95 protein-coding genes and 1 pseudogene are annotated in these 97,999 nt (G+C 71.9%); 45 read left to right on the top strand and 51 right to left on the bottom strand.

Annotated features, from left to right (window positions below):
* From ACYQ0U_RS15370 to ACYQ0U_RS15355, 4 genes are all read right to left on the bottom strand, one after another.
* Nucleotides 1-565: class I SAM-dependent methyltransferase (locus tag ACYQ0U_RS15370; RefSeq protein ID WP_459974419.1), on the bottom strand; the 565-nt coding region annotated here is incomplete at its 3' end.
* 41 nt (nucleotides 566-606) lie between these two features.
* A complete protein-coding gene (locus ACYQ0U_RS15365) occupies nucleotides 607-1,266 on the bottom strand; it encodes an HAD family hydrolase (RefSeq protein WP_459974417.1) in 660 nt (219 codons plus the stop codon).
* A 16-nt stretch (nucleotides 1,267-1,282) separates the two neighbouring features.
* Nucleotides 1,283-2,260, bottom strand: coding sequence for an LLM class F420-dependent oxidoreductase (locus ACYQ0U_RS15360; RefSeq protein WP_459974415.1), 978 nt, complete (start codon nucleotides 2,258-2,260; stop codon nucleotides 1,283-1,285).
* A 40-nt stretch (nucleotides 2,261-2,300) separates the two neighbouring features.
* A complete protein-coding gene (locus ACYQ0U_RS15355; RefSeq protein ID WP_459974414.1) occupies nucleotides 2,301-3,086 on the bottom strand; it encodes a sigma-70 family RNA polymerase sigma factor in 786 nt (261 codons plus the stop codon).
* Between the two features lie 252 nt (nucleotides 3,087-3,338).
* On the opposite strand from ACYQ0U_RS15355, the gene ACYQ0U_RS15350 reads away from it, so the two are divergent.
* The 10 genes from ACYQ0U_RS15350 (at nucleotide 3,339) to ACYQ0U_RS15305 (ending at nucleotide 13,032) form a co-directional block, all read left to right on the top strand.
* Nucleotides 3,339-4,520, top strand: a complete 1,182-nt coding sequence (locus tag ACYQ0U_RS15350) for a zinc-dependent alcohol dehydrogenase (protein WP_459974412.1) — start codon at nucleotides 3,339-3,341, stop codon at nucleotides 4,518-4,520.
* Nucleotides 4,517-5,983 carry a SpoIIE family protein phosphatase gene (locus tag ACYQ0U_RS15345; RefSeq protein WP_459974410.1) on the top strand — a complete coding sequence of 489 codons (1,467 nt, stop codon included), beginning with the start codon at nucleotides 4,517-4,519 and terminating at the stop codon, nucleotides 5,981-5,983. Before ACYQ0U_RS15350 ends, ACYQ0U_RS15345 begins: the two co-directional genes overlap by 4 nt.
* Before the next feature lie 37 nt (nucleotides 5,984-6,020).
* Complete coding sequence (locus ACYQ0U_RS15340) at nucleotides 6,021-6,962, top strand: iron-containing redox enzyme family protein (protein WP_459974408.1); 942 nt, start codon at nucleotides 6,021-6,023, stop codon at nucleotides 6,960-6,962.
* Nucleotides 6,959-7,165, top strand: coding sequence for a CDGSH iron-sulfur domain-containing protein (locus ACYQ0U_RS15335; RefSeq protein WP_459974406.1), 207 nt, complete (start codon nucleotides 6,959-6,961; stop codon nucleotides 7,163-7,165). The genes ACYQ0U_RS15340 and ACYQ0U_RS15335 overlap by 4 nt, the downstream gene beginning before the upstream one ends.
* Before the next feature lie 37 nt (nucleotides 7,166-7,202).
* Nucleotides 7,203-7,838 carry a methyltransferase gene (locus ACYQ0U_RS15330; RefSeq protein WP_459974404.1) on the top strand — a complete coding sequence of 212 codons (636 nt, stop codon included), beginning with the start codon at nucleotides 7,203-7,205 and terminating at the stop codon, nucleotides 7,836-7,838.
* Between the two features lie 198 nt (nucleotides 7,839-8,036).
* On the top strand, nucleotides 8,037-8,972 hold the full coding sequence (locus ACYQ0U_RS15325) for a TIGR03557 family F420-dependent LLM class oxidoreductase (protein ID WP_459974401.1): 936 nt from the start codon (nucleotides 8,037-8,039) through the stop codon (nucleotides 8,970-8,972).
* Nucleotides 8,972-9,472: a 2Fe-2S iron-sulfur cluster-binding protein gene (locus ACYQ0U_RS15320; RefSeq protein WP_459974399.1), complete on the top strand. Its 501-nt coding sequence runs from the start codon at nucleotides 8,972-8,974 to the stop codon at nucleotides 9,470-9,472. The genes ACYQ0U_RS15325 and ACYQ0U_RS15320 overlap by 1 nt, the downstream gene beginning before the upstream one ends.
* Nucleotides 9,469-10,446 (top strand): FAD binding domain-containing protein, encoded by a 978-nt coding sequence (locus tag ACYQ0U_RS15315; protein ID WP_459974398.1) that lies wholly within the window; start codon nucleotides 9,469-9,471, stop codon nucleotides 10,444-10,446. Before ACYQ0U_RS15320 ends, ACYQ0U_RS15315 begins: the two co-directional genes overlap by 4 nt.
* Nucleotides 10,443-12,548, top strand: coding sequence for a xanthine dehydrogenase family protein molybdopterin-binding subunit (locus ACYQ0U_RS15310; RefSeq protein WP_459974396.1), 2,106 nt, complete (start codon nucleotides 10,443-10,445; stop codon nucleotides 12,546-12,548). Before ACYQ0U_RS15315 ends, ACYQ0U_RS15310 begins: the two co-directional genes overlap by 4 nt.
* 55 nt (nucleotides 12,549-12,603) lie before the next feature.
* On the top strand, nucleotides 12,604-13,032 hold the full coding sequence (locus tag ACYQ0U_RS15305; RefSeq protein ID WP_459974394.1) for a CBS domain-containing protein: 429 nt from the start codon (nucleotides 12,604-12,606) through the stop codon (nucleotides 13,030-13,032).
* Between the two features lie 267 nt (nucleotides 13,033-13,299).
* Here the strand turns inward: ACYQ0U_RS15305 and trhA are convergent, their stop codons facing one another.
* On the bottom strand, nucleotides 13,300-14,010 hold the full coding sequence (gene trhA, locus ACYQ0U_RS15300; protein WP_459974392.1) for a PAQR family membrane homeostasis protein TrhA: 711 nt from the start codon (nucleotides 14,008-14,010) through the stop codon (nucleotides 13,300-13,302).
* 96 nt (nucleotides 14,011-14,106) lie between these two features.
* On the opposite strand from trhA, the gene ACYQ0U_RS15295 reads away from it, so the two are divergent.
* The 3 genes from ACYQ0U_RS15295 (at nucleotide 14,107) to ACYQ0U_RS15285 (ending at nucleotide 17,439) form a co-directional block, all read left to right on the top strand.
* Complete coding sequence (locus tag ACYQ0U_RS15295) at nucleotides 14,107-14,880, top strand: isoprenyl transferase (RefSeq protein WP_459974390.1); 774 nt, start codon at nucleotides 14,107-14,109, stop codon at nucleotides 14,878-14,880.
* 369 nt (nucleotides 14,881-15,249) lie between these two features.
* Entirely contained in the window at nucleotides 15,250-16,542 is a 1,293-nt protein-coding gene (gene phoH2, locus ACYQ0U_RS15290; RefSeq protein ID WP_459974423.1) for an RNA 5'-3' helicase PhoH2, read from the top strand.
* Between the two features lie 243 nt (nucleotides 16,543-16,785).
* On the top strand, nucleotides 16,786-17,439 hold the full coding sequence (locus ACYQ0U_RS15285) for an aggregation-promoting factor C-terminal-like domain-containing protein (protein WP_459974388.1): 654 nt from the start codon (nucleotides 16,786-16,788) through the stop codon (nucleotides 17,437-17,439).
* A 58-nt stretch (nucleotides 17,440-17,497) separates the two neighbouring features.
* Here the strand turns inward: ACYQ0U_RS15285 and ACYQ0U_RS15280 are convergent, their stop codons facing one another.
* From ACYQ0U_RS15280 to ACYQ0U_RS15270, 3 genes are read right to left on the bottom strand one after another with little or no spacing between them, the layout of a single operon-like run.
* Nucleotides 17,498-18,889, bottom strand: coding sequence for a class II fumarate hydratase (locus ACYQ0U_RS15280; RefSeq protein ID WP_459974386.1), 1,392 nt, complete (start codon nucleotides 18,887-18,889; stop codon nucleotides 17,498-17,500).
* Complete coding sequence (locus ACYQ0U_RS15275; RefSeq protein ID WP_459974384.1) at nucleotides 18,886-19,569, bottom strand: spermidine synthase; 684 nt, start codon at nucleotides 19,567-19,569, stop codon at nucleotides 18,886-18,888. The genes ACYQ0U_RS15280 and ACYQ0U_RS15275 overlap by 4 nt, the downstream gene beginning before the upstream one ends.
* Before the next feature lie 30 nt (nucleotides 19,570-19,599).
* Nucleotides 19,600-19,842, bottom strand: a complete 243-nt coding sequence (locus tag ACYQ0U_RS15270) for a TFIIB-type zinc ribbon-containing protein (protein WP_459974382.1) — start codon at nucleotides 19,840-19,842, stop codon at nucleotides 19,600-19,602.
* Between the two features lie 90 nt (nucleotides 19,843-19,932).
* On the opposite strand from ACYQ0U_RS15270, the gene ACYQ0U_RS15265 reads away from it, so the two are divergent.
* The 3 genes and pseudogenes from ACYQ0U_RS15265 to ACYQ0U_RS15255 form a co-directional block, all read left to right on the top strand.
* Nucleotides 19,933-20,154 carry a hypothetical protein gene (locus ACYQ0U_RS15265; RefSeq protein ID WP_459974380.1) on the top strand — a complete coding sequence of 74 codons (222 nt, stop codon included), beginning with the start codon at nucleotides 19,933-19,935 and terminating at the stop codon, nucleotides 20,152-20,154.
* Between the two features lie 175 nt (nucleotides 20,155-20,329).
* A complete protein-coding gene (locus ACYQ0U_RS15260) occupies nucleotides 20,330-20,989 on the top strand; it encodes a hypothetical protein (protein ID WP_459974378.1) in 660 nt (219 codons plus the stop codon).
* 21 nt (nucleotides 20,990-21,010) lie between these two features.
* A pseudogene (locus ACYQ0U_RS15255) lies at nucleotides 21,011-21,253 on the top strand (DUF559 domain-containing protein); the annotation flags it as partial.
* Between the two features lie 70 nt (nucleotides 21,254-21,323).
* Here ACYQ0U_RS15255 and ACYQ0U_RS15250 read toward each other — a convergent pair.
* The 5 genes from ACYQ0U_RS15250 to ACYQ0U_RS15230 all read right to left on the bottom strand — a co-directional run bounded on the left by ACYQ0U_RS15250 (nucleotide 21,324) and on the right by ACYQ0U_RS15230 (nucleotide 27,285).
* Nucleotides 21,324-22,964, bottom strand: coding sequence for a fumarate hydratase (locus ACYQ0U_RS15250; RefSeq protein ID WP_459974421.1), 1,641 nt, complete (start codon nucleotides 22,962-22,964; stop codon nucleotides 21,324-21,326).
* Between the two features lie 77 nt (nucleotides 22,965-23,041).
* Nucleotides 23,042-24,247, bottom strand: a complete 1,206-nt coding sequence (locus tag ACYQ0U_RS15245) for an ABC transporter ATP-binding protein (protein ID WP_459974376.1) — start codon at nucleotides 24,245-24,247, stop codon at nucleotides 23,042-23,044.
* Nucleotides 24,248-24,251: 4 nt separating this feature from the next.
* Nucleotides 24,252-25,088 carry a carbohydrate ABC transporter permease gene (locus ACYQ0U_RS15240; RefSeq protein ID WP_459974374.1) on the bottom strand — a complete coding sequence of 279 codons (837 nt, stop codon included), beginning with the start codon at nucleotides 25,086-25,088 and terminating at the stop codon, nucleotides 24,252-24,254.
* The gene (locus ACYQ0U_RS15235) at nucleotides 25,088-26,020 is read right to left on the bottom strand and encodes a carbohydrate ABC transporter permease (protein ID WP_459974372.1); all 933 of its coding nucleotides are present in this window, start codon (nucleotides 26,018-26,020) and stop codon (nucleotides 25,088-25,090) included. The genes ACYQ0U_RS15240 and ACYQ0U_RS15235 overlap by 1 nt, the downstream gene beginning before the upstream one ends.
* On the bottom strand, nucleotides 26,017-27,285 hold the full coding sequence (locus tag ACYQ0U_RS15230; RefSeq protein WP_459974370.1) for an extracellular solute-binding protein: 1,269 nt from the start codon (nucleotides 27,283-27,285) through the stop codon (nucleotides 26,017-26,019). Before ACYQ0U_RS15230 ends, ACYQ0U_RS15235 begins: the two co-directional genes overlap by 4 nt.
* A gap of 160 nt (nucleotides 27,286-27,445) precedes the next feature.
* Here ACYQ0U_RS15230 and ACYQ0U_RS15225 point away from each other — a divergent pair, with 160 nt between their 5' ends.
* Nucleotides 27,446-28,528 (top strand): ABC transporter ATP-binding protein, encoded by a 1,083-nt coding sequence (locus ACYQ0U_RS15225; RefSeq protein ID WP_459974368.1) that lies wholly within the window; start codon nucleotides 27,446-27,448, stop codon nucleotides 28,526-28,528.
* Between the two features lie 81 nt (nucleotides 28,529-28,609).
* On the opposite strand, the gene ACYQ0U_RS15220 is transcribed toward ACYQ0U_RS15225, so the two are convergent.
* Nucleotides 28,610-29,518, bottom strand: coding sequence for an alpha/beta fold hydrolase (locus ACYQ0U_RS15220; protein WP_459974366.1), 909 nt, complete (start codon nucleotides 29,516-29,518; stop codon nucleotides 28,610-28,612).
* A gap of 88 nt (nucleotides 29,519-29,606) precedes the next feature.
* Here ACYQ0U_RS15220 and ACYQ0U_RS15215 point away from each other — a divergent pair, with 88 nt between their 5' ends.
* Entirely contained in the window at nucleotides 29,607-30,440 is an 834-nt protein-coding gene (locus ACYQ0U_RS15215; RefSeq protein WP_459974364.1) for an esterase/lipase family protein, read from the top strand.
* Here ACYQ0U_RS15215 and glpX read toward each other — a convergent pair.
* Genes glpX through ACYQ0U_RS15185 form a run of 6 tightly spaced genes read right to left on the bottom strand, consistent with a single transcriptional unit; the run spans nucleotide 30,405 to nucleotide 35,641 of the window.
* Nucleotides 30,405-31,427, bottom strand: coding sequence for a class II fructose-bisphosphatase (gene glpX, locus ACYQ0U_RS15210; protein WP_459974362.1), 1,023 nt, complete (start codon nucleotides 31,425-31,427; stop codon nucleotides 30,405-30,407). The two genes, ACYQ0U_RS15215 and glpX, sit on opposite strands and share 36 nt — an antisense overlap.
* Nucleotides 31,428-31,446: 19 nt before the next feature.
* A complete protein-coding gene (locus ACYQ0U_RS15205) occupies nucleotides 31,447-32,472 on the bottom strand; it encodes a sulfate/molybdate ABC transporter ATP-binding protein (RefSeq protein ID WP_459974360.1) in 1,026 nt (341 codons plus the stop codon).
* The gene (locus ACYQ0U_RS15200; RefSeq protein ID WP_459974358.1) at nucleotides 32,469-33,236 is read right to left on the bottom strand and encodes an ABC transporter permease; all 768 of its coding nucleotides are present in this window, start codon (nucleotides 33,234-33,236) and stop codon (nucleotides 32,469-32,471) included. The genes ACYQ0U_RS15205 and ACYQ0U_RS15200 overlap by 4 nt, the downstream gene beginning before the upstream one ends.
* A gap of 3 nt (nucleotides 33,237-33,239) precedes the next feature.
* Nucleotides 33,240-33,989: a molybdate ABC transporter substrate-binding protein gene (gene modA / locus ACYQ0U_RS15195; RefSeq protein ID WP_459974356.1), complete on the bottom strand. Its 750-nt coding sequence runs from the start codon at nucleotides 33,987-33,989 to the stop codon at nucleotides 33,240-33,242.
* The gene (locus ACYQ0U_RS15190; protein ID WP_459974353.1) at nucleotides 33,986-34,381 is read right to left on the bottom strand and encodes a TOBE domain-containing protein; all 396 of its coding nucleotides are present in this window, start codon (nucleotides 34,379-34,381) and stop codon (nucleotides 33,986-33,988) included. Before ACYQ0U_RS15190 ends, modA begins: the two co-directional genes overlap by 4 nt.
* Before the next feature lie 24 nt (nucleotides 34,382-34,405).
* Complete coding sequence (locus ACYQ0U_RS15185) at nucleotides 34,406-35,641, bottom strand: SLC13 family permease (protein WP_459974351.1); 1,236 nt, start codon at nucleotides 35,639-35,641, stop codon at nucleotides 34,406-34,408.
* A 34-nt stretch (nucleotides 35,642-35,675) separates the two neighbouring features.
* Here ACYQ0U_RS15185 and ACYQ0U_RS15180 point away from each other — a divergent pair, with 34 nt between their 5' ends.
* Nucleotides 35,676-36,239: a DUF4245 domain-containing protein gene (locus tag ACYQ0U_RS15180; protein ID WP_459974349.1), complete on the top strand. Its 564-nt coding sequence runs from the start codon at nucleotides 35,676-35,678 to the stop codon at nucleotides 36,237-36,239.
* Here the strand turns inward: ACYQ0U_RS15180 and ACYQ0U_RS15175 are convergent.
* From ACYQ0U_RS15175 to xseA, 3 genes are all read right to left on the bottom strand, one after another.
* The gene (locus tag ACYQ0U_RS15175) at nucleotides 36,232-38,409 is read right to left on the bottom strand and encodes a hypothetical protein (RefSeq protein WP_459974347.1); all 2,178 of its coding nucleotides are present in this window, start codon (nucleotides 38,407-38,409) and stop codon (nucleotides 36,232-36,234) included. The two genes, ACYQ0U_RS15180 and ACYQ0U_RS15175, sit on opposite strands and share 8 nt — an antisense overlap.
* Before the next feature lie 221 nt (nucleotides 38,410-38,630).
* Nucleotides 38,631-38,852: an exodeoxyribonuclease VII small subunit gene (locus ACYQ0U_RS15170; protein ID WP_459974345.1), complete on the bottom strand. Its 222-nt coding sequence runs from the start codon at nucleotides 38,850-38,852 to the stop codon at nucleotides 38,631-38,633.
* Complete coding sequence (xseA, locus tag ACYQ0U_RS15165) at nucleotides 38,833-40,113, bottom strand: exodeoxyribonuclease VII large subunit (RefSeq protein WP_459974343.1); 1,281 nt, start codon at nucleotides 40,111-40,113, stop codon at nucleotides 38,833-38,835. The genes ACYQ0U_RS15170 and xseA overlap by 20 nt, the downstream gene beginning before the upstream one ends.
* A gap of 46 nt (nucleotides 40,114-40,159) precedes the next feature.
* On the opposite strand from xseA, the gene ACYQ0U_RS15160 reads away from it, so the two are divergent.
* Both ACYQ0U_RS15160 and ACYQ0U_RS15155 read left to right on the top strand, forming a co-directional pair.
* Nucleotides 40,160-41,161 (top strand): 4-hydroxy-3-methylbut-2-enyl diphosphate reductase, encoded by a 1,002-nt coding sequence (locus ACYQ0U_RS15160; protein WP_459974341.1) that lies wholly within the window; start codon nucleotides 40,160-40,162, stop codon nucleotides 41,159-41,161.
* On the top strand, nucleotides 41,161-41,787 hold the full coding sequence (locus tag ACYQ0U_RS15155) for an L-threonylcarbamoyladenylate synthase (RefSeq protein WP_459974339.1): 627 nt from the start codon (nucleotides 41,161-41,163) through the stop codon (nucleotides 41,785-41,787). Before ACYQ0U_RS15160 ends, ACYQ0U_RS15155 begins: the two co-directional genes overlap by 1 nt.
* A gap of 198 nt (nucleotides 41,788-41,985) precedes the next feature.
* Here the strand turns inward: ACYQ0U_RS15155 and ACYQ0U_RS15150 are convergent, their stop codons facing one another.
* Genes ACYQ0U_RS15150 through ACYQ0U_RS15140 form a run of 3 tightly spaced genes read right to left on the bottom strand, consistent with a single transcriptional unit; the run spans nucleotide 41,986 to nucleotide 44,252 of the window.
* Entirely contained in the window at nucleotides 41,986-42,411 is a 426-nt protein-coding gene (locus ACYQ0U_RS15150) for a DUF6542 domain-containing protein (protein WP_459974337.1), read from the bottom strand.
* Nucleotides 42,408-43,448 (bottom strand): DNA recombination protein RmuC, encoded by a 1,041-nt coding sequence (locus ACYQ0U_RS15145; protein ID WP_459974335.1) that lies wholly within the window; start codon nucleotides 43,446-43,448, stop codon nucleotides 42,408-42,410. The genes ACYQ0U_RS15150 and ACYQ0U_RS15145 overlap by 4 nt, the downstream gene beginning before the upstream one ends.
* 36 nt (nucleotides 43,449-43,484) lie before the next feature.
* Nucleotides 43,485-44,252 (bottom strand): exodeoxyribonuclease III, encoded by a 768-nt coding sequence (locus ACYQ0U_RS15140; protein ID WP_459974333.1) that lies wholly within the window; start codon nucleotides 44,250-44,252, stop codon nucleotides 43,485-43,487.
* Between the two features lie 88 nt (nucleotides 44,253-44,340).
* Between ACYQ0U_RS15140 and ychF the strand changes: the two genes are divergently transcribed.
* On the top strand, nucleotides 44,341-45,417 hold the full coding sequence (gene ychF / locus ACYQ0U_RS15135) for a redox-regulated ATPase YchF (protein WP_459974331.1): 1,077 nt from the start codon (nucleotides 44,341-44,343) through the stop codon (nucleotides 45,415-45,417).
* A gap of 133 nt (nucleotides 45,418-45,550) precedes the next feature.
* The gene (locus tag ACYQ0U_RS15130) at nucleotides 45,551-46,858 is read left to right on the top strand and encodes a hypothetical protein (RefSeq protein ID WP_459974329.1); all 1,308 of its coding nucleotides are present in this window, start codon (nucleotides 45,551-45,553) and stop codon (nucleotides 46,856-46,858) included.
* A 160-nt stretch (nucleotides 46,859-47,018) separates the two neighbouring features.
* Here ACYQ0U_RS15130 and ACYQ0U_RS15125 read toward each other — a convergent pair whose 3' ends face one another.
* Nucleotides 47,019-47,243, bottom strand: coding sequence for an HIT family protein (locus tag ACYQ0U_RS15125; RefSeq protein ID WP_459974327.1), 225 nt, complete (start codon nucleotides 47,241-47,243; stop codon nucleotides 47,019-47,021).
* A 165-nt stretch (nucleotides 47,244-47,408) separates the two neighbouring features.
* Here ACYQ0U_RS15125 and ACYQ0U_RS15120 point away from each other — a divergent pair, with 165 nt between their 5' ends.
* Both ACYQ0U_RS15120 and ACYQ0U_RS15115 read left to right on the top strand, forming a co-directional pair.
* The gene (locus ACYQ0U_RS15120) at nucleotides 47,409-47,993 is read left to right on the top strand and encodes an ArsR family transcriptional regulator (protein ID WP_459974325.1); all 585 of its coding nucleotides are present in this window, start codon (nucleotides 47,409-47,411) and stop codon (nucleotides 47,991-47,993) included.
* A complete protein-coding gene (locus ACYQ0U_RS15115; protein WP_459974323.1) occupies nucleotides 47,984-48,442 on the top strand; it encodes a HEPN domain-containing protein in 459 nt (152 codons plus the stop codon). The genes ACYQ0U_RS15120 and ACYQ0U_RS15115 overlap by 10 nt, the downstream gene beginning before the upstream one ends.
* A gap of 375 nt (nucleotides 48,443-48,817) precedes the next feature.
* On the opposite strand, the gene ACYQ0U_RS22940 is transcribed toward ACYQ0U_RS15115, so the two are convergent.
* From ACYQ0U_RS22940 to ACYQ0U_RS15095, 5 genes are all read right to left on the bottom strand, one after another.
* Nucleotides 48,818-48,982 carry a hypothetical protein gene (locus ACYQ0U_RS22940; protein WP_488199417.1) on the bottom strand — a complete coding sequence of 55 codons (165 nt, stop codon included), beginning with the start codon at nucleotides 48,980-48,982 and terminating at the stop codon, nucleotides 48,818-48,820.
* A gap of 138 nt (nucleotides 48,983-49,120) precedes the next feature.
* The gene (locus ACYQ0U_RS15110; RefSeq protein WP_459974321.1) at nucleotides 49,121-51,298 is read right to left on the bottom strand and encodes an MMPL family transporter; all 2,178 of its coding nucleotides are present in this window, start codon (nucleotides 51,296-51,298) and stop codon (nucleotides 49,121-49,123) included.
* 50 nt (nucleotides 51,299-51,348) lie between these two features.
* A complete protein-coding gene (locus ACYQ0U_RS15105; RefSeq protein ID WP_459974319.1) occupies nucleotides 51,349-52,173 on the bottom strand; it encodes a TSUP family transporter in 825 nt (274 codons plus the stop codon).
* Nucleotide 52,174: 1 nt separating this feature from the next.
* A complete protein-coding gene (locus ACYQ0U_RS15100; protein WP_459974317.1) occupies nucleotides 52,175-53,623 on the bottom strand; it encodes an MBL fold metallo-hydrolase in 1,449 nt (482 codons plus the stop codon).
* Nucleotides 53,624-53,631: 8 nt separating this feature from the next.
* Nucleotides 53,632-53,934 carry a rhodanese-like domain-containing protein gene (locus ACYQ0U_RS15095; RefSeq protein ID WP_459974315.1) on the bottom strand — a complete coding sequence of 101 codons (303 nt, stop codon included), beginning with the start codon at nucleotides 53,932-53,934 and terminating at the stop codon, nucleotides 53,632-53,634.
* A gap of 152 nt (nucleotides 53,935-54,086) precedes the next feature.
* Between ACYQ0U_RS15095 and ACYQ0U_RS15090 the strand changes: the two genes are divergently transcribed.
* From ACYQ0U_RS15090 to ACYQ0U_RS15050, 9 genes are all read left to right on the top strand, one after another.
* On the top strand, nucleotides 54,087-54,497 hold the full coding sequence (locus ACYQ0U_RS15090; RefSeq protein WP_459974313.1) for a DUF302 domain-containing protein: 411 nt from the start codon (nucleotides 54,087-54,089) through the stop codon (nucleotides 54,495-54,497).
* Nucleotides 54,497-54,763 (top strand): metal-sensitive transcriptional regulator, encoded by a 267-nt coding sequence (locus ACYQ0U_RS15085; protein ID WP_459974311.1) that lies wholly within the window; start codon nucleotides 54,497-54,499, stop codon nucleotides 54,761-54,763. The genes ACYQ0U_RS15090 and ACYQ0U_RS15085 overlap by 1 nt, the downstream gene beginning before the upstream one ends.
* 586 nt (nucleotides 54,764-55,349) lie before the next feature.
* Complete coding sequence (locus ACYQ0U_RS15080; protein WP_459974309.1) at nucleotides 55,350-58,484, top strand: efflux RND transporter permease subunit; 3,135 nt, start codon at nucleotides 55,350-55,352, stop codon at nucleotides 58,482-58,484.
* Entirely contained in the window at nucleotides 58,481-58,960 is a 480-nt protein-coding gene (locus ACYQ0U_RS15075; RefSeq protein ID WP_459974307.1) for a hypothetical protein, read from the top strand. Before ACYQ0U_RS15080 ends, ACYQ0U_RS15075 begins: the two co-directional genes overlap by 4 nt.
* Complete coding sequence (locus ACYQ0U_RS15070) at nucleotides 58,960-62,100, top strand: efflux RND transporter permease subunit (protein ID WP_459974305.1); 3,141 nt, start codon at nucleotides 58,960-58,962, stop codon at nucleotides 62,098-62,100. Before ACYQ0U_RS15075 ends, ACYQ0U_RS15070 begins: the two co-directional genes overlap by 1 nt.
* A gap of 198 nt (nucleotides 62,101-62,298) precedes the next feature.
* Nucleotides 62,299-62,478, top strand: a complete 180-nt coding sequence (locus ACYQ0U_RS15065; protein WP_459974303.1) for a hypothetical protein — start codon at nucleotides 62,299-62,301, stop codon at nucleotides 62,476-62,478.
* Nucleotides 62,475-62,753 carry a hypothetical protein gene (locus ACYQ0U_RS15060; protein ID WP_459974301.1) on the top strand — a complete coding sequence of 93 codons (279 nt, stop codon included), beginning with the start codon at nucleotides 62,475-62,477 and terminating at the stop codon, nucleotides 62,751-62,753. Before ACYQ0U_RS15065 ends, ACYQ0U_RS15060 begins: the two co-directional genes overlap by 4 nt.
* The gene (locus tag ACYQ0U_RS15055; RefSeq protein ID WP_459974299.1) at nucleotides 62,750-63,535 is read left to right on the top strand and encodes an SDR family NAD(P)-dependent oxidoreductase; all 786 of its coding nucleotides are present in this window, start codon (nucleotides 62,750-62,752) and stop codon (nucleotides 63,533-63,535) included. Before ACYQ0U_RS15060 ends, ACYQ0U_RS15055 begins: the two co-directional genes overlap by 4 nt.
* A gap of 68 nt (nucleotides 63,536-63,603) precedes the next feature.
* On the top strand, nucleotides 63,604-65,808 hold the full coding sequence (locus ACYQ0U_RS15050) for a molybdopterin oxidoreductase family protein (RefSeq protein WP_459974296.1): 2,205 nt from the start codon (nucleotides 63,604-63,606) through the stop codon (nucleotides 65,806-65,808).
* 430 nt (nucleotides 65,809-66,238) lie between these two features.
* On the opposite strand, the gene ACYQ0U_RS15045 is transcribed toward ACYQ0U_RS15050, so the two are convergent.
* Together ACYQ0U_RS15045 and ACYQ0U_RS15040 are read right to left on the bottom strand one after the other, a co-directional pair.
* Nucleotides 66,239-68,533: a catalase gene (locus ACYQ0U_RS15045; RefSeq protein WP_459974294.1), complete on the bottom strand. Its 2,295-nt coding sequence runs from the start codon at nucleotides 68,531-68,533 to the stop codon at nucleotides 66,239-66,241.
* Between the two features lie 132 nt (nucleotides 68,534-68,665).
* Complete coding sequence (locus ACYQ0U_RS15040; protein WP_459974292.1) at nucleotides 68,666-71,179, bottom strand: hybrid sensor histidine kinase/response regulator; 2,514 nt, start codon at nucleotides 71,177-71,179, stop codon at nucleotides 68,666-68,668.
* Nucleotides 71,180-71,244: 65 nt separating this feature from the next.
* Between ACYQ0U_RS15040 and ACYQ0U_RS15035 the strand changes: the two genes are divergently transcribed.
* Nucleotides 71,245-72,216, top strand: coding sequence for an alpha/beta hydrolase (locus ACYQ0U_RS15035; protein WP_459974290.1), 972 nt, complete (start codon nucleotides 71,245-71,247; stop codon nucleotides 72,214-72,216).
* A 121-nt stretch (nucleotides 72,217-72,337) separates the two neighbouring features.
* On the opposite strand, the gene ACYQ0U_RS15030 is transcribed toward ACYQ0U_RS15035, so the two are convergent.
* The 12 genes from ACYQ0U_RS15030 to ACYQ0U_RS14975 all read right to left on the bottom strand — a co-directional run bounded on the left by ACYQ0U_RS15030 (nucleotide 72,338) and on the right by ACYQ0U_RS14975 (nucleotide 85,301).
* Nucleotides 72,338-73,072 (bottom strand): FliA/WhiG family RNA polymerase sigma factor, encoded by a 735-nt coding sequence (locus ACYQ0U_RS15030; protein WP_459974288.1) that lies wholly within the window; start codon nucleotides 73,070-73,072, stop codon nucleotides 72,338-72,340.
* A gap of 4 nt (nucleotides 73,073-73,076) precedes the next feature.
* Nucleotides 73,077-74,627 (bottom strand): peptidoglycan DD-metalloendopeptidase family protein, encoded by a 1,551-nt coding sequence (locus tag ACYQ0U_RS15025; protein WP_459974285.1) that lies wholly within the window; start codon nucleotides 74,625-74,627, stop codon nucleotides 73,077-73,079.
* A 19-nt stretch (nucleotides 74,628-74,646) separates the two neighbouring features.
* Nucleotides 74,647-74,907: a hypothetical protein gene (locus ACYQ0U_RS15020; RefSeq protein WP_459974283.1), complete on the bottom strand. Its 261-nt coding sequence runs from the start codon at nucleotides 74,905-74,907 to the stop codon at nucleotides 74,647-74,649.
* 88 nt (nucleotides 74,908-74,995) lie between these two features.
* Nucleotides 74,996-75,409, bottom strand: a complete 414-nt coding sequence (locus ACYQ0U_RS15015) for a type IV pilin protein (protein WP_459974280.1) — start codon at nucleotides 75,407-75,409, stop codon at nucleotides 74,996-74,998.
* 129 nt (nucleotides 75,410-75,538) lie between these two features.
* The gene (locus ACYQ0U_RS15010) at nucleotides 75,539-77,314 is read right to left on the bottom strand and encodes a hypothetical protein (RefSeq protein WP_459974278.1); all 1,776 of its coding nucleotides are present in this window, start codon (nucleotides 77,312-77,314) and stop codon (nucleotides 75,539-75,541) included.
* Nucleotides 77,311-78,018, bottom strand: coding sequence for a hypothetical protein (locus ACYQ0U_RS15005; protein WP_459974276.1), 708 nt, complete (start codon nucleotides 78,016-78,018; stop codon nucleotides 77,311-77,313). Before ACYQ0U_RS15005 ends, ACYQ0U_RS15010 begins: the two co-directional genes overlap by 4 nt.
* Entirely contained in the window at nucleotides 78,015-79,424 is a 1,410-nt protein-coding gene (locus ACYQ0U_RS15000) for a PulJ/GspJ family protein (protein ID WP_459974274.1), read from the bottom strand. Before ACYQ0U_RS15000 ends, ACYQ0U_RS15005 begins: the two co-directional genes overlap by 4 nt.
* Nucleotides 79,425-79,427: 3 nt before the next feature.
* The gene (locus tag ACYQ0U_RS14995) at nucleotides 79,428-80,648 is read right to left on the bottom strand and encodes a type II secretion system F family protein (protein ID WP_459974272.1); all 1,221 of its coding nucleotides are present in this window, start codon (nucleotides 80,646-80,648) and stop codon (nucleotides 79,428-79,430) included.
* A 2-nt stretch (nucleotides 80,649-80,650) separates the two neighbouring features.
* Nucleotides 80,651-81,937, bottom strand: coding sequence for a type IV pilus twitching motility protein PilT (locus ACYQ0U_RS14990; RefSeq protein ID WP_459974270.1), 1,287 nt, complete (start codon nucleotides 81,935-81,937; stop codon nucleotides 80,651-80,653).
* A gap of 61 nt (nucleotides 81,938-81,998) precedes the next feature.
* Nucleotides 81,999-83,684, bottom strand: coding sequence for a GspE/PulE family protein (locus ACYQ0U_RS14985; RefSeq protein ID WP_459974267.1), 1,686 nt, complete (start codon nucleotides 83,682-83,684; stop codon nucleotides 81,999-82,001).
* Nucleotides 83,685-83,688: 4 nt separating this feature from the next.
* Entirely contained in the window at nucleotides 83,689-84,159 is a 471-nt protein-coding gene (locus ACYQ0U_RS14980) for an RsiG family protein (RefSeq protein ID WP_459974265.1), read from the bottom strand.
* 8 nt (nucleotides 84,160-84,167) lie between these two features.
* The gene (locus tag ACYQ0U_RS14975; RefSeq protein ID WP_459974263.1) at nucleotides 84,168-85,301 is read right to left on the bottom strand and encodes a type IV pilus twitching motility protein PilT; all 1,134 of its coding nucleotides are present in this window, start codon (nucleotides 85,299-85,301) and stop codon (nucleotides 84,168-84,170) included.
* Between the two features lie 145 nt (nucleotides 85,302-85,446).
* On the opposite strand from ACYQ0U_RS14975, the gene pilM reads away from it, so the two are divergent.
* From pilM to ACYQ0U_RS14940, 7 genes are read left to right on the top strand one after another with little or no spacing between them, the layout of a single operon-like run.
* Nucleotides 85,447-86,547, top strand: a complete 1,101-nt coding sequence (pilM, locus tag ACYQ0U_RS14970) for a type IV pilus assembly protein PilM (RefSeq protein ID WP_459974261.1) — start codon at nucleotides 85,447-85,449, stop codon at nucleotides 86,545-86,547.
* Nucleotides 86,548-86,567: 20 nt separating this feature from the next.
* Nucleotides 86,568-87,224 carry a hypothetical protein gene (locus tag ACYQ0U_RS14965; protein ID WP_459974258.1) on the top strand — a complete coding sequence of 219 codons (657 nt, stop codon included), beginning with the start codon at nucleotides 86,568-86,570 and terminating at the stop codon, nucleotides 87,222-87,224.
* Nucleotides 87,221-87,856 carry a type 4a pilus biogenesis protein PilO gene (locus ACYQ0U_RS14960; RefSeq protein WP_459974256.1) on the top strand — a complete coding sequence of 212 codons (636 nt, stop codon included), beginning with the start codon at nucleotides 87,221-87,223 and terminating at the stop codon, nucleotides 87,854-87,856. The genes ACYQ0U_RS14965 and ACYQ0U_RS14960 overlap by 4 nt, the downstream gene beginning before the upstream one ends.
* Before the next feature lie 3 nt (nucleotides 87,857-87,859).
* Nucleotides 87,860-88,360, top strand: coding sequence for a hypothetical protein (locus ACYQ0U_RS14955; RefSeq protein WP_459974254.1), 501 nt, complete (start codon nucleotides 87,860-87,862; stop codon nucleotides 88,358-88,360).
* Nucleotides 88,357-89,067: a hypothetical protein gene (locus ACYQ0U_RS14950; protein WP_459974252.1), complete on the top strand. Its 711-nt coding sequence runs from the start codon at nucleotides 88,357-88,359 to the stop codon at nucleotides 89,065-89,067. Before ACYQ0U_RS14955 ends, ACYQ0U_RS14950 begins: the two co-directional genes overlap by 4 nt.
* The gene (locus tag ACYQ0U_RS14945) at nucleotides 89,064-89,843 is read left to right on the top strand and encodes a prepilin peptidase (RefSeq protein ID WP_459974250.1); all 780 of its coding nucleotides are present in this window, start codon (nucleotides 89,064-89,066) and stop codon (nucleotides 89,841-89,843) included. Before ACYQ0U_RS14950 ends, ACYQ0U_RS14945 begins: the two co-directional genes overlap by 4 nt.
* 56 nt (nucleotides 89,844-89,899) lie before the next feature.
* Nucleotides 89,900-91,870 (top strand): sensor domain-containing protein, encoded by a 1,971-nt coding sequence (locus tag ACYQ0U_RS14940; RefSeq protein ID WP_459974248.1) that lies wholly within the window; start codon nucleotides 89,900-89,902, stop codon nucleotides 91,868-91,870.
* 9 nt (nucleotides 91,871-91,879) lie between these two features.
* Here ACYQ0U_RS14940 and ACYQ0U_RS14935 read toward each other — a convergent pair whose 3' ends face one another.
* Nucleotides 91,880-94,150, bottom strand: a complete 2,271-nt coding sequence (locus ACYQ0U_RS14935; protein WP_459974246.1) for a putative bifunctional diguanylate cyclase/phosphodiesterase — start codon at nucleotides 94,148-94,150, stop codon at nucleotides 91,880-91,882.
* 420 nt (nucleotides 94,151-94,570) lie between these two features.
* Nucleotides 94,571-94,897 carry a DMT family transporter gene (locus ACYQ0U_RS14930; protein WP_459974244.1) on the bottom strand — a complete coding sequence of 109 codons (327 nt, stop codon included), beginning with the start codon at nucleotides 94,895-94,897 and terminating at the stop codon, nucleotides 94,571-94,573.
* Between the two features lie 59 nt (nucleotides 94,898-94,956).
* On the opposite strand from ACYQ0U_RS14930, the gene ACYQ0U_RS14925 reads away from it, so the two are divergent.
* Nucleotides 94,957-95,505 carry a TetR family transcriptional regulator gene (locus tag ACYQ0U_RS14925; RefSeq protein WP_459974242.1) on the top strand — a complete coding sequence of 183 codons (549 nt, stop codon included), beginning with the start codon at nucleotides 94,957-94,959 and terminating at the stop codon, nucleotides 95,503-95,505.
* Between the two features lie 85 nt (nucleotides 95,506-95,590).
* Nucleotides 95,591-96,001 carry a hypothetical protein gene (locus tag ACYQ0U_RS14920; protein ID WP_459974240.1) on the top strand — a complete coding sequence of 137 codons (411 nt, stop codon included), beginning with the start codon at nucleotides 95,591-95,593 and terminating at the stop codon, nucleotides 95,999-96,001.
* Between the two features lie 4 nt (nucleotides 96,002-96,005).
* Here ACYQ0U_RS14920 and ACYQ0U_RS14915 read toward each other — a convergent pair whose 3' ends face one another.
* Nucleotides 96,006-96,221 (bottom strand): hypothetical protein, encoded by a 216-nt coding sequence (locus ACYQ0U_RS14915; protein WP_459974238.1) that lies wholly within the window; start codon nucleotides 96,219-96,221, stop codon nucleotides 96,006-96,008.
* A gap of 18 nt (nucleotides 96,222-96,239) precedes the next feature.
* Nucleotides 96,240-96,593: a YidH family protein gene (locus tag ACYQ0U_RS14910; RefSeq protein WP_459974236.1), complete on the bottom strand. Its 354-nt coding sequence runs from the start codon at nucleotides 96,591-96,593 to the stop codon at nucleotides 96,240-96,242.
* 23 nt (nucleotides 96,594-96,616) lie between these two features.
* On the opposite strand from ACYQ0U_RS14910, the gene ACYQ0U_RS14905 reads away from it, so the two are divergent.
* A complete protein-coding gene (locus tag ACYQ0U_RS14905; RefSeq protein ID WP_459974234.1) occupies nucleotides 96,617-97,429 on the top strand; it encodes a thioesterase family protein in 813 nt (270 codons plus the stop codon).
* Here ACYQ0U_RS14905 and ACYQ0U_RS14900 read toward each other — a convergent pair.
* Nucleotides 97,426-97,999, bottom strand: a 574-nt coding sequence (locus ACYQ0U_RS14900; RefSeq protein ID WP_459974232.1) for a hypothetical protein, incomplete at its 5' end; no start/stop codon positions are given. The two genes, ACYQ0U_RS14905 and ACYQ0U_RS14900, sit on opposite strands and share 4 nt — an antisense overlap.

Below are 97,999 nucleotides of genomic sequence, written 5' to 3'. Positions count from 1 at the left end.
AGTCCCAGGCCACCCGGGCCGGCTCGTCGCCGACGGTCCGCGCGACCCGCTCCGCGCGGAGGGTGTCGAAGCCCTCGCCGGCCAGGTCGGCCAGCACGTCCTCGGCCGTGTAGAGCACCACCGGGTCCTGCGGCCCACCGGTGCCCTCGGTGAGGTTCGAGAGGTCGTGGGCGACCACGAGCAGCGTGCCGCCCGGCCAGAGCGCGTGGTACGCCGCGAGCAGGGCCGCCGCCCGCTCGGCCGCGGCCAGCTGGAGGTAGGCCACCACGACGAGGTCGTACGCCGACCGCTCGTCCCACCGGGTCGCGTCGGCGCACACCCAGCGCACCGCGGTGTCCCCGGTGAGCCGGCGCCCCTTGTCGAGCGCCACCTGCGAGAAGTCGGCCGCGGTGACCTCCCAGCCCTGCCGCGCCAGCCAGATCGCGTTGCGGCCCTCCCCGGCAGCCAGGTCCAGGGCCCGGCCCGGCGGCAGGTCGGCGAGCTCGGCGGCCACGAACTGGTTCGGGCCGGCCGACCACACGAGTTCGCTGGCGGCGTACCGCTCGTCCCACGCCTGCGCGTCCACAGCCTGAGTGAACCACTCTTTCCTCGACGGCGGATGAGCGGTCAGCCCAGCCAGCGCGACCAGTCGGCGGTGAGCAGGTCCGCGGGCCCGTCGACCACGAGCGCCGCACCGGCGTCGGTGAGCTCGGCGCGCCCGTAGCCACCGGTCAGCACCGCCAGGCAGGGCATGCCGGCGCGCTTCGCCGACTCGACGTCGTAGACGGTGTCGCCCAGCAGCACGGACCCGGACACCTCGCCGAGGCGGTGCAGCGTCTCGCCGAGCAGGTCGGGCTCCGGCTTGGAGTCCTCGACGTCCTCCGCCGTGGTCAGCACCTCGATCTCGTCCCGTACGCCGAGCAGGTCGACGGCCTCGTCGGAGAACTGCGGGTCCCCGGACGACGCGAGCGCCACCCGGTAGCCGTCGGCGTGCAGCCGGCGGACCAGGTCGGCGGCGCCGTCGATCGGCCGGACCTCCTCGCGCAGGGGGAGGTACTCCTCGCGCCAGGCGTCGCGCAGGGCGTCGCCGAGCCGCTCCTCGACCTGGTCGCCGGCGACCTCGGCCACGAGCTTGTCGCCGCCCATGCCGATCGTGCGGTGGACGGTGTGCATCGGCGGGTGCAGGTCGTGCCGGGCGAAGGCCCGGTGCCACGCCAGGGCGTGGTGGTAGGTCGAGTCGATCAGCGTCCCGTCGATGTCGAGCAGGACCGCGCCGCGGCCGCTCACGGTCGGCCGTCGCCGGTCATCCGCGGACCTTCGCCAACAGCGGGCCGGCCGCCTCCCCGAGGAACCGGTCCTGGCCCTCGTCGCCGATCTGCACGATCGCCACGTCGGTGAAGCCCGCGTCGACGTACTCCCGGATCGCCTCGGCCGCCTTGTCGAGGTCGGGGCCGCAGGGGATCGCGTCGGCGACGTCCTCGGGCCGGACGAACTGGGTCGCGGCGGCGAAGCCGGCCGGCGTGGGCAGGTCGGCGTTGACCGACCAGCCGCCGCCGAACCAGCGGAACTGCTCGTGCGCCCGCTTGACCGCCGTGTCCTCGTCGGGGTCCCAGCAGATCGGGATCTGGCCGATCGCCCGGGTGCCCTCGCCGATCCGTGGGGCGCCGCGGACGGCGTTCCACTTCTCGATCAGGTCCGGGCTCGGCTCGACGCCGACGAGGTGGTCGCCGAGCGGTGCGAAGTTCTCGATCGCCCGGTCGCCGGCGACCGCCAGCGCGAGGGGGATGCCCTCGTCGGGCAGGTCCCAGAGCCGGGCGGAGTCGACCTCGAAGTAGTCGCCGCGGTAGTCGACGAGCCCGCCCTCGCGCAGCTCGCGGATGATCTCGACCGCCTCGCGGAACATCGCCTGCCGGGTCTGGATCGCCGGCCAGCCCTCGCCGACCACGTGCTCGTTGAGGTTCTCCCCGCTGCCCAGCCCGAGCGTGAAGCGGCCCTCGGACAGGATCTGGAGGGTCGCGGCCTTCTGGGCGACCACGGCGGGGTGGTAGCGCATCGTCGGGCAGGTCACGTAGGTCATCAGCCCGACCGTCTCCGTGGCCTGCGCGACCGCGCCGAGCGTGGCCCACGCGTACGGCGCGTGCCCCTGCTCGGTCAGCCAGGGCGAGTAGTGGTCGCTCATGACCTCGAAGTCGAAGCCGGCGTACTCCGCCGCCTGCGCGTAGCGCACCAGCTCCCGCGGCCCGCTCTGCTCGGTCATGAGGGTGTAGCCGAATCGGGTCATGTCGCCCCCAGTTCCTCCTCGGAGCGCTCCCGAAACCCGGTCACCCGGTCGCCTCCAGCTCCTCGCGCATGTCGCCGAGGATCCGCGAGAGCAGGCGGGAGACCTGCATCTGGGTCACCCCGAGGTCCTCGCCGATCTCGCTCTGGGTGCGGTCCTCGAAGAACCGCAGGTAGAGGATCCGCCGGTCGCGCTCGGACAGGTCGCGGACGACGGGGGCCAGCATGACCCGCGCCTCGCTCGCCTCGTGCGAGTCGTCGTCCTCGATGATGAGGTCGCCGACCGTGGCGGTGGACTCGCCCGCGGGCTGGTCGAGCGACGTGGGGGTGAAGCAGCCGAGGGCGGCCTCGGAGTCCCGGTAGTCCTGCGGCGAGATGTCGAGCTCCGCCGCCACCTCGTCGGGGGTGGGCTCACGGCCCAGCTCCTGGGAGAGGCGGGAGAAGGCCTGGTTGGCCCGGCCCTGGAGCTCCTGGATCCGGCGCGGCGGGCGCACCGTCCAGCCGAGGTCGCGGAAGTACCGCTGGAGCTCGCCGCGAATGGTCGGGACGGCGAAGGTCAGCAGGTCCTTGCGCATCTCGGCGTCGAAGCGCTGGACCGCCTTGGTCAGTCCCTCGTAGGCCACCTGGTAGAGGTCCTCGGTCGCGACGCCCCGCCCGCGGTAGCGCATCGCCACCGACTCGGCGACCCCGCGGTTGATCAGCACGACCTGCGAGCGCAGCTCGTCGCGCCGTGCCTCGTCGGTCGTCTCGTACGCCTGGCGCAGGAGCTCGGCGGTCTGCTCGGCCCTCTCCGTGCGGGTGAGGGTGGTGGTGAGAGTGTTGGAGTCCATCGGGGCAACTCCGTCCCGAGTGGTGGGGCCTTGCCGTCTGCTCCAGCAAGGAGATGACCGGTCCCGTCTCGTTCTCGACGTTACCCGTCAGGTCGAGCGTTCCAACACCCCCGTGCAGGTGCGGGGGCGTCGGGGCGGACAACGTACCCCGTCCGAGACCGGGTCAGTCCTGCATCCGGGGTCGTTTCTGCGGCCCCGCGACGGGTACCGGGGCGACTTCCGAACGACGCGACATCACAGTGGAGGCGACACGTGAGGGCAGTGACCTGGCAGGGGCGCAAGGACATGCGCGTCGAGGAGGTTCCGGATCCCACGATCCAGGAGCCGACGGACGCGATCATCCGGATCACGACGACCGGGCTGTGCGGGTCGGACCTGCACCTCTACGACCCGTTGACGCCCTTCATGACCCCCGGCGACGTCGTCGGCCACGAGCCGATGGGCGTGGTGGAGGAGGTCGGTGCCGAGGTGCGCGACCTGAAGGTCGGCGACCGGGTCGTGGTGCCGTTCAACGTCAGCTGCGGCTCCTGCTGGATGTGCGAGCGGAACCTCCACAGCCAGTGCGAGACGACCCAGAACCGGGACCACGGGACCGGCGCGAGCCTGTTCGGCTACAGCAAGCTCTACGGACAGGTCCCCGGCGGCCAGGCCGAGTTCATGCGGGTGCCGTTCGCCGACTTCCTCCCGCAGCGCGTGCCCGACGGCCCGCCGGACGAGCGCTTCGTCTACCTCTCCGACGTGCTGCCGACCGCGTGGCAGGGCGTCGAGTACGCCGCCGTCCCGGACGGCGCGGTCCTGCTGGTCCTCGGCGCCGGACCGATCGGCGACATGGCGGCGCGGATCGCGCTGCACCGCGGCCACCGGGTGATCGTGGTCGATCGCGTGCCCGAGCGGCTCGAGCGCGTCGGAGCCCGGGGCGCGGAGCTCATCGACCTCGAGGTCGTCGAGGACGTCCCCGAGCGGGTCCGCGAGCTCACCGGAGGTCGCGGCGCCGACAGCGTCATCGACGCGGTGGGCATGGAGGCGCACGGCTCGCCCATCGCCGAGACGATGCAGAAGGGCCTGCGACTGCTGCCGAAGCAGGTCCAGGGGGCCGTGATGACCAGGGCCGGGGTGGACCGGCTCGAGGCGCTCTACTCGGCCTTCGAGTCCGTGCGCCGCGGCGGCACGGTCTCGATCTCCGGCGTGTACGGCGGCGCCGCGGACCCGATCCCGATGTTCCAGCTGTTCGACAAGCAGCTGCAGCTGCGCATGGGCCAGGCCAACGTGCGCGCCTGGACCGACGACATCTTGATGCTGCTCGGACAGGACGAGGACGTGCTCGGCGTCGAGACGTTCGCGACCCACCGGCTGCCGCTCGAGGAGGCGCCGTCGGCGTACGCGAAGTTCCAGGGCAAGGACGACGGCATGGTCAAGGTGCTGTTCAAGCCGTGACGGGCGGCCGGTCCGGGGCGGAGATCCTGGGTGAGCTGCACGACGCGATGCTCCCCAAGGGCCTCCCGGTCCCGCAGGGTGTCGAGATCGCGGCGCGCTACCTGCTCGCCGAGGACTACACCGGTGCCGGCGGCGACTGGTTCGACGCGATCCCCCTGGCCGACGGTCGGGTGGTGCTGGTGGTGGGCGACGTGGTCGGTCACGGGATCGCGGCGTCGGTGGTGATGAACGAGCTCAAGACGCTGTTCGAGGAGCGCGTCCGGGCCGACGGCGACGTGCCGGCGGCCCTCGCGCTCCTCGACGGCCGGGCCACGCGCACGGCCGAGGCCCGGTCCACGACGCTGTGCGCCGCGGTGCTCGACACCCGGAGCGGGGAGCTGACCTACACCACGGCAGGGCACCCGCCGCCGGTCCTGATCACCGACGGGTCGGCCTCGTTCCTGCCCACGACCGGCGCGGGCCCGCTCGGCTCCGGCCGCGGGTTCCCGATCGGGAGCCACGTCCTGGGCGAGGGCGACCTCCTCCTCCTCTACAGCGACGGGCTGGTCGAGCGGCCGGGCCAGGCGGCCACGCAGAGCACCGTCGAGCTGCTCCGCGCCGCGGAGGTCGCGGTCGGCGACGGACCCGACGGCGAAGCCCCCGGCGGCGACGAGACGCTGGTGGAGCGGGTCAGCCGGCAGGTCCTCGAGCTGCTCACGCGCGACACCGGGTACGCCGACGACATCACGCTCCTCGCCGCGCAGCTCGTGCCGCCGGTCGCGCCGCTGGACCTGCATCTCCCGGCCGTGCCCGACGCCGTCCGGACGGTCCGCGCCGACCTGGGGGACTGGCTGGCCGGGCTGCGCGTGGCCGAGCTCGACCGGATGGCGATCCAGCACGCGGTCGGCGAGCTCGTCAGCAACGCCGTGGCCCACGCCTACGAAGAGGTCGGGGTCGGCAACCCGGTCCACGTGGAGGCCCGCCTCACCCCGGACGGCGAGATCGTGGTCACGGTCGGTGACCGCGGCCGGTGGCGCCCGTCGAAGCGGGGGGACGGTGGACGCGGCCTGGCGCTGGCCAGCGGCTTCCTCGACGAGCTCACGGTCGAGCACGACGCCGCGGGCACCCGGGCGCGCGGGCGCTACCGGGTCAGCCACCCGGCCGTGCTCCTCCGCGGCACGGCGCCACAGGTCGCGGAGCCACCGGCGCATGCGGCCGGGCTCGGCATCGACGACGACGTGCTGCACGTCGCCGGCTCGCTCGACCTGCGCAGCGCGGACGAGCTGCGGCACGCGTGCGCCCGGGCCTCCCGGGGCGGGACGCGGCGCGTGACCATCAACCTCGCCGAGGTCGACGTGCTCTCGAGCGCTGCCGTGCAGGCGCTGTTCGACACCCGCGCGTCGGGCCCGGTCGACCTCGTGGCGCCCATGGGCTCGCCGGCCCAGCACGTGCTCGACCTCGTGCAGCTGCCGTACCGGAGCTGACAGGCGTACGCCGCGAACCGCACGGGTACGAGCGACCATGCACCTGCCCCAGCCGCGCGGCCCGCTCACCGAGGAGCTGTTCTCCTCGCTGCGCACGGGCGCCGACGTCCCGACCGCGACCGCGTCCGGCGAGGACGCCGCGCTCGCCCTGTGGGTCCTGCACGAGCTGCACTACGGCGGCTTCGACGAGCTCGACGAGAGCCTCGAGTGGGACCCCGACCTGCTGCGTCTCCGGGTCCACCTGGAGCGCGACCTCGAGGACCGCCTGCGGCGACGGTTCACCCCGCCCACCGGCGTCTCGTTCGTCGACGACTTCTTCGAGTGGCTCGACGACCAGGACGGCGCCTCGATCGCCCGCCACGTGCACCGTGATGCGAGCCGGGAGCAGGTCGACGAGCTGCTGCGGATCCGCTCGATCTACCACCTCAAGGAGTCCGACCCGGTCGCCTGGCTGGTGCCCCGCCTCGGCGTCCGGGCCAAGGCCGCGCTGATGGAGCTCCAGTTCGACGAGTACGGCAACGGCGACCCGAACCGCCTGCACCACCACCTCTACGCGGAGGGGATGCGCGCGATCGGGATGGAGCCGTCGTATGACGCGCACATCGACCTGGCGCCGCTGGAGGTGCTGGAGCAGAACAACACGCTCTCGCTGTTCGGCCTCCATCGCCGGCACCGGGCCGCCGCGATCGGCCACCTCGCGGCCTTCGAGGCGACCAGCTCGCTCCCGTCGCGGCGGATGGCGCAGGGCCTGGAGCGGCTGGGCTACCCGGCCGCGATGGTCGAGTACTACGCCGAGCACGTCGAGGCGGACGCCGTCCACGAGCAGCTGGCCGTCCGCACGATCGCGGCCGCGCTGCTGGAGGAGCAGCCCGAGCTCGAGGAGGACCTGTGGTTCGGGGCGTTCACCTGCCTGGACCTCGAGGACCGGTTCGCGCGCACCATGCTGGCGCGCTGGGGAGTGGGGGAACAGGCCGCATGAGGACCTACGAGCACCCCGAGCAGATCGTATGCCCCGGCGGCCCGCTGCTGCTGCGGGGGCGGCACGTGGTCGAGGACCCCGACGGCGTACCCCACGAGACGACGCGACCGGTCAGCGCGGTGTGTCGCTGCGAGAAGTCGCAGTCGCTCCCGTGGTGCGACGGCACCCACAAGCTGCTCCCGGAGAAGGCGCGGCCCGCATGAGGACTGGTCCGCGGCGGCCGGGGGTACCCACTCCGGCATGACCGCCACGCCGACGGCTCCCACCCGGGAGACCATGGGCTTCGGCCCGCTGCGCATCACCTTCGACGGCCGCGTCCTGCGCCCCCGCACCTGGACCGTCGCCCAGTCCGAGTGGGCGGCCGACCTCCTGCGGGAGGCGCCGCCCGGCCCGGTCCTCGAGCTGTGCGCCGGCGCCGGCCAGATCGGGCTGCTCGCGGTGCTCGGGTCCGAGCGCCCGCTCGTCTGCGTGGACATGAACCCCGCCGCCTGCGAGTGGGCGCGGCACAACGCCGCCGCGGCCGGTCTCTCGCACCGGGTCGAGGTGCGCGAGGGACCGATGGACGAGGTGCTGCGTGACAGCGAGCGCTTCGGGCTGATCGTCGCCGACCCGCCGTGGGTGCGCCGCGACGACGTCCCGAGCTACCCCGAGGACCCCGTCCTCGCGATCGACGGCGGCGTCGACGGCATGGACGTCGCCTGGCTGTGCGTCGACCTCGCCCGCACCCACCTCGCCGCCTCCGGGTCGATGCTGCTCCAGCTCGGCACCGTCCAGCAGGTCGACGCCCTGCGCGACCGGCTGCGCGGCGACGACCTGGAGGTCACCGAGGTCCGCTGGTGCGACCGCGGGGTGCTGGTGCGGCTCGACCTGCGCTGACCGCCGTCCCCGTCAGCGTGGCGCCGCGAGACCGCGGGTCAACGGAGGCGGGACGTCATCCGACCTGGTCGCCGGGGCCGCCACTTCGTATGACGTCCCGGCCGTCACCACGCCGCTCCGGCGCGGGCTTTGTCGACTCGTGTGCCTGAGACCGATCCATGGTGGATTGCCGCACCCGCCGCCGGGTACCAGCGGCACATGCGCATCGGCTACTTCCTGTCGACCGAGGAGTACACCCCCGCGGAGCTCGTGGCCCAGGCCCGGACGGCCGAGGAGGCCGGGTTCCAGGGGCTGTGGATCAGCGACCACTTCCACCCGTGGAACAACGAGCAGGGCAACAGCCCGCACGTGTGGTCGCTGATCGGGGCGATCAGCCAGGTGTGCGACCTGCCGGTGACGACCGCGGTGACGTGCCCGACCGTCCGCGTGCACCCGGCGATCATCGCCCAGGCCGCGGGGACCTGCGCCGAGATGCTGGAGGGCCGGTTCACCCTCGGCGTCGGGACGGGGGAGGCGCTCAACGAGAGCATCCTCGGCGGGCCGTGGCCCACCGTCGACGTCCGTCTCGAGATGCTCGAGGAGGCCGTCGACCTGATCCGCCAGCTCTGGACGGGCGAGATCACGACCCACCGCGGCCGGCACTACACCGTCGAGCACGCGCGCATCTACAACGTCCCCGACACACCGCCGGAGATCTTCGTGTCGGCGTTCGGGCCCAAGGCCGCGGAGGTGGCGGCGCGGATCGGCGACGGCTACATCGGCACGTCGCCGGACGCCGACCTCGTGGGCCGGTTCAAGGAGCAGTCCGGCGGCAAGCCCGCCCAGGCCGGCGCGAAGGTCGCGTTCGCGCCGACCCAGGAGGAGGGCTGGGAGCACGCGCACCGGCTCTGGCCCAACGCCGGCCTTCCGGGCGAGATGGCGCAGATCCTGCCGACGCCCGAGCACTTCGAGCAGGCCACCGAGCTGGTGACGATGGACTCGACCCGGGAGTCGGTGGTCGCGGGCAACGACCCCGAGGAGCACCAGAAGCAGATCAAGGAGTACGCCGACGCCGGCTATGACGAGCTCTACGTCGCCAACATGGGCCCGCACTTCCTCGACATGATCGAGTTCTACGGGAAGCACGTCCTCTGATGCCCCGCATCCGCCTCACGGTCGACGGCACGGACCGCGCGATCGACGTCGACACCCGCACCACTGTGCTCGACGCGCTCCGCGAGCGGCTCGGCGTCACCAGCCCCAAGAAGGGCTGCGACCACGGCCAGTGCGGGTCGTGCACCGTGCTGCTCGACGGCCGCCGCCACCTCACCTGCCTCGCGCTCGCGGTCGCGTACGACGGTGCGGAGGTCGTCACCGCCGACGGGCTCGCCGGCGACGGCCTGCACCCGGTGCAGCAGGCCTTCCTCGGCCACGACGGCTACCAGTGCGGCTACTGCACCCCGGGGCAGGTCTGCTCGGCGGTCGGCGTCCTCGACGAGGCCAAGCAGGGCCATCCCAGCCACGCCACCGACGACCTCGAGGCCGAGGTCGAGCTGACCGACGACGAGATCCGCGAGCGGATGAGCGGCAACCTCTGCCGGTGCGGCGCCTACCCGGGCATCCTCGCCGCGGTCCGCGAGGCGGCCCGGGCATGAGAGAGCTGGCGTACCTGCGCGCCGAGACCCCGGCGGAGGCCGTCCACGCGGTCGCGGCGAACCCCGGCGCGCGCTTCCTCGGTGGCGGCACGAACCTCGTCGACCACCTCAAGCTCGGCGTCGCGTCGCCGGAGCTGCTGGTCGACGTCAGCCGGCTCCCGCTCGACCAGGTGGAGACCACCGACGACGGCCTCCGGATCGGCACCAACGTCCGCAACAGCGACCTTGCCGCGCACCCGCTGGTGCGCTCGCAGTACCCCGTGCTGGCCCGCGCCCTGCTCTCCGGGGCCTCCGGCCAGATCCGCAACCAGGCGACCACCGGCGGCAACCTGCTCCAGCGCACGCGCTGCGTCTACTTCCAGGACGTCACCACGCCGTGCAACAAGCGTGCGCCCGGCTCGGGATGCTCCGCGCTGGAGGGGTACGGGCGCTACAACGCCATCCTCGGCGCCTCGCCCCAGTGCGTGACGACCCACCCGTCCGACCTCGCGGTCGCGCTCGCGGCCCTGGACGCCACGGTCGTGGTCCTCGGCTCCGACGGCGAGCGCCGGCTGGCGTTCGAGGACCTGCACCGGTTGCCCGGCGACGACCCGTCGGCCGACACCACCCTCTCTCCCGACGAGCTGATCATGGCCCTCGAGGTGCCGTGGACCGGCGCGACCTCGTGCTCGACCTACCGCAAGGTCCGCGACCGGGCGTCGTTCGCGTTCGCGCTGGTCTCGGTCGCGGCCGTGCTCCAGCTCGAGGGCGACCTGGTCCGCGACGTCCGCCTCGCCTGGGGCGGCGTCGCGCACAAGCCGTGGCGGGCCCGTCGGGCCGAGGCGGCGCTCGTCGGCGAGCCCCTGGACGAGGAGCGGATCCGGGCAGCGGTCGACGAGGAGCTCGCGGCCGCGGAGACCACCGAGCAGACGGCGTACAAGGTGCCGATGGTGCGCAACGCGACGATCCACACCCTGCTGGAGCTGGCCCGATGACCGAGCAGCAGACCCGGCCCATCGAGGTCCGCGCCGTCGGCACCCACCACGACCGGGTCGACGGGATCGCGAAGGTCACCGGGCGGGCGGCGTACGCCGTCGAGCACGAGGTCCCGCACCCGCTCCACGTCTGGCTGGTGCAGTCGACGGTCGCCAAGGGCCGGGTGGTCGAGGTCGACGCGAGCCGCGCCCTCGCGCACGACGGCGTGGTGTCCGTCCTCGACCACACGAGCGCACCGCGGCTCCGCGACACCGAGAACGCCGAGCTGGCGATCCTCCAGGACCCGGCGGTCCACTTCCGCGGGCAGGTCGTCGCCCTGGTGCTCGCCGAGACCCCGGAGGCCGCCCGCGAGGGCGCGGCGTTGGTGGCCGTCTCCTACGAGACCGTGCCGCACGAGGCCGAGCTCCGCGAGGACAACGCCACCCACGCGCCCGAGTCGGTCAACCCGGACATGGACACCGACACCGAGGAGGGCGACGTCGACGCCGCCCTGGCCGGCGCGGCGGTCACAGTCGAGCAGACCTACCGGACCGCATACGAGCACAACAACCCGCTCGAGCCGCACGCCACCCTCGCGTGGTGGCACGAGGAGGACGGACGCGAGGTGCTCTCGATGTTCGACTCCACCCAGGGCGTGCACGGCGTCGTGGAGAGCCTGGCCCCGATGCTCGGCCTGGAGCCGGAGCAGGTCCGTGTGCGGGCGCCGTACGTCGGCGGTGGCTTCGGCTGCAAGGGGGAGGCGCACGCGCACGTGATGGCCGCCGCCCTGGCGGCGCGCACGACGCACGGCCGTCCCGTGAAGCTGGCGGTCACGCGGCAGCAGATGTTCGCGCTGACCGGCTACCGCACCGCCTCGATCTCCCACTTCCGTCTCGGCGCCGACGCGGACGGGCGGCTGGTGGCGATCGAGCACCGCGTGCAGGAGCAGTCCTCGGTGGTCAAGGAGTACGCCGAGCAGACCGCGTCCCCCACCCGGATGATGTACGCCGCCCCGAACCGCCGCACCAGCCACCGCCTGGCCATGCTCGACGTCGCGATCCCGTCGTGGATGCGCGCGCCCGGCGAGATGCCGGGGATGTACGCGCACGAGGTCGCGATGGACGAGCTGGCGGTCGCCTGCGGCCTCGACCCGATCGAGCTGCGCGCCCGCAACGAGCCCGACGTCGACCCCGCGACCGGCAAGCCGTTCAACGACCGCCGCCTGCTCGACTGCTTCCGTCGCGGGGCCGAGCGCTTCGGCTGGTCCTCGCGGCCCGCGGAGCCCCGCGCGACGCTGGACGGCGACTGGTGGGTCGGGACCGGAGTCGCCTCGGCGACGTACCCGGCGATGAAGCAGCCGGGCAACAGCGCCCGGGTCCGCGCGCTCGGCCCGGGCCGGTACGCCGTGGCGATCGGCGCGGTCGACATCGGCACGGGCGCCCGCACGGTGCTCACGCAGATCGCCGCCGACGCCCTCGGGGTCGGTACCGACGCGATCGACCTCGAGATCGCCGACACCCGGCTGCCCCCGGCCTCGGTCGCGGGCGGCTCGTCCGGCACCAGCTCGTGGGGGAGTGCGATCGTCGCGGCCGCGCAGCGGTTCCGCGCCGACCACGGCGACGCGCCCGACGCGGGCGTCGAGACCACGGCCTCGGCCGCCGAGGACCCGGCCGCGGAGGAGTACGCGTTCCACTCCTTCGGCGCGGTCTTCGCCGAGGCGCGGGTGCACCGCTGGACCGGTGAGATCCGGGTGCCGCGCCTGTTCGGCGTCTACTCCGTCGGCCGCGTCATCAACCCGATGACCGCGCGCTCGCAGCTGGAGGGCGGTCTGGTGATGGGCCTGTCGGCCGCGCTGTTCGAGGAGTCCGTGCGCGATCCGCGCTTCGGCCACGTGGTCACCCAGGACCTCGCGACCTACCACGTCGCCGCGCACGCCGACGTCCTCGACGTCGACGCCGAGTGGCTGGAGGAGTCCGACGAGACCTTCACGCCCATGGGGTCCCGCGGCATCGGTGAGATCGGCATCGTCGGCACCGCCGCGGCCGTCGCCAACGCGACCTTCCACGCGACCGGGGTGCGGGTCCGCGAGATCCCGGTGACGGCGGACCGGTTCGTCGTCTGAACCCTCCTGTTCTGGATACCGCGCGGGCGACAGTGTCGGAGGAGAGGAGCCAGGAGTGACGACCGCACGCGAGATCATGACGCCCGGGGCGGAGTGCGCCGGGGTGGACGACACGGTGACGGAGGCGGCCCGGAAGATGCGCGACCTGGGGGTCGGCGCCCTCCCGATCTGCGGCGAGGACAACCGTCTCGCGGGGATGATCACCGACCGCGACATCGTGCTCAACTGTGTCGCGGAGGGGATGGACACCACGCAGGTGAACGTCCGGGACTACGCCGGCGACGAGGTGGTCACGATCGGCGCCGACGACTCGGTCGAGGAGGCCATGGCGACCATGACGCGGGGCGGCGTACGCCGCCTGCCCGTGATCGACGGGCACGACCTGGTCGGGATGGTGAGCCAGGCCGACATCGCCAGGAACCTGCCCGAGCACCAGGTCGGGAAGCTGGTCGAGGCGATCTCCGCGGCTCCGCCGACCGACTGAGCCGCGAGCGGTCAGGTGTTCTGCTGCACCCAGGTGATCAGCAGGAACACGACCGCGACCACCACGACCAGCAGGACGACGGCCAGGATCGGTCGCCACAACGGCCGCTTCTCCGGGGCGTTGAGCGGCTGGGTACCCGTCCGCCTGCCGCCCGTCGTGCTTCCCGGGTGCCGGAGCCGCTTTCAGGCCGACTCGGCGTCTCCGCGCGGGGAGTCCGTCCACCCGGCCGGTCTCCCGACACCCCAGGGACCGGGCGCTGGTTCGTGGCTACCTGAGCGCGTACGTCGCCAGGGAGACGCCGACGTAGTGCGACACGAAGGCCAGGATCGTGAAGGTGTGGAACACCTCGTGGAAGCCGAACCAGCGCGGCCACGGGTTGGGCCGCTTGAAGCCGTAGACGACGCCGCCGAACGTGTAGAGCGCGCCGCCGACGACGATCATCACGAACGTCGCGATGCCGATGCCCACGCCCAGGCGGGTGGCGCCGTCGAAGAAGCTCGGGATGAAGAAGATCGCCGCCCAGCCGAGCGCGATGTAGAGCGGCACGTAGAGCCAGCGCGGAGCCTCGGTCCAGAAGACCCGGAAGCCGACGCCGAGGATGGCGCCGGTCCACACCGTGGTCAGCAGCACGACGCGCTCGGTGCCCTCGAGCAGGAGCAGTGCGAACGGCGTGTAGGAGCCCGCGATCAGCAGGAAGATGTTCGAGTGGTCGAACCGGCGGAGGAAGGCCCACACCCGAGGCGACCAGGTGCCCGTGTGGTAGACCGCCGACACCGTGAACAGGACGAGGGCCGAGCCGATGAACAGGGCGGAGCCGATCTTGGTCTCGGGTGTGGGGGAGAGCGCGATCAGCACGATGCCGGCCGCCAACGTGAGCGGCGCGGTCGCCAGGTGGAGCCAGCCGCGGAGCTTGGGCTTGATCTCGGCCTTCAGGTCCGCGACGGCGTCGTGGAGTCGCCCTGCCATCGCCTGGTTCATGAGGTCGAAGTTACCCGGAGGTCGGGCACGGAAACTCCGCGCCCGATGAACGTGGGGTCGGCGTGTGAGCCACGTCGCGCCCGTTACTGTGGACGGGTGGCGGACTGGAAGCGGGGGCTCCGGAGGGTGCTCTACCCGGCGTACGAGGCCCGGATGCTGCGCCGGATGCCGGCGGACACCCCCAAGCACATCGGCGTGATGCTCGACGGCAACCGCCGGTGGGCGAAGGCCGTCGGCCGCGACACCGCGCACGGTCACCAGGCCGGGGCGGCCAACATCGAGCCGCTGTTGGGCTGGTGCGACGAGGTCGGCATCGAGGTGGTCACGCTGTGGCTGCTCTCCACCGACAACCTGAACCGGCCCGAGCGGCAGCTCGCGCCGCTGCTGGAGATCATCGGCGAGGCCGTGGCCTCGCTCGCCGACCAACAGAAGTGGCGCATCCATCCGGTGGGCGCGCTCGACCTGCTGCCGGCGGCGCTGGCGGAGAAGCTCAAGGCGGCCGAGGAGGCCACGCGCGAGGTCGACGGCATGCTCGTCAACGTCGCCGTCGGGTACGGCGGTCGCCGCGAGATCGCCGACGCCGTGCGCTCGCTCCTGCAGGAGGCGTCGGCCCAGGGCATGTCGATCGACGAGCTCGCCACCACCATCGACGTCGAGCACATCGCCGAGCACCTCTACACGAGGGGGCAGCCCGACCCGGACCTGGTGATCCGCACGTCGGGGGAGCAGCGGCTCGGTGGCTTCCTGCTCTGGCAGAGCGCGAAGTCGGAGTTCTACTTCTGCGAGGCCTACTGGCCCGACTTCCGCCGCGTCGACTTCCTGCGCGCCATCCGGGCCTACGCCCAGCGGGAGCGCCGTTTCGGCTCCTGAGGAGGTTGCGCCGGCAACCGTCTCGACGGGTGGGGCGCAACCGAGGGTTCACTCCCGCGTTCGGGCGTGTCGCCCGATTCACGGGCGTCGGCGGCGTACTTTCCAGACATCGGGGAGTGGGGAAGCTCCCCGTATCGGGAGGCCCGTTCGTGAGGAATCGCGACTGCACAGCACGGCAGCCTGGCTGCCGCGCGACCGGGAGCCGGCACTCCGGCGCTCGGGCCCGCTCCGGTCCGTCTGCTTGAAACCACGGCCGGGGCGCAGAGTGCTCGCACTGGCCTGCGAAGGGGTGTCACCGTGCCGAACCAGGCTCCGCAGACCCAGCGCTCCGCCACCGCCAGGAAGACCCGCGCGAAATCCGCGCCGTCCGTGCGCACCTACGTCCTCGACACCAGCGTCCTGCTCGCCGACCCCGGCGCCCTGGGCCGCTTCGAGGAGCACGAGGTGGTCCTGCCGGTCGTGGTGATCACCGAGCTGGAGGGCAAGCGGCACCACCCCGAGCTGGGCTTCTTCGCCCGAACGGCGCTCCGGACGCTCGACGAGATGCGGGTGACCCACGGCCGTCTCGACGAGCCGATCCCGGTGGGTGACCTCGGCGGCACGATCCGCGTCGAGCTCAACCACACCGACCCCGAGGCGCTCCCGTCCGGCTTCCGCCTGGGCGACAACGACACCCGGATCCTCGCCGTCGCCCGCAACCTCGCCAACGAGGGCGCGGACGTCACCCTGGTCTCCAAGGACCTGCCGCTGCGGATCAAGGCCTCCGCGGTCGGGCTCGACGCCGAGGAGTACCGCGCCGAGGCGATCAGCGACTCCGACACCGGATACTCCGGCATGGCCGAGATCGAGGTGCCGGCCGGCGACCTCGACGAGCTCTACGACGTCGGCACGCTCGACCTCGAGGAGGCCCGGGACCTGCCCTGCCACCAGGGCCTGGTGCTGCTGTCGGACCGGGGTACGGCGCTCGGCCGGGTCGGCCCCGACAAGCAGGTGCACCTGGTGCGCGGCGACCGGGAGGCGTTCGGCATCCACGGCCGCTCCGCGGAGCAGCGGGTCGCGCTGGAGATGCTGCTCGACCCCGAGGTGGGCATCGTCTCGCTCGGTGGCCGCGCCGGCACCGGCAAGTCCGCCCTCGCGCTCTGCGCCGGCCTCGAGGCCGTGATGGAGCGCGGGCAGCACAAGAAGGTCGTGGTGTTCCGTCCGCTGTTCGCCGTCGGTGGCCAGGAGCTCGGCTACCTGCCCGGGTCGGAGTCGGAGAAGATGTCGCCCTGGGGCCAGGCCGTGTTCGACACGCTCGGCGCGATGACCACCAAGGACGTCATCGACGAGATCCTCGACCGCGGCATGCTCGAGGTGCTTCCCCTCACCCACATCCGCGGCCGCTCGCTGCACGACGCGTTCGTGATCGTCGACGAGGCCCAGTCCCTGGAGCGGAACGTGCTGCTCACGGTCCTCTCCCGGATCGGCGCGAACTCCAAGGTGGTCCTCACCCACGACGTCGCCCAGCGCGACAACCTCCGCGTCGGCCGCCACGACGGCGTGGTCGCGGTCGTGGAGAAGCTCAAGGGCCACCCGCTGTTCGCCCACGTCACCCTCACCCGGTCCGAGCGGTCCCCGATCGCCGCGCTGGTCACCGAGATGCTGGAGAACGTGGTCGTCTGAGCCGGTATCTGTCCCCGGAGGTGGCGGGTTTCACCGGCTACCCGGTGAAACCCGTCACCTCCTGAGGCCGCTGTGACTGGTGTGACCCCGACGTGCCGGGATCGGCGGCCGGATCCGGCAGTTCGGTTTGCAACCATCTGTCGCGTCAGGCAGGGTGGCTCGTGATCTTTTCGTGATCTTGGGCCACTCGGGCGGCCCGGGAAGCGGAACTGCCCGAGTCGTCTACCCCCGAGCAGCGAGCCCTTGTCGAAGCGCACGAAGTACGTTCCGAAGCACCGGCACGTCCCCGAGCGGACGATCGTCGAGGCCCCGAAGAAGGTCCTCAAGAACACGGCCGTGATGTCCTCGGTGGCGGTCGCCGTCACCGGTGTCGCCGTGTCCGGCGGCGTGCTCGGGGGCGCCGCCGCCCCGACCGCCGCCGACGACCTCGGCACGACGGTCAGCGGCTCCGTCCAGGGCGGCACCGTCGCGGACGTCGACCGCGGCCCGGCCGTCTCGCGGTCCTCGGACCGCCGGGAGGTCGCCGACCCGGTCAAGGCCGCGTCGCTCTCCGTGGAGAGCGGTCCGGCGATGGCCGAGAAGGTCGAGCTCTCCGCGGGCGACCCGCGCGACATCGCCCGGGCGCTGATGCCGCAGTTCGGCTTCGCCTCCGACCAGTTCGGCTGCCTCGACTCGCTCTGGATGCGCGAGAGCCGGTGGAACCCGTCGGCCGAGAACCCCTCCTCGGGCGCCTACGGCATCCCGCAGTCGCTGCCCGGGTCCAAGATGGCGTCGGCCGGCTCCGACTGGATGACGAACCCGGCCACCCAGATCGAGTGGGGCCTGGGCTACATCCGCGACCGCTACGGCAGCCCGTGCGGCGCGTGGGGCCACTCCGAGTCGCACGGCTGGTACTGACCCGGGCCCAGCGCCGAGCTGCCGGCGGGGCACGCCCGGGACATCCCTAGGGCACGTCCTAGGGACGGGTCATCGACTCCACGTCGAGCGCCTCGTCGAGCTGTGCCTCGGTGAGCTCGCCCCGCTCGACGTAGCCCATGGCGATGACGGTCTCCCGGATCGTGGCGCCGTCGGCCAGCGCCTGCTTGGCGACCTTGGCGGCGGCCTCGTAGCCGATGTGCTTGTTCAGCGGCGTGACGACGGACGGCGAGGACTCGGCGTACTGCCGCATCCGCTCCGCGTTCGCGGTGATGCCGTCGACGCAGCGCTCGGCGAGCAGGCGCGACGACGCCGCCAGCAGCCGCACGGACTCCAGCACGTTGCGCGCCATCACCGGCATCGCGACGTTGAGCTCGAAGCTGCCGCTCGCACCGGCCGCGGTCACGGCCGCGTCGTTGCCGATCACCTGGAAGCAGACCATCAGCGTCGCCTCGGGCAGCACCGGGTTCACCTTGCCGGGCATGATGCTGGACCCCGGCTGGAGGTCGGGCAGGTGGATCTCGGCCAGGCCGGTGGTCGGCCCCGAGGACATCCAGCGCAGGTCGTTGCAGATCTTGGTGAGGCCGACCGCGTAGGTGCGCAGCACGCCGCTCAGCTCGACGAGCGAGTCGCGGGTGCCCTGCGCCTCGAAGTGGTTGCGCGCCTCGGTGAACGGCTGTCCCGTCGTCTCTCCCAGTAGGCCGATGACGCGTTCGGAGAAGCCCGGCGGCGTGTTGATCCCGGTGCCGACGGCGGTGCCGCCCAGGGGCAGCTCGCGGACGCGGGGGAGGACGGACTCGAGCCGCTCGGCGGCGTACCGCACCGTGGCGGCGTAGCCGCCGAGCTCCTGCCCGAGCATCACCGGGGTCGCGTCCATGAGGTGCGTGCGCCCGGACTTCACCAGTCCCGCGAACTCCTCCGCCTTGCCCTCCAGCGACGACGCCAGCACGTCGAGCGCCGGCAGCAGGTCGTCGACGACCGCGAGGGTGGCCGCGACGTGGATCGCGGTCGGGAAGGTGTCGTTGCTGGACTGGCTCGCGTTGACGTGGTCGTTGGGGTGCACGTCGGTGCCGGCGCGCTGCGCGAGGGTGGCGATGACCTCGTTGGCGTTCATGTTCGAGCTGGTGCCCGAGCCGGTCTGGAAGACGTCGATCGGGAAGGCGTCGTCGTGCGCGCCCTCGGCCACCTCGGTCGCGGCGGCCTCCACCGCGGCGGCCTGCGCGCTCTCGAGGATGCCGAGCTCGCCGTTGACCCGCGCGGCGGCGGCCTTCACCCGCCCGATGGCGTGGACGAGAGCCGGCTCGATCGGCGTCCCGCTGATCGGGAAGTTCTCCACCGCGCGTTGGGTCTGGGCCCGCCACAGGGCGTCGGCGGGCACCCGGACCTCGCCCATGCTGTCGTGCTCGATGCGGAAGCTCGCGTCGTCGCTCATGGCTGGGACGTTACCCGCGCGACGTAGAGCCAGTACTGCTCGTCGCGGTCCTGCAGCAGGACGTCGTGGGCGTAGCCGTCTGCGTTCCCGAACACCGAGCGCATCCGGTCGGCCAGCTCCGGCGCCTCCGCGGCCGACCAGATGACGAGCACGCCGCCCTCGCGCAGCGCTCGCCGGGCGGACTCGAGAGCCGGTACGTCGTACAGCGCGGCGTTGCTGTCGTGGACCAGGTAGCCCGGCCCGTTGTCGACGTCGAGCAGGATCAGGTCGTACGACGCGGGAGGCGCCTCGGCCAGCGCGGCGGCGATGTCGGCGACCACGATCCGCACCCGCTGGTCGGCGAGCAGGGCCGGTCCGTGCGGGATCGTGCCGTCGCGCATCCAGTCGACCAGCGCCTGCTCGATCTCGACGACCGCACACTTCTCGACACGGCTGTCGCGGAGCACCTCGTGCATGGTGAAGCCCAGGCCGAGGCCCCCGACGACGACCGCACGCGGGTCGGCGACCTCGGCCAGTGCCGACGCGGCCAGCGCCCGCTCGGTGCTGGTCTCGAGGGTGTCCATCACGAAGACCCCGTTGGCCCGCAGCTCGTACGCCGTCGGCGCGTTCTCCTCGCGGCGCTCACGCAGCACCAGCTCACCGCGCTCGGTCTCGGCACGGGCGATCTCGACGTACGTCACGGCGACAGTGTTACCCGGCGCTCGGGGATGTCAGTCGAACAGCTCGCTGAGCCAGCTCTCCTTGCGCTTCTTCTTGTAGTAGCCCTGCTGCTGGTAGGACTGCTGGTGCTGCTGCGGCGCGGGCGCCGGCGCCGGCTGGCCCAGCGACCGTTCGATGATCTTGTCGAGCTCGCCGCGGTCGAGCCACACGCCCCGGCACGTCGGGCAGTAGTCGATCTCGATCCCGCTGCGTTCGCTCATCACCAGCGTGGTCTGGTCGGTGGGGCACTGCATGGGGGTCCTCTCGGTCGCTCAACGTCGCTCGACGTCGCTCACCAGGTCGAACGGATGAGTCGGCGGCAGGGTTCCGGGTACTGGTGTGCCATGACCGAGAACGAGCAGCAGGACGAGGGACAGGTGTCCGAGGTCAGCGGGCTGAAGAAGGAGGGGGAGCCCTCCGCCGTCTCCGACGGCGACTCCGTCGCGGGCCAGCCCACCCAGGAGAGCGGCTCGACCGACGAGGGACCCCAAGGCCCCGACGCCCCCACCTTCAGCGAGGACCAGAGCCGGTACCCCGACAAGGACGACGTCGAGACGACCGGCTGAGGCACCCCGCGCCCGGGACGTCATACGAGTTGGTCGCTGGAGCAGCCACCTCGCATGACGTCCGGCCGAGAGCGAGGGCCCCCGAGCGTCCACAGGCCCTGTGAGCGGGCGGCCTCTCCACAGGTCTGGGTACGACGGGCGCGCAGACTCGTCGGCGTGAGCCAGCCTCCTGCGCATGGAGGATCGCCACACGCAGCTGGCCACGCTCGCGAAGCACCAGGACTCGGTCGTCTCGCGCAGCCAGCTCTACGCACTCGGGTTCACGCGCGCCGAGGTGAGGAACCAGGTGCGTGCGCGGCGCTGGCGCCGGCTCGGACAGCATTGTCTGGTCATGCACACCGGACCGCTGTCACCGGACGCGCGGTACTGGGCAGCCGTGCTCGAGGGTGGACCGCGTGCCGTGGTCGACGGTGAGTCGGCCTTGGTCCTCGCCGGGCTCCGCCACTACGAGTGCGGGCGAATCCGGGTGTCCGTGCCTCGCGGTGCGCGCATCCGCCACCGGGGTAGTTCGGTCGACATCAGGCAGACCCGGCGGTGGACGCCGGACGACACCGTTCGCGATGGTGTCCCGCGCACGCCCCCCGCCGTCGCGGCCGTGCGGGCGGGTCTGTGGGCCCGGTCGAACCGTCAGGCAGAGCTGGTGATGACCATGGCGGTACAGCAGGGCCTGGTCCGGGCGGACGAGCTCGCCCACGAGATGCTGCGCGTTCGGCGAGACAAGCGACGCCTCCTGCTCAACGAGCTGGTGCTGGAGCTGATGGGCGGGATCAGGGCGCTGGGGGAGCTCGACGTCGTGCGCGGTTGCCGCGTCCGTGGTCTGCCCGAGCCCGACTAGCAGGTCTGTCGACGTACCCGCAACGGGACCTACTACCTGGACTTCCGCTGGGCTCGCTGGAGAGTCGTCGTCGAGGTCGACGGCATCCAGCACGCGTGGGCGACCAACCTGGTCGGTGACGCGCTCCGGCACAACCGACTGGCGATCGCGGGGGACACGGTGCTCCGACTGCCCCTGCTCGGCCTGCGCGCTGAACCGGAGGCGTTCTTCGAGCAGATCCGCGAGGCGCTCGTGGCAGCGGGCTGGGGTCGCCTCGCCGCCTGATGGCCCGGGGACGTCATGCGAGCTGGTCGCCGGAGCAGCCACCTCGTATGACGTCCCGCCGGGACGGCACCTACCCCGCGGACCGAACCCGGAGGCCGGCGATCGGGACGGTGACGGTGCCGGAGGGGTCGGTGAAGAAGTCGTTGCCCTTGTCGTCGACGACGATGAAGGCGGGGAAGTCCTCGACCTCGATCTTCCAGACCGCCTCCATGCCGAGCTCGGGGTACTCGATGACCTCCTGGCTCTTGATGCAGTCCTGGGCCAGGCGCGCGGCGGGGCCACCGATCGAGCCGAGGTAGAAGCCGCCGTGGGTGCCGCAGGCGTCGGTCACCTGCTTGGACCGGTTGCCCTTCGCGAGCATCACCATCGAGCCGCCGGCGGCCTGGAACTGCTCGACGTAGGAGTCCATCCGCCCGGCGGTCGTGGGACCGAACGAGCCCGAGGCCATGCCGGTCGGCGTCTTGGCGGGGCCGGCGTAGTAGACCGGGTGGTCGCGGAGGTACGCCGGCATCTCCTCGCCCGCGTCGAGCCGCTCCTTGATCTTGGCGTGGGCGATGTCGCGGGCCACGACCAGCGGACCGGTGAGCGAGAGGCGGGTCTTGACCGGGTACTGGGAGAGCTGGGCGAGGATCTCCGACATCGGCCGGTTCAGGTCGACGGGGACGACCTCGCCGCCGGAGATGTCCTCGGCGACGCCGGCGTCGGGCATGTACTGCGCCGGGTCCATCTCGAGCTGCTCGAGGAACACGCCGTCGGACGTGATCTTGCCGAGCGCCTGCCGGTCGGCCGAGCAGGAGACCGCGATCGCGACCGGGCAGGACGCGCCGTGCCGGGGCAGTCGCACGACGCGCACGTCGTGGCAGAAGTACTTGCCGCCGAACTGCGCGCCGATGCCGAAGGACTGCGTGAGCTCGAAGACCTGCTGCTCGAGCTCGAGGTCGCGGAAGCCGTGCGCCGACATCGACCCCGACGTCGGGAGGTCGTCGAGGTAGTGCGCCGAGGCGTACTTGGCGGTCTTCAGCGCGAACTCCGCCGAGGTGCCGCCGATCACCACCGCCAGGTGGTACGGCGGGCAGGCGGCCGTCCCGAGCGAGCGGATCTTCTCGTCGAGGAACTGGAGCATCCGCTGCGGGTTCAGCACGGCCTTGGTCTCCTGGAACAGGAACGACTTGTTCGCCGAGCCGCCGCCCTTGGCCATGAAGAGGAACTTGTACTCCGGCCGCCCCGACGTCTGCGGCGTCGAGTAGATCTCGATCTGCGCCGGCAGGTTGGTACCGGTGTTCTTCTCCTCGTACGTCGTGAGGGGCGCGAGCTGCGAGTAGCGGAGGTTGAGCTTGGTGTAGGCGTCGTACACGCCGCGCGAGATCGCCTCGCCGTCGTCGGAGCCGGTCAGCACGCCCTCGGACTTCTTGCCCATCACGATGGCGGTGCCGGTGTCCTGGCACATCGGGAGCACCCCGCCCGCGGAGATGTTGACGTTCTTGAGCAGGTCGAGCGCGACGAACCGGTCGTTCCCGGACGCCTCGGGGTCGTCGATGATCTTGCGCAGCTGGGCGAGGTGGGCCGGGCGCAGGTAGTGGCTGATGTCGTGCATCGCCTCCGCGGTCAGCCGCTGGATCGCCTCGGGGGACACCTGGAGGAAGGTCTGGCCGTTCGCCTCGAAGGTCGAGACGCCCTCGGTCGTGATCAACCGGTAGGGGGTGTCGTCCATCCCCGTCGGGAGGAGGTCGGAGTACAGGAACTCAGCAGGACTCTGGGAGGGATCGCTCGTCGCCACGAGCCCCGAGACTATCCGGCGGCCTCCACGGGCTCCTGCGAGGGGATCCGCCCCGCGCGCTCGCGGTCCACGGTGAGGTTCTCGCCGGTGCTGGGCTCGAAGAGGTGGATCTTCGAGCCGTCGACCCAGATCTCCGCCTCCTCGCCCTCGGCGATCCGGCTCGCGCCGTCGAGGGAGACCACGAGCTGGGTGTGCAGGGACTCGCCGTCGAGGTCCCGCTCGAGCTGCCGCAGCTGCTCCTCGACCTCGGGCGGCGCCTCGAACGGGATGTAGGCGTAGGTCTCGTTGCCGAGCCACTCGACCACGTCGACGGTGGCGCGGAACGTGGAGCCCGCGGCCTTGTCGGTCTTCACCGACGCGTCCTCGAAGTGCTCCGGCCGGATGCCCGCCATGAGCAGGCCCTTGTCCTCGGCCTTGCGCGCCTTGTCCGCGGGGATCTCGACGGTGCCGAACGGGAGCTTCACCGAGGAGCCCTCGACCGTCGCGGGCAGGAAGTTCATCGGCGGCGACCCGATGAACCCGGCGACGAAGAGGTTGCCGGGGTTCTCGTAGAGCTCGCGCGGGGTGGCGAGCTGCTGGAGCACACCGCGCTTGAGGACGGCGACCCGGTCGCCCAGTGTCATCGCCTCGGTCTGGTCGTGGGTGACGTAGACGGTGGTGATGCCCAGCCGCTTCTGCAGGCGCGAGATCTCGGTACGCATCTGGCCGCGCAGCTTCGCGTCGAGGTTCGACAGGGGCTCGTCGAAGAGGAAGGCGTCGGCCTCCCGCACGATCGCCCGTCCCATCGCGACGCGCTGACGCTGGCCACCGGAGAGGTTGCCCGGCTTGCGCTCCAGGTGCTCGTCCAGCTCGAGGGTCTTCGATGCGGCGCGGACCTTCTCGTCGACCTCGCTGTCCGGCGCCTTCGCCAGCCGCAGCGGGAAGGCGATGTTCTCGTAGACCGTGAGGTGCGGGTAGAGCGCGTAGTTCTGGAACACCATCGCGAGGTTCCGCTCCCGTGGCGCCAGGTCGTTGACGCGCTTGTCGCCGATCATCATGTCGCCGGACGTGATGTCCTCGAGGCCGACGATCATCCGCAGCAGCGTGGACTTCCCGCAGCCGGACGGCCCGACCAGGATCATGAACTCGCCGTCCTGGACGTCGATGCTCACGTCGTTCACGGCGGGGAACCCGTCGCCGTACTTCTTGACGATGTTCAACATGTCGATGGAGGCCATCGGGTCACCCCTTCACCGCGCCGGACGTGAGGCCGGCGACGATCTTTCGCTGGAACAGCAGGACGATGATGATGATCGGGACGGTGACCACCACGGAGGCGGTGGCCAGCTGCCCGTACGGCGGGTTGAACGGGTCGGGCCCGACGAAGTAGGACATCTGCGCCGGGACCGTGCGGGAGGACGTCGTGGACGTCAGCGAGATCGCGAGGACGAACTCGTTCCACGCGAAGAAGAACGTCAGGATCGCGGCGGTGAAGACGCCCGGCGCGGCGAGCGGCACGATCACCTTGCGGAACGCCTGCCACGACGTCGCGCCGTCCACCTGGGCGGCCTGCTCCATCTCCCACGGGATCTCGCGGAAGAACGCCGACAGCGTCCAGATCGCCAGCGGCAGCGTGAACGACATGTACGGGATGACCAGGCCGGGCCAGGTGTTGAACAGCCCGAAGGTGCGCCACATGTCGAACAGCGGGCCGACCAGCGACACCACCGGGAACATCGCGATCGCCAGCGCGAGCGACAGCACGAGCCTCTTGCCCTTGAACTCCAGGCGGGCGATCGCGTACGCCGCCAGGGTGGCGAACACGACCGACAGCACCGTGGAGATCAGCGCGATGCCGAACGAGTTGCGCAGGGCGTCCAGGAAGTCGGGGTTGTCCAGGATGTCCCGGTAGTTCTGGAGCGTCGGGTCCTGGGGCAGGAACTGCGGGCTGCCGGCGGCGGTCTCGTCGACGCCCTTGAACGACAGCGACAGGATCCAGGCGACCGGCAGCAGGCACCAGACCAGGACGAGCACGAAGCCCACCCAGGTGCCGACCTTGGTACGGGTCTCGTTCGCCATCAGCCCTCACCCCTCGCCTGCGCCAGGTCGACCTTGAACAGCTTGACGATCAACCAGGCCAGCAGCAGCACGGTGAGGAACAGCAGCACCGAGAGCGCCGAGCCGAGCCCGAGCTGCATCTGCTCGATGACCTGGCGATAGGTCAGGAACGACGAGGACTCGGTGTCCTGCGCTCCGCGGGTCATCACGAAGATGTTGTCGAAGATGCGGAAGGCGTCGAGCGCCCGGAACAGCACCGCGACCATGATCGCGGCCCGCATGTTCGGGAGGATCACCTTCCAGAGCCGCTGCCACCACGTGGCGCCGTCGACCTTGGCCGCCTCGATCATGTCCTCGGACACCTGCGAGAGCCCGGCCAGGAGCAGCAGCGCCATGAACGGCGTGGTCTTCCAGATCTCCGACACCATGATCGCGAACATCGCCGGCCAGTGGCTGCCGAACCAGTTGGTGTCCGCCTCGATCCACGGCAGCCAGCTGAACCAGGCGTTCACGAAGCCGTTGTTGAGGCTGAACGCGAACTGCCAGGCGAACGCCGAGACCACGGTGATGATGCCGTAGGGGATGAGGATCGCGGTCCGGATCGCGCCGCGGGCGAAGATCACCCGGTGCATCACCATCGCGAACGCGAAGCCGATCACCAGCTCCACGACCACGGTGACCACCATGATCAGCACGGTGTTCCACGTGTCCTGCCAGAACAGCGAGTCGGTCAGGACCGTGCCGTAGTTGGACAGCCCGACGAACTCGCGGTCGTCCGGCGCCGTCAGCCGGTAGCGGTAGAGCGAGAGGTACAGCGCCTGGATCATCGGCCAGGCGGTGACCACCAGCATCACGATCACGGCGGGCAGGACCAGGCGCTGGCCGAGCCGGTTCTCCGCGCGCGAGCGGTCGCTCACGACCGACTTCATCGGGGGCTTCGCCACGGTGCTCACAGCAGCCTCCCTCCGTGCAGCACGTCATCGATGAACTGCTGCGACTCCGCGGGCGTCCCCTCGCCCACGCCCGACGGCGGGTGCCACGTGCTCTGGATGCCACCGGAGATGTCGCTCCAGTACGGCGTCACGGTGCGCGGTGCGGCCGCGTCGAGGCTCTCCTGGAACAGGTCGAGCAGCTCCTGCGGGTAGATCTCCTCCAGCGGGGGGTAGGCGTAGCCCTCGGCGCTGGCCGGCATGTTGCCGGTGAGCTCGGCGTTCACGCCCTGGTTCTCGGGGTTCGTGATGCACTCGATGGCTTCCATCGCCTCGTCCACGTGGTCGGAGTAGGCGCTGACGCCGACGCCGATGCCGCCGTACGGAGGCCGGGACTCCTCCCCCTCCATGGTCTGCGGGTAGCGGGCGAAGCCGATGTCCTTCTTCACCTCGGGCTGGGTGGAGTCGTAGTTGGTCCAGATGTAGGTCCAGTTGGTCATGAACGCACCCTGGGAGGAGCCGAAGGTGCCCCCGGCCTGGCCCTCCTGGGCGACCGAGAGGTCGGCGGGTGCGGCGGCCGAGCGGGCGAGCTTGCGGATCACCGCGGCGGCGGCGCGGCCGGCGTCGGAGTCGAGCTCGAGGGTGAGGTCGACGCCCTGGTCGGTGTCGGTGGCGATCTCACCTCCGGCGCCCGCGATGAGGGAGTTGATCCAGACGACGTAGCCCTCGTACTTGTTGGCCTGGACCGCGACCTTGCCGTCGCCGTCCGCGGCGGCGTCGATGATCTGGTCCCACGTGACCGGCTGGCTCATGTCGAGGTCGGTCCTCTCCACGAAGGACTTCCGGTACCAGAGCACCTGGGTGTTCGACCAGAACGGCGCGACGACCAGTTGGTCGTCCCAGGTCGCCGCGTCGGTCGCGCCCTGGAAGGACTGGTCGGCGAGCCGGTCCTGGAGCTCCTGGGGGAGCTCGGCGAGGTAGCCGGCGTCGGCGAACTCCGCCGTGAACGGCGGGTCGATGCTCATGATGTCGATCTCCGGATCCTCGGCCGCGAGCCGCCGGGCCAGCTGGATGCGCTGCTGGTTGGCGTCCTGGGGGAGGACCTGGGTCTCGATCGTGTAGTCGTCGGTGGAGCAGTTCTCCGCGACCTTGGCCTGCCCGCCGGCGTCCGGGTTGGTGTACCAGATCAACGTGTCCCCGGAGCTCGCGCCGGCCGAGCAGGCGGCGAGCACGGCGGAGACGGACAGCAAGGCGGCGGATGCGGCGATGACGGGGCGTGCCCGAGACATGCGCCCCTCCCTCCTTGAGTGGTCTAGGTCACATGTAGCCCGTCCGGGTGGGTCCGTAAACCCGTAGGAGCCGTCCGGCTGCGGACGAGTTAGTGTGATCGCGCTCACCTTTACTACGGATCGTCCGGCACGTACCTGCCGGTGAAGGAGTTGTTGCAGCATGGCCACAGTCAGGTTCGAGGAGGCGCAGCGCTGGTACCCCGGCGCCGACAAGCCCGCCGTACCGGGGATCTCACTCGAGATCGGAGACGGGGAGTTCATGGTCCTCGTCGGCCCCTCGGGGTGCGGCAAGTCCACCACCCTGCGGATGCTCGCGGGGCTGGAGGAGGTCAACAAGGGGAAGATCTTCATCGGTGACCGCGAGATCACGCACACCCCGCCGAAGGACCGGGACATCGCGATGGTGTTCCAGAACTACGCGCTCTACCCGCACATGTCCGTCGCGGACAACATGGCCTTCGCCCTCAAGATGGCGAAGGTGCCCAGCGACGAGCGCAACCTGCGGGTCCAGGAGGCGGCGAAGATCCTCGGCCTGACCGAGTATCTCGACCGCAAGCCCAAGGCCCTCTCCGGCGGCCAGCGGCAGCGCGTCGCCATGGGCCGCGCGATCGTCCGGCAGCCGCAGGTGTTCTGCATGGACGAGCCGCTGTCCAACCTGGACGCGAAGATGCGCGTCCAGACCCGCACCGACATCGCCAAGCTCCAGTCGGACCTGGGTGTCACCACGGTCTACGTCACCCACGACCAGGTCGAGGCGATGACGATGGGCGACCGGGTGGCGGTCATGAAGGACGGCTACCTCCAGCAGGTCGACACCCCGCTGGCGCTCTACGACAAGCCGGTCAACCTCTTCGTCGCCGGCTTCATCGGCTCGCCGCAGATGAACCTGATCCAGGCGCACGCCCAGGACGGCAAGGCGCAGATCGGCGACTACCTCGTCCCGGTCGACCCGGCCGCGGCGGCGCGGATGAAGGGCAACATCACCGTCGGCGTCCGTCCCGAGGCCTGGCGCGTGGTCGGCAACAGCGAGGCGGGCCTGCCGGTCAAGGTGACCGTGGTCGAGGACCTCGGCGCCGACGCCTTCGTCTACGGCACCTGCGGCGTCGAGGGCACGCCCAGCAACATCATCATCCGCGTCAGCGGACGGGACCACGTCCAGAAGGGCGAGACGATGTACGTCACGACCGACCCGCACAACGTCCACGTCTTCGACACCGACACCGGGGAGCGCCTCTCCGACTGACTGCTGCGCAATTGAACGGTTGGACACCGGTTACCCGCGGGTAGCTGGTGTCTTTCCGTTCAATTGCGCCGAAACGGCGGGTCAGGCGCGGTCGGCCGTACGACGGATCGCCGCCACGAACGTCTCGAAGAGCGCGGGCGGCAGGTCGTGGCCCATGCCGCTGATGAGCAGCAGCTCCGCGCCGGGGACGGCGGCCGCGGTGGCGCGCCCGCCGGAGACGTGCACCATCTTGTCGGCGAGGCCGTGGACGACGAGCGTCGGGAGGCGGACGCTGCGCAGTCGCGGCGCCCGGTTGGGCTGGGTGAGGACGGCGAGCATCTGGCGCATCACCCCCGAGGCGCTGACGCCGCGGTCGAAGGTCTCCTCCGCCCGCGCGCGCACCTTGGCCTCGGTCTGGGGGTAGTCCGGAGAGCCGATCAGCCGCCAGAAGGCGGCGCTCGAGGCGACGTACGCCTCCTTGCCGGGCCGGCGGCCGGCGAGCAGCCCCGGCATCAGGCTGGGGTGCTGCCACCCGACGGTGCGCTTGCCGGTCGTTGACATGATGCTGGTCAGCGAGCGGACCCGCTGGGGCTGCGTGATCGCCATCGTCTGCACGATCATGCCGCCCATCGAGACCCCGGCGACGTGCGCCGACTCCAGCCCGAGGTGGTCGAGCAGGCCGAACGCGTCCTCGGCCAGGTCCGCCATCGTGTACGGCGCCCGCACGCGGGTCCCGGCGAACGCCCGGACGAGCGTCGAGCGGGACACCCCGCCCTCGAGCACGGTCGAGCGGCCGGTGTCGCGGTTGTCGTAGCGGATGACGTAGAAGCCGGCGCGGGCGAGGCCCGCGCAGAGGTCGGGGTCCCACCAGTTCATCGGGCCGCCGAGGCCCATGACGAGCAGGAGCGGGTCGCCGTCGGGGTCGCCGAAGGTCTGGTAGCAGAGCTCCACACCGCGCGCGACGGGCGCGAACAGCTCCTCCGAGACCTGCACGTCGGCACGGGGTGGCATGACCCCAGTGAACCAGTTGAACACGAAAGGGACACGATCCCCCCGATTCACCGACGAGGAGATCGGGTATCGCCGTAACGTGGCTCACATGTCGACGTCGGCGCTGGCGCAGTTCCTCCTCCCCGAGGGATTCGCGGTGCCGCACGCGGCCGCGGTGCTCCGGGAGGGCAGCGCGGCGACCGAGCTCGGGCGCTACGCGTGGCGCGCGGCCGCCGGTCGCCGGGCCCGTCGCTCCGCGCCGTACGCCGGCACGAGCGCCCGCCGCGGCGACCCGGTCGTGCTCGTGCCCGGCTTCTTGGCCGGCGACGGCACCCTGGCGCTGATGGCGCGGACCCTGCGGTCGCACGGGTTCCGCACCTACCGCTCCCACATCCACGCGAACATCGGCTGCACGCTGAACGCCGCGGCCCAGCTCGAGGCGCGGCTCGAGTCCGTCGCGATGCGGCGCGGCACCCGGGTCCAGATCGTCGGGCACTCGCTCGGCGGCATGCTGGCCCGCGGCATCGCGGTGCGTCGCCCCGACCTGGTGTCCGGGATCGTCACCCTGGGCAGCCCGATGATGGCGCCCGGGGCGCACCACCGCTCGCTGTCGGCGATCGTCGAGCTGCTGACCCGCCTGAGCGCCGCCGGCCTGCCCGGCCTGATGTCGGCCGACTGCGTGCGCGGCGAGTGCGCACGGCAGAGCTTCACCGAGAGCCGCCAGCCGGTGCCCGCCGGCACGGCCTTCACCGCGGTCTACTCCAAGCGCGACGGGATCGTCGACTGGCGCGCCTGCGTCGACCCGGCGGCCGAGGCGGTCGAGGTCACCGCGTCCCACCTGGGCATGGCCTTCGACCCGCGCGTGATCGACCTCGTGAGCGGCGCGCTCACGCGCGCCGTCGACCTCTCAGCTGTCGAAGTCGATCGCGGCAAAAGCGCGTAGCTTCTGGAGCTGGTGCTCCGAGGTGATCGTGCGGATCGTGCCGCTGCGCGACCGCATCACCAGCGAGTGCGTGGTCACGCCGCCGGCGCGGTAGCGCACGCCCCGCAGCAGCTCGCCGTCGGTGATGCCGGTGGCGACGAAGAAGCAGTCGTCGCCGGTGACGAGGTCGTCGGTGGTCAGGACGTGGTCCCGGTCGAGGTTGTGCCCGGCGTCCAGCGCCTTCTGCCGCTCCTGGTCGTCCTGCGGCCAGAGCCGGCCCTGGATCACGCCGCCGAGCGACTTCATCGCGCAGGCGGTGATGATGCCCTCCGGGGTGCCGCCCACACCCAGGAGCAGGTCGATGCCGGTCTCCGGGCGGGCGGCCATGATCGCGCCCGCCACGTCGCCGTCGCTGATGAACTTGATCATCGCGCCGGTCGCGCGGATCTCGTCGACCAGGTCCGCGTGCCGCGGGCGGTCGAGCAGGCAGACGGTGACGTCGGAGGCGTTCTTGCCCTTCGCCTTGGCGACCTGCTGGATGTTCTCGGCGACGGGGTAGCGGATGTCGACGACCTCGGCCGCCTCCGGCCCGGTGACCAGCTTCTCCATGTAGAAGACCGCCGAGGGGTCGTACATCGAGCCGCGCGGCGCGACCGCCATCACCGACACCGCGTTCGTCATGCCCTTGGCGGTGAGCGTGGTGCCGTCGATCGGGTCGACGGCGACGTCGCAGTCCGGCCCGGTGCCGTCGCCGACGCGCTCGCCGTTGTAGAGCATCGGCGCGTTGTCCTTCTCGCCCTCGCCGATGACGACGGTGCCGTTCATGCCGATCGTCGAGATCATCACGCGCATCGCGTTGACGGCGACGCCGTCGGCGCCGTTCTTGTCGCCGCGGCCGACCCAGCGGCCGGCGGCCATGGCGGCTGCCTCGGTGACCCGGACGAGCTCGAGGGCCAGGTTGCGGTCGGGCGACTGGGGGGCGACGGAGAGGGCGTCGGGCTCAGGCATGCCCCGACCCTACCCACCCTCACGTCCGGTAGACCGCGACCTCGTTGGCCTTGACCACGAAGACGACCGGGGTGCCGGGCGCGAGGTCGAGCTCCGCCGCGGACTGCACGGTCACGTCGGCGGCCAGGTGGCCGGACCGCACGCGCACCTGGTCGCCGCGGGGCTCCAGGTCGGTCACCGTCACCGGGAGGATGTTGCGGGGGCTGCCGCCGGGGGCCTCGCGGAACACCGACACCGCGCTCGGGCGGAACACCGCGACGGCGGGGTCGCCGTCGGCAGGAGCCGGGTCGGTCGCGATGCCGCGGATCCCGCCGACCCCGCCGTCGTGCCAGGCGCCGGACACCATGTTGAGGCCGGCGATCCGGGCGGCGAAGGCGCTGCGCGGCCGCTCCAGCACGTCGGCGGTCGGGCCGGCCTCGACGACCCGCCCGCCCTCCATCACGACGACGCGGTCGGCGAGCAGCAGCGCGTCGAGCACGTCGTGCGTGACGAGCACGGTGGTCCGCCCGGCGAGCACCCGCTTGAGGGTCTGGCGCAGCGCCGGCAGCACGGCGACGTCGAGCGCCGCCATCGGCTCGTCGAGCAGCAGCAGCCGCGGCTCGGCGGCGAGGGCCCGGGCGAGCGCGATCCGCTGTCCCTGGCCCCCGGACACCTGCCCCGGCCTGCGGTCCGCGAGGTCGTCGGCGCCGACCTCGGCCAGCCAGCGGTACGCCGCCTCGCGGGCCGGGCCGCGACCGGCGCCGCGGCTCCGGGGCCCGAACGCGACGTTCTCCAGCACGCTGAGGTGCGGGAACAGCAGCGGGTCCTGGGCGAGCAGCGCCACCCGCCGGTCGTGGGGCGGGACGAAGGCGCCGTCGCCGGTGAGCACGCGGCCGTCCAGCCGGACGTGGCCGCGGTCGGGGCGCAGCAGCCCCGCGACGACCGAGAGCAGGGTCGACTTGCCGGCGCCGTTGGGTCCGAGGACGGCGAGGGTCTCGCCGTCGGCGACCTCGAGGGCGACCTCGACGTCCCGGTCGGCGACGGTCGCCTCCAGCTCCAGGGTCACACCGCGCTCCGTCCCTGCCGGGCCAGGCCGATGACCAGCACCGCCACGACCACGAGCACCAGCGACAGGGCGATGGCCGCGTCGACGTCGGTCTCGCGCTGGTGGTAGATCTCCAGTGGCAGCGTGCGGGTCACGCCCTGGAGGCTGCCGGCGAACGTGATCGTCGCGCCGAACTCCCCGAGCGAGCGCGCGAAGGCGAGCACGGCTCCGGAGACGAGGCCGGGCAGCACGAGCGGCAGCGTCACCCGGCGGAACACCGTCGTCGGGCCGGCGCCCAGCGAGGCCGCGACGACCTCGTAGCGCCGGCCCGCCGTGCGCAGCGCCCCCTCCAGGCTCACCACGAGGAACGGCATCGCCACGAACGTCTGCGCCATCACCACCGCCGCGGTCGAGAACGCGACCTGGAGACCGAGCAGCTCGAGCTCCTCGCCGAGCAGGCCGCGACGGCCGAACGTGTAGAGCAGCGCGATGCCGCCGACGACCGGCGGCAGCACGAGCGGCAGCAGCACCAGGGAGCGCACGACGCCCAGGCCGGGGAACGAGGTGCGCGCGAGCACCACGGCCATCGGCGTACCGAGCAGCACGCAGAGCAGCGTGCTGATCGCCGACGTCCGCAGGCTCAGCCAGAGCGCGTCCTGCGACGCCTCGGACGTGATCAGCGTGGCGAAGTCCGCCCAGTCCACGCGCGCCACGATCGCGACGACGGGGAGCAGCACGAAGGCCGCCCCGACCGCCGCCGGGACGTAGATCCAGCGGGGGAGCACGGGCTAAGGCTGCCCGAAGCCGTAGTCGGACAGGATGCTCTGGCCCGTGTCGCCGAGGACGAAGTCGGTGAAGTCGGCGGCTAGGTCGGACTCGTCGGAGTCGGCCACCGGCGCGATCGGGTAGATGTTCACGACGTCGCCGGACTCAGGGAACGTGATGCCCTCGACGTCGTCGCCCGCGGCCGCGACGTCGGTGACGTAGACCAGGCCCGCGTCGCCCTCGCCGGACCTGATCTTGCCGAGCACGTCCGTGACCGACTGCTCCTCGCTGACCGGCTCGAGCCTCACGCCGGCGACGTCGGCCACCGCCTGCGCGGCCGCGCCGCAGGGCACCTCCGGGGCACAGACGACCAGCGCCAGCCCGGGCTCCGCGAGGTCCGCGAAGGTCTGGATGCCCGCCGGGTTGCCCGGAGGTACGGCGATCTCCAGCGTGTTCGTGGCGAACGGCTCGGGGTCGGCGCCGGTGAGGTCCTCGGCGACCAGCTTGTCCATGTTGGCGGTGTCGGCGGACGCGAACACGTCGGCCGGCGCCCCCTCCTGGATCTGGGTGACGAGGTCGGAGGAGCCGCCGAAGCTGAGCTCGACCGTCACGCCGTCGTGCGCCTCCTCGAACTCCGCGGCGATGTCCTCGAAGGCGGCGGTGAGCGAGGCGGCGGCGTACACCGTCAGGGTCGTCTCGTCCTCGTCGCCGCCGCCGCACGCGGTCAGCGGCAGCGCGAGCGCGAGGACCAGGGGCAGGACCAGCCTCTTCACGGGCGCTCCACGACGACGTTGGTGGACTTGACCGAGGCGATGGCCTGGACGCCGGGCTCGAGGCCGAGCTCCTCGGCGGCCTCGGTGCTCATCAGCGAGACGAGCCGGTAGGGACCGCAGATCATCTCGACCTGGGCCATGACGGTGTCCTTCTTGACCTTCGTGACGATCCCGGCGAGCCGGTTGCGGGCGCTGACGGCGGCCGCCCGGGTCAGCTCGCGGTCGGGGTGCTCGGCGAGGGACTCCGCCAGCGCGGCCAGGGCCGCCCCGGGGACGACGGTGCGCCCGTCCTCCCGGGTGCTCGCGACCCGGTCGGCCTCGACCCAGCGCCGCAGCGTGTCGTCGCTGACCCCGAGCAGCTCGGCGGCTTCCGCGATCCGGTAGGTCGTCATGCGGCGATGATGCCGCATCTGCGGTCAGTTGACCACTGAAAGCACCGCAACTGCGGCAAGGAGGCTGAGCGGGGTGGCGACCAGCGACACCCGGTGCAGCCCGCTGAGGGAGGGGCGCGTGCCGCCCCGGAGGAGGGTCCGGCGCCAGAGCAGGTTGGCCAGGGAGCCGGTGTAGGTGAGGCCGGACCCGATGTTGAGACCGAGGAGGGCCGCGAGGATGGCCGTGTCGCCGAGGGGCACGAGCAGCGGCACCAGCAGCAGGGCGGCCGACAGGTTCGTGAGCAGGTTGGCGAGCACCGTCGCGAGCAGCGCGATGACCATCAGGTCCAGCCAGGACGTGCCGCCCGGGAGGAGGTCGCCGACGACGTCGCCGAGGAAGCCCGCGGAGAGCGCCGCCACGACCAGCCCGAGGCAGAGCACGAAGACCGCGAACGCCGGGTGCGCCGCCGCGACCGCCTCGCGCGGCGTCACCAGCCCCCGGTGCCGGGCCCAGAGGACCAGCACGACCGCGGCGGCCGCCGAGACCCAGCACGGGTCGACGCCGAACGGCGAGGCCACGGCGAAGCCCGCGAGCATCAGTCCGACGACGACCACCGGGACCGGCTCCACCGCCGGGTCCGGGGCGTGCTCACGGGGCTGCGGGCGAGCGGCGAGCTCGCGCCGGAAGAGCAGCCGCAGCACGGCGTACTCCACGACGAGGACCGCGAGCAGCACCGGCGCCATCTCGAGGGCGAACGCGCCGAAGGTCAGGTCGAGATGAGGCAGGGCGAGCAGGTTGGTGAGGTTCGAGACCGGGAGCAGCAGCGAGGCGGAGTTCGCGATCCGTAGACAGGCGTGGCTGCCCGGCCACGCCGACGTGCCGGCCGCGGCCGCGGCGGCGACCACGACCGGGGTGAGGAGCACGACGGTCGCATCCAGGCTCAGCGCTGTCGTGACCAGTGCGGCCAGCAGGAAGACGCCGGTGAACAGGGCTGCGGGTCTGCCGGAGGTCGCCTTCCGGATCCGCGCCGCCGCGGCCGCGAACAGTCCGGCCCGGGCGCAGACGTCGGCCACCACGAGGATCGTGACCAGGAAGAGCACGACCGGCCCGAGGTGGCGCAGCGTCTCCTCGACGTCGTCGACGGCGAGGATCCCGGTCGCGAGGGTGACCCCCGCGGCCACCAGGCCCACGGCGAGCTCGGTGCGGGCCCGCGGGTGGACGTAGGCCGTGACCAGCAGGGCGAGGAGTGCGGCCACCGGGACGAGGTCGAGGGGCGGCACGCGGTGAGGTTAGTCCACCTGTGAGAATCGACCCGTGAGTCAGGCGTCAGAGACCGGTCGACCCGGTAGGTACAACCGGTCGTTCGGAGGCCTGGTCGGCTCGATGATCGTGCTGGTGCTCGTGGTGTTCGCGATCATCGTCTTCCGCGGCATCTTCCGCCACACCCCGGAGTACGAGCCGGAGCCGGTCGACTACCTGGCGCTCGTGGAGAGCATCCAGCTCGGCGACCTGGCGCCGGTCTACCCCGCGCAGCTGCCGGACGGCTGGTTCGTGAAGCAGGCGACGTTCACCCCGGGCGAGCGCCCGGTGTTCGACCTCGCGATGACCACCGACCAGGACAACTTCGCGGGGCTCCACCAGGAGGACGAGGACGTCGACGACCTGGTCCGGGAGTACGTCGGCACCGACGCCACCGAGGGTGAGCCCGTGACGCTCGACGGCGAGATCACCTCGGAGTGGCAGACGTTCACCGACCCCGGTGGCGACACGGCGTTCGCGACCGAGGTCGGGGGGGAGACGGTGCTGGTCTGGGGGTCAGCGCCGGCCGAGGACCTCGAGGACCTCGTCGCGACGCTGACCACCGCGCCGCTCAGCTGAGCGTGACCGTCCTGGTGTTGGTGCCGGAGGCGGTCTTCACCTTCACCGTGACCTGACCCGCGCCGAGGCTCCGACCGGCGCCGGTCGTCGGCACCTTGACGGAGGCCTGCGTCGACGAGGCCGCGAGCGACTTCACCACCTTGGCGACCACGACGTCGTTCTTGAGCACCTTGGCCGTGAACGAGCACGCCTCCGTGCAGGTCAGACCGAGCACGACGAACTTGATGTTGCCGCTGGCGGGGGTCCGGGTGCCGATGCCGGCGATGGCCACGCCACCCGGCGGGGTCACCGGGGGACCGTCGACCGTGACCACGGCACTGGAGGTGTCGTCCGTGGTCGAGCGGTCGACCTCGGTGGTCGCGACCCGGGCGGTGTTGGTCACCGTGTAGTAGGTCCTCTCGTCCGCGGTGCGCACACCGACGCACTGGACCTGGATCACCGCGTCCCGAGCCAGGTCCCAGTCGTCGTTGTAGAAGCGGAACATGTAGTTGGTGCCGCGCTGCTCACGACCCAGCGACAGCAGCGACGGGTCCTCGGTCCGGTAGCCACCGGTGACCGCGCGGGAGAGTTGGCCGCACTGTTGCACGCCCTCGGCGCGGGCCTCGGCCGCCACCGGGATCGTCTGGTCGGAGTCGGTCAGCGCGAGCGGCGCGGTGTGGCCGTTGCTCGAGGTGGCCTCCGGCGCGAGGCAGCTGGCACCGAAGTCGACGACGGTGCCCGGGTCGAAGTCGAAGATCCAGACCCAGGTGTTGAGCTGGGCGTAGGACGCCTGGACGGTCGCCACACCACCGGTGACGTCGAACCACGGCGCGATCGGCGTGTAGCCGGCCGGGCAGGTGCGCTGCACCTCGACACCAGGGCTGGCCGGGACGGCGCCGGCGGCCGTGGACACGACGAGGTCGTGCGTGTGGCCGTTGACCGAGCTGGTCCGGGTGCCGAGGCAGGTGACCTTCACCTTGCCCTGGCCGCGGGAGGCGCCGAGGTTGGCGACGGTCACGGTCCAGCCCTCGAGGCCGCCGGAGGTGGCGGTCTTGCTTCGCAGCGTGACCAGGTCGGAGTAGAAGCCGCCCTGGTCGACGACGTCGACGAGCAGGCCGCCGTCGGTCGCCCGGTAGCCGCTCGGGCACCAGGCCGAGTACGTCTTGGTCTCGCCGGCCGGAAGGTCCGCGAAGACCTCCTGCTTCTGGACGTCGACCTGGTGGCCGATGTTCTTCGGGAGGCCGTCGCTCGTGACGGTGTTGCTGAGCGTGGCGCGGTAGGTGATCGTCGTGCTGAAGCCGATCGGGAGGTCCTCGGCGTTGCAGCTCAACGTCCTGCCCACGAAGGCGCAGTTGTTGCCGTTGTCCTTCAGCGATCCGGGCACGTAGGTCAGGTCCGCCGGCAGGATGTCGGCGACCGTGGTGTTGGTGGCCGCGCGGTCGGCGTCGCTGTCGTTGGTGACGGTCAGGCGGTACTTCAGGACCGAGCCCGGGGCGGCGGTCACCGACGACGACCAGCTGCCGGCGACGAAGGTGTACCGGGTGCCACCGAAGTTGATCGCCTCGAGCACGCCGTCACCGGTCGCTCCGGACCCGAGGGAGAAGCCGAAGGCCAGCACCTTCGCGGTCGGGAAGGCCGACTGCCAGTCCGCCAGGGAGCCCTGCCAGGGGGTGTTGCCGAGAGTGGAGGTCTGGGGTGCCGCCGCCCGGAGGGCGGGGTCGGTCATCTCGGCGGCCCACCAGATGCCGTACTCGCCGACGAGGATCGCGTCCTTGGCGCCGTTGCCGTCGAGGTCCGCGACGAGCTGGTAGCCCGGGGCCGCGCCGGAGGTCTGCGTCCACTCCAGGCTCGGGCTCCCGACAGCGCTCAACGGCGTGTCCGTGGCGACGTACTCCGCGACCTTGCGCGGGTCGGGGCTGACCGGGGGAACCGGAGCCGCCTCGGTCCACAGCCGGAGACCGCTTCCGGCCACCTCGTAGTGACCCAGGGCGCGCGTCGCGCTCCGGGCCGGGTCGAAGTCGGCCGGCACGTTCAGCTTGCCCGACTCGTACTTGACGACCTGCTTGGTGATCGACAGGTCGGCCGATGGTGCGGCCTGAGCCGGCTGCATCGGGCCCAGCGGCAGCACGAGCACCAGGGCCGATGCTGCCGCGATGCCGATCCGTCGTGCCTGCGTGCGCATGTCTCGCATGACGCGTTCCCTTCCCCCAGGGGCACGCGCCTGCCCGAATCACGCAGCGCTCCCGCTCTTTACCGATGCGTGGAAGAGTAAAGGCTGGGTAACGACGCGCCCCGCTCACGGGGAAACAAAGTCCACATTCACCCCTCAGGGCGGCAACACGCCGGTAAATCCACGCCCACAAGCTGGTGACGTCTGGACCACGGGACCAGACCACCGGTCCATACCTGCTCCTACTGGGGGTCCTTCTCGATCGCCTCGTCGAGCCGCTTGCGGGCGCCCTCGAGCCACTCCTGGCAGATCGTCGCCAGCTTCTCGCCGCGCTCCCAGAGCGCGAGGGACTCCTCCAAGGAGGTGCCGCCGGCCTCCAGCGCGCGGACCACCTCGACGAGCTCCTCGCGGGCAACTTCGTACGACGGCGTCCCGCCCTGCGGCTCAGTCTTCTTCGCTGCCATCGGTCTCTCCCTCGATGTGCTCGGCCCGGATCTGCTCAGCCTGGATCTGCTCGGTGCTCGTGGTGGTCGCGTGGATCCGGCCGTCGGCGACCCGGACGCTGATCTGCTGCTGCGGGGCGACGCCGGCGACCGACGTGACCACGTGGCCGTCGGCGTCCTGGAGCACGGCGTAGCCGCGCTGGAGGGTGGCCAGCGGCGAGAGCGCCCGGGCCCGGGCCCGCTGGTGGCCGACGTCGTCGGCGGCGCGGTCGAGGGCGTGGCCGAGGGTGCGGCGCGCCCGGTCGCGGAGCTGACGGACCTCCTCGCGCCGCGCGTCGAGGAGGGTGCGGGGGTCCGCGAGGGCCGGGCGGGAACGGAGCGCGTCGAGCCCCGCCTGCTCGCGGGAGATCCAGCCGGACATCGCCGCGCGCATCCGCTCCCGGGCGCGCGCGACGTTGCGGACCTCCTCGGCGACGTCGGGGACCACCAGCTTGGCGGCGTCGGTGGGCGTCGACGCCCGGACGTCGGCGACCAGGTCGAGCAGCGGTTGGTCGGGCTCATGGCCGATCGCGGAGACCACGGGCGTGCGCACCTTCGCGACCGCCCGGATCAGCGCCTCGTCGGAGAACGGCAGCAGGTCCTCGACCGACCCGCCGCCGCGGGCGACCACGATCACCTCGACGTCGGCGTTGCGGTCGAGGCGCTCGACCGCCTCGATGACCTCGCTGGCCGAGCGCGGACCCTGCATGGCGGCGTACGCGACCTCGAAGCGGACCGCGGGCCAGCGGCGCCTGGCGTTCTCGAGGACGTCGCGCTCGGCGGCGCTGTTGGGGGCGGTGACCAGGCCGACCGTGCCGGGGAGGAAGGGGAGCCGGCGCTTCAGCTCGTGGGTGAACAGGCCCTCGGCGGCGAGCAGCTGGCGGCGGCGCTCGAGGCGCGCGAGCAGCTCGCCGAGGCCGACCATCCGGATGTCGCGGGCGTAGAGGGAGAGCGTGCCGCGGTTGGCGTAGTAGGACGGCTTCGCGTGGACGACGATGCTCGCGCCCTCGACCAGCGGCGGGTTGAGGCCGTCGAAGAGCGTGCGCGAGCAGGTGACCGGGATCGAGATGTCGGCCACGGCGTCGCGCAGGATGAGGAAGACGGTGCTCATGCCCGGCCGGCGGCTCACCTGGGCGACCTGGCCCTCGACCCACACCGCGCCGAGCCGGTCGACCCAGCCCGTGATCGCGTTCGCGATCTGGCGGACGGGCGCCGGCGACTCGAGCGAGGTCTCCAGGGCCATGCGGGCGAGATTAGGGGACGCCGCCGACCCACCTAGACTGGACACCATGACGACCGACATGGGCATGCCGCCGATCCTGTCGCCGGGCGAGGCCGAGAAGGCCGTCCTGCTGGCAGCGCCGCGGGGCTACTGCGCCGGCGTCGACCGCGCCGTGATCACGGTCGAGAAGGCGCTGGACCTGTACGGCGCCCCCGTCTACGTGCGCAAGCAGATCGTCCACAACAAGCACGTGGTCGCGAACCTGGAGTCGCGGGGCGCGATCTTCGTCGAGGAGCTCGACGAGGTGCCCGAGGGGCAGACCGTGGTGTTCTCGGCCCACGGGGTGTCCCCGGCGGTGCACGCGGAGGCCGAGCAGCGCTCCCTCAAGACCATCGACGCCACCTGCCCGCTGGTGACCAAGGTCCACCACGAGGCGAAGCGGTTCGCCACCGAGGACTACGACATCCTGCTCATCGGGCACGCGGGCCACGAGGAGGTCGAGGGCACCGCCGGTGAGGCGCCCGACCACATCCAGCTCGTGCAGAGCCCGGCCGACGTGCCGGGCATCGTCGTGCGCGACCCCAAGCGGGTCGCCTGGCTCTCGCAGACCACGCTGTCGGTCGACGAGACGCTGGAGACCGTCGCGGCGATCCGGGAGCGGTTCCCGGACCTGCTCGACCCGCCGAGCGACGACATCTGCTACGCCACCCAGAACCGCCAGCTCGCGGTCAAGGAGATCTCACAGGGCACCGACCTGGTCATCGTGGTCGGCTCGGGAAACTCCTCCAACAGCGTGCGACTGGTCGAGGTCGCGCTCGAGGCGGGGGCGCACGCGGCATACCGCGTGGACGACGCGGGCGAGATCGACGAGGCCTGGCTCGAGGGCGTGAGCACCGTGAGCGTCACCTCCGGCGCGAGCGTGCCCGAGGAGCTCGTCAACGGCGTCCTGTCCTTCCTCGCCGAGCGGGGCTACCCGGACGCCCGGGCGGTGCACAGCGCCGAGGAGTCGCTGATCTTCGCGCTCCCGCCCGAGCTGCGGCGCGACCTCAAGGCGGCCGGCCGAGTCTGATGGCCCGCTTCCTCGACGTCCACCCGGACAACCCCCAGCCCCGGCTGCTCGGACAGATCGCCGACGCCCTCCGCGAGGACCAGCTGATGGCCTACCCGACCGACTCGGGCTACGCGCTCGGCTGCCGGCTCGGCAACCGCGACGGCCGCGACCGGATCCTGCGCATCCGCGGCCTCGACGACAAGCACCACTTCACGCTGATGTGCAAGGACTTCGCCCAGTTGGGCCAGTTCGTGAAGCTGGACAACTCGGCGTTCCGCGCGATCAAGGCGGCGACGCCCGGGCCGTACACGTTCATCCTGCCGGCGACCCAGGAGGTCCCGCGGCGGCTCATGCACCCGAAGAAGCGGACCGTCGGCGTGCGCATCCCCGACCACGTGTTCGTGCAGGCGCTGCTGGACCAGCTCGGCGAGCCGCTGCTGACCAGCACGCTGATCCTCCCCGGCGAGGCCGAGCCCCGCAGCCTGGGCTGGGAGATCAAGGAGGAGCTCGACCACGTCGTCGACCTGGTCGTCGAGGCCGGGGAGACCCCGGCCGAGCCGACCACGGTGATCGACTGGTCGGAGGGCCACCCCGAGGTGGTGCGCGTGGGCGCCGGCGACCCGTCGCGGTTCGAGGCTGCCTGATCCACCGTTGGGGCGTACCCACGGGCGAAACTGTCGGCGGACGGTCCACCACACCGCAGGATCGTCCGTGGGTACGCCGCCGGGGCGGGCCGAGTGTGGGTGTCTGATCTCTCGATAGCCACGGGCGAAACTGTCGGCGGACGGTCCACCACACCGCAGGATCGTCCGTGGGTACGCCGCCGGGGCGGGCCGAGTCGATCAGGGCGCAGCCGGCTGGCGCTCGGTCGCCTGTCGCGACATCACGCGGTGCCGGACGGCGAGGATCGCCAGACACAGCACGTAGCCGGTCACCAGGGCGCCGGCGTGGTGGCCGAGCCCGGAGACCACGGCCTGGACCACCCCGTCGCTCTCGTCGGCGATCACGTCGGGCCGGGTCAGGCCGAGCATGGTGAAGACCGTGCCCATGAGCAGCGGGGGCAGCACGCCCACGGTGAAGAAGTCGCTGGGCCGCACGGCCAGCGCCGTCGCGACGCAGATCAGCACGAAGCAGATGTCGAAGAACAGCCCCACCTTGCCGAGCAGCGCCTGGTCGATCACGACCGTCGTGAGGGCGAGCGCCAGCCCGAGCGCGACGACCTGACGGCCCGGCTCGCGCCCCTCCTCCCAGAGGGTCCGCTGGCTCACAGGGCCACGGTATGGTCCGCGTCCTCCCCGCCGTCGGCGGCGCGCCGTTCCACGACGCGGAGGTCGACCGGTGATATGGACCGGCTGGCGGCGTCCACCTGGCGCGGCGCGGGCAGGTCGCCGAACCGCCGGGCGCTCACCAGGACCCGCGACTCCAGGGACCCCACCGTCTGGTTGTAGTGCCCGACCGCGGCGTTGAGCGAGCGCCCCAGCTGGTCGAGGTGGCCGTTCATCGAGGACAGCCGCTCGTGCAGCTCGCGGCCGAGCCGGTGGATCTCGCGCGCCTGGTCGGCCAGCACCTCATGGCTCCACCCGTGGGCGACCGTGCGGAGCAGGGCGATCAGCGTGGTGGGTGTCGCGAGCACGACGTGCCGCGTGGCGGCGTACTCGATCAGCGAGCCGTCGGTCTCCAGGGCCGCCGCGAGGAACGACTCCGCGGGCACGAAGAGCACGACGAACTCGGGGCTCTCGGTGAGCGAGCGCCAGTACTGCTTGGACCCGAGGGTGTCGACGTGGCTGCGCAGCTGGGCGGCGTGGCGGCGCAGGTGGTGGGCGGTCTCGTCCTCGTCGTCGCTCGAGGTGGCGTCGAGGTAGGCGTCGAGGGGAACCTTCGCGTCGACGACGACCTGCCGGCCGCCGACCAGGTTGACCACGAGGTCGGGGCGGCGGGCCCCGTCGTCGAGGCGCACCTGCTCCGCGAAGTCGCAGCGGTCGACCAGCCCGGCCAGCTCGACGGCGCGCCGCAGGTGCAGCTCGCCCCAGCGGCCCCGGACCTGCGGCTTGCGCAGGGCGGTGGACAGCGATCGCGTCTCGCGCTGGAGCAGGTCGACCTGGGCGTCGAACTGCCCCTGCCAGGTCGCCCGCGAGCGATCGAGGTGGTGCATCTGGTCGCTGAGCCGGTCGAGCCCCTGCATCACCTCGGCCTGGTCGATCAGGCCGGCGACGTACGGGGTCCGCGCGCGCGACCACAGCACGCCGAGCAGGCCACCGAGGGCCAGCCCGACGAGCAGGGTGAGGAAGAGCGTCACTGCCGTCATGGGGCCAGCATGGACGCGGCCACCGACAGTGCGTGGCTACGCCAGGTCGACGACCACCGGTGCGTGGTCGGACGCGCCCTGGCCGGCGCGCTCCTCGCGGTCGATGAACGCACCGGTCACGCGCTGCGCCAGCGACGGCGAGCCGAGCACGAAGTCGATCTTGAGCCCGCGGTCGCGCTCGAAGCGCTGGCGGTAGTAGTCCCAGTAGGTGTAGCCGGGCGCGTGCTCGCGGGTGACCTCGACGTACCCGTCGTCGAGCAGCCCCTGGAAGGCCGCGCGCTCGGGCGGCGTCACGTGGGTCGACCTCGCGAACTGCAAGATGTCGAACACGTCCTCGTCGGTCGGCGCGATGTTCCAGTCGCCGACCAGCGCGGTGTCGCCGCGGGTCCACTCCTGCGCGGCGGCGCGGAGCCTCGCCAGCCAGTCCAGTTTGTAGACGTAGTGCGGGTCGTCGGGCTTGCGGCCGTTGGGCACGTACAGCGACCAGACGCGTACGCCGCCGCACGTGGCCCCGATCGCACGCGATTCAGGCTCGGCCGGCTCGCCCCATCCCGGCTGCCCCGGGAAGCCGGTCTCGACGTCCTCCAGCCCGACCCGGCTGATGATCGCGACGCCGTTCCACTGGTTCGCGCCGGAGACCGCGACGTCGTACCCCCGCGCCTCGATGCCCATCAGCGGCAGCTGGTCCTCGCGCGCCTTGGTCTCCTGCAGCGCCAGCACGTCGACCTCGTGGCGGTCGAGGAAGGCCTCGACGCGGTCGATGCGGGAGCGGAGGGAGTTGACGTTCCACGTGGCGATGCGCACCCGCCAACCCTAGGGCCCGGGCCCGAGCCCCGGAGCGCCCGCTGCGCGATTCGGAGGGGCGTCCCGCGGCGCCGTAGACTCGCGGCCCGTGGCTCTCACCATCGGCATCGTCGGTCTCCCCAACGCGGGCAAGTCGACGCTCTTCAACGCCCTGACCAAGAACGACGTCCTCGCGGCGAACTACCCGTTCGCGACGATCGAGCCGAACGTCGGTGTCGTCGGGGTCCCGGACGACCGGCTGCCGAAGCTCGCCGAGCTGTTCGGCTCGGCCCGGATCCTGCCCGCGACCGTGGAGTTCGTGGACATCGCCGGCATCGTGCGGGGCGCCTCCGAGGGCGAGGGCCTGGGCAACAAGTTCCTCGCGCACATCCGGGAGTCCGCGGCGATCTGCCAGGTGACGCGGGTCTTCCGCGACGAGGACGTCACCCACGTCGACGGCGAGGTCAACCCGGCCAACGACATCTCCACGATCCAGACCGAGCTGATCCTCGCCGATCTCCAGACCGTCGAGAAGGCGATCCCGCGCCTGGAGAAGGAGGCGCGCGGCAACAAGGCGCTCGCCGCCAACCTCGACGCCGCGAAGGAGGCGCTCGCCGCCCTGGAGGCCGGTACGCCGATCATCGCGACCTCGATCGACCGGACCCTCGTCCGCGAGCTGTCGCTGCTCACCGCCAAGCCGTTCATCTACGTCTTCAACTGCGACGCCGACGAGCTCGCCGACGAGGCGCTCAAGGCCCGCATGCGGGAGATCGTGGCGCCGTCCGAGGCGATCTTCCTCGACGCGAAGTTCGAGGCCGAGCTGGTCGAGCTCGACGACGACGAGGAGGCCCGCGAGATGCTGCGGGAGATGGGCGTCGAGGAGCCCGGCCTCGAGGTGCTCGCCCGCGTCGGCTTCGAGACTCTCGGCCTCCAGACCTACCTGACCGCCGGTCCCAAGGAGACCCGCGCCTGGACGATTCCCCAGGGCGCCACGGCTCCCGAGGCGGCCGGCGTGATCCACACCGACTTCCAGCGCGGCTTCATCAAGGCCGAGATCGTCTCCTTCGACGACCTGGTCGAGGCCGGCTCCATGCTCAAGGCCAAGGAGGCCGGCAAGGTCCGCATGGAGGGCAAGGACTACGTCATGGCCGACGGCGACGTCGTGGAGTTCCGCTTCAACGTGTGAATCGTCGTAAAACCGCAGGTCAGAGGGGGTATGACTCCCTCCAGTCCGCACTGAGTCCGCAAGAAATTCAACTTGATCGGCCGGATGGGTGCATCTTCCGGGAGTCGGGACCTACTGACCGAGAGACGACGCGATGAACAATCGTGAACTAGCAACTCTCATCCTGCTCGCGGCTTTCGTGATGCTCGCACTGGCGGTGCGCGACGTTCGGGAGATGCTGCCATCGCTTGCGAAGCAGTTGTTCCTATCGAAGATCACACCACTCATGCTGGTGTTCGTAGCGGTCGAGGTCGGAGCCATCTGGCTTGCTGCCGGGTTCTCGCTCTGGAGCCCAGATCTGCTTGGCGGAACGATTCTGTGGTTCCTGCTCGTCGGCTTCGTCTGGTTTGTCAGCCTCGGCGAGGCAGGGAAGGATCCTAACTTCTTCAAGCGCCGCTTCTTGGAGACGCTCGGGGTGACGGCGTTGCTCGGGTTCTTCGTGAACGCGCAGGTCATGCCTCTGCCCATCGAGCTCGTTGCCCAGAGCTTCCTGCTCTTGGTAGTCGGCCTGAACGTCGTGGCGTTGAACCACCGGGAGTGCAAGCCTGTAGCCAACTTGACCACTGGGATCATGATCCTTTCGACACTTGGGCTCCTCACGTACTCGGTGACACACGTCATCAGCGATTGGCCCACGCTCGACAGGCATGAACTCGCCAACGAACTGCTGATGCCGGTGTGGCTTTCGGGGGTGGCCGTCTCGGTCTTGTACCCCATCGCGTTCTACATGGGTTACGAGCTTCTCTTCGTCCGACTCTCATTCCTCAACGACGGGCGCCAGCCATCCATGCGCGCCAGGGCGGGAATGGCGTGGGGTCTTCGTGGATCGCTCGTTGACATCGATCAGTTCCGTGGTCTGCCGGCGCGCGACGCAGCCCAGTCAACTACGGCGAAGGCGGCCTACGAAGCTGTGTGCCGGTTCAAGAGTGAGCGGGCTGAAGATCTCGCTGCGCGAGCCGCAACCCGGCGGAGCCTTGTCGAAAATGCCGGTCGCCGCGGTGTTGATGACGATGGAAGACTTCTCGATCGGCGCGAGTTCTCGGAAACGAAGGAAGCACTTCGATGGCTCGCCACATGCCACATGGGCTGGTATCGAAACGAGAAGCAACCTGAGCGATACCGGTCGGACCTACTCGAGGTATTGCGCGACTCTCGCCAGTTCGAGTTCGAGACCGACGAGCTCATTGTCTCGAAGGTGCGCAAGGACGGGCAGGCATGGTTCGCGTACCGGGCAACACCGTCAGGTCATGTCTTCGGGATCGGCGCGTCCGGACCACCACCGTCGCAGTGGATCTACGATGCCCCGACTCCACCGAGTGGCTTTCCGAGCGAAGCATCTGAGAACTGGACCGATGGGTTGCGGGGCGACCGCCCGGAATGGGACCCAGAACCGGAGACCTGACGCGCGTCGGGCCGACACGCGACCGTGTCCGCCTCTTCGGCGCGCCTTTGCATGACCGCTTCACTTCGACGGGGAAGGCGATGGACCCGACCAATGCGGACAGCCTGTGGCCGCGACGGGCCAGAGCTCGTCGATGCGCGTGTCGCGTGCGACCCCGCGCCTAGAAGTGCGGCCGCAACCGATCGGCAATGGCGTCGGTCTCGTCGACGCTGAGCTCATGAACCTCGTCCCATTCGGTTCCGCCACCGTCGACCGTGCCCGCCACATGGAAGTGAAGATGGGGGATCGCTTGGTGCGCATCGACCCCGTTGTTCTGCCAGACACTGATTCCAGGACGTTGTTCCACGGCATCGATGGCCCTTGCTGACCTTCGAACCAAGTCCATCACCGAGTACGGCGGACTAGAGGATCCATGAGGGAAGCCCCGTTCGCAGTTGCTCCTCTGCACGCCTCGGTCGCTGGACCACGCATGCTGCACAGCTACACCGGTCGCACCCGGCCTTGGCACGGGCCATTGACTGTCGGTATAGTGGATGATAATCTCAGTTATATGAGAACTGAGGCGCCGCTCCTCGCTCCGATCTTCCGGTCGGACGGCCAGGCGCGTCTGCTCTCCACACTGTTGCTCACCGGCGACGAACTGAGCGTCACCGACCTGGCCAAACGGGCCGGCCTGGCCTACCCGACCGCGCACCGCGAGGTCGCGCGCCTGCTTGGCGCCGGCATCCTGAGTGAGCGACAGGTGGGCCGCACGAGGCTGATCCGCGCCAACGGCGAGAGCCCGCTGGTGGACCCCTTGCGCGAGATCCTCAGGATCGCGACCGGCCCGGTGGTGATGCTGGCCGAGGAGCTCGCCCGCATCGACGGGATTGAGTCGGCGTTCCTCTACGGCTCCTTCGCCGCGCGGGTGCTCGGGGATGCCGGTCCGGCACCGCACGACATCGACGTCATGGTGCTCGGTGAACCCGACGTGGACGCGGTCTACGAGGCGTGCACCCGGGTCGAGGCCGCGGTGCACCGTCCCGTGAACCCGACGATCCTCGCCGCCGAGGAGTTCGCGACGTCCTCCGGGTTCCTGGACAACGTGCGCAGCGGCCCGGCGGTCCCCGTGATCGGGGAACTGCCGTGGCGCTGACCCCACTCACCCGCGTCCAGCAGGCGACGGTCCTCGCACTGGTGGAGGCGCGACGGCTCGATGTCGTGCCCGCAGACGTCGCCCGTGCGACGTCGTTCCTGCGCCAGGCCGAGGAGCGCCTGAACCAACTGCCGCTGCTCACCAGTGTCGTCGTCAGATACGGCATCGCGTACGACGCCTGCCACGACACGGGCGAGGCGCTGCTGGCGGCCTACGGCTTCCGGACGACCAACGGCCCCGGCCAACACGAGGCGCTCGGCCGCTACCTGCGCGCGGTCTTCGACAAGCCGCCCGCGGACAGGGCGGCGCGAGAGTTCGACCGCCTGCGACGCGCTCGCAACCAGGACCGCTACGAGGCGAAGCCGGTGGGTGCCGCGGCGACCGAGAAGGCCGAGCAGGTCGCCCGGACGCTGTACGACGCCGCCCTCGCCCGAGGGCTCTCGCCGTGACCCCGCAGTCCGCAAATGGTCCGCAAGAAGTCCGGCCGAGACCGACGATCGCCGACGGCATCCAAGGGTCCCGCGAATGTGTTTCCGCAGGTCAGACCACATTTTCCGGCAGCAGCCGGCGATGACCAACAACCACCGAAACCCCGCCTGATCGTTCCGCTTCAACGTGTAGGAAGCGGCCCCTCAGGTCAGCGGCATGCTGCCCGTGGCGTGCCCGCGGGAAGTCCGCAGATCGATTCAGGTTGTGTAGAGCGGGCCGCGCCGCGGTCAGCACGATGGTGGCGAGGACGATGGTCCCGGCGAGAAGCCGACGGCTCGTTCGGTGTTCGCGGCGGACTCTGTTCGGTTCTCGGCTCGGTCGTTCTTCGAGTTGCCTCAGCGGCCCAGGAGCCGGCTGAGCCAGCTCCCACGGCGGTCGGCACCGGGATGTCCGGGACACCACTGCCCGGCGGGGACGCGGGCCTTGACCTGGGCGATGTGCTGGCCGCAGCCAGCCCATGTGGTCTTGGTGCAGGTTCGGCAGGTGGTCGCTCGACACATGAGCGGCTCTCCTTCACGTGAGGTTGGATGGGGCGGGCCGGAGCTCCGGGGTGGTGGCGCCCCGGCCCGCTGGGTGCCCGGGTTCGGGGGATGATCCGGGCGGTCTGGTGGTTCGTGTGAAGCGCTGGAAGGGCCCGTTCAGTCGTGGGCGAAGGTGATGTTCGGCAGGACCTTGCGCAGCCAGGCCGGGGTGTACCAGGCGGCCCGGCCGGTCAGCCGGAGCAGGATCGGGAGCAGCACGAGCCGGACCAGGAACGTGTCGAGCAGCACCGCGAGGCCGAGGACCACGCCCATCTCCTTGGGCGGGATCGGGCCGGACAGGGCGAAGGTGAAGAAGACCGCGACCATGACCGCGCCGGCGGCGAAGATCACCCTGCCGGAGTGGGCCAGCGAGCCCACCATGGCCTCCTTGGGGTCGCCGCTGCGCTCGTAGTGCTCCTTGGCCGAGGCGAGCAGGAAGACCGTGTAGTCCATGGCGATGGCGAAGATCATGGCGAAGAAGAACACCGGGGCCCACCCATCGAGGAAGCCCTGGGACTCGAAGCCGAGCAGGTCAGCGCCGTAGCCCTCCTGGAAGATCAGCCGCGCGACGCCGAACGCGGCTGCCGTGGACAGCAGGCTGGCGAGCGTGCCGAGCAGCGAGATCAGCGGCGCCTGGAGCGCGATCAGCAGCAGAAGGAACCCGAGCACCAGGACCACGCCGATGACCAACGGCGTCGACTCGTCGAGCTGGGTCTTGAGGTCGATGTTCTCCACGGCCGCGCCGCCGACCAGTGCGGAGCCCGGCAGGTCGGCGCGCAAGCGGTCGACCGTGTCTCCGAGCGCGGGGTCGGAGGGATCGACGGTGGGGACAGCCTGGACGAGCACCAGTCCGCTGTCGTCGGCCGCTGGCACAGGTCCCATGGTTGCGGCGATCCCGGCGTCCTCGCGCAGGACCGTGGCGGCAGCGTCGGCGTCCGTCTCGTCCAGGACGATCTGGAGGGTGCCGGGAGCGCCCTCGCCGAACGACTGTTGGACCTGGTCGTACCCGACGCGGGCAGAGGCGTCTTCGGGGAGCACCTTGATCGACGGCATCGCGGTCTGGAGGCCGACGATCGGGGCTGCGAGCGCCAGCAGGATCACCAGCGCGGCAAGGCCCCAGGCGACCGGGCGCTTCCAGAGCCGCTCACCCCAGGCGGCGAACCTCGGCGAGCGGTGCTCGCCGGAGCGCGACCACGGGAGTGCGAGCTTGTTGATCCGACCGTCGAGCTTGAACAGCACCAGGGGGAGAAGGGTCAGGGTGGCACCCAGGACGAAGACGACCGAGAGCATGATGCCGCCGGCCATCGAGCGGAACGACGGCGAGGGCACGAGCATGACCGCGGACAGCGAGACGAGCACGGTGAGCCCCGAGAGCAGAACGGCCTTGCCGGCGGTGTCCATGGTCTGGGCGATCGCCCACTGTCGGTCCTCTAGACGGTGGGAGTTGCGAGCGGCGCGGGCGGCGCGGTAGCGGGCCACGAGGAACAGCGCGTAGTCGATGCCGAGCGCGAGGGCGAACATCATGGCGAAGTTCATCGCCCAGATCGAGACCGGCACGAGCTCGTTGATGAGCACCAGGGACCCGGCGGAGGCGACGAGGCCGGCCAGGGTGAGGATCAGCGGCAGCCCCGCTGCGACGAGGGCGCCGAAGGCGAGGACCAGGATCGCCAGAGTGACCGGCCACGACATGAGCTCCGACTTCAACATGGCGTCGAGGTTGGCCTCGTTGAAGTCGCTCCACAGCAGCGAGGAGCCGGTCGGGTTGACCTCGACGGTGTCGGTGGACAGGCCTTGGAGGTCGGTCTTGAGGTCGGTGGCCACCCGCACCATGTCGTTGGTGTCGGCACCCGCTCCCGCGAGCACGATCGCCGTGGAGCCGTCCTCGGACAGCGTCGCCCCCGGCGTCGGTGCGACGACCTCGGCGATGCGGGGCTCGTCCTCGAGGATGCGCGTCACCTCGGAGATCACCTCACTGCCCTCACCGTCGGTGACGGGACCGTTGGTGGAGCGCACGACGACTTGGATGGCCGAGGAGGCGTTGCCACCGAAGTGCTCGCGGGCCAGTTCGCGGGCCTCGACCGACTCCGAGCCGTTGGCCTGCCAGCCGGCGCCGGAGAGGTTGTGCTCGACCTGCGGAGCGAACGCGCCGAGGCCGATGATGGCCAGAAGCCAGACGGCGGTGACGAGCTTGGCATGGTCGGTGACCCAGACTCCGAGCCGTCCCAGCAGCCCAGGGGTGGCGGGTATGAGGCTCGGGGTTGCAGTCTTCGGGCCGGGTGCGGAGGTGGTGGTCATGTCGGTTCCGTTTCCGTGTGGTGTGGATGAGGTTCGAGTCGGGGCCGGGCTCAGGCGATCGCCGGCAGAGCCTGGGTGGCGGTGTAGGCCGCGACACCGAGGACCAGGACGGTGAAGGCGGTCTGGAGTCGGGCCGCGTCGACCCGAGCCGCGATTGCCGCGCCGGCGACCGCGGCGAGGGCCGCGGCGGCGGTCAGGACTGCGACGAGACCCCAGTCGGGATGGGTGCCGCCGCCGGCTCGGACCGCGAGGGCGGCCAGGCTCGTGATGGTGATGACCACCAGCGACGTGCCGGCGGCGTACCCCATCGGCAGCGCGAGGGCGATGAGGAGTGCCGGCACGACCAGGAACCCGCCTCCGACGCCCAGGAAGCCGGTCAGCAGGCCGACCCCGGTCGCGGTGACGAGCACCTTGACCGCGCGGGGGCACTGGCAGGCAAACGTCGGGCTGAACGTGATGATGGGGTCGTCCAGGGCGGGGCGGGCGGAGTGCTGGGGCTCGCGGCGCCGGCCGTGGCGAAACTGCCGCCAGGCCAGCAGGCCACCCACCGCGAGCATCAGAGCGGCGAACGCCGCCAGCAGCACCTCGTCGGAGACCCGGGCCGACAGCACCGCCCCGAGCGAGGCCCCGCCAGTCGCAACCAGCCCGAAGGTCAGGCCGCGTCCGAGCAGCACGTTCCCGGCCCGGTGTGCCGTCACCGCCGCGATCACCGAGGTGGCCCCGACCACGACCAGCGAGCCGGTCGTCGCCTCCGCGGCCGACTGGTCGAGCAGGTACACCAGCGCCGGCACAGCCAGGATCGACCCGCCACCCCCGAGCGCGCCCAAGGACAGGCCGATGAGCGCGCCGGCGGCGACGGCGAGGACGAGGCTCATCTCAGGCGTCAGCCCCGGCGTTCGAGCCGACCAGGTGCAGGCCGGCCTTCTCGGCGTTCTCGAAGGAGTCGTCGACCGCGACCGGCGTGCGGCCGGCAGCGGCGATGAACGAGGCGGCGATCGAGGCGCGGTAGCCGCTGGCGCAGTGCACCCACACCTCGCCGGCCGGTACCTCGGATACCCGATGGGGCAGGTCGTGGATGGGGATGTTGACCGCGCCGGCGACAGCCGCGCCGTCGTACTCGTCGGCGCGCCGGACGTCGAGCACGACAACCTGGCGGTGATGGCGCACCTGCGCGAGGTCGGCGAACGTACCCGTGGGGAAGCTGGCCAGCTGGCTGTCGGTCCACTGCTGCGGGTCGCCGGTGGCCTGGGCGGCTGGGCGGTCGATGCCGATGCGCACCAGTTCGCGCTGGGCGGTGGCGACGTCCTCGGGGGTCTCACCGAGCAGCGTCACCGGGGTCCCCCACTCGATCAGCCAGCCCAGGTAGGTGGAGAACGCCCCGTCCAGCCCGAAGTTGAACGTCCCCGGCGCGTGCCCCGCTGCGAAACTCTTCCGGTTGCGCAGGTCGACGACCCACTCGCCGTCCTCGATGCGGCGGCGAAGCTCGGTGGCATCGGCTTCCTGGACCGGCGAGAGGTCGGGCGCGGACGGGCCGACGGCGTTGGCCGGGCTCATGTGGACGTAGTAGGCCGGCCAAGCGCCGAGGCCGTCGAGGAGATCGCGTACGTAGGTCTCCTCGTCCTGGGTGAGCACCGGGTTCGCTCGCTTCTCATCGCCGATGGTGGAGGCGGTGGCGTCGGACTGGGTGGCCGAGCAGAACGAACCGAACCCGTGGGTGGGGTAGACCTCGGCCTCGTCGGGGAGCTCGGTGGCGAGCTTGCGCGCGGAGGCGTGCTGGTGACGCACGAGCGCGCCGGTGTGCTCCTCGCCGAGCAGGTCGGGCCTGCCGGTGGCGCCGTAGAGCAGGGAGCCCCCGGTGAAGACCGCGTAGGGGTGGTCGCCGTCGGTGAGCGCGTAGGAGAGGTGGGTGAAGGTGTGGCCCGGGGTGGCGATGGCGCGGACGCGCATCCGGTCGCCGACCGCGACGACCGCGCCGTCGACGATGGGGGTGCGGTCGAAGGACACCTCGTCCTCACGGTTGACCACGTATGCCGCGCCGGTCGCCTGCGCGAGGGCCAGGCCGCCGGTGACGTAGTCGTTGTGGATGTGCGTCTCGAAGACGTGGGTCAGCCGCACGCCATCGGCCTCGAGGACCTCCAGCACCCGGTCGATGTCGCGCTGCGGGTCGACCACGAGGGCGACGTCGCCGTCGTGCACCACGTAGGTGCGGTCGCCCAGCGAGGGCGTCTCGAGGGTGCGGACGGTCAGCCCCTCGTCCGGGCGCTGCTGCGTCTCGGCGGTCGCGGAGACGGGCTCGGTGGTCTGGCTGGTCGATTCGTCGGTCATCGGGGGCCTCACCGCTCGATCGGGCGCCCGGACCGGAGCCAGGCACTGGTGCCGCCCGCGACGTTGGCGGCTTCGTAGCCGGCCGCGGTCAGGACGTCGGTCATCGCGCTGCTCCGGTTCCCAGAGGCGCACACCACGTACACGGCCCGGTCCCGCTCGAGCTCGCCGAGCCGCGCGGTCAGCTGGCTCATCGGGATGTTGACCGCGCCCGGGACGTGCCCGTCGCGGTACTCCGCGGGCTCGCGGACGTCGACGAGGACGCCTCCCTTCGACAACTCGGTCACGACTTGGTCGACGGTGATCTCACGCATTCGGTGACTCCTGTCATGGTCTGGGCACCTAGGCTCCTAATCCCCCAGGGGGGTTATGGATGGAAGTTAACATATCCCCCCAGGGGGTTGTACAGTTGACGTCGGCAGTACCGCTCCGGTGCAGGCCGCCACCCGAGGAGAAGGAGGCTTCGATGGCCGACTACACGCTGACGAAGACGGTGCGCCGCCCCTACGACGAGACGCTTGCGGCGGTGCGCGCGGAGTTGGGTGACGCGGGCTTCGGCGTGCTCACCGAGATCGACCTCAAGGCCACGCTCAAGGCGAAGTTGGATGTCGACGTGGCTCCGCAGGTCATCTTGGGCGCGTGTCGCCCCCAGCTCGCGCACCAGGCGCTGGAGGTCGAGCCGGCGATCGCGGCTCTTCTGCCCTGCAACGTCGTCGTCCGTGTCGTCGACGACTCCACCACCGTCGTCGAGGCCTTCGACCCCGACGCGATGATGTCCTTCGCCGGCCGCGACCAGGCCGGCGACACTCTCCGCGCCGTCGCATCCGACGCACGGCAGCGACTCACTGCGGCCCTGGCTGCATTGGAGGACAACTGATGGAGCTCGAACCCACCGAGATCAAGGCGATCATCACTCGCATGAAGCGCGCCAACGGTCACCTGGCCAGCGTGATCCGCATGATGGAGGAGGGGTCCGACTGCGAGTCCGTCCTCACCCAGCTCGCGGCGGTCAACAAGGCGCTCTCCCGCGCCGGCTATGCCATCGTCGCCACGGGCCTCCAGCAGTGCCTCGCTGACAGCGAGGACGGGCTCGAGGACGTCGACGTCAAGAAGATGGAGAAGCTCTTCCTCGCCCTCGCCTAGCAAGCCGGGACGGTGGCACCGGCTGAGTCGAAGCTGGTCCCTGTCGTGGTTTAGCTACACCGACGCGTGAGGGGTGCGCGGACCGGCGCAGTCCGCAGTGAGTCCGCAGTACGTTCGCAACTAATCAACGCCGGCTACCGCGTCCAACCACGTTCTCGCAGGTCAGCGGCTCTCTAGTTGCTCGATTGAGCGTGGGGGATGTCCACGGGCCACGTTCGGCTTCAACGTCTGACTGATCCCGGTCGCGCGGCCAGCGCGGCTGTCAGGCTCCAGGGGTCCGCGCGTCGCCCGCGCATGGCCCGCGCATGGCCCGCGCATGGCCCGCGCATGGCCCGCGCATGGCCCGCAGCCGGTCGTCGAGCACGACGAGCTCCTGAGTCGCGGCGTTCCCACCGCGCGCTTCGTCCTGCGATGAACATGAAGATCGCCTGCAGGAATTCGTCCTGTCGGGCGCCGCCGAAGTGGGTCCACGGCAGAGATACCCAATTCGGTACTAGAGGTCCGCCCGCCCCGGTCGGTACAACGGTAGAGGGTCCAAAGAGTGCTGTCGGTGACGGCACTTCGCGCCACGGGGAGGCCGAGTGAGATGGCTCGGTGGTTGATCAACCGCGCAGTTGCTGCGCGACTGGGTGTGCTTGCTGCAGCGGCGGTGCTCACTGTGCTCGGCGTCGTCCAGTCGCGGTCGGCGCAGACCGAGGTGCTGCCGGAGTTCTATCCGCCCTACGTCGAGGTGCAGACCGAGGCGCTCGGCCTGTCGGCCGAGGAGGTGGAGCAGCTCATCACCGCGCCGATGGAGAACCTGATGCTCAACGGCGTCGCCTTCCTCGACGGCATCAGGTCGGAGTCGGTCAACGGCCTCTCGTCGATCACCCTCATCTTCGAGCCGGGCACCGACCTCCTCGACGCACGGCAAGTGGTCCAGGAGCGGCTGACCCAGGTCGGGCAGCTGCCCTACCTGACGGAGCTGCCGACCATCGTCCAGCCGACCTCGTCGCTCAGCCGGGTGCTGGTGGTGGGCTTCAGGTCGACCGAGGTCTCCGCGATCGAGATGTCGGTGCTGGCGAGGTGGATGATCCGCCCCCGTCTGCTCGGAGTTCCCGGGGTGGCGAACGTCGCGATCTTCGGGCAGCGCGAGCGGCAGCTCCAGGTGCAGGTCGACCCGAAGCGGCTCGCGCGCCGGGGCGTAACGCTGCAGGAGGTGGTCAACACCAGTGGCAACGCGCTGTGGGTCTCCCCGCTGACCTACCTGCAGGCGTCCGCTCCGGGGACCGGCGGCTTCGTCGACACGCCCACCTCGCGGCTGGAGGTCCGCCACGTGTCCCCGATCGCGGCCGCGAGCGATCTGCGCAAGGTCGCGCTGGAACGTGCGGACGGCTCCCGCGGCGGGGCCGCACTGACCCTGGGTGACGTCGCGCGCGTCACCGAGGACCATCAACCCTTGATCGGCGACGCGGTGGTGGACGACGGTCCCGGCCTGATCATGGTCATCGAGAAGTTCCCGGGCGCGGACACCACCGAGGTGACCCGCGGGATCGAGGACGCCCTCGACACGCTCTCCCCGGGCCTCGAGGGGATCGCGGTGGACACCGACCTCTTCCGGCCGGCGACCTTCGTCGAGCAGGCGCGGGACAACTATGCCCTCTCGCTCGCGGCGGGTCTTCTGTTGGCCGCCCTCGTGGTCCTCCTGGTTCTCCTCGACCTCAGGAGCCTGGCGGTCGTCGTGGCGTCGACCGTGGTGTCCCTGCTCGTCTCCGTCCTGGCCCTCGACCTCCTCGGCGTGCGGCTCGACGCGCTCTCGCTCGCCGGCTTGGCTCTCGCAGCGGGTGTGGTGCTGATCGATGCGGCAGGCGACACCGTTCACGTCAGCCGCCGGCTGCGAGATCCCGTCGACGCCGGTCAAGCGACGGACTCGGTGGTGCAGGATGCTTCATGGCAGGTGCGGAGCGTCGCGGGCTACGCGACGGCGATCTCGCTGGTCACCCTGCTCCCGCTCCTGGCCGTGGATCCGCTGGCCGAGGCGTTCTTCGGACCGGCGCTGGCGGCGTTCGCCGTCACGGTCGTGACGTCGACGGTCGTCTCGCTGACCTTCACGCCCGCGCTGGCGTCGGTGCTGCTGTCCCGGCGCGCGACCGACAGGGACCGACGGCTGCGTGGTTTCGCGACAGTTGCGGAGCGCGCCGGCGGCCGTCTCGTCGGCTCGGGCCACCGCGCCGTCTGGGTGCTTGCCGTCGGCCTGGTGGTGACCGCCGGCCTGCTCCCGTTCGTGCACGGAACCGAACGCCCCGGCCTGCTGCCGGAGCTGCGGGAGCGGGCGCTCGTGGTCAGCTGGCAGGGAGAGCCGGGCATCTCGCGCGAGGCGATGACGACGATCGCTGCCGAGCTCGGTGCCGACCTCCGCGCGGTGCCGGGAGTGGCGAACGTCGGCGGCCACGTGGGTCGGGCCGTGCTCTCGGATCGCGTGAATGGGATCGGTGCCGGCGAGCTCTGGGTCACCCTCGACCGGGAGGAGTACGACGACACGCTGGCCGAGGTGCGCCGGGTGACGGAGGAGTACGACCGAGCCCCGGTCCAGGTGCGGTCCTACGCCATGGACCGGGTCGAGGCCGGTGGCGGTCTCATGTCGCAGTTCGACCGCGGGCGCATCGCCGTGCGCGACGACGAGGTCGTCGTCCGCATCTACGGTGAGAGATTCCCGGTCCTCTCGAGGCAGGGTGACGCCGTCGCGGAGGCCCTCGCGCAGGTCGACGGGGTCGACGGCGTTCGCGTCGAGACCCCGCCGGTCGAGCCCAACCTGGAGGTGGAGGTCGACCTCGCTGCCGCTGAGCGTCACGGCCTCAAGCCCGGCGACATCCGCCGGGCCGCGACCACCCTGGCCGCCGGCCTGAGGGTCGGCAGCCTCTTCGAGGAGCAGAAGGTCTTCGACGTCATCGTCAACGGCACCCGCGACTACTTCGCGGACCCCGCACTCCTGGGTGAGCTGCTGATCGACACCCCGGACGGCGGCACCGTGCCGCTCGCCGACGTCGCCGAGGTGCGACCCGGCACCTCCTTCTCGGTGATCAACAGGGAGTCGGTGTCGAGGCGCCTGGACCTCGTCGCCACCGTCTCCGGCGACCGAGGCGAGGTCGCCGCCGACATCGAGGACGCCGTCGCCGGGATCGCGTTCCCGCTGGAGTACCACGCCGAGGTGCTCGTCGAGGACGAGGGCGAGCGCAACTCCGTCCTGCTGGCCCTCGCCGGCCTCGTGGCCGTGATCGCCGCGTTGCTCCTGCTGCAGGTCGTGATCCGGAGCTGGGCCCTCGCCCTCGCCGCCCTCGGCGTCGTCGGGCTGTCGTTGGTGGGCGGCGTGATCGTCGCGGTGGTCGCGGACGACGCCACCGTCGGCACGGTGCTCGGGTTCGCGCTGGTCTTCGCGCTGGCTGTGCGCAACGTCCTGGTCCTGGTCTCCCAGCGCCCGGTGGAACGCACCGTCTCGGTGGTCCTCGCCGGTGCGGTGACGGCGGCGGTGCTGCTCCCGATGGCGGTCCTCGGCTCGACGGCCGGGCTGGAGATCGTCAACCCCATGGCGCTCGTCGTCGTCGGCGGCGTCGTGACGGCGACGCTGGTCCCCTTGCTGCTCGTGCCGCCACTGTTCCGCGGCTGGACCCAGCGGCGGCAACCGGAGCTGCTCGGGGACGCGTTCCCCAGCGAGCCGGGCCCGACCCAGGCAGGTGCCCGATGACCGCGTCGAGCACGACGACACCGGCACGCCCGTTCACGCGACGCGTCAACGGCGTCCTGGCGATCGCGGGCGTTGTGACGGTGGCCGTCTGGGCCGCGACCGCCGGACAGGAAGGCGTCACCGAGCCCACGCACGACAGCCCTGCCGTGGTGGAGCCGATCGGCCATGGCGAGAAGGCATGGGTGACCCTCACGCCAGAGGCGGCGCGCCGGATCGGGCTCGAGGCGGCGCGGGTGCGCGTGGGGTCGTCCGGGGTCGAGGTGCCCTACTCGTCGGTGATCTACGCAGCCGACGGCTCGACCTGGGTGTACGCCGCCGACCCGGCCGACCAGCTGCGCTTCCGCCGGGAGGAGGTGCACGTCAAGGCCGTACGCGGTGACCGGGTGATCCTGCGGGACGGGCCGCCTGCGGGCACGATCGTCGCCGGGGCCGGCACCGCAGAGCTCTACGGTTCGGAGTTCGAGGTCGGGCACTGATGATGCGCTGGATCATCCTCACCAGTCTGCGGCTGCGGACCCTCGTGATGCTCGCCGGCGTCCTGCTGATGGTGGGCGGCACCTGGCAGCTGAGCAAGGCCCCGGTCGACGTCTTCCCGGAGTTCGCGCCGCCGAAGGTGGAGGTGCAGACCGCCTGCGTCGGGCTCTCGGCCGCCGAGGTGGAGGAGCTGATCACCGTTCCGCTCGAGCAGTCCCTGGCCGGCATACCCGGCCTCGAGGTGCTCCGCTCGAAGTCGGTGGGCCAGCTCTCCTCGGTGACCCTGCTGTTCGAGCCGGGCACCGACATCATGGAGGCGCGCCAGGTTGTCCAGGAGCGGGTGGCGGCCGTGACTCCGACGCTGCCGGGTTGGGCCGCGCCGCCGCACATGATCCAGCCGCTGTCCTCGACGAGCCGGGTCATGAAGATCGGTGTCTCCTCCGCCACGCTCACGACGATCGAGCTCTCGCACCTGACCCGGTGGAAGATTCGCGACAACCTGTTGCGGGTCCCCGGCGTCGCGAACGTCGCGGTCTGGGGGAACCGGAAGCGACAGCTACAGGTCCAGGTCGACCCCGAGCGGCTGCACCGGCGCGGCGTCACGCTCGAGCAGGTCCGTCAGGCCGCCGGCGACGCCGTCGACGCGAGCCTGCTCGCCTACCGGCCCGGGGCGGCGCTGGGGACCGGCGGATTCGTCGAGTCCGGTGACCGGCGCCTGGGCATCGAGCACGTCACGGCCGTCGGCGGCGTGAAGGAGCTGGGCGCGGTCACCGTCACCAACCGCGCCGGGAAGGTGCTGCGCATCGACCAGATCGCCGACGTCCGGGTCGGGCACCAGCCCCTCATCGGTGACGCGGTCGTCGACGGCGGGCCGGGGCTGCTGTTGATCGTCGAGAAGTTCCCATGGGCCAACACGCTGGAGGTGACGAAGGGCGTGGAGGAGGTGCTCGCGGAGATCGAGCCGGGGCTCGCCGAGGTACGCCTGGACTCCACGATCTTCCGGCCGGCGACCTTCATCGAGACGTCGATCCACAACCTCACCAATGCCCTGCTCCTCGGCATCCTGCTGGTGGTCGTCGTGCTGCTGCTCTTCCTCTACGAGTGGCGTACGGCCCTGATCAGCGTCGTCGCCATCCCGTTGTCGCTTGTCGTCGCCGGGCTGGTGCTCTACTACCGCGGGAGCACCATCAACACGATGGTCCTGGCCGGCCTGGTGATCTCGGTCGGCGTCGTGGTCGATGACGCGATCATCGACATCGAGAACATCTGGCGCCGGCTGCGCCTCGCCCGGGTGGGCGATGACCGCACCCCGGCCGCGCGGATCATCCTCGAGGCCTCGCTCGAGGTGCGTCGCGCGATCGTGTACGCGACGATGATCAACATCGCGGCGATCACGCCGGTCTTCTTCCTCGAGGGTCTCTCGGGGGCGTTCTTCCGCCCGCTCGTCACGTCCTACGCCCTTGCGCTGCTCGCCTCGATGGCGGTCGCGCTCACCGTGACGCCGGCTCTGGGTCTGGTGCTCCTGGGCAAGCACGAGCACCTGCACCGGGAGTCACCGCTGAAGGTCGTGCTGGTGCGCTGGTACGTCCGGTTCCTCGAGCGGACCGTGGCGAACGCCCGGCCGGCGTACTTCGCCGTGGCGGGCCTCACCCTGCTGGCGGTGGCGGCAACGCCGCAGCTCGGACAGTCGCTCCTTCCGGACTTCAAGGAGCGCGACTTCCTGATGCACTGGGTGACCAAGCCAGGCACCTCCCTGACGGAGGAGGTGCGCATCACCGCCGAGTCCGCGAAGGGCCTCTCGGCGATCCCGGGCGTGCGCAACTTCGGCGCGCACATCGGGCAGGCGAGCAACGCCGACGAGGTAGTCGGTCCCGAGTTCGGGGAGAATTGGATCAGCGTCGACCCTTCCGCGGACTATGACCAGACGCTCGAGGCGGTGCAGCTCGAGGTCGACGGCTACCCGGGCCTGTACCGCGACGTGCAGACGTATCTCAAGGAGCGCATCCGCGAGGTCCTCACCGGCACCGACGAGGCCATCGTGGTACGGATCTCCGGGGACGACCTGGACCAGCTGACGGACATCGCAGACCGCCTTGAAGACGCGCTGAGCGACGTGCCGGGGCTGGAGGCACCGCAGGCGGAGCTGCTCGCAGGTGTCCCGCAGATCGAGGTCACGGTCGACCTCGACCGCGCCCAGCAGTACGGCCTGAAGCCGGGCGACGTACGCCGCGCGGCCGCCACCCTCGTTGCCGGGCTGGAGGTGGCCGACGTCTACATGGCGGGCCGCTCCTACGACATCAACGTCTACGGCAAGAAGTCGGTCAGCCGCAGCGTGCCCGCCGTCAAAGCCATGCTGATCGACACCCCGGACGGGGGACAGGTCCGCCTCGACCGGGTCGCCGACGTCGAGGTCCGGTCCACGCCGAACGCGATCCTGCGCGAGGGCGGGACCCGGCGCATCGACGTCAGCGCCGGCGTCACCACCGCGGACGTGGCGGGAGTCGTCGACAAGCTGGAGGAGCGCATCGCCGATGTCGACCTGCCGCGCGGCTACGCGGTCCAGGTGCTCGGCGAGCACGCCGAGCGCCAGGCGGCGCAACAGACGCTGCTGGTCATCGGGGCGGGAGCGCTGGCCGCGATCCTCCTTCTCCTGCAGCTCGCCTTCAGCAGCATGCGACTCGCGCTGCTGTTCTTCCCCACCCTGCTGATGTCACTGGTCGGCGGCGTGCTCGCCGCCCTGGCCACGGGCGGCATCGTCTCCCTGGGCTCGCTCGTGGGGTTCCTGACCGTCTTCGGGATCGCGGCGCGCAACGGCATCATGATGATCAGCCACTTCCAGCACCTCGAATCTGTCGAGGGGGAGCCCTTCGGGCCGCGGCTCGTGGTCCGTGGAGCGGCCGAGCGGCTCTCGCCGATCCTGATGACCGCCGGCGCCACCGCGCTCGCCCTGGTGCCGCTGGTCGTCGCCGGCTCGATCCCGGGCCACGAGATCGAGCACCCCATGGCGATCGTCATCCTGGGCGGCCTCGCGACCTCCACGCTGCTCAACATCTTCGTCGTCCCGTCGCTGTACCTCCGATTCGCGCGGTCGCGGGGTGGACGGCCGGCGGCCGGCACGCGGGTCGCGGCGACCCCGGCGTGATCCATGACCTGCGCCGGAAGGAACGGCGCGCGACCCGGACGATCAGGGCTCCCGAGGCCCGAGCCGATCAGCCCCTGGGCGGACGACGGAGCCGGCCGATCCCCCGAACATCCGGCCGGCTCCGTCGCGGTATGACACCTCGTCGGGGCGCCGTTGTCAGCCGACTTGCAGGTTCCTGCAACGTGCGAGACTCGCGGCATGAGCGCCGTCGTGGACCGCTTGCTGCGCTGGGAGGACGCCGGCGGGACGTGGTACGCCGTGGGTGCCGGTGAGGTGGCGCTCTGCCGGTGCGACGGCGGCGAGGTCGTCGAGCGGCTGCCGGTCGAGGACGAGGAGACGGCGGCGTACCTCTGCGGCCGGCCGGCCAGCGACCGATGACGGTCTTCATGGTGTGGACCGACGCCGACCTCGCGGCGGCCGACCTGCTCGGCCCGTGGCGCGAGGTCCGCGTGGCCGCGCCGGGGCTGGCGTTCGTCGACAGCGACGAGACGCTGTCGCGGGTCTACCACGAGGTGAAGTGGTCGCTGCCCGACGGCGCCGCGCTCGCGGTGGCGCCGGTCAGCGGAGCCAAGGCCAAGGGGCTCGCGCCGGGGACGAACACCTGGCTGCGGCGCGCATCGGACGACGGAGGCGTGGATACCGGCTCGGCATGAGCGAGAACCGGACCGGCCAGGGCCAGCGCGCCGTCGTCACGGGTGCCTCGACCGGCATCGGCCGGGCCATCGCCCGTGAGCTCGTCGAACGCGGGTACGACGTCGTGGTCGCCGCCGAGGAGCCGGAGATCCAGCAGGCCGCGGCCGAGCTCGGCGCGACCCCGGTGCAGGTCGACCTCGCGACCGCGGACGGTGTCGAGGAGCTGCACCGGCGGGCGTCGGAGGCCGGGCCGACCGACGTCCTGGTGCTGAACGCCGGCGTCGGCGTGAGCGGCCGCTTCGACAAGACCTCGCTGGCCGACCAGCTCAACCTGGTCGACCTCAACGTCCGCTCGACCGTACACCTCGCGCACCTGGTGCTGGGCGAGATGGCCGCCCGCGGCTCGGGGCGGGTGCTCGTCACCTCGTCGATCGCGGCCGTCGCGCCGGGGCCCTACCACGCGACGTACGCAGCCTCGAAGGCGTTCGTGCACTCCTTCGCCGAGGGCATCCGGGAGGAGCTCAAGGACACCGGCGTCACGGTGACCTCGCTGATGCCCGGCCCGACCGACACCGAGTTCTTCGCCCGCGCGGACATGGGCGACACGAGGATCGGCCGGATGGAGGACAAGGACGACCCGCAGGACGTCGCGCGCGACGGCGTCGAGGGGCTGCTGAAGGGCCGTCCGAGCGTCGTCGCGGGGTCGTTCAAGAACCGCATCCAGGCCGAGCTCGGCACCCACCTCCCCGGCGCGCTCGCCAGCCGGATCTTCGCGCGGATGACCAAGCCCGAGGGGGAGTAGCCGCCGGCGCGCATGCGACGGGAGCCGCGCGATCACAGGGATGGCATGGGTGACCGCACGGCCGACGTGTGGGGGGCGAGGACGAGGTCGACCGGTGGGTCCACTCGGCCTGCGTGCTGTGCAGCAACGGCTGCGGCTGCGACATCGCGGTCAAGGACGGCCGGATGGTCGGGGTCCGTGGCCGGGCGGGCGACCGGGTCAACCGCGGCCGGCTGGGACCCAAGGGCCTCTACGGCAGCACGCCGTGGGCGTCGTCGCCGGACCGGCTGACCCGCCCGCTGGTCCGGGAGGGCGGCGAGCTCCGCGAGACCGACTGGGACACCGCGCTCGGGCGCGTCGTCGAGCGCTCGCAGCGGCTGCTGGCGGAGAAGGGGCCGCTGTCGCACGGGTTCTGCACCAGCGGCCAGCTGTTCCTGGAGGAGTACTTCCTCCAGGCCGTCATCGGCAAGGCCGGCCTCGGCACGCCGCACATGGACGGCAACACGCGGCTCTGCACGGCCTCCGCCGCCGCGGCGCTCAAGGAGTCGTTCGGTGCGGACGGCCAGCCGGGGTCGTACGACGACATCGAGCACTGCGACGCGCTCTTCCTCTTCGGCCACAACATGCCCGAGACCCAGACGGTGCTCTGGTCGCGGATCCTCGACCGGGTCGAGGGCGCCGACCCGCCGCGCGTGGTGTGCGTCGACCCGCGCCGCACCCAGGTCGCGGTGGCGGCCGAGCGCACCGGCGGCGTCCACCTCGCGCCGCGCATCGGCACCAACCTGGCGCTGCTCAACGCGATCACCCGCGAGCTCCTCGTGCAGGGGTACGCCGACCGCGACTGGATCGACGCCCACACGATCGGCCTCGACGAGCTGAGCGCGACCGTCGACGCCGCCACCCCGGAGGAGGCGGGCCGGGTGTGCGAGGTCGACCCGGAGGACGTGCGGCGCGCGGCCCGCGTCTTCGGCGAGTCCGAGGCCGTGCTCAGCACCGTCCTGCAGGGCTTCTACCAGTCCCACCAGGCCACCGCGGCCGCGTGCGCGGTGAACAACCTGCACCTGCTGCGCGGGATGATCGGCCGTCCCGGCGCCGGCATCCTGCAGATGAACGGCCAGCCGACCGCGCAGAACAACCGCGAGACCGGCGCCGACGGCGACCTCACCGGCTTCCGCAACTGGGACAACCCGGCCCACGTCCGGCAGCTGGCCACGCTCTGGAACGTCGACCCGATGACGATCCCGCACTGGGCGCCGCCGACGCACGCCATGCAGCTGTTCTCCTACGCCGAGAGCGGCAGCATCGAGCTGCTCTGGATCTCCGCGACCAACCCCGCGGTGTCGATGCCGGAGTCGGCGCGGATCCGCCGGATCCTCGGCGGGGACCAGTGCTTCGTCGTCGTGCAGGACCTCTTCCTCACCGAGACCGCCCGGCTCGCCGACGTGGTGCTCCCGGCCGCGGGGTGGGGCGAGAAGACCGGGACGTTCACCAACGCCGACCGCACCGTGCACCTGTCCGAGCAGGCCGTCGACCCGCCCGGCGAGGCCCGCAGCGACCTCGACATCTGGCTGACCTACGCCGACGCGATGGGCTTCACCGACCGGGACGGCGCGCCGCTGGTGAGGTGGCGGACGCCGGAGGAGGTGTTCGGCGCCTGGGTCGAGGCGAGCGGCGGTCGCCCCTGCGACTACACCGGCTTCACCTACGGCCTGTTGCGGGAGCGGGGCGGCGTGCAGTGGCCGCTGGGCACCGAGCGGCTCTACGCGGACGCGCGCTTCCCGAGCGAGACCGAGTACTGCGAGACCTACGGCCACGACCTCGCCACCGGCGCCACGATCACCGAGCAGGAGCACCGCGCGATGCGGCCCGGCGGCCGCGCGATCCTCAAGGCGGCGGCGTACTCCCCGGCGCACGAGGAGCCCACCGACGAGTTCCCGCTGCTGTTCACGACCGGGCGCGTGGTCTACCAGTTCCACACCCGCACCAAGACCGGACGCTCGCGGAAGCTCGACCGCGCCGCGCCTGACCCGTGGGTGGAGATGAGTGCCGCCGACGCCGAGCGACTGGGCATCGCCGACGGCGACCGGGTGCGGGTCGAGTCGGCGCGGGGTGCCATCGTCGTGCCGGCCCGGATCGGTCCGGTCATGGAGGGCGCGGTGTTCGCGCCGTTCCACTACGCCGGCGAGGGCCAGGCCAACGAGCTGACCATGACCGTGTGGGACCCGGTGTCCAAGCAACCGACGTTCAAGACCGCCGCCTGCCGGGTCGTCCGGACGGACCGGATGGGGGAGTGATGCCGCACCTCGCGACCTACGTCGGTCTCGCCGACCACAGCGAGCGGCCGCTCGCCGACTCCTTGCGTGCCGTGGCGGAGGGCCACGCGCGGGTAGCCGACGTCGTCCACACCTGCCGCCAGCTGGCCGGCTGGTGCGACGACCACCGCGCGCGGATCGCCCCCGCCGTCGAGAGGTACGGCGAGGAGGACGTCGGCGAGCCGGAGCGGCTGCGTCACGCCGGCCTGGCGCAGGCCCGGGAGGGCGAGGTCGGGCTGCTCCGCGACCTCCAGGACCTGCACCTGCTGGCGACGCTCACCCACGCGCGACGCCGAGCTGCTCGCGATCGCGCAGCACTGCGACGCGGAGACCGTGCGCGAGATCTCCTGGCTGGAGACCCGGTTCAAGGTCGCCGCGCCGCAGGCGCTGATCGTCGCGCCCTGAGCAGCGGTCAGGCCGGGAACCGCTCCCACACGCGGTGGAGGGCCATCTGGTCCTGCACCTGCGTGAGCACCTCGGTGGCCGCGTCGCCGCCGACGACCCCCTCCGCGCCGGCGATGCCGGCGGCCTCGAGCACGCTCGTGCCGGCTCCCCAGGCGCCGATCACCTTGCAGTGCCGGTAGGCCTCCTCGAGGAGCAGCACGACCCGCGGGTCGACGGCCGCGGTGTCGGCGGCGCCGGCCTTGGCGTCCCGGTTCGGCAGGGCGTCCGGGGCGGGCACGGGCGCACCGGCCACGAGCACGGCGTCGAACTCGACCGAGCGGGTGGTGGCGAAGGTCCGCTGGACCGGCAGGCCGTCGATGGTGCCGCCGTGCGGCCCGATCAGCAGCGGGACGACGCCGGCGGCGAACAGCGAGGCGCGCACCTCCGCGACGCCGTCGAGGTCCCCGTCCGGGTCGACCACGATGCCGACCATCCGGCCGTCCGGCGGCCAGGCCTCGCCCACCTGGGACAGCGCCGGCGACGGCTCCGGGTCGGCCAGCGGGATGGTCGCCTCGGGAGCCGGCAGTCCGAGCCCGGTCGCGACCTCGGCGCACAGCGTCGCGTCGATGCTCGCCAGGCACTGGAGCTGGCGCTCCTTGATCGCCTGCTCGTAGCACTTGCCGAGCTCGAAGGTGTAGGCACGGATGATGTGCTGCTGCTCGACCGGCGACATGCTCAGCCAGAACTGGCGGGCCTGGCTGAAGTGGTCGTCGTACGACGCCGGGTTCTCCCGCACCTTCCTGCCCTCGGCGACCTTCACCGGCAGGTGCTCGAAGGCGCCCGCGACGTCGCCGCCGGCGTGGAACGGGCAGCCGCCGTCCAGCGAGTTCGGCTTGTACGGCGCCACGCCGGTGTGCACCGCGTGCTGGTGGAAGCCGTCGCGGAACATGTCGTTGACCGGAGCGTGCGGCCGGTTGATCGGGATCTGGTTGAAGTTCGGCCCGCCGAGCCGGCTCAGCTGCGTGTCGACGTACGAGAACAGGCGGGCCTGCACCAGCGGGTCGTCGGTGGCGTCGATGCCCGGCACCAGGTGCCCGACGTGGAAGGCGATCTGCTCGACCTCGGCGAAGAAGTTGGTCGGGTTGGCGGTCAGCACCATCATCCCGATCGGTTGCACGGGGGCGAGCTCCTCGGGCACCAGCTTGGTCGAGTCGAGCAGGTCGATGCCCTGGAACATCTGGTCGGGGGTGTCCTCGAACACCTGCACGCCCAGCTCCCAGGCCGGGTAGGCGCCCGACTCGATGGCGTCGTAGAGGTCACGCCGGTGGAAGTCCGGGTCGATGCCGCCGAGCATCTGCGCCTCCTCCCACGTGAGCGAGTGGACGCCGAGCCGCGGCTTCCAGTGGAACTTCACCAACGACGTCTCGCCGGCCGCGTTCTGGAGCCGGAACGTGTGGACGCCGAAGCCCTCCATGGTCCGGTACGACCGGGGGATGCCGCGGTCGGACATGTTCCAGATCGTGTGGTGCTGCGCCTCGGTGTGCAGCGACACGAAGTCCCAGAACGTGTCGTGAGCGCTCTGCGCCTGCGGGATCTCCCGGTCGGGGTGGGGCTTGCCGGCGTGGATGACGTCCGGGAACTTGATGCCGTCCTGGATGAAGAACACCGGGATGTTGTTGCCGACCAGGTCGAAGTTGCCCTCGGAGGTGTAGAACTTCGTGGCGAAGCCGCGGGTGTCGCGCACCGTGTCGGCCGACCCGCGGGAGCCGAGGACGGTCGAGAACCGCACGAACGTCGGCGTCTCGACGCCCTTGCCGAGGAACGCCGCCTTGCAGATGTCGTCCGCGGTGCCGTAGCCCACGAACACGCCGTGGACGCCCGCGCCGCGCGCGTGCACGACCCGCTCCGGGATGCGCTCGTGGTCGAAGTGGGTGATCTTCTCCCGCAGGTGGTGGTCCTGGAGGAGGGTCGGGCCCCGCGGCCCGGCCTTCAGGGAGTGGTCGGTGTCGGTGAGGCGTACGCCGGACGACGTGGTCAGGTAGGCGTCCTGCTGGGCCCGCGCGGTCGGTGCCGCGCCGGTGTCGGCGCCGGTCGCGGTCGCGACCACCGGCGCACCCTGGTCCGGCTTCGGAGGCAGCGGCTCGCGCGGCTCCGTGGGCTCCTCGAGGCTGGGCGGCTCGGGTGCCGGCACTCCCGGCACGGGCTTCTCGGCGAGTTCGGCGGTCTTCTCGGCGATCGCGCCGACGACCTTCTCGAACGTGTCCTTGGCAAGCTGCTTGGGGTCCATCGTCTGCCAGTACCCGGGCGGTCGGCGCACACGCACGCCCGAAAGGGTTACGTCCTCGACGGACGTCGTGCACCTGCTGTTCGGCGTCCTCGGCCTCCTGGCGGCACGCGCCGCCGCCGCCTCGACCGCCGGCTGGCACCTCGTCATGCGCGGTCGGCCTGACGTCGCTCAGGTCGCGGGTACCCATCGGCTGAGCACCTCGTCGACCGCTGCCCGGTTGACCGGCTTGGCGAGGTAGTCGTCCATGCCGGCGGCCAGGCAGCGCTCGCGGTCGCCCTCGATGGCGCTCGCCGTCATCGCGATGATCGGGGTGTGCCGCAGGCCGGCCTCGCGGGCGCGGATCTCCGCGGTCGCCTGGTAGCCGTCCATGTTCGGCATCCGCACGTCCATGAGCACGGCGTCGTACGCCGCCCGCTCGAGCGCGTCGAGGGCGGCGAGCCCGTCCTCGGCCAGGGCGACGGAGTAGCCGAGGCTCTCGAGGATGCCGGTCGCGACGAGCTGGTTGATCTCGTTGTCCTCGACGACGAGCACCCGTCCCCGCCCGGGGCCGTGGCTCTCCGGCGCGGTCCGCCGCGCGGGCGGCGCCTGCGCGGTGGCCAGGGCCTCGAGCGTCGCCCGGAGCCGGCTCAGCGCCACCGGCTTGGTGAGGGCGCTGGCGATTCCGGCCGCCCGGGCCTCGCTGTGGCCGACGTCCGGGCCGGAGGTGAGCAGCACGAGCGGGAGCTCCGGGAGGTCCGGGTCCGCCATGATCCGGCGGGCGAGCGCGAGGCCGTCCATGCCCGGCATGCAGAGGTCGAGCACCCCGAGGTCGTAGGGGCGGCCGTCGCGCCCGGCGGCGGCCATCGCCTCCAGGGCGAGCGCGCCGCTCTCCACGGTGTCGACCCGCATGCCCCAGGCGCCGAGCTGGTCGTGCAGGATCACCCGGTTCGTGGTGTTGTCGTCGACGACGAGGCAGCGCAGGCCGGCGAGGCCCTCGGCGGACCGCGGCGGCGCGACGTCGGCGTCGTGGGCCACGCCCAGCGGGACGGTCGCCCAGAACGTGCTGCCCTCGCCGGGGGCGCTGGTCACGCCGATCTCGCCGCCCATGGCCTGGACGAGCTGCCGGCTGATCGCGAGTCCGAGCCCGGTGCCGCCGTACTGCCGCGTGGTGGAGGAGTCCGCCTGGGAGAACGGGTCGAAGAGCGCCTCGTGGTGCTCGGCCGCGACCCCGATGCCGGTGTCCGCCACCTCGAACCGCACCACGGCGCCGTCGTCGGTCCGGGAGTCGAGCTGGGCGCGCACGACGACCTCGCCCGAGGGCGTGAACTTCACGGCGTTGCCGACCAGGTTGATCAGCACCTGCCGCAGCCGGGCCGAGTCGCCCCGGAGGGCGACCGGGAGCTCGGGAGAGCAGTACGCCAGCAGCTCGAGGTCCTTCGCGCGCGCCGGCTCGGCCACGAGGTCGGCGACCTCCTCGACGAGGGGAGCGAGGTCGAAGTCGACCTCCTCGAGGTCCAGCCGGCCGGCCTCGACCTTCGAGAAGTCCAGGATGTCGGTGATGACGCCCAGCAGCGCCTGGCCGGCGCGATGGACCCCCTCGGCGTACTCGCGCTGGCGCTCGTCGAGCGGCGTGGTCAGCAGCAGGTCCGTGAGGCCGATGACGCCGTTCATCGGCGTGCGGACCTCGTGGCTCATCGTCGCGACGAAGGCCGACTTCGCGCGGGAGCCCTCCAGTGCCGCGTCCCGGGCGGCCGCGAGCGCGGCCCGGGCGCGCGCCTCGGAGCGCAGCAGCCGGGCGGTGCGCGCGAACGCGATGGCGATGAGGGCGAACATCCCCACGAGCACCGCGATCGGCTTCGGGTCGCGCCGCAGCACGGAGTCGACCAGCAGCAGCACGGGCGGCACCAGGAGCGGCCCGATGGCGATGCCGAGCCGGGCCAGCGGGTGCTGCTCGCCCTCGGGCCTCTCGGCCTCGGGCGGTGCCTGCGGCCGCAGGGTCGAGGTGGCCATGAGCATCGCGCCGAGCATCCAGCCGGCGTCCATGGCGGCCGATGCCGGGCCGCTGAACTCGAGCAGGAGGTAGCCGATGTCGGAGAGGAGCCAGCAGCCGACGCCGGCGGCGAAGGCGACGCCGACGGCCTGCCGGGCGCTGCGCACGGACAGGGCGCGGAGGACCAGGGCCAGCAGGACCGCGTCCAGGACCGGGTAGGCGGCCCAGACCGTGCGGGTGGCCGTCGGGACGGACGGGTCGGCGGCGATGTCGCCGATCGAGAACACCCAGAAGCCGAGCGTGCACAGGACGACGACGGTGAGCGCGTCGATGACCGCGTCGGCGTCGACGACGGTGCGGGCGCCCCGGCGCACGGTGAGCACGACGGCGACGGCCGCTCCGAGCAGGAGGTAGCTGGCGAAGTACGGAACGTCGGCGAGCGAGACGTCCGGCTCGGCGCCGCTCCAGGCGTAGAGCAGCCACGCCAGGTCGCCGATCGCCGAGAGCGTGAGGCCGGAGGCGATCAGCCCCGGCACCAGGCGCCGGGTCGTGGGGGCCAGGACGACGCCGAGCCACCCGAGCACGACCGGCAGCCAGACGCCGAGGAGGTAGGTGGTGTCGCCGACGGCCCCGCCCGGCTTCGCGAGGTGCCCGACCACGAGGACGGCCTCGGCCGCCCAGAACAGCACAGGCGATCGACGTGCGAGCTCCACAGCGTGCCTCCTTGGGCGCAGCGTAGACCCGGGAAGGTCCCATGACGCTCGTAAACTCCGTACCCATGGGGGTGAAGTTGCGGCCCGGCGTCCGGGCGCTGGACCGGCTGATGAAGGCCAGCGCGGGGTTCTCGGTGGCCCGGATGACGCCCGCCCAGCTGGAGCGGGCGCAGACCACGGTGATCCCGGACGGCGGGCCGGCGGCGCTGTTCCTCGGCCGGCGGGCGAAGGGCGTCGACGTGCGGACCACGACGTTCCCCGCGCGCCACGGCGAGCTGCCGCTACGGATCTACACCCCGGAGGCGTGGAGCCGCGACCCCCGGCCGGTCGTGGTCGGCTTCCACGGGGGCGGGTTCGTGCTCGGCAGTGCCCGGCAGGGTGACTGGAGCGCCAGCATCGTGGCCGCCGAGCTGGACGCCGTGGTCGTGTCGGTCGACTACCGGCTGGCGCCCACGCACCGGTTCCCGGCCGGCGTCGAGGACTGCTACGACGCGCTGCTGTGGACCGCCGAGCACGCCGCCGGCCTCGGCGGGGACCCCGCGCGGATCGGCGTCATGGGCGACAGCGCCGGCGGCAACCTCGCCGCGGTCGTGTCGATCATGGCGCGCGACGAGGGCGGGCCGGCGATCTCGCACCAGGCCCTGATCTACCCGGTGACCGACATGACCGAGGCGATCCAGGAGGACGCGTCGGTCCTGCTCAACGCCCGCGGCATCGTGCTCTCGAACGACGACATGGAGATCTTCCGCGGGCACTACCTCGGGGAGGACGCCGACCGCGCGGACCACCGGCTCTCGCCGCTGCGCGCGCCCGACCTCTCCGGCCTGCCGCCCGCCGTCGTCGTGGTCGCGGGCCTGGACCCGCTGCACGACAGCGGCGTCCGCTACGCGCAGGCCCTGGCCGACGCGGGCAACCGGGTGACGGTGGAGGACTTCCACCAGATGCCCCACGGGTTCCTGAGCTTCCCGTACTTCAGCAAGGGTGCCCGGCCCGCGATGGACGCGATCGTCGCGTCCATGCGGGCCGCCCTCTCCTGAGCGGGCTCCTGAGTGGCCACCGGAGGGGCCAGTCGACTCAGCGGAACCGGGTCAGCGGAACCGGGTCAGCGGAACCGGGTCAGCGGAACCGGGTCAGCGGAACCGGGTCAGCGGAACCGGGTCAGGATGCGTTGTCGAGCAGCTTGCGGCGCAGCTGCATGGTCGCGCGGCTGTGCAGCTGGCTCACCCGCGACTCGGTCACGCCGAGCACCTGGCCGATCTCGGCGAGGGTGAGGCGCTCCCAGTAGTAGAGGGCGACGACCACCTGGTCGCGCTCGGCGAGCTCGCGGACCGCGCGCAGGAACCCGGGCGGCAGATCGTCGTCGACGCCCGGCAGGTCGGAGCGGGCGCGGGGTGCGTCGTCGTCGAGAACGGTCTCGAAGCTCACGACGCTGGTGTGCGCGGTGAGCGTGTAGACCTTGCGCAGCTCCTCGATCGAGAGGTCGAGCTCGTCGGCGATCTCCTGGTCCGACGGCGCCCGGCCCAGCTCCGCCTCGAGCCGGGTCTGCGCGGCGTCGATGTCCCGGATCTTCTCGCGCACCGATCGAGGCACCCAGTCCGAGCTGCGCAGTCCGTCGACGATCGCGCCCCGGATGCGGGTCACGGCATAGGTCTGGAACTGCAGACCGCGCTCGGGCTCGAACTTGTCGACCGCGTCCATCAGCCCGATCACGCCGTCGGAGACGAGGTCGTTCTGGTCCACCGACGCCGGGAGGCCGGACCGGACGCGGCCGGCCACGAACTTCACCAGGGGCGAGTAGTGCACGACCAGGCGGTCCCGGGCGTCCCGGTCACTGTCGGCCTTGTACCGTCGCCACAGCTCGTCGACGGACTGCTCGGGCGAGTGCTGGTCCACCGTCTCACCGTAGTGTGTCGGCCCACCCGAGCAGCGGGGCCGGGTCGCACGGCGTGCCGTCGAGCCGCACCTCGAAGTGGAGGTGCGGCCCGGTCGAGTTGCCGTCCTCGCCGACCAGCCCGATCGGCGTACCCGCCTCGACGACGTCGCCGGTGACCACGTCGGTGCGGGAGAGGTGGGCGTACCAGGTCTCCATGCCGTTGCCGTGGTCGATCCGGACCAGCGAGCCGGCCCACCCGGGCTGCTCGACGGTGACGGTCCCGGCCGCAGCCGCGACGACGGGCGTGCCGGTCGGGGCGGCGAAGTCCAGGCCGGTGTGGGCCCCCGACGACCAGCGGGAGCCGGCGTCGCCGAAGCCGGCGGTCAGAAAGTAAGTGGCCGGCACCGGGACCAGGAACGGTCCGTCGGCCACCGGTGCCGCGGGCTGGACACCGCAGGTGCCGCCCTCGGGTGCGGCCGGCTGGGGGTCGGCGCCGCCGACGCCCACGCGCCGCACGGCGAGCAGGTCGGTCACCGGCCGGACCTCGGCCACGCCGGTCGCGGCGTCGGCGACCACCGCCCGGTCGGCACCGACGTAGATGCCGGTGCCGGTCAGGCCGGCTCGCCTGCTGCCCAGGAGGACGACGTCGCCGAGCTGCACCGAGGCGGTGGGCACCGCGGCCAGCGCGTCCCACTGGCCGAAGGCGTCGGCCGGCGTGCCGAGGTCGGGGCCGGCCCACACCTCGGCGACCAGGCCGCCGCAGGCGTACGCCGTGGCGACGCCGGTCGTGGCCTGTCCGACCCGCCGGAACGCCTCCGAGACGGCGCGCACGGTCTCGGCCGACAGCACGGTGACCTCGGCGCCGTCCTTCCGCTGCGCGGCGGCGATGCCGGTGGCCAGGTCGAAGCCGCTGCCGCGGGCCGGCTCCAGGCCCTCGGGGAGCTCGTCTGGGTCGGCCAGGTCCGCCAGCGCCGGCGGCACGACGGCGGCGTCGGCGACGCTGCCGAGGTAGGTGTGCCAGTCGGCGAGAGCCACGTGGTTGAGCCGGTCCTGGTCCCCGTCGGTCGCCGCGTAGGCCGAGGGGAAGCGGGCGAACTCGACCGCGCGCTCGGCGTACTCACCGGCGGTGAGGGCGGCCTCGGCGCGCATCCGCTGCCGCTCCGCACGCTCCCACGCGCGATGGGCCGTGTCGGCCTCGGCGATCTGGTCGACGAGCTCCTCGTGCACCAGGTCGGCGAGGGCGCGGGCGTCCTCGGCGTCGGCGGCCGCCTCCGCGGCACGGTCGAGGTCACTGGGCTCGGGGGAGAACAGGCTGGTGATCGCGCTGACCACGCCGCCGTCGTCCTCACCGACCGCCGCGTGCAGCTCCTCGGCGCGTCCCTCGGCGGCAGCGGCCGTCGCCGCCACGCGCTGGTACTGCGCGCTGAGCGCGGACACCTGGGCCAGCTCGGCCCGGTACTGGACTCGCGCGTCCGTGATCGCCGTCGCGGGCGTGGCGGCGGAGGCCGGACATGCGAACGCCAGCGTGGCCGCGACCGCGGCCGCGCTGGCGATCGTCAGGAGATGCCTGAGCACGGTGCTCCTCGACCGTTCGTCAGTCGTCCAGGAGGGCGATCTCCTGCAGGAGCGCCATCCCGGGGACGGGGATCGAGGGGGGTGCGGCAGGCACCGGGGCCGTCCCGCCCAAGCCCGGGGCGGTCGGTGCACTCACCGCCGCCGACGGCCGCCCGAGTCCGTGGCTCGGGGCGACGTCGACGGCGAAGACCGTGCGCACGACGGCGGCCATCTCCCGCAGCAGGCGGACGGCGTCCTCGTGCTCCAGGGTCGGGGCCGGCTCAGGGCTCCCGGTCGTCATGGTGGGGGGTTCCTTCACGCGTCAGTGGAGAGACCCGCGCCGGGCGGCTTGGGGGGACGAGCCGCCCGGCGCGGATCCGGTCAGGGGATCAGTTGAACGTGCCCGTGGTGCAGAGACCAGCCGGCGCGGACTCGACGGTCGTCCCGGTCGCGCTGTCGTACCAGTACGTCGTGCTGGTTCCGGTGTTGGTGCCCTTGATGCAGTAGGCGGTCGGCTTCGTGGCGCTGTTGACGGCGAGGGTGATCACGTTGCCCTCGGTCTTCTTGAAGTTGAGGTCAGCCTCGGTGACGGCGGATGCATACGAGGCGTTGTCGACGTAGTAGGTCTCCTGGGCCGTGGCGAGCGCCTTGAGGTCGGACTTGATGCCGGCCTGGACGCCCTTCTCGCGCTGGCTGAGGAAGACGGGGATGGCGATCGCGGCGAGGATGCCGATGATCACGATGACGACGAGGAGCTCGATCAGGGTGAAGCCCTGGTCCTTCTCCTTCAGGGACTTCTGCATCCGAGCAAGCATGGGTTTCTCCTGTAAGGGGGGGTGGTCGTGCTGCGGTGTTACCGGAAGAGATGTCGGCGGCCGCGGAGCCCGGACTTGAGGGTGGACCAGACCTTTTTTCCGCTGGGGCGTGTGATCTCAGTCGCGGTAGCGCGGCTGGATCTCGCCGAAGGTCTTCTGGCCCCACGTGGCGCGCACCGGGTCCAGGAAGTACGGCGGCGGGGCGTACCGCAGCCGGGTGTCGTAGTTGTAGTCCTTGAGGTAGCCGTGGGTGCCCTGGCCGACCGGGCCGCGGAAGCGCTGGGCGATCGTGCCGTAGAGGCGGATCGTGCCGAGGTTGGCGCCGACGTCGTACTGCTGGACCTCGAAGCTGTGCTGCAGGCTGAGGATCGCGGCGTCGACGTGCGGGCTGGTGACCGAGCCGGCGAGGTTGGTCGAGCCGCGGGCCCACCTCACGCAGGGGCCCTGCGTCCACTCGTACTCGCGCTTGCGGGAGTTCCACGTCCACTGGCCGGAGTACTCGCTGCAGGTCTTCGAGATCGGGTGGTAGATCTGCACGGAGTTCTCGGCGACGAGCCCGAGCGCGTCGGTGCCGTTGTCGCCGCCGTCGTAGGTGAGGTTGCCGGTGATCACGACGTTGTTCTCCGCCGAGATCGTGACGCGGCCGCGCAGCACGCCGTCGACGTACACGGTGCCGTTGCGGCAGGAGAACTCCGCCAGGGTCTGGTTGTAGTCGTCCGCGCTCGGGAAGCCGCCGATCGAGCCGCCCGCGCACGGCGCGCCGGCCGCCGGCTGGGACTGCGTGGGCGGGACGTTCTGCACCATGATCAGGTTGTTCGACGGCACGTCGACGGTCTGCGGCCAGGAGCCCCCCGCGTTGCCGCAGCCGGGGTTGAGCCCGGTCGTCGACCACGGGCTCCAGACCTTCATCTGGGCGGGGCTGGTCGCGCTCAGGGGGTCGAGGAACTGGATCCGCGTCGGTCCGGTGTAGAGGCAGCCCAGCACGGACGGCGCGTCCGGGCCGGGGGTGACGAACTGGCGCAGGTCGCCGATGGTGCCGGGGAGCTCGAGCTCGTTGCGGTAGGTGATGCCCTGGGAGAACGTCGGGTGGCCGCCGCCGCTGGTGCCGGACCGGTAGCACCTCGTCGCGGGCTGGGGGACGCCGTCGACCGGCTTGCAGGCCGGCAGCGAGGTCGTGACGGTGCCGGTGAACCAGGGGCCCTTGCCGGCGTACGTCCCGCTGGTGGCGTCGGTCATCAGGATCGAGTCGTTGGAGTGGATCGGCCCGTTCAGCTTGTCGCCGCCGATGAACGTGATGTCGTCGCAGTCCGACGCCTTCCGGCCGGCCCAGAAGTACTTCGCGCACTTGGCGTACTTGTCGACGGGGTTGGCGTAGTCGGCGGGGTCCTTGGTCTCGTACGTCGTGTAGTAGAGGAACTCGCCGAAGCCCTCGCGGCGCAGCGTGACCTGGATGCTGCGGGTCGCGTGGTCGTCACCGGTCACGACCCGGCCGGTCGACACCAGGTCGATGGTGCCGTCGACGTGGGTCTGCGTGACGTCGATGTCGTAGTGGAACTCTCCGCGCAGCGAGCCCGGCACGTCGGACCAGCCCGGCTCCGTCGAGGAGCCCCACCCGCAGCTGTTCGCCGGCGCTGCCGGTCCTCGCAGGGCGTCGTTCTCGCAGTCGACGTGGAGCCAGTAGTTGTCGTCGGCGTTCAGCCGCGCGAGGAAGTCGTCGACGCCGGCCTCGGCGGCCGCCAGCGCCTCGTTCCACGCGACCGAGTGCCGCGCCTTGTCCATGGTCGCGAGCCCGTGGCTGAGCGCGACGCTCGCGATGATCATCGCGACCGTCATCGCGCCCAGGACCAGCAGCAGGGCCGAGCCCTCGTCGCGGTTCCTCGTCGGGGCGCTCATGACGGCTCCACGATCACGTTGAGGTCGGCGTTGGGCAGCCGGATCCGCTGGACCGTCGTGGTCGTGGGGTACTCCGCCCGGCCGGGGGCCGTCTGGACGGCGATGCTCACGTCGACGCTGGAGATGCTCGGCAGGTCGGTGCCCGCGACCGCGGTGCCGGCGATCGGCGCGCCGTCGAAGTCGTAGTAGGTGAAGACGCGCGGGCTCGGCCAGACCAGGCCCCGGGCGAGGACGCGACGCTCGGTGACGCACGTGGCGGCGGCCGGGTCGCAGAACTCGTACTTGCCGCCGGGCAGCGGCGTCGGGGGCACGCGGGTCTGGCGGAGCATCGCGGTGCCGTCGGCCCGGGCGGGGTCCGCGAGGACCTCGAGCGTGACCAGGCTGGGGCCGCCGCCGGTGTTCTCGATGTTGGCGTAGAACGTGACGCGGGTGCCGGCGGCCTGCACGATCGCGGTGTCCGCGCAGCTGTCGCAGGCCTGCTCGTCGAGCTGGGCCGGCAGTACGGCGGTGCGCAGCACCTTGCCGGTCGCGGCGATGCCCAGCTCGCCCTGGACGGAGTTGTCGAGGCGGACCTCGAGCCCGGCCGACGTCCGGACGCCGAGGATCGCGACCGTCATGACCATCGTGCCGAGCACGACGACGAGGCCGGCCGCCACGACCATCTCGACCACGCTCATCCCGGCGTCGCGCCGTTCCTCGTTCACAGCTGCACCACCGTCGTGCCGCTGCCGACCAGGACGACCTGACCGTTGATGGTCCACGCGCCGTAGGGCAACAGCACCCGCAGCACGCCACCCGGTGCGGGCTCCTCCGTGGGTGTCTCCGCGGGTGTCTCGGTGGGGGTCTCCGTCGGCGTCGCGCCCGGCGACTCGGTGGGGGACTCGGTGGGGGACTCGCTCGGCAGCGGGGTCGGCTCCTCGGTGGGCTCGACGACCTCGGTGACGGTCGTGCCCAGCGGAATGGTCGTCGTCGCCGTGCAGAGCCGGTCCGGGTCGTGGACCGCGGTGACCGACGTGCCCGGCGCCGCCCGGACCTCGACCTTGCCCAGCGGCACGGTGGTGGAGGAGGTCTGGCCCGGGAGGGTGGTGACCAGGCTGGACGAGCTGCCGTCCTCGCAGCCGCCGGTCCACACGTCGTACCCGCTGGCGTAGGGCCACAGCGTGGTGAGCGTGCGCGTGGACCCGGTGCCCGCGACGGTTCGCGCGCCGATCGGCTGGAGGCCGGTGCTGGCCAGCGTGAGGGGCAGGTCGGCGACGGCCGGCGGCAGCTCGTAGCCGTCGGGGTGCGGGATCGTCGCCACGATCGTGGCGGCCGCGTCGTACTCCACGGATCCGCGCCAGAGCTGGCCAGGCGCGAGGTGCACGTCGACGGTGGTCGTCGCGCGCCCGGCGGGGTCGACGAAGCCCGGGCTGTTGGCCGTCACGGTCCAGTCGCCGGCCGGTAGGTGCGACAGGAGGACGCAGCCGCGTCCGGCGTAGAGCGGTGCGTCGCCCGACGCCGTGGTGCCGGTCTTCACCTGGCCGGTGCTCGAGGTCGCGGTGACCAGAACGCCGCCGTTGCCCTCGCCGTCCGCCCCGACCACCTTGAGACCGATGTGGCTGAGGTCCGAGGAGTAGGTGCCCTTCCGGGGCGTCATGACGGTGTCGACGGTGACCGGGCGGCGGTCGCCGAGGCCGGGCCAGGTCACCATGACCTTGACGTGCAGGTAGGCGAGCTCGGTCGACGTGCCGTCGTCGCAGGCCGAGCTGTCGGCCTCGCTGCCGACCGCCTGCCACTGGGCCTCGCGGACCACCGTGTAGGGGATGTTGTCGACCACGAGCGGGCGGCCCGCCGTACCGCCCGGGAGCGGGTGCGGGTTCACCACCCGGTTCTCGGTGATCTGGTCAGGACCGCGGGTGATCGAGCTGAACATGTCGCGCACGATCTCCAGCTCGCGGACCGCGAGGTTGATCGCCGCGATCCGGCTCTTGTCGTCGCGCGCGGCCACGATCGCGGACCCGAGCACCGAGAGCACCGCGGTGCTCATGACGGCGAACAGGCCGATCGCCACGACGACCTCGACCAAGGTCATCCCGGCGTCGCGTGCGTGCGTGTCCCGAGAGGCCGTCATCCGTCACTCGATCATGTCGAAGATCTTGAACATGGGCATGTACAGGGCGATGATCATCGACCCCACGATGCCGCCGAGGAACGCGATCATCAGCGGCTCGATCAGGGCGGTCAGCGCCTCCGTGGTGGTCTCGACCTCGGCGTCGTAGAACTCCGCGATCTTCGCCAGCATCTGGTCGACGGCGCCCGACTCCTCGCCCGAGGCGATCATCTGCACGACCATCGGCGGGAACACGGCGTGCTCGGCGAGCGGGCCGGCGACGGACTCGCCCCGACGGACCGAGTCCCGGACGTCCTCCAGGGCCCGCGTGATCACGACCGAGCCCGAGGTGTCGCCGACGATCTCCAGCGACTGGAGGATCGGGACGCCGGAGCCCAGCAGCGTGCTCAGGTTGCGGGCGAACCGCGCCAGGGCGAGCTTCTGGAACAGGTCGCCGAAGACGGGGAGCCGCAGCTTGAGCGGGTCGACCACGCTCCGCACCCGCGGGGTCTGGGCGTACTTGCGCCACGCCCACACGGCCGCGACCAGCCCCACGACGAGCACGGGCAGCAGGTAGCGCAGGGCCTGGGAGAGGAAGACCAGGATCCGGGTCGGCAGCGGCAGGGTGCCGCCGAGGTCGTCGAACATCCCCTCGAAGACGGGGACGACGAACACCAGCATCGCGATGCACATGACGATCGCGAGCACGAAGACGACGGCCGGGTAGGTGAGCGCGGCCTTGATCTTGGCGCGCAGCTTCACGTCCGCCTCGAAGTTGTCGGCGATCTGGCGCATCGAGGTGTCGAGGAAGCCGCCGGCCTCGCCCGCCCGGACCATGCTGACCATCAGCGGCGGGAACACCTGGGGCTCGCGCGCGAACGCCGAGGACAGGCTGTGGCCGGACTCGACGTCGGACTTGACGCCGCGCAGGATCCGGCGCAGCTCGGGGTTCTCGACCTGCTCGCTCATGATCGTCAGCGCCCGGAGCATGGTGAGGCCCGCGTCGATCATGGTCGCGAACTGCCGGGAGAAGATCGCGAGGTCCTTGGTCTTGACCCGCTTGGGGAAGCCGAGGCGGATCTCGCGCTGCATGCCGACGTTCGCGGGGCGGACCTCGAGCGGGACGTAGCCCATCGAGCGGAGCCGCTCGGCGACCGCGGCCTCGGACGCCGCCTCGACCTTGCCCTCGGTGAGCTTGCCGCGCGCGTCGCGGACCTTGTAGGCGTACTGCGTCGCTCCGGACATGGTCACTGCCACCTGGTGGTCGCGCGGGTGACGTTCGAGCCGACCAGCGTCTCGAAGTCGTTGCGGTCGGTGCAGTGCTCGAGCCCGGCCTCGTAGGTGATCCGGCCGGTGTGGACCAGCCCGGCCAGGTGTCCGTTGAGGGTCTGCATGCCGTCCTTGGCGCCGGCCTGGAGGGCGCCCTGGATCTGCTGGAGCTTGTCGTCGCGGATCATCGCCCGGATGCCCGGGTTGCCGACCATCACCTCGACGGCCGCGACCCGGCCCGCGCCGTCCACGGTCGGGACGAGGGTCTGGCAGAGCACGCCCTGGAGCGCGGCGGCGAGCTGGGTGCGCACCTGCTGCTGCTGGTCGGCGGGGAACACGTCGACGACGCGCGTGATGGTGTCCTGCGCGGACTGGGTGTGCAGCGTGGCGAGGACCAGGTGACCGGTCTCGGCGGCGGTCAGCGCGACCGAGATCGTCTCCAGGTCGCGGAGCTCGCCGACCAGGATCACGTCGGGGTCCTGGCGCAGGACGTGCTTGAGCGCGGTGCGGAACGCGTGGGTGTCGTTGCCGACCTCGCGCTGGTTCACGATGCAGCCGCGGTGCTCGTGGAGGAACTCGATCGGGTCCTCGATCGTGACGATGTGGCCGCGCCGGGTGCGGTTGATCCGGTCGATGACCGCCGCGAGCGTGGTCGACTTGCCCGAGCCGGTCGGGCCGGTGACGAGCACCAGGCCGCGCTTGAGCGTGGTGAACCGGTCGACCGCGTCGGGCATGCCGAGCTTCTCCAGCGGGACGATCTCCCACGGGATCAGCCGCATGACGGCGCCGAGCGCCTCGCGCTGCTGGAAGACGTTGACGCGGAACCGGGCGTGCCCCGGGACCTCGTAGGCGAAGTCGAGCTCGAGCTCCTCCTCGAACACCTTGCGCTGACGCTCGGTCATCACGCCGTACAGCGCGGCCCGCAGCTGCTCGGCCGACAGCTCGGGCTGCCCCTCGATCGCGATCATCTCGCCGCGGACGCGCACGGTCGGGGGAGCCCCGGCCGTGAGGTGGAGGTCGGAGCCGCCGTCGTGGAGGACGTGCAGGAGGAGCTCGTCGAGCTCGAGCCGGGCGGGTCCGGTCGGCGCGGCGGTCGGCGCGGCGGTCGGCGCGGCGGTCGGCGTGGCGGTCGGCGCGGGAGTCGGAGCGGGAGTCGGAGCGGGCGCGGGCGTGGGCGGGGTGAGCGCTACCACGGGAGCAGCCACCGGCGCCGGAGGGGCGACCGGTGCCGCCAGCGGCAAGCCGAAGGTGGGTGTGTCGGACACGAAGGGTTTGTCGGAGCCCCGAGCAGCCGACTTGAGAGTGACCTGCGCGACTGCTCGCGGATCAGGCGACGACGCGGAGGATCTCCTCGATCGACGTCCGGCCTGCGGCGACCTTCTGCCAGCCGTCGGTCTTCAGGGTGGTCATGCCCTGGTCGCGGGCGACCCGGGCGACCTCGTCGGTCGAGGCGCGGGCGACGGCGAGCCGCGAGACCTCCTCGGTCACCGTCATGACCTCGTGCAGCGCCATCCGGCCGCGGAAGCCGGTCTGCGAGCAGGCGGAGCAGCCGACGGCGCGGTAGAGCGTCGGCGGGTCGTCGTTCGGGTCCCACGGGAAGCCGACGCGGTCGAGCTCGGCCGGGTCGGCGGCGTACGCCTCCTTGCAGCGCTCGCACAGCGAGCGGCACAGCCGCTGGGCGAGTACGGCGTCGAGCGCGGAGCCCACCAGGAACGGCTCGATCCCCATCTCGATGAGCCGGGTCACCGCGGAGGGGGCGTCGTTGGTGTGCAGGGTCGAGAGCACGAGGTGGCCGGTGAGCGCCGCCTCGACGGCGATCTGCGCGGTCTCGTGGTCGCGGATCTCGCCGATGAGCACGATGTCGGGGTCGGACCGCAGGATCGACCGGAGGGCCGAGGCGAAGGTCAGGCCGGCCTTGGCGTTGGTCTGCACCTGGTTGATCCCGGGGAGCCGGTACTCCACCGGGTCCTCGACGGTGATCACGTTGACGTCGGGCCGGTTGAGCTGGTTGAGCGTGGCGTAGAGCGTCGTGGACTTGCCCGAGCCGGTCGGCCCGGTGGCCAGGATCATCCCGTAGGGCTTGGTGTAGGACGCGTGGAAGCGCTCGAAGTTCTCGCGGCTGAAGTCGAGGTCGTCCAGGCCCAGTTGGGTGTTCGAGGTGTCGAGGATCCGGGCGACGACCTTCTCGCCCCACACCGTGGGCAGCGTCGCGACGCGCAGGTCGACCCGGCGGCCCTGGTGGCTCACCGACATCCGGCCGTCCTGGGGCACGCGTCGCTCCGCGATGTTCATGTCCGCCATGATCTTGAGCCGCGAGATCACGCCGTTCTGGATGTTCTTCGGGGAGCGGTGGGCGTCGTGCAGCACGCCGTCGATGCGGTAGCGGACCCGCATGTCGCGCTCGGTGGGCTCGATGTGGATGTCGGAGGCGCGGTCGCTGATCGCCTGGTTGATGAGGAGGTTCACGAACCGCACGACCGGTGCCTCGTCGTCGACCTGGGTGAGGCTGTCGAGGTCGTCGGCCTCCTCCTCGGGCGTGAGGTCCGAGGTGAGGTCGTGCAGCTCGCCCTCGGCCCGGTAGACCTGGTTGATCCGGGCGTCGATGTCGCCGCGGTTGGCGATGGCGAACCGGATCCGGCTGCGGGTCAGTCGGACCAGGTCGTCCTTGAGCTCGATGTCGCCGGCCTGGCGGGGGCTCACCGCGACGACGAGCTCGCCGTCGTCGAGGGAGAGCGGCAGTACGCCGGTACGGCGGGCGAACTCGGCCGGCAGCAGGGTGACCGCGGCCATGTCGACGATGAAGTCCGACAGCTCGACGTAGTCGAGGCCGGCGGAGAGCGCCGCGGTGCGCACGACGGTCGAGCGGTCGACCCATCCCTGCTCGAGGAGCACCTCGAGCACGCTCTGGTGGCGCTCGGCCGCGAGGCGGGTCGCCTCGTCGGCGTCCGCCTGGGTGAGCTGCCCGGTCTGGACGAGGGTGCGCACGGTGTCGCTCGAGGTCGGGGTGCGCATCCGGCTAGTCCTCGGGGATGACCGCGAGGGCAGCCACCGGGTTCTCGCGGTACCGCGAGATCAGCGCGGTCGTGGCCTCGTCGATCCGCTCGTGCAGCGCGCGGCGGTACTCGGTCAGCTGGGCCTCGGCGCGGGTGAGGCGCCGGACGGCGTCGGCCACCTGGGCGTCGTCGTGCGGGTCGACGTCGGTCGCCCACATCTCCGTGAGCTCCGGCAGCTCGGGCAGCGGCTCCGCGGCCCGGACGCTCACCAGCGCCTGACGGGTCTGCCCGGTGCCGGTGTCGCCGAGCACCCGGACCAGCTCGGGCAGCGTCAGCGTGTGGTCGGTCGCGGCCTCCGCGGCGAGCAGGTCGAGGCGGGCGTGCACGAGGCGGCGCCAGTACGACACCCGGTCCTCCTCGGCCTCCAGCCGCTGGCGGTACTCGCGCACCCCGGGCAGGTCGAGGGCGGCGAGGTCCTGGGTCTCCGGAGTCATCGGGGCCTTCACCGGACCGGCTCCGCGTCGACGAGCGCCGGGTCCACGCCGGCGCGCTTGAGCATGACCGTGAAGTCGTGGGTGTTCGAGCTGACCAGCTTCGCGTCGGCCACCGAGACGGTCCCGTCGAGCACCAGGCGGACGAGGTGCTGGTCGAAGGTCTGCATGCCGGAGTAGGCACCATCCGCGACGATGTCGGGGATCGAGTCGGTGCGGTTCGGGTCGGCGATCGCCTCGGCGAGCCGCGGCGTGTTGACCGCGATCTCCATCGCGACGACGCGCCCCTGGCCGTCGGCGCGGGGGACCAGCCGCTGGCACACGATCCCGCGCAGGGACCCGGCCAGGCCGAGGCGCACCTGCTTCTGCTCGTGCGGCGCGAAGAAGTCGATCACCCGGTTCACCGTCTCCTTCGCGTCGGTCGTGTGCAGCGTGGACATCACGAAGTGTCCGGTCTCCGCGGCCGAGAGCGCCGCCCGCACGGTGTCCGCGTCGCGCATCTCCCCGATGAGGATCACGTCCGGGTCCTGCCGCATCGCCGCGCGCAGCGCGACGCTCCAGTCGGCGGTGTCGGTACCCAGCTCGCGCTGGCTCACGCTCGCGACCTTGTCGCGGTGGATGACCTCGATCGGGTCCTCGATCGTGAGGATGTGCACCGGCCGGGTCTCGTTCACCGCGTCGACCATCGCGGCCAGCGTGGTCGTCTTGCCGGACCCGGTGGGACCGGTGACCAGCACCAGCCCGCGCGGCTCGAGCGCCAGGCTGCGGATGACGTCGGGCAGCGCGAGCTCGCCCAGCGTCTTGGGCTCGTCGCCCACCAGCCGCATCACGCAGCCGACCGCGCCGCGCGACCGGAAGGCGTTCACGCGGAACCGGCCGATGCCCGGCACGGACAGGGCGTAGTCGGCCTCGTTGGTCGCGTCGAAGGAGACCTCGACGTCGGTCGGCATCGTCTCGCGCACCAGCGCCTCCACGCCGGCGGCGGTCAGGGGGGCGGTCTGGAGCGGCACCAGCGACCCGGAGATGCGGATCCGCGGCGGACCGCCGACCTTGAGGTGCAGGTCGGACCCGTGGTTGACCACCACCGCCTGGAGGTACGGCGCGATCTGCAGAGAGGCCGGGGCCGACTCCCGAGGCGTAGTCACATTCCCTTGTGTACCACGCGCCACACGGGTCGGAGGACCCCGGCCAGACCGGTGCCGAAAAGATCGCGCCGAGCCTCAAGTCGCGCGCGGCGGAGTCCGAGAACATCCCTGACGCAGATCTCTCGGAAGGGGCGTAGAAGTTCCCATGGCGCGCACTTTGGTGGGCCTCGACATCGGCAGTACCGGCATCCGGGCAGCCGAGTTCGTCCCGGGCCGCCGGCGTACGACGTTGCGGCGGTTCGCCCGGGTCCCGCTGGCCCCCGGTGTGGTCCGCGCCGGCACGGTCGTGGACGGCGAGGCGCTCACCGCCGCGCTGCGCGAGCTGTGGTCCCGCGGGAAGTTCGGGAGCACGGAGGTCTCGATCGGCATCGCCAACAGCGGCGTCCTCGTCCGGCAGATGGACCTCGACTGGATGGCGCCGTCGGACTTCCGCCGGGCCCTGCGCTACCAGGTCCAGGACGTGCTGCCCTTCTCCGTCGACGAGGCCAACCTCGACTTCCACCTCCTCGAGGACCTGGAGGTCGCGACGGAGGACGGCGGCACCCGCCGGATCAACCGGATCCTCCTGGTCGCCGCGGCGCGCGAGGTCGTCGACGCGTTCGTCGGCGCCGCCCGCGACGCCGGGCTGCGCACCCGCGGCGTCGACCTCCTGCCGTTCGCGCTGCTGCGGGCCCGGACCGCCGCGCTGCCGACCGGCTCCGATCGGCTGCCCGTCACCGAGGCGCTCGTCGACATCGGCGCCGACGTGGTGTCGGTCGTCGTGCACACCGACGGCGTGCCGCGCTACGTCCGCATGATCCCGGGCGTCGGCGGGGACTCCGTCACCCAGGCCGTGCAGGAGCGCTACGACTGGTCGTGGGACGACGCCGAGCGCACCAAGGTGTACGTCGGACTGCCCGGTCACGCCCACCTCGACCCGAGCCAGCGCGAGGGTCTCGCGCCCCGGGCCGACGGGCTCGACCACGCCGCGCAGCAGGTCGTCGCCGTGGCGGCCTCGCGCCTCGCCGACGAGATCGTCACGACCCTCGCCTACCACCGTGAGTCCGCCGTGGGCCGGGTGCTGCTCGCCGGCGCGGGCTCCCGGCTCGGCGGCTTCGACGAGCACCTGGCCCGCCGGCTGGGCGTGCCGGTCGAGCGGCTCGACGTCGCCGGACGGGTGCGCACGCCGAGCCGGGCCCACCTCGACGACCCGGACCCCGCCGCGCTCGCGGTGCCGGCCGGCCTCTGCCTGGGGGCGGCCCGGTGAAGCGGCGTACCCCTGCCGTCGTGCCGACGATGCCGGCGGTCAACCTGCTCTCGCAGTCGGAGTTCGACCGCCGGGCCGCGCGCCGGCTGCGGCACCGCTTCCTCGCCGGCGGCGTCGTGATGCTGCTGCTGGTCGCGGGCGCCTGGACCGTGCAGCACATGCGCGTGGCCGAGGCCGAGAAGCTGGTCGCGGTCGAGCAGGCCGAGACCTCGCGGCTGGTCGGGGAGACACAGGTACTCGCACCGGTGCGCGCCTTCGTCACCGGCGTCGCCCAGCAGGAGCAGACCGTCGGGACCGCGATGTCGGACGAGATCTACTTCTCGGAGGTGCTCGACGGGGTCCGCGACGCGACCCCGGCCGGCGCGGACCTCGCCACGCTGTCGATCACGCTGGTGCCGCAGACCGACGCCACCGAGGCCGCCGACGGCGCCGCGGCCGTCAACCCGTGCCCCGGCCCGGACCCGTTCAACACCCGCGTCGTCGTCGGCTGCGTGCAGCTGACCGGCACCGCGTCCTCGCGGGCCGAGGTCGGCGAGATGGTCGTCGCCCTCGGCGAGTCGGGACTGTTCGTGGAGCCCTTCATCTCGACGACGACCACCGACGAGGCCGACCTGCTGAGCTTCAGCGGCTCGGTCGGGCTCTCGGAGAAGGTCTACAGCGGGAGGTACGCCGAATGAGGCTCGGGACCCCCACCGGGACCAAGGTCGCCGGCGCGGTCGGCCTCCTCGTCCTCGCCGCCCTCGGCTGGGTGCTCGCCGTCGGTCCGCAGACCGCGCGGCTCGGCGAGGTGCGCGAGGAGATCACCACCATCCAGGACCAGAACCTGGTGCTCGCCGCCCAGCTCAACGCGCTGCGCCAGCAGCAGGAGGAGCTCGCCGAGACCCGGCGTACCGCCCGCGAGCTCGCGGCGAAGTTCCCCGCGACCGCGGACCAGCCCGGCCTGTTCCGGGAGGTCACGCTCGCGGCCGAGCTCGCCGGCATCGGCGCGGACGGCGTCACCACGCTGGCCCCCACCCCGCCCCAGGTCGGGACGACGGAGGAGGCGGCGGCCGCGCCGCAGCTGGCCCGGCAGACCGTCACCGTCACGGTGGTCGGTACCTACGACGAGACCCAGCGGCTGCTGGAGAACCTCGAGCAGATGCCGCGCGCCTACCTCGTCACCGCGGTCAACCTCGCGGTCGACTCGGCGGCGGGCACGTTCACCACCACCGTCGCCGGCGACATGTTCGTGATGCCGCCGGTCAAGGACCCGGGCAAGACCGTCAACCTCGCCAGCACCACCGACCCCGCCGCTGCATCGGAGGAGTGAGTCGTGTTCAAGAAGCGCCGCCACGAGCCCGAGCCGGTCGAGGTCAACGAGCCCGTGCACGGGCACACGCACGAGCACACGGACGGGAACGAGGACGACACCGAGGTGCGCACCCTGCGCGCCCAGGTGCGGGTGCTGGAGAAGGCCCTTGAGCGGATCGTCGACCCGCCGGACCTGGAGTCCTACCGCACCCAGGTGCGGGCGGCCGTGCAGGCCGTCGCCCTCGGCACCGCCGCCGACGGCGACCCGCGCGCCGCGGTCGCGCGCGTGGCCGCCGCGATCGCGCGCATCGACGCGCCCCCGACCGGTCGCACCCTCCTCCCGTCGCCGGCCACCGTCGCCCGCCCCGTCGCCCAGCCTGTGGCCCGCCCGGTCGCCGTCGAGGCGCAGCCCGAGCTCGCGCCGGTCGCCGCGACCGAGCCCGAGGTCGTGCTGCCCGTGCCGCCGCCCGCGCCCGTCGAGGACGGTCGCACGCGGCGCCGTCGCGGCCGGACGGCCGCATGATGACCGCTCCGGACTACACCGCCCTGTCCCGCCGGTACGCCGCCGACGGTGACGTCCGGATGGCGCAGCTCGCCGCCTGGGCCGGTGACGTGCACGCCCTCGAGCAGCTCCTCCACGAGAACGGCATCGACCAGGCACCCGACCCGGCCGCCCAGCTGGCCGCGGTCGGCGGCTCGGTCGCGTCCGCGGTCGAGGCCGCGGCGGCCGCCCTGCCGGACCGCCCCCTGACCCCCAGCGAGGTCGTCGGGATCGCCCGCAGCGCCCTGGTGTCCGCCTTCGACGCCTCGGTGCACGACCTGCTGGCCGAGCGGCTCGGCGACCTCCGCCACCTCGACGAGATCGCCGCCGGCGACCACGCCGACGACGTCACCGCCGGCGCGACCGCCGACCGCCTCCGGGGGCGGCCCGCCGACGAGCTGCTGGCCGAGCTGCGGACCGCCGCCGACGACTGCGCGATGATGGCCCACCTCCTGGCCGCCGAGGGCTCCGCCCAGGCCGCGGCCCGGCTCTCCCGGCAGGCCGACGCCGCGGCGTACGAGGCCTATCTGGTGCTCGCCGCGATGCGCTCGGGCGACCTGTCGTTCGCGACCGTCGACCTGCGCTGGGACCTCCTCGCCGACACCGCGGCGCCCACCCGCGAGGACTTCGCGGAGGCCGTCGGCACCGCCGAGCGCAGCTCGCTCGAGGCGAGCCTCGGGACGACATGACGATGGTCGTGCTCGCCGGGGTGCTCGGCCTGCTGGTCGGGTCCTTCCTCAACGTCGTCATCCACCGCGTCCCCGCCGGGCTGTCGGTGGTGTCACCCGGCTCCGCCTGCCCGGCCTGCGCGCACCCCATCCGCGCCCGGGACAACGTGCCGGTGGTGTCCTGGCTCGCGCTCGGCGGTCGCTGCCGCGACTGCGCGGTGTCGATCCCGGCGCGCTACCCGCTGGTCGAGCTCGGCACCGGGCTGCTGTTCGCCGTCGTCGCCTGGCGGTTCGGCAGCACGCCGTACACCCTCGCCGGGCTGGTCGTCGCGGGTGCCGGTGTCGCGCTGTTCATGATCGACCTCGACCACCGCCGGCTGCCGTTCGCGATCACCGGCGCGATGGCCGTCGGCGCCGTGCTGGCGCTGGGGATCGACGTGGTGCGCCACGGCCCCGACCCGATCCCGGTCGCGCTGGCGTCCGCCGGCCTCTGGCTGGCGGTGTACGGCGGCATCTGGCTGCTCACCGCCGGGCGTGGCATGGGGCTCGGCGACGTGGCCCTCGCGCCGGTCCTCGGCCTCGTGCTCGGGTGGCTCGGGCTCGGCCCGGCGGTCGTCGGCCTCGGTGCCGGCTTCGTCATCGGCGCCGTCGTCGGCGTCGTGCTCCTCGCGACCGGACTGGCCCGCCGGGGCGCTCGGGTCCCGCACGGCCCGTTCCTGCTCAGCGGAGCGCTGCTCGGCATGCTCGCGGGCGCACCGCTCGCCGCGGCGTACCTCTCGCTCGTCGGTCTCGCCTGATTTCTCAAGTGACCGCGCGGTCACGCCGATGATGCCACCATGGGGGACGACGACGCATGAGCGGCCATAGAGCAGCGCTCGGGGGAATGATGCAGGAGATCGATCGGGGTCAGCTGCTGGCGAGCATCGCCGCGACCTTGCACGACTGCATCCTGTTGCTGGACGCCGACGGCCGCGTGACGTGGGCCAGCCCGGCCGCCGAGAAGGTGCTCGGCTGGCGCCCCGACGAGCTGGCCGGCGAGGTGATCACCGGGCTCCTCCCGGCGGTGGGCCGATTGCGCGCCGCCGAGCGGCTCGAGCCGTTCGTGGAGTCCGTGACGCGCCGCGACGGCTCGACACTCTCCGCGGTCATCACGCTCGGACCCGCTCCCGGCGGCGCCATCGTCGTGCTGCGCGACGTCACCGCCGACCTGGCTGAGCAGCGCGAGCTCGCCCTGGCGCTCGAGATGGCCCGCGCCCACTTCGACCAGGCCCCGGTCCCGCAGGCGATCGTCGGCCTCGACGGCCACCTGGAGTCGGTCAACCCCGCCTGGTGCGAGCTGTTCGGTCGCGGCGAGGGCTGGTTCGCCGACAGCGACCTGCTCGACCTCGTGCACCCCGTCGACGCGCCGAGCGTCGTGCAGCGGCTGACCCGCCTCGAGGCCGGCGAGCTCGACTCGGTCAGCTACCGCGGCCTGTTCCGCGACGCCGACGGCCAGGAGCTCCGGCTGCTGCTGGACGCGAGCCTGCTCCGCGAGCCCGACGGCCGCCCGTACGCCATCGCCGCCTCGGTGGCGGACGCCGACGAGTACCCCGAGGACGACGGTCGCCCCCACCTCCCCGACGTGCTCGCCCGCCGGGCGTGGGACTCCGCGGTGGTGCTCGACGAGCAGCTCACGATCACCTACGTCGCCGGCGCGGTGGCCCGGATGCTCGGCTACGAGCGCGCCGACCTCCTGCACCACTCCAGCTGGGAGTACGTCCACCCGGCCGACGCCGGACTGCTCGCGCAGATGACCGAGCGCCTGCTGGCCGAGCCTCGTCGCGTGGAGCGAGCCGTGCTCCGTGTGCGCGACGGCGACGGCCAGTGGCGCTCGATCGAGTCGACGACGACCAACTGCCTCGACGACCCCGACGTGCTCGGCCTGGTCTCGAACCTGCGCGACGTCACCGAGCGGGTGCGCACCGAGGAGGCGCTGCGGCTGTCCGAGGCGATGCACCGGGCGATGGTCGAGACCGCTCAGGAGGGCATCCTCGCGACCTCGCCCGACGGCCTGGTGCTCTTCGCGAACGACACCGCCGCCGAGGTCCTCGGGCGCTCGGTCGAGGACCTCCAGGGCGAGGACCCGGTCCGCCTGCTCGGGCTGGTCGACGCCGGCGCCGTGGGCGACGACGGCCGGGAGGTGCACGAGGTCGTGCACCGGCGCCCCGACAACAGGGAGCGGATCCTGCGGGTCGCGGTGCGCCCGCTCAACAGCCGCAACAACCGGCTCGGCTCGCTCGTCTCGGTCAGCGACGTCACCGACGCGCGCAACGCCGAGCGGGTGCTGCGCAGCCGGGCCCTGCACGACCCGCTGACCGCGCTGCCCAACCGCTACCTGTTCCAGGACCGGCTCGAGACGGCCGTCGCACGCGAGGCCCGGACGCCGGGCCGAGGCACGGCCGTCCTCTTCCTCGACGTCGACCGGTTCAAGCCGGTGAACGACGGCTACGGCCACACCGCCGGCGACGCCGTGCTGCGCGAGATCGCCGCCCGGCTGCTGGACTCGATCCGGGCCACCGACACCGTGGGCCGGCTCGGTGGCGACGAGTTCGCGGTGATCTGCGAGGACGCCGGGCGCGACGAGGCGCTGGTGGTCGCCGAGCGGATCCTGGCGGCGCTCGAGGTGCCGGTGGTGGTCGGCGGGGTCGCGCACGTGGTCTCGGCCAGCATCGGCATCGCGCTGGCGCCCCCGCACGGCGTGGACGACGTGGTGCACCGGGCCGACGAGGCGATGTACCGCGCCAAGCAGCGCGGCGGGGGGCGCTACGCCCTGGCGGGGGAGTAGGCCCCTGCGCTACGACGCGTCGACGGAGGCGATCCGCTGCTGCAGCGGCAGCGGGCCGTGGGCCATGCAGTCGGCCGGCATGTCGGAGTACTCGAGCGTCACGTCGGCCTCGGCGTGGAGGCGGCGCCGCAGGTCGGTCGAGACCCGCAGGCTGTGCAGCGGCTGGTTCACGTGGCCGAGCTCGGCGTGGATGCCGACCTCGGAGGCCCCCCCGAGGCGGCGCAGCGCGGTGCCGACGACCTGCTCGAACCGGGCCGGGTCGAGGCGGCCGTCCGGGCCGGTGACCGACCGCAGCGTCTCGTAGGCGTCGAGCTCGACGAGCTGCCCACGCGCCGTGGCCGCCTGGTGCACGGGGCCGAGCGCGGCGGCGAAGGAGTTGCGGCGCGACTCGCTGCTGAGGACCAGCCAGCCCTGGCCGGCCTCGATGCCGCCGCGCAGGCAGCAGATGGTGCGGGCGACGTACGGGTCGACGGTACGACGAGGGACGTTCCAGGTCCGGGCGACCGTGGTCCGGGGCTCGTGGAGCCGAGGTGCGCGGGCGCCGCTGGAGTCGGCCAGGGCCGTGAGCGGGACGGCCGGGCTCCACCAGTAGCCCTGGGCGGTCGAGCAGCCGAGCCGGCGCAGCAGGTCGCGCTGCTCCACGGTCTCGACGCCCTCGGCGACGGTCTCCAGGCCCAGGCCGCGGGCCAGGCGGACGATCGCCTCCGTGATCGCGAGGTCCTCGGGGCGGTCCACGGCGTCGCGGACGAACGAGCGGTCGATCTTCACGCCGGTCACCGGCAGCTCGCGCAGGAAGCTGAGCGAGGAGTAGCCGGTGCCGAAGTCGTCGAGGTGGATGCCGACGCCCAGGGCACGCAGCGCCTCGAGCGAGGCCCGGGCCGCGTCACGGTTCTGGAGCACCGACGTTTCGGTTACCTCGAGGACCAGCGACTCGGCGGGCAGCCGCGAGCGGCGTACGGCGTCGGCGACGGCCGCCACGAGCGACGGGTCGTCGAGCGAGCGGGCCGAGAGGTTCACCGCGACGTGCGCGTTCGACGGCAGGTCCCCGGAGTCGATCGCCGAGGCGATGTCGAGGCACGCGCGGTCGAGCACCCAGCGGTCGAGGTCGGCGATGAAGCCGTGCTTCTCCGCGAGCGGCACGAAGGTGCCCGGGGGGACGTTGCCGCCGACGGGGTGGTGCCAGCGGGCGAGCGCCTCGACGCCGACCAGGCGGTCCCCGCCGAGGTCGAAGACCGGCTGGTAGTGCAGGTCGAGCTTGTCGAAGGCCAGCGCCTCGCGCAGCTCGGCCGCGAGCCGGCGCTGCTCGCCGGCCTGGCGGGCGAACGCGGCGTCGAAGACCTGGCTGCGGGCGCGGCCGCGCGCCTTGGCCTCGTACATCGCGACGTCGGCGTGCTGGAGCAGGGTGGCGGCGTCGCCGTCGAGCGGCGGGGTCACCGCGATGCCGACGCTGGCGCCGATGCGCAGTGCCCGGTGGGTGGCCTCGAGCGGCTCGCCGATGGCCTCGATGACCAGCCGCGCCATGTCGCCGGCACCGGCCACGTCGAGGCCGGGGCACACCAGCACGAACTCGTCCCCGCCGGACCGCGCGACGGTGTCGGACGGGCGGGCCACGCCGCGCAGCCGCTCGGCGATCTCCACGAGCACCCGGTCACCGACGACGTGGCCGTGCAGGTCGTCGACGGCGCGGAACTGGTCGAGATCGGCGACCAGGACGGCCACCGGGCTCTCGCGGCGGCGGGCCTCGGACAGCGCCTGGGCCAGCCGGTAGGTCAAGAACGCGCGGTTCGGCAGGCCGGTCAGCGCGTCGTGCATGTTCTGCCGGACCAGCTCGGCCTCGAGCTCGCGTCGGTCGCTGATGTCGCGGGCGACCACGACGATGCCGTCCTGGTGGGGGCCGGCGTCGAGGCTGACCTCGGCCAGTTGGCCGTCCCGGGTCCGCCGCACGGAGTCGTGCCCGCGCACGCGCTCGCCGGTGCTGGCGACGGTGACCAGCCGGCGCGGCTCGTCGGAGCCCGGGGGGTAGAGGATCGTGGCCTCGCGCCCGATGACCTCGTCGGCGGCGTACCCGTAGAGCGCCTCGGCGCCCCGGTTCCAGCTGGTGATGACGAGGTCCATGCCGATGGTGAAGATCGCGTCGGCGACGGAGTCGACGATGCCGGCCAGCCGGTCGGCGGCGTCCTCGGCCTGGGCGAGGGCGATCCGCAGCTCGTCGTTCTCGGCGGCGAGGTCGTGGGCGTTCGCGAGGTCGTCGACGTCACCGGCGACGATGATCGGCGCCACCGGCGGCTGCTCCCGTCTCAGCGGAACGACCCGGCTCCCCATGTCTTCCCTCCCGAAAAGGATGAGCGGGACTCAGCCGTCCCAAGCTGGCCCCCGCACGCACGATTGTGACGGGTGTGACGCGCGTTGGCAGCAGGATCGGGAAACTGGTCCAGACATCGCCTGTCCGTATAGCTCGTCATACCTGTTGGTAACCGCGTGCGAGGGCCCGCATGCGTGGAGGTCGCCGGGGGCGGCGTGGCCGATGTGCTGGCGGATGTGCTGGCCGATGTCGTGGCCCGGGATCGCCCGAAGGGCGCAATTGCGCCGCTTGAGCGAGGGGAGCGAGGGTTTCGCTGCCCAACCGGCGCAATTGCGCTGCTGCGGTGCCCGCACCCAGCGTGGCGACAGGGTCCCAGGTGCCTCCTCGGTGCGCTCCGCTCAGTGCGCTCCGCCGAGGTTGAGCCCCACCACGCCGACGACGATCAGGGCGAGCGAGACGGCCTTGAGGGCACTCATCGACTCCCCGAGCCAGAAGAAGCCGACCACGGCGACGACCGCCGTGCCCACGCCGGACCAGATCGCGTAGGAGACCGAGACCGGCAGGGTGCGCACCACGATCGTCAGCAGCCAGATGCTGACCAGGTAACCGGCCACCACCGCGAGCGTCCAGCCGGGATCGCGGAACCCGTTCGCCTTCGGGAGCAGCGAGGCTGCGACGACCTCGATCCCGATCGCGACCATCAGCAGCACCATGGCGCCGACCATCGGCCTGTCCTCTCGTGTAGCAGTCGCTACGAAATGTAGCACCCGCTACGCTTCTCGGCATGGGACGTCGTGAGGAGCTGCTCGACCGGGTCACCGACCACGTCCTCGAGCACGGCCTGATCGGCCTCACCCTGCGTCCGCTCGCCGCCGCGATCGGCACCAGCGACCGGATGCTGATCTACCACTTCGGCAGCCGCGACGGGCTCGTCTCCGCCGTCGTCGCCCGCGCCGGCGACCGGTCGACGGCCTACGTCGACGCGCTGCCCGCCGCCCCCTCGGTCCGCTCGGCGGTGAACCGCCTGTGGGCGGCGTACGGCGAGGAGCCCCTCGCCACGTGCCTCGGCGTCTACGTCCAGGCGGCCGCGTCCGGGTTGTTCGGCAGCGAGCCGTACCTGAGTGAGGCGCGGGCGAGCAACGAGCGCTGGACCACCGCCCTGCGCGCGTACCTCGCCCGCAGCGGGGCGCCGCCGCGCCGGGTGGCGCGGATCGCGACCCTGGTGGACTCCGCGCTCTACGGGTTCCACCTGGACATGACCACGGACCGGCCCGACGAGCTCGCGCGCGGCGTCGACGACCTCGCCCGGGCCGCCCAGGCGCTGGCCGTTTGAGGCCGCGTGTTTGACTGCTGCGCATGCGTTCGACACGACTGACCCTGGCCGTGACCGCTTTCTCGGCAGCGCTCGCCCTGTCGGCGTGCAGTGGCGAGGACGAAGTTGCCAAGGGGAGACCCCGGGTGCTGCCGGTTCGTCGGCGTCGTCCGAGGAGAGCCCGACGATCTACCCGGTCGACCAGTGCCAGGCGGTCGTGACGATCACCGGTGCGCTGCAGGCGAGCTGGAAGGGCAATGCCCAGGCGACGCCCAGTGACGAGTCGACGCTCTACCAGTCCAGCGACGGCAAGAAGAGCTGGATCACGGCCACCCCGAAGACGGGGGAGGAGCCAGCCCAGGTCGTCGTGACGGTGAAGGGCACGAGCTACACCGCAGCCGCCAAGGCGATCAGCATCGAGGAGTCCGACGACGGCGCTGAGGTCGAGGCGACCATCGCGCCCGCGAAGGGTCAGCAGGCGAAGGCCGTCGCGACCTTCACCTGCGCGCAGGGGTAGGCGGTCAGCCGTCGCCCTCGTAGACGCTCCACCAGCCGATGGCCTCGGGGTTGACGTAGATCGTCAGGCGGCCGCCGGACTCCTGCATCTCGACCTCGACCTCGACGACGTCCGCGCCGTCGAACCCGTCGCGCAGCCTCGTGAGCAGGTCGGCGGTGTCGGTCTCCGTGGGGAGCTTCCAGGAGTCGTCGGTGTTCCCGAGCAGCAGGTACTTCGCCATGCCGCACACCGTAGCGACCTACCCGAGCGTGGCGGCCAGCAGCACCGCGCCGAGAACGACCGCGACGGTCAGCACGTAGCCCAGGCTGAACGCCGGCAGCGGCTCGCCGGCCCGCATCGCCCGCTCGACCCGGGCCCAGCGAATGAGGGCGAGCACGGTGAGCAGGGCGCCGGTGAGCACGAGGAGCACGGCGAGGATGCCGCGCGCCGCGTCGTTCTCGGGCAGCCCGAGGGCGCTCAGCGCCACGCCACCGGCGAGCATCGCGAGCGCTGTGCGCACCCACGCGAGGAAGGTGCGCTCGTTGGCCAGCGTGTACCGCGGGTCCGGTTCCTGGCCCGCCTCGTAGAGCCACCGCGGGTGCCGGTGCGTCATGGCGCCCACTCTAGGGTGACCGCGTGACCCACGAGTTCGACCAGCACATCGCGATCCGCCAGCAGGACGAGACCACATGGGAGGCGGACCTCTCGGCCGGCTGGCTGGTCGGCGGCGGGGTCAACGGCGGCTACCTCCTCGCGGTCGCGGGCAACGCGCTGCGCGAGGCGCTGCCGAAGAAGCCGGACCCGATCGCGGTCTCGGCCCACTACCTCTCGGCCGCGACGCCCGGCCCCGCGACGGTGACCGTCGACGTGCGCCGCGACGGCGGCCGGATCGCCACCGCGGCCGTCGACGTGCGCCAGGGCGAGGACACGCGGATCACCGCGCTCGCGACGTACGCCGACCTCGACCGCCTCGGCGACGACGTCCGCACCACGGCGCAGGAGCCGGACCTCCCGCCGCTCGAGCAGTGCGTGCCCAACACGATGGCGCCGGAGGAGGTGCGGAAGATCGCGCCGCTGATGGACCGCTTCGAGATGCGGTTCCATCCCGACCAGGTCGGCTGGGCCGTCGGGCAGCCCAGTGGCCGCGGCGTGCTCAGCGCGTGGTTCCGGCTCGTCGACGGCCGCGAGCCGGACCCGATCTCGCTGCTCATGGTCGTCGACGCGCTGCCGCCGGTGACCTTCGACCTCGACATGCCGGGGTGGGCTCCGACGCTGGAGCTGACCGCGCACGTGCGCGCGAGGCCGGCGCCCGGATGGCTCAAGGTCCGCCACGAGACCCGCAACATGGCCGGAGGCCTGTTCGAGGAGGACTGCGAGGTGTGGGACTCCGCGGGCCGCCTGGTCGCGCAGAGCCGGCAGCTCGCCCTCCAGCCCCGCCCGGTGGGCTAGGCCGGGCGCACCACGTCGCTGTCGTGGATGGCCGTGCCCTGGCCGAGCCACCACCGGGCGCCGCGCTGGGTCTCCGGGTCCTCGGATCCGGCGAACCCCGCCAGCTCCGGACTTCCCGCCATGCCGAGCGCGAACAGCGTGGCGTGCCGCTCGAGCGGCTTCGAGGCGTCGTACCGGTCCGCGACCGCCCGGCTCTGCTCGGGCGTCAGGGACCCGCCCAGGCCGACGTTGACCAGGGCACGCGCGCGGACGGACGGGCGCTGCTCGGAGCAGGCCATCTGCACGACCCGCTCGCGCTGGTCACCGTCGCCGACCCGCATGAGCACGGTCCACGCCCGCGCGGCGAGCAGGTCGTTGTCGTCGGCGGCAAGGCGCAGCAGGTGGCGGGCCGCCGAGGTGCGGTACGGCGAGGCCGCGATCAGCAGCGCCGCGTGGTGCCGCCGCGGCTTGTGGGAGTGGAACAGCGCCTCGCGCAGCAGCCGGCGCAGCATCAGGTCCGGCTCCTGCGGGTGGTGGCACGGCGTGTCGGCCTGGACGGCGGGGGCGAGGTCGGCCACGACGGACGCCGCG

The organism is Nocardioides pyridinolyticus (assembly GCF_054653575.1).
Note: the sequence above shows the minus strand (reverse complement) of the source record. Positions and strands in the feature narration are given on the sequence as shown.

Bases quoted from the DNA above. Each gene is read 5' to 3' on its own strand.
- ACYQ0U_RS15160 (WP_459974341.1), top strand. From the start codon at position 40,160: ATGACGACCGACATGGGCATGCCGCCGATCCTGTCGCCGGGCGAGGCC.
- ACYQ0U_RS15075 (WP_459974307.1), top strand. From the start codon at position 58,481: ATGACCGCGTCGAGCACGACGACACCGGCACGCCCGTTCACGCGACGC.
- ACYQ0U_RS15000 (WP_459974274.1), bottom strand. From the start codon at position 79,424: ATGACGGCCTCTCGGGACACGCACGCACGCGACGCCGGGATGACCTTG.
- ACYQ0U_RS15310 (WP_459974396.1), top strand. From the start codon at position 10,443: ATGACCGAGCAGCAGACCCGGCCCATCGAGGTCCGCGCCGTCGGCACC.
- ACYQ0U_RS15250 (WP_459974421.1), bottom strand. From the start codon at position 22,964: ATGGACGACACCCCCTACCGGTTGATCACGACCGAGGGCGTCTCGACC.
- ACYQ0U_RS14925 (WP_459974242.1), top strand. From the start codon at position 94,957: ATGGGACGTCGTGAGGAGCTGCTCGACCGGGTCACCGACCACGTCCTC.
- ACYQ0U_RS15330 (WP_459974404.1), top strand. From the start codon at position 7,203: ATGACCGCCACGCCGACGGCTCCCACCCGGGAGACCATGGGCTTCGGC.
- ACYQ0U_RS14940 (WP_459974248.1), top strand. From the start codon at position 89,900: ATGAGCGGCCATAGAGCAGCGCTCGGGGGAATGATGCAGGAGATCGAT.
- ACYQ0U_RS15055 (WP_459974299.1), top strand. From the start codon at position 62,750: ATGAGCGAGAACCGGACCGGCCAGGGCCAGCGCGCCGTCGTCACGGGT.
- ACYQ0U_RS15100 (WP_459974317.1), bottom strand. From the start codon at position 53,623: ATGACCGACGAATCGACCAGCCAGACCACCGAGCCCGTCTCCGCGACC.
- ACYQ0U_RS15220 (WP_459974366.1), bottom strand. From the start codon at position 29,518: ATGCCACCCCGTGCCGACGTGCAGGTCTCGGAGGAGCTGTTCGCGCCC.
- ACYQ0U_RS15265 (WP_459974380.1), top strand. From the start codon at position 19,933: ATGACCGAGAACGAGCAGCAGGACGAGGGACAGGTGTCCGAGGTCAGC.
- xseA (WP_459974343.1), bottom strand. From the start codon at position 40,113: ATGGCCCTGGAGACCTCGCTCGAGTCGCCGGCGCCCGTCCGCCAGATC.
- ACYQ0U_RS15010 (WP_459974278.1), bottom strand. From the start codon at position 77,314: ATGAGCGCCCCGACGAGGAACCGCGACGAGGGCTCGGCCCTGCTGCTG.
- ACYQ0U_RS14995 (WP_459974272.1), bottom strand. From the start codon at position 80,648: ATGTCCGGAGCGACGCAGTACGCCTACAAGGTCCGCGACGCGCGCGGC.
- ACYQ0U_RS14980 (WP_459974265.1), bottom strand. From the start codon at position 84,159: ATGACTCCGGAGACCCAGGACCTCGCCGCCCTCGACCTGCCCGGGGTG.
- ACYQ0U_RS15270 (WP_459974382.1), bottom strand. From the start codon at position 19,842: ATGCAGTGCCCCACCGACCAGACCACGCTGGTGATGAGCGAACGCAGC.
- ACYQ0U_RS14910 (WP_459974236.1), bottom strand. From the start codon at position 96,593: ATGACGCACCGGCACCCGCGGTGGCTCTACGAGGCGGGCCAGGAACCG.
- ACYQ0U_RS15125 (WP_459974327.1), bottom strand. From the start codon at position 47,243: ATGGACTTGGTTCGAAGGTCAGCAAGGGCCATCGATGCCGTGGAACAA.
- ACYQ0U_RS15085 (WP_459974311.1), top strand. From the start codon at position 54,497: ATGGAGCTCGAACCCACCGAGATCAAGGCGATCATCACTCGCATGAAG.
- ACYQ0U_RS15070 (WP_459974305.1), top strand. From the start codon at position 58,960: ATGATGCGCTGGATCATCCTCACCAGTCTGCGGCTGCGGACCCTCGTG.
- ACYQ0U_RS15215 (WP_459974364.1), top strand. From the start codon at position 29,607: ATGTCGACGTCGGCGCTGGCGCAGTTCCTCCTCCCCGAGGGATTCGCG.
- ACYQ0U_RS15015 (WP_459974280.1), bottom strand. From the start codon at position 75,409: ATGCAGAAGTCCCTGAAGGAGAAGGACCAGGGCTTCACCCTGATCGAG.
- ACYQ0U_RS15360 (WP_459974415.1), bottom strand. From the start codon at position 2,260: ATGACCCGATTCGGCTACACCCTCATGACCGAGCAGAGCGGGCCGCGG.
- ACYQ0U_RS15340 (WP_459974408.1), top strand. From the start codon at position 6,021: ATGCACCTGCCCCAGCCGCGCGGCCCGCTCACCGAGGAGCTGTTCTCC.
- ACYQ0U_RS15020 (WP_459974283.1), bottom strand. From the start codon at position 74,907: ATGACGACCGGGAGCCCTGAGCCGGCCCCGACCCTGGAGCACGAGGAC.
- glpX (WP_459974362.1), bottom strand. From the start codon at position 31,427: ATGCCTGAGCCCGACGCCCTCTCCGTCGCCCCCCAGTCGCCCGACCGC.
- ACYQ0U_RS15335 (WP_459974406.1), top strand. From the start codon at position 6,959: ATGAGGACCTACGAGCACCCCGAGCAGATCGTATGCCCCGGCGGCCCG.
- ACYQ0U_RS15170 (WP_459974345.1), bottom strand. From the start codon at position 38,852: ATGGCAGCGAAGAAGACTGAGCCGCAGGGCGGGACGCCGTCGTACGAA.
- ACYQ0U_RS14930 (WP_459974244.1), bottom strand. From the start codon at position 94,897: ATGGTCGGCGCCATGGTGCTGCTGATGGTCGCGATCGGGATCGAGGTC.
- trhA (WP_459974392.1), bottom strand. From the start codon at position 14,010: ATGAACCAGGCGATGGCAGGGCGACTCCACGACGCCGTCGCGGACCTG.
- ACYQ0U_RS15120 (WP_459974325.1), top strand. From the start codon at position 47,409: ATGAGAACTGAGGCGCCGCTCCTCGCTCCGATCTTCCGGTCGGACGGC.
- ACYQ0U_RS15325 (WP_459974401.1), top strand. From the start codon at position 8,037: ATGCGCATCGGCTACTTCCTGTCGACCGAGGAGTACACCCCCGCGGAG.
- ACYQ0U_RS15175 (WP_459974347.1), bottom strand. From the start codon at position 38,409: ATGCGAGACATGCGCACGCAGGCACGACGGATCGGCATCGCGGCAGCA.
- ACYQ0U_RS15130 (WP_459974329.1), top strand. From the start codon at position 45,551: ATGAACAATCGTGAACTAGCAACTCTCATCCTGCTCGCGGCTTTCGTG.
- ACYQ0U_RS15280 (WP_459974386.1), bottom strand. From the start codon at position 18,889: ATGAGCGACGACGCGAGCTTCCGCATCGAGCACGACAGCATGGGCGAG.
- ACYQ0U_RS15065 (WP_459974303.1), top strand. From the start codon at position 62,299: ATGAGCGCCGTCGTGGACCGCTTGCTGCGCTGGGAGGACGCCGGCGGG.
- ACYQ0U_RS15105 (WP_459974319.1), bottom strand. From the start codon at position 52,173: ATGAGCCTCGTCCTCGCCGTCGCCGCCGGCGCGCTCATCGGCCTGTCC.
- ACYQ0U_RS14960 (WP_459974256.1), top strand. From the start codon at position 87,221: ATGAGGCTCGGGACCCCCACCGGGACCAAGGTCGCCGGCGCGGTCGGC.
- ACYQ0U_RS15225 (WP_459974368.1), top strand. From the start codon at position 27,446: ATGGCCACAGTCAGGTTCGAGGAGGCGCAGCGCTGGTACCCCGGCGCC.
- ACYQ0U_RS14945 (WP_459974250.1), top strand. From the start codon at position 89,064: ATGACGATGGTCGTGCTCGCCGGGGTGCTCGGCCTGCTGGTCGGGTCC.
- ACYQ0U_RS15190 (WP_459974353.1), bottom strand. From the start codon at position 34,381: ATGACGACCTACCGGATCGCGGAAGCCGCCGAGCTGCTCGGGGTCAGC.
- ACYQ0U_RS15230 (WP_459974370.1), bottom strand. From the start codon at position 27,285: ATGTCTCGGGCACGCCCCGTCATCGCCGCATCCGCCGCCTTGCTGTCC.
- ACYQ0U_RS15095 (WP_459974315.1), bottom strand. From the start codon at position 53,934: ATGCGTGAGATCACCGTCGACCAAGTCGTGACCGAGTTGTCGAAGGGA.
- ACYQ0U_RS14915 (WP_459974238.1), bottom strand. From the start codon at position 96,221: ATGGCGAAGTACCTGCTGCTCGGGAACACCGACGACTCCTGGAAGCTC.
- ACYQ0U_RS15320 (WP_459974399.1), top strand. From the start codon at position 8,972: ATGCCCCGCATCCGCCTCACGGTCGACGGCACGGACCGCGCGATCGAC.
- ACYQ0U_RS15060 (WP_459974301.1), top strand. From the start codon at position 62,475: ATGACGGTCTTCATGGTGTGGACCGACGCCGACCTCGCGGCGGCCGAC.
- ACYQ0U_RS14985 (WP_459974267.1), bottom strand. From the start codon at position 83,684: ATGCGCACCCCGACCTCGAGCGACACCGTGCGCACCCTCGTCCAGACC.
- ACYQ0U_RS15090 (WP_459974313.1), top strand. From the start codon at position 54,087: ATGGCCGACTACACGCTGACGAAGACGGTGCGCCGCCCCTACGACGAG.
- ACYQ0U_RS15260 (WP_459974378.1), top strand. From the start codon at position 20,330: ATGGAGGATCGCCACACGCAGCTGGCCACGCTCGCGAAGCACCAGGAC.
- ACYQ0U_RS15110 (WP_459974321.1), bottom strand. From the start codon at position 51,298: ATGACCACCACCTCCGCACCCGGCCCGAAGACTGCAACCCCGAGCCTC.
- ACYQ0U_RS15355 (WP_459974414.1), bottom strand. From the start codon at position 3,086: ATGGACTCCAACACTCTCACCACCACCCTCACCCGCACGGAGAGGGCC.
- ACYQ0U_RS15080 (WP_459974309.1), top strand. From the start codon at position 55,350: ATGGCTCGGTGGTTGATCAACCGCGCAGTTGCTGCGCGACTGGGTGTG.
- ACYQ0U_RS14950 (WP_459974252.1), top strand. From the start codon at position 88,357: ATGATGACCGCTCCGGACTACACCGCCCTGTCCCGCCGGTACGCCGCC.
- ACYQ0U_RS15245 (WP_459974376.1), bottom strand. From the start codon at position 24,247: ATGGCCTCCATCGACATGTTGAACATCGTCAAGAAGTACGGCGACGGG.
- ACYQ0U_RS15315 (WP_459974398.1), top strand. From the start codon at position 9,469: ATGAGAGAGCTGGCGTACCTGCGCGCCGAGACCCCGGCGGAGGCCGTC.
- ACYQ0U_RS15035 (WP_459974290.1), top strand. From the start codon at position 71,245: ATGGGGGTGAAGTTGCGGCCCGGCGTCCGGGCGCTGGACCGGCTGATG.
- ACYQ0U_RS15145 (WP_459974335.1), bottom strand. From the start codon at position 43,448: ATGACGGCAGTGACGCTCTTCCTCACCCTGCTCGTCGGGCTGGCCCTC.
- ACYQ0U_RS22940 (WP_488199417.1), bottom strand. From the start codon at position 48,982: ATGTGTCGAGCGACCACCTGCCGAACCTGCACCAAGACCACATGGGCT.
- pilM (WP_459974261.1), top strand. From the start codon at position 85,447: ATGGCGCGCACTTTGGTGGGCCTCGACATCGGCAGTACCGGCATCCGG.
- ACYQ0U_RS15240 (WP_459974374.1), bottom strand. From the start codon at position 25,088: ATGGCGAACGAGACCCGTACCAAGGTCGGCACCTGGGTGGGCTTCGTG.
- ACYQ0U_RS15155 (WP_459974339.1), top strand. From the start codon at position 41,161: ATGGCCCGCTTCCTCGACGTCCACCCGGACAACCCCCAGCCCCGGCTG.